Here is a 115,343-nt window from a genome sequence, read left to right on the forward strand (position 1 = left end):
ATTCCATTTAATACGGTTTACATGACAGGTCTTATTCGTGATGAAGAAGGCCAGAAGATGTCAAAATCCAAAGGTAACGTACTTGATCCTCTGGATATGATTGACGGTATTTCATTAGAGAACCTGTTAGAAAAACGTACTGGTAATATGATGCAGCCACAAATGGCTGAAAAAATTGCTAAACGTACTAGCAAAGAATTCCCTGAAGGTATTGAAGCACACGGTACAGATGCTCTGCGCTTTACCTTAGCGGCATTAGCTTCAACAGGTCGCGATATTAACTGGGATATGAAACGTCTATCAGGCTACCGTAACTTCTGTAACAAGCTGTGGAATGCAAGCCGCTTTGTTCTGATGAATACAGAAGATCAAGATTGTGGCTACCAAGGTGGTGAGATGACATTCTCACTGGCTGACCGTTGGATCTTAGCTGAATTTAATAATACCGTTAAAGCCTATCGCGAAGCATTAGATAACTATCGTTTCGATATCGCTGCCGGTATTTTATATGAGTTCACTTGGAACCAATTCTGTGACTGGTATCTTGAGCTATCAAAACCTGCGGTACACAAAGGTAATGATGCACAAAAACGCGCAGCACGTCATACACTGATTGAAGTGTTAGAAGGCTTACTGCGTCTTGCTCACCCAATTATTCCATTTATCACAGAGACAATCTGGCAACGTGTGAAGGAAGTTAAAGGCATTGAAGGTGAAACCATCATGCTACAAGCTTTCCCTGAGTTCGATGCTTCACTAGTGGACGAACAAGCACTTAACGATCTTGAGTGGATCAAAGAAGTTATCGTTGCGGTTCGTAATATCCGTGCTGAAATGAATATTGCTCCGGGTAAACCACTTGAAGTTATCTTACGTGGTGCCGATGACAATGCGAAACGCCGCGTTAGTGACAATATTGGTTTCTTAAAAGCAATGGGTCGCTTAGCTGATATCCGTCCATTAGCAGAAGGCGAAGAAGCGCCATTATCGGTTAATAAACTGGTTAACGGTGCAGAATTGCTGATCCCAATGGCGGGCTTTATCGATAAAGATGCAGAGCTTGCACGTTTAGATAAAGAGCTTGAAAAAGTAGAAAAAGATATCTCAACTTTAGACAGCAAATTATCTAACGATGGCTTTGTTAGCCGTGCGCCAGAAGCGGTTGTTGCTAAAGAGCGTGAACGCTTAGCGACATGCTTAAATGCAAAAGAGAAGCTAATCACACAGAAAGCCTCTATCGCCTCTTTATAAGCACTATCGCTTTAAAGACACTGAGATTAATAATGAAAACCCGCGTTTACCGCGGGTTTTTTACTTGGTATATCCCTGTTAAAAAATAAAACCATTTTTCACTTTATTTTTTATTATTCACGGTTCTATTCTCGGTAATATGCCTTTCTCCTCCTTATTTTCACTTAAATTTAATCACTCACTAAAATATAACGCTAGAAACAAAAGGAATAAGTAAGCAAAGAGAAAGGGTTAACGGTTTACAAACACACTTAATCAATTAAGATAGTTTTTGTGGCCATCCGAGCTACTTTCAATGAAGAAGTTCCTTTCCGGTGCTCTCTCAATAAATAATCAAAAAATATTCTACTAATAAGTGAAAACGATGAGTGCAACTATGACTGCAACCCAAGCTATAACCTCAAATATTGTTATCCGAGCCATTGAAGAAAAAGATAACGCAGGTATTGCACGCGTTATTCGTGAAGTCTCGGCAGAGCATGGTTTAACTGCCGATAAAGGCTTCGCGGTTGCCGATCCAATTTTAGATACTCTCTATGAAGTTTATCATCAGCCACGCAGTGCTTACTGGGTTGTTGAAATGGATGGAGAAGTTGTTGGTGGGGGTGGTGTCGCACCACTTGCTGGTGGCGATGGCAATACTTGTGAACTACAAAAAATGTACCTTTCATCCAAATTACGAGGCAAAGGTATTGCGAAAAAAATCGTTCTGCAATCTCTTGAATTTGGTAAAGAGCAAGGCTTTAGCCGTTGCTATTTAGAAACCACAGATATCTTAAAAGCGGCTGTCGGTTTATACGAAAAACTAGGATTCGAATTTATTGATGAAGCATTAGGCAACACTGGACATAGTGATTGTGAGATCCGTATGGTGAAGCCACTTTAAGCGTTCTTGCTGTTCCCTACGTAATACAATAAATAAAATAAGCTCTACTTTACCCGCATTTTTTATGCGGGTTTTTATTAGCAGAAAATAGCATCTATTAACACAAATCCTGTTTATCAAAATGATATAAATACAGTATATTTCTATGCTTATTTTCACAATTAATTTTTTAATTAATTATTATCAAAATATTATTAATAAAATTCTTATCTTAAATTTTATTAAAACCTACAAGTTTAAATCGTTTTTCATTCCACTCTAGATAATTATATTTCCCTTCTTAAATAAAATATTATTTATCTTATTTTATATTTAAAAAAAGAGATTTTTTTATATTGCTATTTATAGCTAATTTAATATCTTTATGCAGATAAAGTCATGCATTGGCTTTTATAACTCTAAAATTTAAAAGGAATTTTTTCATGAAAAACTTTGTTAAAATTGCACTTATTGCTTCTGTAATTACTGTAATGACTGGTTGTACTGGAAGCGTATACAATAAAGAAAAAGACTGTAACTACGACTACTTACTGCACCCAGCAGTTTCTATTTCTAAAATCATTGGCGGTTGTGGCGACACAAGCAAATAAGATTTAAGAAATAAACGTATTAATAAACTACATTCTGACTTATTGTTGCTAAGAAAGGATGTAGTTTTTTCAGTTTTAAAAATAGAATCAAATAAAAATCAATTACACTAAGAGCTATTTCATCAATTATTTAAATATAGCCTCTTTATTATTCCTACTCTCTTTATTACATTCTTTTTCTTTCTTTTTCACCATCCAAAGTCATTCATTTTTTTTGAATACCATCAACAAATTCCCCCTATTTTATTCATCACGCGAACGCTTTATGATCAGCCTCATTAAGAAATCGCAATAATCTGTATTACCTCCTTCTGTGTCTTGGTTATTGCGGTTTCTTTCCTTAACTCGGAGAACAATCATGACTATCAGACAGATTAATCATATTTATTCGGCGCCAAATTCACACTGGGTAGGTAATGGCTTTCCTGTCAGCACCTTATTTTCCTATCAGGAAAATGGTGAGAAACATAGCCCGTTTCTGCTGATGGATTATGCCGAGCCAACACTATTTAAACCTGTTACCAATGCCCGTGGTGTAGGAGCGCATCCTCATCGTGGATTTGAAACCGTAACAATCGCCTATCAAGGTGAAGTTTCTCATCATGACTCTAAAGGTCATGCTGGAACGATTACCGCAGGTGATGTGCAATGGATGACCGCTGCTTCTGGCATTTTGCATAAAGAGTATCACTCTGAAAAAATGACCAAAGAAGGCGGTGTATTGGAAATGGTGCAACTTTGGGTGAATCTGCCGACAGCGTACAAAATGACACAGCCTCGTTATCAGGCACTGAAAGCAGAGGATATCCCTCATGTTGAATTATCGAATAACCAAGGTTATGTCAGAGTAATTGCTGGTAATTATGCCGATACACAAGGTGTAGCAATGACCTACTCACCGCTGAATGTGTGGGATCTGCGTTTAAATCGTGCAGGTATTTCACATCACAGTATTCCTGAAGGTCATAATGCAATGTTGTTTGTAGTAAAAGGGGCCGTACATATCAATGACAGTGAAATTGCACGTCAACACGATATGGTGATGTTAGATAATCATGGCGATACACTGACATTAGAATCAATGGGTGACACCATTGTTTTAATTCTAACAGGTGAGCCGATTAACGAGCCTATTGCAGGGCAAGGACCTTTTGTTATGAACACACAAGAAGAGCTACTACAAGCTTTTGATGATTATGACAATGGTAAATTTGGTGTAATGGATTAATAAGATTACCTTAAAAACAATAACACCAGTCACAAAGCAACAATTTTGTGGCTGGTGCTATATTGCACTGATAAATCAGGTACAAAAGGACAACATTTAGCAAAAATTAATGTAAACGTGATGACTTATCAGACTCTTCGTCGTCGTCTTCGCCTTCACCGTCTTCATCATCATACTCTGCGTCAGGATCTTCAAAATAAGTACCCCAACCATCGTAATAAACACCCATTTTTTCAGCTAAATTCATTAGTTGCTCAACTTGAGCATCAATAAGTTCAGCGTTCAAACCACTTTCACTTACTGCATCAAAGCAAACTAAAATATCACCTGATTCGACTTCAATTTCCTCAGGCTCAGTCACTTCGTAACCTAATTTAAAAACTTCAACGGCTGCTTTTTCTAGTGTTTCAAAATTTTCACAAGAAATATGATGCTCAATGGCATACAGTGCATCTGGATCACTGCCATCTTCCAGTAATTCTTCAATAATAAGACGTGTTTCTTCACGTTGTTCTGCTAACTCTTTGCTGTCCGCCATAATCATGCTCCGCAATAGTCTGAAAAGGTATCTTGTTCATTCTCCCACAGGCAGGATCAACACTCCATACTTAATATGATGCCCTTATCGCATACTGTTTAAATTAAAAGTTTTCCTTTAGGGGTTGATGATGAATATTTATTAATATAAATTGAATATAAATTCAATAACAGGATATCACCCATGAACCCTTTTTATCAAAAATCATTCTTACGTTTACTTGATTTTTCACCTGCTGAAATTCAACAGCTGCTTACATTGTCAGCTCAATTGAAAAAAGCAAAAAAATCAGGTCAAGAAAATCAATATCTTACTGGAAAAAATATCGCACTGATTTTTGAAAAAGACTCAACACGTACCCGTTGCGCATTTGAAGTCGCTGCATTTGATCAAGGCGCAAGAGTGACTTATTTAGGAGGCGGAAGCCAAATTGGACATAAAGAATCGATAAAAGATACCGCGCGTGTATTAGGCCGTATGTACGATGGCATTCAGTATCGGGGCTACGGACAAAAAACGGTAGATGCACTTGCACAATATTCAGGTGTACCTGTTTGGAATGGTTTAACCAATGAATTTCACCCAACACAATTATTAGCTGATTTACTGACTATCGCAGAACATCAAACTAAACCATTATCAGAAACGGTATTTGCTTACCTTGGTGATGCTCGTAACAACATGGGAAATACCATGCTGGAAGCAGCAGCATTAACAGGAATGGATTTACGTTTAGTTGCACCTAAAGCATGTTGGCCTGAAGCAGGTTTAGTTGCTCAATGCCAAGAGATTGCCAAGAAAAATGGTGGAAATATCACGCTAACTGAAAATGTAGCTGAAGGCGTTAAAAATGCTGATTTTCTTTACACTGATGTGTGGGTTTCTATGGGCGAACCTAAAGAGGTGTGGAAAGAGCGTATTGCTTTACTTAAGCCTTATCAGGTCAATATGGGTGTTATAAAATTAACCGGAAATCCAGAAGTCAAATTCCTTCACTGTTTACCCGCTTTTCATGATGAAGAAACAACGATGGGTAAAGCATTAGCTGAAGAATTTAATCTCTATGGTGGCTTTGAAGTTACTGATGAGGTTTTTGAATCAAAACACAGCATTGTGTTTGATGAAGCAGAAAATCGTCTTCACACCATAAAAGCGGTGATGGTCGCTACCCTTGCAAATCCATTCTAAAATACATAATCATGCAAAACACCTATTTTTTATTTATAAAAAAATAGGTGTTTTCTTCGTTTTATCTCAAGCTTATTGATTTTTAAATTAAAAAAATTTTTTTTGCAAAAAATAAAAGCAAACGCTTGCGTGCAACTCTAAGATGCGTATAATGCGCCACAATTTGTCAGGAGGAAAGATGAAACAGCGCCTATTCCAATTCGTAACAAAAACAAGCACCTTAACTGGTCGCAAGCGCATTCTCTTTTTTCCAATAGCCCAATTTTTTAAAACCCCTCTTATTGAGGGGTTTTTTTTGGCCTATAAAAAACCATCTACCGCACAATTCATCGCCAAAGGAGAACTCTAATGACTAATCCGCTCTACCAAAAGCATATTATCTCCATCAATGATCTGGACAGGGAAGATTTGGAGTCTGTTCTTCACGTTGCTAATAAACTCAAACAGCAACCTAATAACGAATTGTTGAAAGACAAAGTGATTGCGAGCTGTTTTTTTGAAGCATCAACACGTACTCGTTTATCATTTGAGACAGCTATTCACCGCCTAGGTGCATCAGTTGTCGGTTTTTCTGATGGAAGCAACACTTCACTGGGTAAAAAAGGTGAAACATTAGCAGATACCATTTCGGTTCTTCGTACTTATGCTGATGCTATTGTTATTCGCCATCCTCAAGAAGGTGCAGCGCGTTTAGCCTCTGAGTTTGCTGGCGATATTCCAGTACTCAATGCAGGTGATGGTGCAAATCAGCATCCAACTCAGACTTTATTGGACTTGTTTACCATCCAAGAAACGCAAGACCGATTGGATAATCTCAATATCGCGATGGTCGGTGACTTAAAATATGGCAGAACAGTGCATTCACTGGCACAAGCATTGGCGAAATTTAAAGGTAATCATCTCTATTTTATTGCCCCTAAAGTGCTTGCCATGCCAGAACATATTCTTCACTTGCTGGAAGAAAATGGTGTTGAATATAGCCAGCATGAAACAGTAGATGAAGTGATGCCAGAGCTAGATATTCTGTATATGACTCGCGTACAAAAAGAGCGTTTAGACCCATCTGAATACGCAAATGTTAAAGCTCAATTTGTTTTAACGAGCGCTGATTTAGTGAATGTAAAAGATAATCTCAAAATCCTACACCCACTACCACGTATCGATGAAATCACGACAGATGTAGATAAAACACCTTACGCTTACTATTTCCAACAAGCAGGCAACGGTATCTACGCACGTCAGGCATTACTTGCCTTAGTTCTGAATAAAAACTTAGTTCTTTAATAAGGAGCACACCATGACACATGATCACAAACTAAAAGTTGAAGCTATCAAACGTGGGACTGTTATTGATCATATTCCAGCGCAGGTGGGCTTTAAAATTCTTTCACTGTTTCGCCTAACAGAGACTGATGAAAGAATAACAGTAGGTTTTAATTTACCTTCAGAAAATTTAGGTAAAAAAGACTTAATTAAAATCGAAAATGTCTTTTTAACCTCTGAGCAAGCAAACCGTTTAGCGATGTATGCGCCTCAAGCAACTGTAAATATCATCGATGATTATCAAGTCGTTAATAAGATGGCATTAAGCTTGCCAGAATTGCTTGAAGATGTGGTGCCTTGTCCTAATAGCAACTGTATTAGCCATAACGAGCCAGTACAAAGTAGTTTTCGTGTCAAAAAACTGGCCTCAGATGTTGTATTAACCTGCAAGTACTGTGAAAAAGAGTTCGAACGCCACGCGGTTATTCGTTAATTCTTTTAACTATCTGCTCGCAAGGGCAGATAGTTTTAAAGGCATTTAAATTATGCTCGAGTAATATAATAAAATTTCTAAAGCTACTTTTACTTCAGGTATTAATAGATGTAATCTAAAACAGCTACCTATCAAAATAACATCTTCTTTTTCTTTATCGTGATTATTTATAGACATCTATAGATACACTTCTCCCAAAAAGTATAAACTTTTTAAGAAAAATAGAATAATTACCTATTAAAAGCTTCAAGGCTATTTATATTAAAAATGAAAATAGCATATCCTTTCTTTTTTATGAAAAAATTTACTATAACTTCACCACTTTTATGGGCTAAAAATAGCGTCAAACCGCACTACTGCTCTTCATTTATTTTCTTTTTATAATTGCAGACTTTATGATAAAGCCTGACATCTGTCATATTGCTAACCTGAAGCGCTGGCTATAATAGCGCCACACTAATCGAATGTTAGCGTTAATCTTATAAAAACAGGAGTTCTAAATGTCTTACGAAATTAATACCGATAAAGCCCCAGCTGCGATTGGTCCTTATGTACAAGGCGTTGATTTAGGTAACTTAGTGATCACTTCAGGTCAATTACCAGTTGATCCTGCAACCGGTGAATTTGTTTCTGATAATGCAGCAGAACAAGCTCGTCAATCTTTAGAAAACGTAAAAGCAATCATTGAAAAAGCGGGTTTAACTGTTGCTAATATCATCAAAACCACTGTTTTCGTAAAAGATTTAAATGATTTCGGTACGATCAATGCTGCTTATGAAGCATTCTTCAAAGAGCATAACGCTGCATTCCCTGCTCGCTCTTGTGTTGAAGTTGCACGTTTACCAAAAGATGCAAAAGTAGAAATCGAAGTTATCGCTATCCGTTAATTTCGTCTCAATAGCAAGCCATAAAAAAGCAAAGGTCTCTTTATGAGCACTTTGCTTTTTTTATGTTCTCACTTTTTGATGAATAATTTATCACTTCTGTTTTTGGCACATATTTACAATTCAGCCAATCCCTCTTGATGCCTGACGTAGCAAAAATACCTTGATGCAGATCAGTTTTAATGAAGATTATTTCCCTTCCAATTACTATATATTGTGCTTTAATACATATCGACCTACAACATATAGTAATTATACACATCTTATCCACAATAAGCCTGAATGCTGTGCCATCACCTGTTTTTATGGGATTTGAGCCTGTGGATAAATAGTTAAGGAGCAAGATTGTGAAAACCATAGTGATAAAACGAGACGGATGTAAAGTCTCTTTTGACCAAACCCGCATCAGCGATGCTATCAAAAGAGCCGCCGTAGCTTGTGAGATCACTGATGATGATTATTGCGTATCCGTCGCTGAATCTGTTTCACAATCTCTCGCAGGACGTTCGAATGTCGATATCCGTGAGATCCAAGACGCCGTAGAAAATCAGCTGATGGCTGGTGAACATAAAGATGTCGCCAGAGCCTATATTGAATACCGTCATGACCGAGATGTTGCTCGTGAGCAACGTGGAAGACTAACTCAGGAAATCCGAGGTCTTATCGAACAAAGTGATGTCTCTATTCTTCATGAAAATGCGAATAAAGACAGTAAGGTTATCCCTACCCAGCGTGATTTACTTGCGGGTATTGTGGCTAAACATTACGCAAAATTGCATATCCTGCCAAGAGATGTGGTACTCGCTCATGAGCGTGGTGAAATTCATTATCATGATCTCGATTATTCACCGTTTTTCCCTATGTTTAACTGCATGCTAATTGACCTTAAAGGCATGTTAAACAATGGCTTTAAAATGGGAAATGCGGAAATAGAACCCCCTAAATCTATTTCAACAGCAACAGCAGTAACTGCACAAATTATCGCACAAGTGGCAAGCCATATTTATGGCGGTACAACGATAAATCGTATCGATGAAGTATTAGCGCCGTTTGTAAAATCAAGTTATGACAAACACTATAAAGTAGCGCAAGAGTGGCAAATTGCTGATAAAGAAGCCTATGCAAATGCGCGCACTGAAAAAGAGTGTTATGACGCATTTCAATCTTTAGAGTATGAAGTTAATACACTGCATACAGCTAATGGGCAAACACCATTTGTCACTTTTGGTTTTGGCCTTGGTACGTCAAAAGAAGCGCGTTTAATTCAACGATCTATTCTTGAAAATCGTATGGCTGGTTTAGGCAAAAACCGTAAAACAGCTGTTTTCCCTAAACTCGTTTTTGCCATTAAAGATGGTTTAAACCATAAATTTGGCGATCCTAACTACGATATCAAACAACTTGCACTTGAATGTGCAAGTAAACGCATGTATCCCGATATCTTAAATTACGATCAAGTTGTTAAGGTAACAGGTTCATTTAAAACGCCAATGGGTTGCCGTAGCTTCTTAGGTGTTTACGAAGAAAATGGTGAGATGATCCATGAAGGTCGTAATAACCTCGGTGTTATCAGCCTGAACTTGCCACGTATTGCTATTGAAGCTCAAGGTGATGAAGCGACATTCTGGTCGCTACTTGACGATCGCCTCGAGTTAGCGAAAAAAGCACTGATGACACGTATTGCTCGTTTAGAAAACGTCAAAGCACGTGTTGCCCCAATCCTTTATATGGAAGGCGCTTGTGGTGTTCGCTTAAAAGCAGATGATAATGTAGCTGAAATCTTTAAACATGGCAGAGCATCAATCTCATTAGGTTATATCGGTGTTCATGAAACCATTAATGCACTGTTTGGTACCCAAAAACACGTTTTTGATGATGAGACCTTAAGAGAAAAAGCTGTCGCAATTATTAATCGTCTGCGTGAAGCAACAGATCAGTGGAAAACAGAAACTGGCTATGGTTTTAGCCTTTACAGCACACCAAGTGAAAACTTATGTGATCGTTTCTGTCGCTTAGATGCAGCTGAATTCGGTATTTTACCGGGTGTAACGGATAAAGGTTATTACACCAATAGCTTCCACTTAGATGTTGAGAAGAAAGTAAATCCATACGACAAACTGGATTTTGAAGCGCCTTATCCTCCATTAGCCAATGGCGGTTTCATTTGTTACGGCGAATATCCAAACTTACAGCATAACCTTAAAGCGTTAGAAGATGTGTGGGATTACAGCTATACCCGCGTTCCTTATTATGGAACAAACACTCCGATTGATGAATGTTATGACTGTGGTTATACCGGTGAATTCTCTTGTACTAGCAAAGGCTTTACTTGCCCACGTTGTGGTAATCACAACCCAGCGAGAGTTTCCGTTATTCGCCGTGTATGTGGATATTTAGGTAGCCCAGATTCACGCCCATTTAATGCGGGAAAACAAGAAGAAGTTAAACGTCGCGTAAAACATCTGGCAAATGGTCAGTTAGGTTAAAAGTGTGAATTACCATCAATACTACCCTGTTGATGTTGTCAATGGCCCAGGTACTCGTTGCACCCTGTTTGTTGCAGGGTGCATACACCAATGTCGAGGCTGCTATAACAAATCAACGTGGTCATTAACGTCAGGCAAGCCATTTACACAAGAGATGGAAGATCAGATTATTGCGGATCTCCAAGACGACCGTATTAAACGACAAGGATTATCACTTTCAGGTGGCGATCCGCTACACCCTCAAAATCTTTCTGCTATATTAAAATTGGTAAAACGCGTTAAAACGGAATGCCCTGAGAAAGATATTTGGGTTTGGACTGGCTACTTACTGGCTGACTTAACCCCAGAGCAGCAAGAAGTCGTTAACTTTATTAACGTACTGATTGATGGGAAGTTCGTACAAGAACTTTATGATCCCGCATTACTGTGGCGTGGTAGTAGTAATCAGGTGATCCATAAATTGAAGTAATACACATTGAATTAACTGGAGGATGTATGCCTTTAAGTGATAATAAATATGTAAGCTTTTCTGAAGATCATGAACTGAACTACCATTTAAAAAAATGGGGTAAAAAGCAGTCTAAAGCGAATCGAGAACAACTCGTGAAGCTAGGCGCTGAATTAAAAAAGAAACTCGGCGCTAAACATCTCCAACATACTGAAATAGATGCTGAGATAGAAAAAAATCTTTCATCATTTGAATAATATCTAAAAGCCCATTTTTATAATGGGCTTTTTTCTTTCATCATTCGTATTTACTCACCTCCGTTATCGAATACGAATCATTTTCAAAAAATAATAGTCAAAGTGATTAGTTTTGTTTTATTATTAACGCTATCAACTATTCTTTTTTATGATGATACTTAATATGAAAAGAACACTTTTTCTTTTTTTTTCAATAATTTTACTTTCTGGTTGTAACAGTACTTGGGAACCCACAGGTGCATCAGATTACACATTACAAGAAGCTAAAATGCTTTGTGAACTCGATGCGAATACTCGCTATCCTATTCGCAAAGAAGTGCTACAACGTACTGTTTATCATGATGTAGAAAAAACGTGTCGTAAAGAAGATAAATATCACTGTGGTGATAATAAAACCTACACTGAACGTGTGCCAATGACAGAAAGTTATGTTGAAGACATTAATAAACTTGACAGATACACTTTCTATACCTCATGTATGTCTTTAAAAGGATGGGAACAAAAAAATCATTATTTTTGGGAATAAAGAAAATTTAAGAAGAATAAGAAAGTTAATCACGTTGCCAATAAAGCTTGGTCCCAAAGCCCAACCGATTATTTACCATCTTAATTTCTTGCAATTGTAATTCCCATAAAGGTACATGGATGGCGGCTAATGCGACAGGAAAACGTAAACAATAATATTTTCTTGCGTTGATGTCGTCTTTACCAGTCAGTAAAGAAACAGACCCCGTGAATTGAATACCCTGTAAATCTGATACGGCAATTTCTTGTGTGCTGATACTTCCGGCAACTAATAAGTTTTCCTGCATCATTTGTGCATGGCGTGTTTTCTTTTCAGAAAGAAAAACAAGCCTCATTTGACTTTCATCAAACCAATAAAAACAATTAGCACACCAAATATCACCCAATGAACATGTTGTGCATAAGGTAAACACATGGTTGTTACGTATATATTGTTTAATTATTTTGATCGAATCTAATGAAGACATAACATACCTGCATAGAAACAAAAAGAGACGCTGTTTAGATGATAATTATATCATCAAAACGAGCGTCTTACCGCGTGTCTCTTATTACAGGTTATTTATCGGGAATAGTTAAAATTAACGATAAATTTCAGCATTTACAGTGAGGTAATCATCACCTGTAGCGCCGACAACTTTAAAGCCTTTTGCACCTTCATCTTTTGCAATTTGGGCAATCTTAGTTGTTAAACCATCTAAAGTATCGCTACCTGTGATTGTGATATACTCACCATTCACCGAAGGACTTTTTGATACGCTATCAGATGCGATTGAACCGAATGAAATAGCACTTAAAGCTAATGTAGCAGCGATTAATGTAGATTTTTTCATAATAAACTCCAAGTAAATTCTAATTTTGTTAGGTATCGCGGAGTGTCTCTCTGTGATGTGGATCATATTATGCGCTTTAGTTTAAATTTAAAATTAGCAATAATTGCTGTTCACTTTCAAAAAAATTGAATGTCTTTTTTTAAATGATAGGACTTACTGTCACAAATATTTCACAACATATTGATATATTTGATAGATTTCGTTTTGATAAAACGATAAATTACTCACTTAAAAAATTAAGAAATATTATTTATCAAAAGAGAAAATAGCACGAAAAGGAAAAATGATGACGGAGACAATGTGGTCACTCTATATTGTTAGAAATCGTCTCGGTTCCCTTTATACAGGGATCACGACAAATGTTGAGAGACGTTTTCAACAACATCAGAATGGAACGGGTGCTAAAGCACTGAAAGGTAAAGGCCCTTTATTACTAGAATTTTATTGTCAGGTAGGGAATAGGCAACGAGCTTCTCAACTTGAATACCAATTAAAGCAGTTGAAAAAGACGCAAAAAGAAAAGCTGATCATTGACCAGCCTTCAGACATTACACTGTATTTAATACAGGATAAATAAATTTAGCTAAATTGGTCAAACAATGGTGAATAGTTGACTAAACCATGGATATCATCAACATTGCCATTTTCTAACGCATAAAGCTGAAAAGCCTCTTCTGTATCAGGCCATTTGCAATGTAAGCCCTGTGACTTAGCTGGGATAAAACCTAATTTTTGATAATACTCAGGCTCCCCCAACACCACAACTGCACCGTAACCAAATTCATTTAAGCTATCTAACCCTTCATTAATCAGTTGACGTCCAATACCTTGGTTTTGGAAATCAGGTGCAACAGCAAGTGGTGCAAGTCCTACCCACTGGCAATCTTTTCCATCAATATCAACAGGTGTAAAACCGATATAGCCAATCAATTGGCCTTCATCGCTAATTGCTACCATGCCTAATGTTAATAACCCTTCTTCACGTAAATGCCCGACTAAATCAGCTTCACTACCTGTCGGAAATGCTTGGCGTAAAAGGTTATCAATTGCAGGAATATCAACGGGAATTTCAACACGTATTAGCATGAAGTTGAGCTCAGTTCATGGCTGTGCAGAGTGTCTTCTTTTTCTTCTTGAAGCCCACTTTTTACAAACTCAGCCAGTTGTAATAAACCAAAACGCAACACAGATGGCATTGAGTCTAATTCAATTGCATCCATCAGGTTCTTAACATATAACCCGAGTTCTGTATCACCCTCAATTTGTAGACGACGTTGGAAAAATAAGGTGTCAGGATCTTCTTTGCGAGCAGCAATTAAAATAAGATCATTAGCATTTCCGCTAAAGCTGACATCTTCTTTTTCTAAGCGACTAACCACTAATTTATCATCACGAACACTGATAAACCACTGTAAATGTAAGTCTCTTATCTCGACTTTTAGCCATTTCTCTTCTAAAAAGTGTAAGTCACCTTCAGCTAACGACTCACGAAACTGCCAACTTAAAAACTGTTCTAAGATGTCCCGTTGCAGAGCAAATGGGGTAACTTGTAAAGGGTAACGTAAAAAACGAGGCCCTTCTTTAACCAAATGGGTACGAATTTTGTTAAACACGTTCGGACTCCTATAAATAAAATTACGGGCTATTGTGCCAGATATAGACAGATATTCTGCGATCCTATATCAATATTCGGTTAATCCGTTGTTCACATTTTGAGTTCTTTGATTTTACTTAAGCAAAAAACAGAGTTCTCTGCCCTAAATCAAAACCTTTTTTTATCTTGCTCATTACAATTTCCGATCATTCTTAATTTCTAAAGGGAAGTGAAGATGGAATTACTGTGCCCAGCGGGTAATTTACCTGCCTTAAAAGCGGCCATAGATAATGGCGCGGATGCCGTTTATATCGGTTTAAAAGATGATACGAATGCAAGACATTTTGCGGGTTTGAATTTCACAGAAAAGAAGTTACAAGAAGCGGTTAATTATGTTCACCGCCACCAGCGAAAATTGCATATTGCAATAAACACTTTTGCTCACCCTGATGGGTTTGAACGCTGGCAAAAAGCGGTTGATATGGCAGCATCTTTAGGTGCTGATGCTCTTATTTTGGCGGATATCGCCATGTTAGAATACGCCGCAGAACGTTATCCTCATATTGAGCGCCATGTTTCAGTGCAAGCTTCTGCAACCAATACACAAGCGATTGAATTTTATCAACGTAACTTTGATGTGGCCCGTATTGTTCTTCCTCGAGTTCTATCTATTCATCAAGTAAAACAATTAGCACAAACTAGTCCAGTACCTTTAGAAGTTTTTGCCTTTGGTAGCTTATGTATTATGGCTGAAGGTCGATGCTATCTCTCTTCTTATTTAACTGGTGAATCCCCTAATACCGTGGGGGCTTGCTCCCCTGCTCGTTTTGTACGTTGGCAACAAACACCGCAAGGAATGGAGTCTCGCCTTAATGACGTACTTATCGACCGCTATTCACCTAATGAGAATGCAGGTTATCCAACATTGTGCAAAGGACGCTATTTTGTTGATGATCACTGTTATCACGCATTAGAAGAGCCTACGAGCCTCAATACTCTTTCACTATTACCAGAGTTAATGGCGATGAACATCGCATCTGTCAAAATTGAAGGTCGTCAACGTAGTCCTGCTTATGTTACTGAAGTTGCAAGGGTTTGGCGTGCAGCTATCGATCAATGCAAAAAAGATCCTCAAGGCTTTAGTACTAACCCTCGTTGGATGAATGCATTAGGAAAAATTTCAGAAGGGACACAAACGACATTGGGTGCTTATCACCGTAAATGGCAATAATAAGGATAAGAAAATGAAATATGCATTAGGCTCTGTACTTTATTATTGGCAAAAAGAAGCACTTGAAGCGTTCTATGAAAAAGCAAAACATAGTGATGCTGATATTATTTATCTAGGTGAAACAGTTTGTAGTAAACGCCGAGAAACCAAGCCTCAAGATTGGATCAACCTCGCCAAAGAAGTGGCTAAAAGTGGTAAGCAAGTGGTTCTTTCTACCTTAGCGTTATTACAAGCACCTTCTGAATTAAAAGAAATTGCTAAGTTAGTTGATAACGGTGAGTTTTTAGTTGAAGCGCATGATTTTGGCGTGATCAATATGCTTTACGAACGTCATCTTCCTTTTGTGGCTGGCCACGGGCTTAATTGCTACAACGCTTATGCGTTACGTTTGTTGCATAAACAAGGAATGATGCGTTGGTGTATGCCTGTTGAGCTTTCTCGCGAATGGTTAAGCAACCTTCTAACCCAATGTGAAACATTAGGTATTAGAGATAAATTCGAGGTTGAAGTCCTAGCTTATGGACATCTTCCTTTGGCTTATTCAGCGCGCTGTTTTACTGCTCGTTCTGAAAATCGCTCTAAAGATGATTGTGAGACCTGCTGCCAAAAATACCCTCAAGGCCGTGAAGTACTCTCACAAGAAAATCAGCAAGTATTTGTTCTTAATGGTATTCAAACACAAAGTGGCTATTGTTATAACTTGGGTAATGATCAAACATCAATGGCAGGTTTAGTGGATATTATCCGTTTATCTCCTGAATCTGATGCTATTTTTGATACCTTGCAACAATTTCGCCAAAATGAACAAGGTCAACAACCACTGACAACAATTCATCACCATGACTGTAATGGCTATTGGCGTAAGTTAGCCGGGTTGGAGTTAGTGGAATAAAAATATTTTAGCACATCATAATATGATTAAATAAAAAGCCCGTACGGGCTTTTTATTTTGGCTCACCGCGATGATGTAACCAATGTTTAAATTGGTGCGTAATATGTCTTAACTCACCATTACGTAACATACCCACCAGTACGCCTAACACGGTGTAAATCACACCTAAAACCAGCATCATCACAATATCGCCTAATATGCTTTGGAATGATAATCCCATTTGATTTATACCTGCCATGGCGTTTACTGCCCATGTAGAAGGTAGTGCAGATGAGATTGCAAATACCCAGTCAGGCATCGCTTGTAATGGCCAAATCGTACCAGAAATATAGAATACCGGTGTTGTAACAAATGCCAATGTCAGATAAATCATCTCAACACTGCGTAAGCACTCTGTAATTAACTTGCCAAGACCTAATACAGCCAATAGGAATGGGAAAGTGAGCATCCATACTTGGTAAAGGGGAGCTTCTTGGCGATAGCCTAATACCCAAGGCCATAATGCAAAGAATACGGCAGATAAAAATAACCAAATAGGAATAAGTGCAGATAACGCCCCTAAATAAACCGCTAATGGTGGCTTTCCTTTTGGCGTACTTCTCACAGCAATACTGACTCGGACACAAGCAATTAAAAGCGAGTGTTGTAATAACATGACTAATAAGCCCGGGAAAATAATTGCAGCAAAACTTACCCCTGGGTTATACATCGCTATGGTTTCACCCTGAATAGGCTTTAATAGAATTTTCGATTGTTCAACACTAAAGCCCGCATTTTGTAAAATGCGCCCATTGTAAGAATCTAATAACTGTTGATATGCCAACATCAATTCTTGTTGAATTTGCCCACTGGCAAGGCGGTTTGTAGCATCACCAAAGACCGGAACAGTGACATCTTTACCATTCAATAATTTCTTCTCGAAATCAGTTGGAACAATAATGATGGCAAAAAGCTCACGCATAATCATATCGTGACGAGCTTCATCTAAATTATCGTAATTTTTAATGCTTAATTTAGGTGTGGAATTTAATGCCCGAATAAGTGAATAACTTGCAGGGCTATGATCTTGATTAATCACTGCCACAGGTAAATCCCATAGAACTGGTTTGGCATACACCAAACTCATAATACATAGGGAAACGATAAGTAGCATCCACATCGGTTTTTCTAACATCCCCAGTAGAACGCGCTTAAAAGTTTGGAAATACATCTGCATCATGCAACACCTACCTGTAATTCCAATCGTTTAAAAATACGTTTGCGAACTAAGAAGGCGATGGCAAAAGGATAAATCAGCAAGAGCGAACAAACATATAAAATACCTTGTAGTGATACTTCTCTTAAGAAGATATCAAACATGGCATTTAAGGCGTGAGTTAATGGCTCTAAATTAGAAATAATCTGTGCAGGTAAGATCATTGAAAGCTCAGGTACAGCCATACCTGAAAATGCCAATGCAATACTCACCAACATACCTATCATACTGTATGCTGTTATTGCACTATTGGTAAATGCAAAGAGCAGTAACCCCACACTTTGAGCTGCAATAATATAGAAGAACCCCACCAACACCATATATAGCGGATTACCGTTCACCTTCGCCCCCGAAAAATGTACTAATGCCGCCAATTCAACAATTAACAAGGTTAAGAAAAACAAGGTGTAAGGGCTGAGTTTACCAATAAGGGCACAGGTGAAAGGCTTAATATTCAATAGCATATTACCGCGTGATAACGAATAAATCGTACAAGTCACAACAAATAGCTGGAGCATATGAATAGTAGCTGCAAATTGCTGATAATAAATATAGCTGCCACTGGCATTAAACAAGCTGTCATAAGAGAGCGTCACTTTTGCCAATGGAGGAACAGGTTTATTCATCTCTTGAGCTAAAACAGTGCGATATTGCGCATTAAGCTCTGCAATTAATCCACTAAAATCCTGTATTGCATAACTTCCTGCTGCATAATACAACCCGTTGTAATACATACGTGTGGTAGGTTGCTTTCCTGCTAATACCTTGCTTTCAAAGTGTCGAGGAATGGTGAGTATCGCATAATCTTTTGCACTACCAAGCCGTTCCATTGCTGTTCGAGGATTACCATCTAACGTATTTAATTGCGCATGAGAGCCTGCATTTAAGTCTCTGATCAGTGTTCTTGATAACGGGCTATTATCGTTATTGATCACCGAAACGGGTAAATTCAGCAGTGTACCTTCAGAAAAGTTAGCACTAATTAACGTGAACAACATCAATGGAAATAGCCAGCTTAGCCAGTGAAAAACGGGGCTACGTACTGCCATATGAGTTTCTCGTGAAAATGCGCTACTAAAGCCACGCCAAGCTGCCTTTACTCTCATTGTTTGTCCTTATTTATCCCAACGCCATAATGCACTCATACCGGGGCGAAGCCCTTCAATTGGCGTCACAGGATACAGTCGGATCTCAAACGTTTTTAAATCGAAATCACCCGTTGCTCTTGTCGCTCTTTTTGTTGCGTAGTCACCCATTGGAGCGATATAGCGAATTTCAGCTTCTACCTCTTTATTACCTAATGCAGGAACCGTGATAGTAATACGATCACCTTTGCGAATATCCGCTAAGATGTCTTCACGAAGGTTATAAACAAAATAAGCATCAGGAATACGAATAAGGGTAGCAAGTGGACTATTGGCATTAAAAAGTTCACCTATTTCCGCAGGAATAGGACCGACTTCACCATCTACTGGTGCTTTAACTTGTAAGTCGTTTTGTTGGATCTTCAACTCAATAAGTTGTTGTTCAGCCTGTTGCACTGCTGCGGTGTATTTATGGCGTAATTCAATGCGATCGCCATTTTTGGCTTCATCCAATTCGGCTTGAGCACCTCTGACACGTTGTGATGCAACATCACGACTACGGCGCGCATTATCCAGTTCGGTTGCTGAGACATAACCTTGGTTAGCCACAGCGCTAATACGCTGATAATCTCTTGCCGCATTTGCAGCTTCTACTTTAGCTTGAGATAAAACCGCTTCTAGATTCCGAATGCTCTCTTCTCTTGTGCCATGTAATGACAAATCTAATTGAGCTTGAGCTTGTGCTTTGGCGGCTTCAAGTGCAGCAACTTGCGCATTAAGTTCAGGGCTTTCTAATGTGATCATTAATTGCCCTTTTTTGACATCATCACCTCGCTCTATATGGCGTTCAATAACTCGGCCTTTGGCTTTAGAGGCAACAATCACTTCTGGAGCATCAACTTCTCCTTGCAATAATAAATATTGATTATGCGCGCGGAAAAGTACGGCTAATGCAATTAGTATTAGCATTAATAAAATAAGATAAATGGCTCTTTTTTTCATATAACGATTAGACCTTAATAGTGAAGTAGAACACTCACTGACAGAGTTATATTACACAATAACTCAGAATTTCTTTAAGAATTTTGTGCGCTAGATCACTGACGCAAAGGAATATTTTCTTTGATAGTGCGATTAAGTTATTCTTATATCAAACTTTATCGCCTAATTAATATCCCCGTTTTATCTGAACTTTTTATATTATTCAGATAGAAAAGAGAACGGTACTCAATACTTATGTATGAATTTGATCTTATTTTGCTGTTATTACAGCAAATGTGCGTTTATTTAATTATTGCTTGGTTTTTAAGCAAAACACCGCTATTTACGCCACTTTTACAGGTCACAATAAAACTTCCCCATAAGTTGATGTGCTATGTCATATTCTCCATTTTCTGCATTATGGGTACCTATTTTGGGCTACATATTAATGATTCTATTGCCAATACGCGAGCTATTGGATCCGTATTAGGCGGATTATTAGGTGGCCCTTATGTCGGTTTTCTTGTTGGCTTTACGGGAGGCTTACACCGTTATTCTCTTGGTGGGATGACCGCATTCAGCTGTATGGTGTCAACTATAGCAGAAGGATTAATTGGCGGATTAGTTCACCGTTATTATGTCAAACGCGGACAAATGCACCGCATATTTAATCCTTGGACTGCTGCATCTGTGACTTTCTTTGCCGAAATCATACAAATGAGCATCATCTTATTATTAGCACGACCATTTAATGAAGCACTTGCCTTAGTTAAAGATATTGCTGCACCAATGATTGTCGCAAACACCATTGGTGCGGCAATGTTTATTCGAATATTACAAGATAGACGGGCAATATTTGAAAAATACACTAGCGCTTTCTCAGCACAAGCATTAAAAATTGCCGTTTGTACCGAAGGTATTTTACGTAAAGGATTTAACCAAGATAATAGTACCCGTGTAGCAAAAGTAATTTATCAGGAATTAAGAGTCAGTGCAGTTGCCATTACAGATAGAGAAAAGCTACTCGCCTTTATTGGCATCGGCGCTGATCACCATTTACCAGGTACACCTATTTCATCGGATCAATCTAAACAAGCCATTAATAATAATGAAGTTGTTTATGCTGATGGTAATGAAACGCCCTATCGTTGCACTCTTTCCCCTCATTGCAAACTAGGTTCAACTTTAGTTATTCCGTTAAGAGGTGAAAATAATCAAGTTATTGGCACAATAAAACTTTATGAGGCTAAAAATCGCCTATTTAGTTCTATTAACCGCACTTTAGGGGAAGGGATTGCAAGTCTATTATCTGCACAAATTCTGGCAGGGCAATATGAGCGAAATAAGCAATCACTTTTGGAATCAGAGATTAAACTCTTACATGCTCAGGTTAATCCTCACTTTCTTTTTAATGCACTAAATACACTACAAGCGGTCATTCGCCGAGATAGTGAACAGGCGAAACAATTAGTGCAATTTCTCTCTACCTTTTTCCGTAAAAATTTAAAAAGACCAGAAGCAGTTGTGACATTAAGTGATGAAATCGAACATGTGAATGCCTATTTACAAATTGAAAAAGCGCGCTTTCAAGAACATTTACAGATTGATATTCAAATCCCTGAAAACTTAGCAAATGCACGTTTACCCGCTTTCTCGCTTCAGCCAATGGTAGAAAATGCAATTAAACATGGAACATCACAGTTATTAGACACAGGAAAGATTACAATTAGAGCGCATCAAGAGCATCATTTGATCATTGTTGAAATTTGCGATAATGCTGGGCTCTATCGACCTCAATGCCCATCACATGAATTAGGACTGGGAATGAGGCTGGTGGATAAACGATTAAAATTACGCTATGGCGAACTTTATGGTGTTTTAGTCGAATGCCAACCTGATGAATACACAAAAGTGAAAATTTGCTTACCTCTAGAAAAAAGTACGGATAACGCTACCTAACAATGAATATATTAATCGTTGATGATGAGCCATTAGCTCGTGAAAACTTACGTTGTTTACTTGAAGTAGAAAAAGATATTCATATTGTTGGTGAATGCAGTAATGCGATTGAAGCTATAGGCGAGATACATCGTAAAAAACCTGATGTTGTTTTTCTTGATATCCAAATGCCTCGGATTACAGGGCTTGAAATGGTCACTATGCTTGATCCTGAACATCGCCCTTATATTGTTTTTTTAACCGCGTTTGAAGAGTATGCGATTCAAGCTTTTGAAGAACACGCTTTTGATTATTTACTTAAGCCATTAGAGCAAGAGCGTTTAACAAAAACATTAAACCGCTTACGCCAAGGTAATAAGCAAAATATCGATCTCTTAACACCACCTGAAGAGCGTTTAAAGTGCATTCCATGTACAGGGCATAGCCGTATTTGGTTAATGCCAATTGATGAGGCTGTATTCGCAACATCAAGGCTCAGTGGTGTCTATGTAACAAATAATCAAGGCCAAGAAGGCTTTACAGAATTGACATTACGGACTTTAGAAACACGAACACAATTAGTACGTTGCCATCGTCAATATTTAGTGAACATGGATTATGTTAATGAGATTATTTTTGGTGATAATGGACAAGCTGAACTGATATTACATAATAACAGCCAAATTCCTGTTAGCCGCCGATATCTTAAACCGTTAAAAGAGGCGATTGGTTTAAGCTAAGTCTTTATGGAAGGAGAAAGTGGATGGAACCTATTTATATTAAAGTTTATAAAAACTGCATTGAAATTCGTGATACTCACAGCCAAAAAAAAGCATCAGTACAGCGTGATTTCTCTCATAGTAGAATGTTAATTGGGGATTTCTATCCTGCTATTGAAGCCATTCATATCGCGCTTAAAGATCTCGGTATTAATCCATTCTCTTTGTTTTGTAAAAAAAGAAATGTGGTTATCCATCCTTTGGAAAAAATAGAAGATGGATTATCAAAAGTGGAAATCCGCTTATTTAATGAGGTCATTGCAGGTGGGTTTAATAACAAATACAAAAAAATTGTGATTAGTGCAAAACTCACTCCACTTATGGATGCAGAGGTAATTGAGTTAATTAATAAAGCCTAATAATAAAAATGCCATAAATAGAATAACACCATTAATGACGATCGTTTTTTAATCAACCTTCATTACATAAAATGCAGATAATGACATCCTTCTATTATCTGCATTTATTATAAAGAATCTTATTTTTAAACGATATTCTAACTGTTACTTATCATCTGAATACGCTTAGCTAATATTGTTGCACAAATAAAACCGAGAAAACTAAAAGCAACCATAATACTAAATACATAATTATATCCCTGAATACCCTCAAAATTATCTAATAATGAGCCATAAAGGGCATAAGCGAACATGGAAGGCATATAACCAATAATACACCCAAAGGCCATTGCAGAACCTGCGTATTGTCTTGGAGTTCCAATTTCATCCATGGGTGCAAAGAAAATAGCTCTTTGTGAAAAAATAATGGCACCAAAACCTAATGTTGCAGCCATTCCCAAATATACATTCATTGAATCATGAGGCAACATAATGAAAATGCTCATTGCAATCGCAGATAATAAGAATGTCCACTTCAAATATATTGTTGGTGATTTTGCAACTTTATCAGCTAAAAATCCGCCTAATGGTCCCCCTACCATTTTTAGTGCATATTGATTAATAATACCGTAGGCACCAATGAGGGCTATTGGTAGTGCGTAAATGTCTTTTAAAAAAGGAATAAAATAAGTTAACCCACAATAAGCGGAATAGACAAAAAAGATACTCATTGATGCTAACCATAAATTGGGACATTTTATGACATTTTTAATCCCTTCCAAAACTTGGCGATTAGCCTCGCTTGCTGAAGATGTTTCCTTCCTATCATCATTATCCACAATAAAATATGTAATTATGCCTACCATTATTGTAGCAAGAGTATAGTAAATTAATCCCGCTTGCATACCTGTTTTACCTTCACCAAATAAAACAAATATATAAAGAGCCCCCGAAGCGACGAGAACATCAACAACCCCACGCCCTGCTTCTAAAAAGCCAAACATGCGTCCTTGTTCTTCTTTATTTCCTAATAATCGTACCGATTTTAATAAAACCGGCCAATAAATAACTTCACCGAAAAATGCCATGACTCCAAATGCAATTAAATAGCCAGTAAAAGGAGGCAAGGTACTTAAATAAGCACCACATAGACCTACACCAATTAATCCTGCAGGCAATAAAATTTTCTTAGAGAAACGATCGGCAATATATAATGATGAAAATAATCCGATTGTTTGAATAATTGCATAAACAGTGAAGCCAAAACCAATCTGGGTATTAGATAATCCCCAATCATGTTGCATTGGTACATAAAATACATCTTTCATACTGGATAGTTTGAATATAGTTCCACCACCCAAAATAAGAAAACATAATTTAGTCCACTTGTTCATAATAATATTTCCTATTTTTTATAAGCAATGGCTTCTATTTCAATTAGAACATCTTTAGGTAAGCGAGAAACCTCAACACATGAACGAGCTGGATATCTTCCTGACGAGAAAAAAGAAGAATAAATATTATTAAAAACAGGGAAACTTTCTATATTTTTAATAAAACATGTCGTTTTAACGACATCATTCATTGTTGCACCAGCTTCTTCTAAAATAGCTTTTAAATTATTCATAGCTCTAAGTGTTTGAGTTTCAATATCATTTCCCATAACAGAACCATCATTTGGATTAAATGGGCAACAACCTGAAATATAAATATGATTCTCAATTTTAATTGCTTGTGAATAAGGGCCAATGGCTTCTGGTGCTGATGTAGTATTAATAATCATGAAATAACTCCAATATTTTATAAAGATGTTTATATATTAATAACAATATTTTTTTCTTAATTTCTTTAATTCATTAACAGAAACTTGCACACAACGATCTTGTGCCTCCATTAATGTTTCTAATGCCATGCGAGAAATTTTTTCTGGATAATAATATTCCAATGGTTTAATTAGCTTAGAATCAAAAGGAGGTGGTTTAACTTCAAAACTTCCACTGAATTCAAATACTCCTCCCGTCCCTTTATCCCTAGCAAAATGAGATGTATATGGAAAACAGTTTTCTAAGTTAATACGTGTTACAGGCGAATGTTCAACTAATAAGCGAAAACATTCATCGATATTAATGCTCCCTTCACCAAGAGGCATTCCTGTAATCACTGGCGTTTCATCATGGTATGTAACAATATGATCTTTAAAATGGGTACTATATGTATAAGGTGCCAACTTACTCACTGTTACAATGGGATCTTCCCACGCCATCATGCCATTACCAATATCACAATGTGCACCCACCCAAGTAGAATCAATATTCTTTACAATATTCACTATTTCATCAGCGGTCTCATCTTCATGATTTTCTATTGCAAGACGTACACGATATTTTTTTAATAATGGAACAATAGACTTAATATCTTGAATAATTTTAGGATATTGTTTCGGATTATATTGTCCACGGCGGAACATATAAGTACGTATAACATCAGCTCCAATACCTCGAGCAATATCAATTGCTTTTGTTAAAGCTTCTGGTGTTGTAAAGCGAGTGTCTAATTCACAGTAAAGATTTTTATCTTCAATTGCCTGGCGTATTTTGGCCAAATACTCAGGATTATCACTTGTTAGTACACCAAATTCTGGATGTAACCCTTCATCAGGTATGATGTTTAATTCGACCCCATCTAACCCTAATTCAGCTGCTTTATTTATAAAATCAAAAACATCCATTACACCTTGTTGAAAAAATAGGTGGTATGACTCTGTTTCAATACCTAGCTTCATAATCTTTTCCTCGAATTTCTATGCCGTGTATTTAGCCATATTAGGGGAATAAAGTATGTGCTTAGGATCATAAAACTTAACTAAGTATAAAAATATTTTACTCAGTGTAATAAAAGTATACAAAGTATGGATTTAGATAACTTTTAACGTTAGAATTACTTAACTGTAATGATGGGTAAAATTTATTATGGACCTTCCTACAAACCAAAAAATTACTGAAGAAGATCGGTATTTACTTCATTCTTATATTCCTTTTCTTGATAATCTGGGGCAATTTTTAGGTGATTATTGTGAAATAGTGCTACATAGTTTTGAGGATTTACGCCACTCTGTTATCCATATAGTTAATGGGCATGTTACTGGCCGTAGCTTAGGCGCCCCTGTTACTAACATTGCCTTAGAGAAACTCTCAAAATTCAATCGAACAGATCAAATGTGGGAGGTTTATTTCAATACCAAAAGTGTTCGCCCCTTTAAATCATCATCAACCTTAATTGTTAATAATGCAGGTACACCCATTGGTATGATTTGTATGAATTTTGCTCTTGACATGCCATTAAATGCATTAATAGATAGTTTTACTGACACGAATAATTTAAAACATGAAAATTTCTCACAAGATGTGAATAATCTTGTACAAAACCATCTAGAGCCAATTAAGAAAAGAGTTTATGGAAATAAAAATATTCCAAGTAAATATAAAAACTTAGAGATAATTAAAGAATTAGATGAAAGTGGACTTTTTGAATTTTCAGCAACACATAAAATAGTGTCTACCGAGTTAGGTATAAGTTCAGCAACAATTTATAAGCATTTAAGAAATCTAAATAAGAAATAATAAAATTTCCTTATCATGACTGCTTCTGATATAGGTTGATAACTTTTTTCATGTTGTCATCGAGGTGATAACCCACTATTTTTAGTGGTGACTAAATCCCCTCATCACGTCAACCGTCGATAAGACTGGTCATTACTATAAAAAAAGCCAGTCCACTTTTTGTGGGCTGGCTTTTATCAATTCAACTTGAAATCACATGAATCTCAAGTTCCTTATTGGTTATGAGAACTGCTACGACGACGAGGCGTACCTTCGTTACTACGACTACGGAAGTTACCGCGTTCGCCACCACGATCGTTATTACCACGACGTTGTGGTTGATCACCATTGTTAAAACGACGACCACCTTGTGGCTGACCATCACGACGGCTGTTATTACGACGCTCACGGAAAGGCTGAGATTGAGCATCACCCACTAATTGCATATTCAGTGGTTTGTTCATAATACGTGTACGTGTGAAATGGCTTAATAAGTCTGTTGGCATCCCTTTTGGTAATTCGATGGTTGAGTGAGAACCATACAGTTTGATATTACCAATGTAACGGCTGCTGATATCGCCTTCGTTAGCAATCGCACCAACGATATGACGAACTTCAACACCATCATCACGACCCACTTCGATACGGTATAAATCCATTTCGCCAGCATCACGACGTTCACGACGAGGAGAACGCTCACGATCGTTATCACGACGACGATCATCACGATCGTTAAATTCACGACGAGGACGACGAACTGGATCTGGTGGCAGGATAAGCGCACGCTCACCTTGAGCCATTTTCAGTAATACCGCAGCCAGTGTTTCCATATCCAGCGCTTCTTCACCTTGTGGAGCTAATTTAGGTAACAGAGCACGGTACTGATCAAGGTTGCTAGTTTCTAATTGTTGCGCGATTTGCTGTGCAAATTTTTCCTGACGACGTTGGCTGATAAGTTCTGCATTTGGCAGTTCTACTTCAGGAATAGTCATCTTCATTGTACGTTCGATATTGCGCAGTAAACGACGCTCACGGTTATCAACGAATAAAATTGCACGGCCGGCACGACCCGCACGACCTGTACGACCAATACGGTGAACATAAGATTCTGAATCCATTGGGATATCATAGTTCACAACAAGGCTGATACGGTCAACGTCAAGACCACGAGCCGCAACGTCAGTTGCGATTAAAATGTCTAAACGACCATTTTTCAGACGCTCTAATGTTTGCTCACGCAGTGATTGGTTCATATCACCATTTAACGCCGCACTGTTATAACCATTACGCTCTAAAGCTTCAGCAACTTCTAATGTTGCATTCTTAGTACGAACGAAAATAATCGCTGCATCAAAATCTTCAGCTTCTAAAAAACGAATTAATGCTTCATTTTTACGTGCGCCGAATGTCATCCAATAGCTTTGACTAATGTCTGGACGTGTTGTTACGCTACTTTGAATGCGTACTTCTTTCGGATCATTCATGAAACGACGAGTAATACGACGAATAGCTTCTGGCATTGTTGCAGAGAACAGTGCTGTTTGGTGTTCTGCTGGGATCTTACTTAAAATGTTTTCAACATCTTCAATAAAGCCCATACGTAACATTTCATCAGCTTCATCTAATACTAAACCTTTCAGTTTAGATAAATCTAATGTGCCACGGTTTAAATGGTCTAATAAACGACCCGGTGTACCCACAACAACTTGTGGTCCTTGACGTAACGCACGTAATTGAACGTCGTAACGCTGACCACCATACAGTGCAACAACATTTACTTTTGGTAAATGCTTAGAGAAATCTTCAATTGCTTCAGCAACCTGAACCGCAAGTTCACGAGTCGGTGCTAAAACTAAAATTTGTGGTGCTTTTAATGATTCATCAAGATTGTGCAATAGTGGCAGGCTAAATGCGGCAGTTTTACCACTACCTGTCTGTGCCATACCTAAAACATCATTGCCGTTTAAAAGGAAAGGAATACATTGTTGCTGAATTGGAGAAGGCTTCTCGTAGCCTAAGTCATTCAGTGCAGTCAAAATAGGTGCTGATAAACCTAGATCAGCAAAAGTCATATCGGTTTCAGTAGTCATGTCACTGTGCCTCATTCATTATGGCAGCCAGTTGACATAACATACCGCATGGTTTGTCGGTCTTTATCATCTAAAATGTGAACTGGCTCAAATTATATTATTAAACGAACAAACAAGCCCTCATCCTATGTAGATGATGGCTTTCAAACTGATCAGAGAAATGTTCGTCAGCTATTGCTGGTCCGATTCCGCTAGGTCTTCTTGTTGGCCTAACAGTGCTAATTCCAACAATGCGTAGCGGTGCTCAACAAAGTTATGTGCGTTGTTGGCAACCGTCAGCTTGAATAACGCTTCTGCGCTATCCATGTCCCCCAGACTTAGGTAATACTTACCTAAATAGAAGTTAGTTTCACTAAGATGCTCAGCGAGCGAAGTGTTATCGGTTGAGGCTTCACGTAGTTTTGACATTAATGCTTTTTCATTAATGTTACCTAAATAAAACTCAACTATATTCCATCCCCATTGCCCCGTTTTATCCGCCTGCTGGTATCGCTGTTTTAACTGTTGTTTAGCTAAATCAGTGTTTATCTCTTTTTCGACAAGATATAACCAAAGCGAACGAATGGGGTCATTTGGATCGACCTGATAAAACGCCTGCAGATCATCCTGCGCCAATTTCAATCGGCCACCGTAGTATAAAGCGATACCACGATTAAAACGCGCATTATTGTAAGTTGGATCAAGCTCTAAAACAGAATCAAACGCTTCATAAGCAGCATCATAGTTCGCTGCTTGCGTAAAATAGATACCTAGAAAATTAAAAATTTCCAGCATATCTGGTCTTATTGAGAGCGCCATTGAAAAATCATTGCGCGCTAAAGCTCGTAAACCGAGACTATCATACAGCACACCACGCTCATATAAAAGCTGTGCGTATTCATCTTCGGTTAATGAGCGACTCGCAAGAATTTGTTCTATACGAGCCAATATCACTTCTTGTTGTAAAGAAGGTTGTAATGGAGTGGCGAAAATCGCATTCTGACGCCATTCTGGACTAGTGCTGCATCCGGAAATAAAGATGAAAACAGCAATAGAACAACCGCGCAGAAATGTTTTCATTTCTCACTCCCAAAGTCAGACCTTTCAACAAAAAGCGTTCTGGACGTCCTACTTGTCAATCATAATAAGTCTCTACCGATACCTATGTCTAGATACCGGTAGTAGAATATCATTAATTTGCAGAATCTTCAGAAGAAGTTTCTGTTGCTTCCTGCTGATTAGCTTGAGCTTCTTTCATGCTTAAGCGAATACGGCCTTGACGGTCAATTTCCAGTACTTTAACTGGAACTTCTTGACCCATTTCCAAGTAGTCACTCACTTTCTCAACGCGTTTGTCTGCGATTTGAGAAATATGAACCAGACCTTCTTTGCCGCCACCGATAGCAACGAATGCACCGAAATCTACGATACGAGTTACTTTACCGTTGTAGATGCGACCCACTTCAACTTCAGCAGTGATCTCTTCGATACGAGCGATAGCTTGTTTTGCTTGGTCGCCACTTGTTGCAGCAATCTTCACTGTACCATCATCTTCGATTTCGATAGTTGTGCCTGTTTCTTCCGTTAATGCACGGATAACAGAGCCGCCTTTACCGATAACGTCTTTGATCTTGTCTGGATTAATTTTGATAGTATGAATGCGTGGTGCAAACTCAGAAATATCAGCACGAGGTTGGCTAATTGCATCTTCCATTACGCCTAAAATGTGTAGACGTGCGCTTTTCGCTTGGTTTAATGCAACTTGCATAATTTCGCGAGTGATACCTTCGATCTTGATATCCATTTGTAATGCGCTGACACCGTTACGGCTACCCGCAACTTTAAAGTCCATATCGCCTAAATGGTCTTCATCACCCAGAATGTCGGAAAGAACAACAAAGTTGTCGCCTTCTTTCACTAGACCCATTGCAATACCTGCAACAGATTCTTTAATTGGTACACCTGCATCCATCAGTGCTAAAGAAGCACCACAAACAGACGCCATTGAAGATGAACCATTTGATTCAGTGATTTCAGAAACCACGCGAACAGTATATGGGAATTCTTCAATTGTTGGCATTACTGCTAACACACCACGTTTTGCTAAACGGCCATGACCGATTTCGCGACGTTTTGGTGAACCCATCATGCCTGTTTCACCAACAGAGTATGGAGGGAAGTTATAGTGCAGTAAGAAAGTATCTGTGTGCTCACCCATGATGTCATCAATAGTTTGAGCATCACGTGCAGTACCTAATGTTGCAGTAACCAGTGCCTGAGTTTCACCACGAGTAAACAGTGCTGAACCGTGAGTACGTGGTAATAAACCAGTGTGAATGTCTAATGCACGTACCATGTCTTTTTCACGACCATCGATACGTGGTTCACCCGCTAATACGCGAGCACGAACGATGTTTTTCTCAAGACCTGAGAAGATTTCACTGATTTCAGCTTCATCTAAAGTTTCATCTTCAGCAACTAATGTCGCAATAACGTCATCACGAATAGCTTCGATTTGTTCATAACGCTCTTGTTTTTCAGTGATACGGTAAGCATCACCAATGCGAGCTTGTGCTAATTGTGCAATACGGTCGTGTAAAGTTTGGTTGATAGCTTCTGGCGCCCAATCCCATTTCTCTTTACCCACTTCTGCCACTAATGCATTGATGTTTTCGATCACAACTTGTTGTTGATCATGACCAAATACGACTGCACCTAGCATTTCTTCTTCTGATAATAAATCAGCTTCTGATTCTACCATTAGTACCGCACCTGCAGTACCTGCAACCACTAAATCTAATTTACTAACTTTCAGCTCATCAACTGTTGGGTTTAGAACATATTGTCCATCGATAAAACCAACACGAGCACCACCGATAGGGCCATTGAATGGAACACCTGACAGCGCTAATGCTGCAGAAGCACCAATCATCGCAACGATATCTGGGTTAACTTGTGGGTTAACAGAAACAACGGTAGCAACGATTTGAATTTCGTTTAAGAAACCTTCAGGGAATAATGGGCGTAAAGGGCGGTCAATTAAACGTGCAATTAACGTTTCGCCTTCACCAGGACGACCTTCACGACGGAAGAAGCTACCTGGAATACGACCAGCAGCGTATGAACGCTCTTGGTAGTTAACAGTTAATGGGAAGAAATCTTGTCCAGCTTTAACTTTTTTCTTTGCAACAACAGTAACAAAAACAGCGGTGCCGTCCATGTCAACCATAACAGCAGCTGTTGCTTGACGAGCCATCATGCCGGTTTCTAATGAAACAGTATGTTGACCGTATTGAAATTTACGAACTGTAGGATTCAACAAAATAATATCCTTTATCTTATTGTCGCCAGATGTTTAGCGACGATGAATGATCTTTTCTCCGCTACGTCCCCTCGCGACTAATGAAAATATTAACCATTTAGCGATAAATACTTTCATTAGCCGCGCGAATTGTCGTAACTAGAGAGACTAAATAACAATCACCACATTAAAACATAACGACTAATATTAAAAATAGCACTTTCTAGTAGAAAAGGGGCCAACAGGCCCCTTTCCAATGAAACTCGCTTGATTAGCGACGCAGACCTAAGCGTTCAATCAGTGCAGAGTAACGAGCAACATCTTTACGCTTCAGGTAGTCCAGCAGATTACGACGGCTGGAAACTTTACGTAGCAGACCACGACGGCTGTGGTGATCTTTTTTGTGCTCTGAAAAGTGACCTTGCAGGTGGTTGATTTCTGCAGTCAGCAGTGCAATCTGAACTTCGCTTGAGCCAGTATCGTTAGCGTCACGACCAAATTCAGCAACGATTTGTGCTTTCGCTTCAGTACTTAGAGACATAATAAACTCCAAATTAAGTAAAATTTTCAGATAGCCAATCTCTAATTCAGCTATCCAACTCAGCCACCTAAACAGATAGCCGCATTATTCTACGCTTCAAACACTTTTAGCGCAAGATTGCTATTAAGTGTTATCTTGTACGCTATAGTCTACAACGACTCTTTTCGGAGCAACTAGGCCATCTTTAATGATAGCAAGGCCGATGAATTTTTTTTCATCGCCTTCAGTTACTCTCACCCATTCGCCTTCATTGATGTCATGATTAACCCGAACAGGCTGCCCCAGCTTGAGATAACCCGCAATAATCGTGGTTAAATTCACAACCGGAAAATGTGCAACAGCGGTATCCATAGGCAATAACAGTGCATCAAGTGCCAAGAAAGGATCTTCTTGTGCAGTTTGTGCATCCTCTATCATTGCTCTTAATTGCTCTAACGTTACCATTCGCTCTTTAGGATAATCAGCGACTTCTAATCGACGTAAGAAAATAACGTGAGCACCACATTGTAATTTCTCACCAAGATCATCAATAATTGTTCGAATGTAAGTACCTTTAGAACAATGAATTTCCAGCTCTAACTCATCACCTTCCCAGCGAATAAACTGGAGTTCATGAACGGTGATGGGTCTTGCTTCACGCTCTACTTCAATACCTTGTCGGGCATATTCGTAAAGCGGTTTACCTTGATGTTTTAAAGCGGAGTACATTGAAGGGACTTGCAATGTTTCACCGCTAAAGCTATCCAAGACATCATCTAAAGCTTGCTGTGTAAATTGTACTGGGCGCTCTTGAATAACCTCGCCATGTGCATCAGAGGTATCTGTTCGTTGCCCTAAACGTGCAATAACGCGATAACGCTTATCTGAATCCAATAGAAACTGTGAAAATTTCGTTGCTTCACCTAAACAAATAGGGAGCATACCTGTTGCTAAAGGATCCAATGCCCCTGTATGCCCTGCCTTGCTGGCATTAAACATACGGCGGACTTTTTGGAGTGCATCGTTAGAGGAAATATCCTGGGGTTTATCGAGTAGCAATACGCCGTTAATCTCACGCCCCTTACGACGACGCCCCATTATTTGTCCTCTTTATGGCGACGCTCTTCATCGCTTTTAACGACGTTAGAAACTAAGTTAGACATACGCATACCTTCAACTAATGAGTTGTCATAAGCAAATGTCAATTCAGGCACAATACGTAAACGCATCGCTTTACCTAATAAAGAACGAATAAAACCAGCGGCTTCATTAAGTGCAGTTAAACCCTCTGCAACCATCTCTTCTTCGCTTTTTTCACCACCAGATAAGTTTAAAAAGGTGACAAATACTTTGGCATAAGCCAAATCACGAGAAATCTCAACGCCAGATACCGTTGCCATTCCAATACGGGGATCTTTGACTTCGCGTTGTAAAATGATGGCGATTTCTTTTTGCATTTCCTGAGAAACACGCTGACTGCGGCTAAAATCTCTTGCCATTTTAATTCTCCCTGACAATAGGGTATCGCCCTGATTGTCATTGTTAATTCAAATCTAAAATCAATGATATCTAAAGAGTATACATGAAGTGGTATTTAACAACCGCTTTCTCTGATTTCTTTCTTTAGAAATAAAATGTTTCTTTGATGCTATTTTACCCTGTTATTTCACTTTCATAAATTACTGAAAGGCAATCTATTTCGGTTATGTTGAAAAATGGAGAGGAAATAAAAGGGGAATACAGCAAAGAAAGGAATAAGAAGGGAGCCCTTGAGCTCCCTTTTAAAACAAGACGGACTAAATTAATCAATAGAACGTTTGATTTCGATAACTTGGAAGACTTCAATCATGTCGCCAACACGGACATCGTTGTAGTTTTTCACACCGATACCACATTCCATGCCGTTACGCACTTCGTTGACGTCATCTTTAAAGCGGCGCAATGACTCAAGTTCGCCTTCATAGATAACCACGTTATCACGCAGAACACGAATTGGGTTATTACGCTTGATGTTACCTTCAACCACCATACAGCCCGCAATTGCGCCGAATTTAGGTGATTTAAACACATCACGGACTTCTGCAAGACCCATGATTTCTTGTTTATATTCAGGTGCCAACATACCGCTCATTGCCAGTTTGATTTCATCAATCAGGCTATAGATAACGGAGTAGTAACGTAAATCAACGCTTTCTTGTTCAATGATACGACGAGCAGATGCATCAGCACGAACGTTGAAACCAAGAATGATTGCGTTAGAAGCCGCGGCTAATGTTGCGTCAGTTTCGGTGATACCACCTACACCTGAGCCGATGATTTTCAGTTTAACTTCATTAGTAGACAGTTTAACTAATGCATCAGTAATCGCTTCACAAGTACCTTGAACGTCTGTTTTCAGAACGATGTTCAGTTCAGAAGTTTTACCTTCTTCCATGTTAGCAAACATGTTTTCCAGTTTAGACTTCTGCTGACGAGCCAGTTTAACATCGCGGAATTTACCTTGACGGTATAATGCAACTTCACGCGCTTTCTTCTCATCACGAACAACTGTTGCTTCATCACCTGCAGAAGGAACGTTAGACAGACCTAAAATCTCAACAGGCATTGATGGACCAGCAGATTGAACGTCTTGGCCTAATTCATTACGCATTGCACGAATACGACCGTATTCGAAACCACACAGAACGATGTCACCTTTATTCAGTGTACCTTCACGGACAAGAATAGTTGCAACTGGACCACGACCTTTATCCAGGTAAGATTCGATAACAACACCGCTTGCCATACCTTCTTTAACTGCTTTCAGTTCAAGAACTTCAGCTTGTAAAAGAATAGCATCTAGCAGTTCATCAATACCTAAACCTTGTTTTGCAGATACATGCATAAACTGAGTTTCACCGCCCCACTCTTCTGGCAGGATGCCATATTGAGACAGTTCAGTTTTAACGCGATCTGGATCAGCTTCGTGTTTATCAATTTTATTCACAGCAACAACAACAGGTACGTTTGCTGCTTTTGCGTGTTGGATTGCTTCGATAGTTTGTGGCATTACACCATCATCTGCCGCAACAACCAGAACAACGATATCCGTTACCTGAGCACCACGAGCACGCATTGAAGTAAACGCGGCGTGACCTGGAGTATCCAGGAAGGTGATTTCACCTTTGTCAGTTTTAACGTGGTAAGCACCGATATGCTGGGTGATACCACCCGCTTCGCCTGATGCTACTTTCGTTGAACGAATGTAGTCCAGTAATGATGTTTTACCGTGGTCAACATGACCCATGATAGTTACAACTGGTGCACGAGATACTGCACTTTCTTCGCCAGTATCACGATCGCTCATGACTTGTTCTTCTAACTCGTTTTCACGACGTAAGATAACTTTGTGACCCATTTCTTCAGCAACAAGCTGTGCAGTTTCTTGGTCTAAAACCTGATTAATGGTCGCCATAGCACCCATTTTCATCATAGTTTTGATAACTTCAGACCCTTTTACTGCCATTTTGTTAGCAAGTTCAGCAACAGAAATAGTCTCCCCGATAATAACATCACGGTTTACAACAGCAGCTGGCTTATTGAAGCCTTGCTGTAATGAGCTACCTTTACGTTTACCTTTCTTGTTAGTACGACCAGCAGCACGTGCTTCTTCACGATCTGCTTTTTCAGAATGGCGGTTATTTTTCTTAGGACGAGGAGCCTTAGCGTTGCGACCACGACCGCGGCCACCTTCAACTTCAGCATCACTTTCATCTTCTGCATCACGAGCATAACGTGATGTGGTTACATGATAGTCTGAGCCTTCAGTTTCTGGCGCTTTAGGTTCAGCAGTCCATTTTTCAGCATTCTCTTCAGCTAAGCGACGTGCTTTTTCTGCTGCAACTTTTGCTTCCTCTTCCGCTTTACGGCGCTGTGCTTCTTCCGTTTTACGTTTCAGTTCAGCCTGTTCAGCATTGCGACGTGCTTTTTCCTGATCTGCTGCTTTATCAGCTTTTGGTTTATCGTTTTGTTTCACTTTATCTTTTTCCGCTGCTTCGCGCTTAGCTAATTCCGCTGCTTCACGTTTTGCTTCTTCAGCTTCACGTTTCACTTTTTCTTCGGCGTCTTTCTTTGCCTTTTCAGCTTCACGTTTTGCTTTTTCTTCAGCTTCGCGCTGTGCTTTCTCTTGTGCTTCGCGCTGGGCTTTTTCTTCGGCTTCGCGATGCGCCTTTTCTTCCGCTTCACGCTGAGCTTGCTCATCCGCTTGCGCTTTTTCAACGGCGTCACGGTTCACATAAGTGCGTTTTTTGCGGACTTCGATGGCTACTGATTTACTTTTGCCACCTGTACCAGGAACACTTAACGTACTACGCACTTTGCGTTGTAACGTTAATTTTTCTGGTTGGCTGGTTGATACGTCTTTATCACGATTCAACCAAGCCAGTAAGGTTTCTTTCTCTTTTTGGGAGACAGAATCAGAGACGGTCTTCTTAATACCGGCATCAGCAAACTGCTGTACCAAACGTTCAACCGGGGTCTGAATCTCTTCTGCCAGTGATTTTACTGTTTCATCTGTCATTCTGTTCCTTCCTGCTCAGTTGTTACGCATCATTCCCAAACCAGCAGATATTACGTGCGGCCATAATGAGTTCGCCTGCGCGCTCACTATTTAAACCTTCAATATCAGTTAGGTCGTCGATACCCTGTTCGGCAAGATCTTCCAGTGTGCAGATACCACGGGCAGCTAGATCAAATGCTAAAGAGCGCTCCAATCCTTCGAGAGCTAATAAGTCCTCGGCTGGTTGGTTATCGCCTAGGCTTTCTTTTTGGGCCAATTCAATCGTTGTTAACGCGGCTTTTGCTCTTTCACGTAGAGCTTCAACGGTATCTTCATCTAGTCCGTCAATAGCCAGCAGTTCACTGATTGGCACATAAACTAACTCTTCAAGGGTAGAGAAACCTTCTTCAACTAAAACAGTTGCGAAGTCTTCATCAATGTCGAGATGCTTAGTAAATATTTCAATGGCTGCGTTTGCTTCTGCCTGATGTTTTGCATTCAGTTCATCAGCAGTCATGACGTTTAATTCCCACTTGTCATCACCACGATGTTTTTTCAGTAACTGTGCTGCCAGACGAACGTTCTGACCATTACGGCCGATTGCCTGCGCAAGGTTACTGCTTTCAACTGCAACATCCATTGTACATTTGTCTTCATCGACAACAATAGAAGCAACATCTGCCGGAGCCATTGCATTAATGACGAATTGTGCAGGATTATCATCCCACAGAACAATATCAATTCGCTCGCCGCCCAATTCGCTGGAAACGGCTTGTACACGTGCACCTCGCATACCAACACAAGCGCCCACAGGGTCAATACGCTTGTCGTTAGTTTTTACTGCGATTTTGGCACGAGAACCTGGATCACGCGCTGCAGCTTTAATTTCAATGATTTCTTCGCCAATTTCTGGTACTTCAATACGGAAAAGTTCAACCAGCATTTCAGGGCGAGAGCGTGTCACGAAAAGTTGTGCACCACGAGTTTCTGTACGTACATCGTATAAAACACCGCGTAAACGGTCACCTGGACGGAAGTTTTCACGTGGCAACATATCTTCACGTAAAATAACCGCTTCAGCGTTATTGCCTAAATCTAAAGTGATATTTTCGCGGTTCACTTTCTTCACAACACCCGTGATAATTTCGCCTAATTGTTCGCGGAATTGATCAACAACCATTGCTCTTTCAGCTTCACGTACTTTTTGTACGATAACTTGTTTAGCAGTTTGTGTTGTAATACGGTCGAAAGTAACAGATTCGATTTGATCTTCAATATAACCACCTAGTTCGATACTAGGATCTTCATATTGAGCAGCTTCAAGTGTGATTTCACGAGTTGGTTGAGTCACTTCATCAACGGCAACCCAACGACGGAATGTATCAAAATCACCGGTTTTACGGTCGATACATACGCGAACATCAATTTCTTGCTCGTATTTTTTCTTAGTTGCTGTCGCTAGTGCGGTTTCCAGTGCTTCAAAAATCTTTTCACGAGGAAGAGATTTTTCGTTAGAGACCGCTTCCACAACAGCCAGAATCTCTTTGTTCATCCTAGTTGCCTCTTCAAAACTTAAAAGTGGGGTACCAGGTTAGCTTTCTGGATGTTGCTCAGTGCGAACACTTCGTCTTTACCATCCACAGTAACCGTGATCATTTCGCCAGCGACAGACTTAATAATGCCCTGCCATTTACGGCGGTTTTGCATTGCAATTCGTAATACGATAGCGGCTTCTTCGCCGATAAATTGCTCATAATGCGTTGCAGTGAATAAAGGTCGTTCTAAACCAGGAGAAGAAATCTCAAGGTTATAAACTGTTTGAATTGGATCTTCAACATCCAGCACAGCACTGACCTGGTGGCTAACATCAGCACAATCATCAACAGTGATACCGTCTTCACTATCAATATAGATGCGCAATGTTGATTCTCGGCCACGAATAAACTCAAGACCGACAAATTCAAAGCCTAATGCTTCTACTGGTGCTGAAACCATCGCTGTTAATTTTTGCTCTAATGTGGACAAACCCACCCCCAAGGCATAAAAAAAGGGCCTATAGCCCAGTATTCTATTCTCTGATAACAAAAAACCCCGAAATTCGGGGCTTTATGCAACTGGACCCTGTAACTTGCCATTCGAAAATAACCTCTTCTTACGGCACATTCCACTCAGGATCATAATCGGTTTAACAAGATGATTAATGAGAAAAGTGCTGTATTGTTAGAAGTGGTTGCGGGGGCCGGATTTGAACCGACGACCTTCGGGTTATGAGCCCGACGAGCTACCAAGCTGCTCCACCCCGCGTTCGAAAAACGTGGCAAATTTTACGCTGATAACAAGCAAAACGCAAGCTATCTGGAATAATGGTGCCGAGAACGGGACTTGAACCCGTACGCCCGTTTTATAGGCACTACCACCTCAAGGTAGCGTGTATACCAATTTCACCACCTCGGCACTTAATGAGACTGTTATTGCGTAAAAATTAACAATCTCATTTAAATCTTTACTTAGTTTACTGCGGAATATCTGTATTTGCTGGCGCTACAGGCGCTGCTAATTGCTCAGCTTTTTTAGCTTCTTCTGCAGTCTGCTCGATAGACATCCATTTGCTGTCTTCACGTACAGTTTTATTGGCACTTAGATTACCTAAAATAAGGGCAAGTACAATAAAAGCTGTCGCTAAAACAGCGGTCATACGGGTCATAAAGTTAGCTGAACCGCTTGAACCAAATACTGTACCGGAAGCACCTGCACCAAAAGAAGCGCCCATATCAGCACCTTTACCCTGCTGTAACAGGATCAGACCAACTAGCCCTGTTGCTACAATGATAAGAATAACAATGAGTGCCGTATACATTTGCGTTACCTTTTCTATGGAACTTATCGTCTTAACGATAACCTTCGATTGCTTCACCCGCTTTAGTTCAAGACCTTACTAAGCGGGTGTGAATACTAACCAAAGCTGAACTGACAAGCAAGGTTATTTTTCTACAAAGTGATTGATTGAAGAAAAAATCATCAATTAACCAACGTGCTTTACAGCGTCAGCAATACGATTTGCCATCGCAGTGACTTGCTCTTCATTTTCACCTTCAACCATGACTCGAATTAAAGGTTCTGTTCCTGATTTACGCAGTAATACACGACCTTTACCTGCCAGTTCGTCTTCAACCGCTTTCGCGACTTTCTGAACTTCAGGTGTTTGTAGTGGATCGTGGCTGCCCGTAAAACGAACATTCACTAAAATTTGTGGTAATAGTTTCATACCACTGCATAAATCATGCAGACTCATGTGATTACGTACCATTGCACTTAAAACTTGTAAACCTGCAACAATACCATCACCTGTAGTCGTTTTATCTAATAAAATAATATGGCCTGAGTTTTCAGCACCTAAACGCCAGCCTTTCTCTTGTAATTTTTCAAGCACATAGCGGTCCCCCACTTTTGCTCTTACAAAAGGAATACCCAGTTGTTTAAGTGCTATCTCTAATCCCATATTGCTCATTAGAGTACCTACTGCACCACCGCGTAATTGACCTTGGCGTAACGCTTCTCTCGCAATAATGTAGAGAATTTGGTCACCATCAACTTTTAGCCCTTGATGATCAACCATGATGATACGGTCGCCGTCACCATCAAAAGCTAAACCAACATCAGCACCTTCTTCTAATACACGTTTTTGCAACATGCGAACATCTGTTGCGCCACATTCTTCGTTGATATTGATACCAGTTGGCTCACAACCAATAGTGATCACTTCAGCACCTAATTCACGAAATACGTTTGGTGCAATATGATATGTTGCGCCATGAGCACAATCGACAACCACTTTTAGACCGTTAAGATTGTTTTCATTTGGGAAAGTCCCTTTACAGAATTCAATGTAACGACCCGCAGCATCCACAATACGATTTGCACGACCAAGCTCTGCTGATTCCACACAAGTAATTGGTTTTTCCATTTCAGCTTCAATAGCTTCTTCTACTTCATCTGGTAATTTTGTGCCATCAATAGAGAAGAATTTGATCCCGTTATCGTAATAAGGGTTATGAGAAGCTGAAATCACGATCCCGGCTTCAGCACGGAATGTACGCGTTAAATAAGCAACAGCAGGTGTTGGCATTGGTCCTGTAAATGAGGCAGATAAACCTGCAGCAGCTAAACCCGCCTCTAATGCAGATTCCAGCATATAACCTGAAATACGTGTATCTTTACCAATAATGATTTTACGAGAGCCATGACGTGCTAATACTTTGCCCGCAGCCCAACCTAGTTTTAATACAAAATCAGGTGTAATTGGACTATCACCTACTTTTCCACGGATACCATCTGTTCCAAAGTATTTACGTTCGCTCATTCATTATTTTCCTTTGCAGAAAGAGTCGCTTGTACGACTTTCATCGCATCAACAGTCTCTTTAACATCGTGTACACGAATAATTTGTGCGCCTTGCATCGCTGCAATGACAGCGCATGCCACGCTACCAGCAACACGCTCTTGTGGTGGTACATTCAATAGTTGTCCTACCATTGATTTGCGTGACATTCCAGCAAGTATGGGTAGACCAAAGTGATGAAGTTCACTTAAGTGTGCTAATAATTGGTAATTATGCGCTAAATTTTTACCAAAGCCGAATCCTGGATCAAGAATAATTTGATTTTTTTCGATCCCAACATCAACACAACGTTGAATATTTTCTTGTAAAAAACGATCAACATCCATCACCACATTCTCATAATGTGGTGATTGTTGCATGGTTTTAGGGTCACCCTGCATATGCATAATACATACTGGCAAACCTGTTTTAGCCGCCGCTTCAAGTGCTCCCGGCTCTTGTAAAGAGCGAATATCATTGATAATTGAAGCACCTGCATTTGCTGATTCAGTAATGACTTGAGCTTTGGATGTATCAACAGAGATCCAAATATCAAAACGTTGACGAATAGCCTCAACAACAGGAACAACACGCTGTAACTCTTCATCAATAGAGACATCACTTGCGCCGGGTCTAGTAGATTCACCACCAATATCGATGATAGAAGCCCCTTCAGCGATTAATTTTGCTGCGTGGTTAACTGCATCATTAAGTGAATTATGAGTGCCACCATCTGAGAAAGAGTCTGGAGTGACATTCAAAATCCCCATAACTTGAGGTGTTGATAAATTAAGTTCTGTTCCTCTAGCCATTAATTTCATTTCATTGATACCTTCATAAAAAAACCCCAGAAGCCTGGGGTTTATATTTATAGCTTACTCAATATGCATAACCCAATAAGGATTAGTGAGTATTTTTATCAGAAGGTGTATCACTTTCTGACTCAGGCTTATCTTTTGGCTCACTCGCTACATGCGTTTGCGCTGGCTGGGCAGTAGTCGTTGTACCACTATTGCCATTATTGCCTTCCCAACCTGCAGGTGGGCGAACATCACGACGATTCATTAAATCATCAATTTGAGGCGCATCGATAGTTTCATAAGTCATCAGTGCATCTTTCATTGAGTGCAGAATATCAAGGTTGTCCATTAAGATCTGACGAGCACGAACATAGTTACGATCAACGATAGCTTTAATTTCTTCGTCAATTGTACGCGCTGTTTCATCAGACATATGCTGCGCTTTAGCGACAGAACGACCTAAGAACACTTCACCTTCTTCTTCTGCGTACAGTAATGGCCCTAATTTTTCAGAGAAGCCCCACTGTGTCACCATGTTACGTGCAATATTGGTTGCAACTTTGATGTCATTAGAAGCACCTGTAGAAACATGCTCTACACCATAGATAATTTCTTCAGCTAAACGACCACCGTAAAGTGTTGAAATCTGGCTCTCTAATTTCTGACGACTCGCACTAATTTGGTCACCTTCAGGTAAGAAGAAAGTCACACCTAATGCACGTCCACGAGGAATAATCGTCACTTTATGCACAGGATCATGTTCAGGTACTAAACGACCAATAATTGCGTGACCAGCTTCATGATAAGCGGTTGATGCTTTTTGCTCTTCAGTCATCACCATTGAACGGCGCTCTGCGCCCATCATTATCTTATCTTTCGCTTTCTCAAATTCGACCATTGAGACAACACGTTTATTACCACGTGCAGCGAATAAAGCTGCTTCGTTAACTAAGTTAGCTAAGTCAGCACCAGAGAAACCTGGCGTACCACGAGCTAAAATTGCTGGATCAACGTCTGGTGATAAAGGTACACGACGCATATGGACTTTAAGGATTTGCTCACGTCCACGTACATCAGGTAAACCAACAACCACTTGGCGGTCAAAACGACCTGGGCGAAGTAATGCTGGGTCTAATACGTCTGGGCGGTTAGTTGCCGCTATAACGATAATACCTTCATTACCTTCGAAACCATCCATCTCAACTAGCATTTGGTTCAGTGTTTGTTCACGTTCATCATGACCACCACCTAAACCAGCACCACGTTGACGACCAACCGCATCGATTTCATCAATAAAGATGATACAAGGTGCTGCTTTTTTAGCTTGTTCAAACATATCACGAACACGAGAAGCACCCACACCCACGAACATTTCAACGAAATCAGAACCTGAAATGGTAAAGAATGGGACTTTAGCTTCACCCGCGATGGCTTTTGCCAATAATGTTTTACCTGTACCTGGAGGCCCTACCATCAGAATACCTTTAGGGATTTTACCCCCTAATTTCTGGAAACGACCCGGATCACGCAAATACTCAACTAATTCGCTTACTTCTTCTTTCGCTTCATCACAACCCGCGACATCAGCAAAGGTTGTTTTGATTTGGTCTTCTGTCAACATGCGCGCCTTACTTTTACCGAAAGACATCGCACCTTTACCGCCACCACCTTGCATTTGGCGCATAAAGAAAATCCAAAGACCAATCAGTAATAGCATTGGGAACCAAGACACAAAAATTTGAGTCAGAAGACTTTGGCCTTCAAGTGGCTCGCCCGTTACTTTTACATTACGGTTCATTAGAGTGGTCAGCAGGTTGTCATCACGCATAGGCATATACGTGCTGTACTTTGAGTTATCTGTTTTAGTTACATTAATATCATAACCACTTATGCTGACCTCGCGTAATTGGTTATTAGTTAACTCATTGATAAAGGTAGAGTAATCCACCTTACGACTATTCGAATCGCTGGGTCCGAAGCTCTGGAATAATGACATCAAAACGACTGCAATAACTAGCCAGAGGATCAGGTTTTTCGCCATGTCACTCAAGGGATTAACCTCATATTACAACTGTGTTAACAAATAGCTTTAGGGTACTAAAGTTTACGCCCTGTGGCTACAATATATACCTCACGAGAACGAGACCGCGAAGCGTCTGGTTTACGAACTTTCACTTTCGTAAACAGGGAGCGTATTTGCCCCAGGTATTCATCAAAGCCTTCTCCCTGAAACACTTTGACAATAAAACTTCCCCCGGGAGCCAGTACATCACGACACATATCAAGCGCTAACTCTACTAAATACATGGATCGAGGGATATCGACCGCGGGCGTACCGCTCATGTTTGGAGCCATGTCAGACATGACAACCTGGACTTTGTTTTCACCTACTCTATCAAGCAATGCCTTCAACACAAGTTCATCACGAAAATCGCCTTGAAGGAAATCGACTCCAACTATAGGATCCATAGGTAAAAGGTCACATGCGATAATTCGACCTTTATTTCCTAACTGCTGTACAACATATTGAGACCACCCTCCTGGGGCTGCTCCTAAATCGACAACGGTCATACCTGGTTTAAAGATATTGTCACTTTGCTGAATTTCTTCCAGTTTAAACCAAGCACGAGAGCGAAACCCTTTTTTCTGTGCTTGCTGAACATATTTATCACTAAAATGTTCTTGTAACCAGCGGCTAGAGCTTGCCGAACGTTTCTTATTGGCCATTGCGTTTTCCAACTATCATACACTTAGCTATCAATATTTTTACTCTTTCACTCATTTAACCCCGTATTAACGACATTTTATGGTGATAAGTGAGAGATGGCGTTAGAATAGATCGTTTTCAATCCCAACAAAGCAAAAATTAATGATGACTCTTAACAAAAAACAAATTCAACACCTGAAAGGGCTCGCTCATCACCTGAATCCAGTCGTTATGATTGGTAACAACGGGCTGACTGAAGGCGTTCTTGCAGAAATTGAACTCGCTCTGGCGCACCATGAGCTTATCAAAGTCAAAATCGCAGGCGAAGATCGAGATGTTAAAAACTTGATCGTGGCAGCGATTGTACGCGAAAGCGGTGCACAGAATGTACAAGTTATCGGAAAAATTCTTGTTCTTTATCGTCCTTCAGAAGCACGTAAGATTATTTTACCGAAATAAAACTTGTATCTTTATATAAAAATGCCATAACTAACTCTATGGCAAAAAAGGCCTTTTAAGGCCTTTTTTATATTACCACAGGATAGCAGGCTAGTTTTCTATAGAAACGTAAAATTATAAATTAAATGTATTCTACGTTTAAAACTTCGTATTCGACTTGTCCACCTGGTGTAGTGATAACAACGACATCATCTAACTCTTTACCAATCAACCCACGCGCAATCGGTGAGTTAACAGAAATTAAGTTTTCTTTAATGTTAGCTTCATCATCACCAACAATGCGGTAAGTTTGCTCTTCTTCGGTTTCAACATTTAACAGCGTCACTGTTGAACCAAAAATAATTCGACCATTGTTATTCATCTTTGTAACATCAATGACTTGAGCATTTGATAATTTTGCTTCAATTTCTTGTATACGACCTTCACAGAAACCTTGTTGCTCTCTTGCAGCATGATATTCCGCGTTTTCTTTTAAGTCTCCGTGTTCACGAGCTTCAGCGATAGCGGCAATAATCTCGGGACGACGAACACCTTTTAAATATTCCAGCTCTTCGCGTAATTTTTCTGCACCTAGAACTGTCATAGGGATCTGATTCATGTGTTAATACCTCAATACTATTCCTAATAAAAAATAGGTATCATCCTGATTTTTTATACTAACAACACAGAGAAAAGGATCTATTTACTCTTCTCAAGACAAAAAAAGACACAGGCAACCTTAAATTGGGCCTGTCTCTACATATATTCGATGAATGAGGGGACGCTATTATATTCCCAACTCATGCTGTTGGGACGTAAACTAAACCTCCCAGACTTAAAACTAAATCTAACACAACAGACGCATTGCTTCACGCCTTATCTCTCTTTATAAAGAGATAAACAGACTTTTTCCGATAATGAGCTAATCCTGCTTGTTACCGTTTACTTTTGCCCTCATTGCCCTTTAGTATTAGCCTCTGGCAATCAATACTGTAACGTTACACGCTATAGTCACGGATAGAGAAATTATGCGCTTACTATCAACATTTCGACGGATACTCTACACATTAAGTATCATCAGTTTTTCAACCCAAGCGATACCTGTTGAAAACTACACATCCCTTCTCCCCGAAGGAACTCAAGTAGGTTTAATTACTCAACCCGTTGGCGCTGCTTCTCCTAACCTTAATTATCATGCCGATCAATTAGCACTTCCAGCAAGTACTCAAAAAGTGGTGACTGCACTTGCGGCATTACTTCAATTAGGTGGAAACTATCAATTTACAACAACAATGGAAACAGAAGGTAAGATAAAAGACAATCAGCTTATTGGTGATTTGATCTTTCGTTTTACAGGCGATCCTACATTAACTCGCCAACAATTAAGAGCAATGGTTGCCGTATTAAAACAATCAGGTGTTACAAAAGTGCATGGTGATTTGCTTATTGATACTTCTGCTTTTTCAAGCCATGACAAAGCACCCGGTTGGGTTTGGAATGATCTAACTCAATGCTTTAGTGCCCCACCTAGTGCTGCTATTGTTGATAAAAACTGCTTTTCTGTCTTACTGCAAAGTGGCAAAAAAGAAGGTGATATTGCCACAATACGTAAAGCCTCTTTCTATCCTGTAACCGTTTTAAGTGAAGTTGAAACTTATGAGAAAGGCTCAACTCGTACCCGTTTTTGTGAATTAGATGTCACTGTTCGTGATTTAAATACCTATGTAATCACAGGTTGTATTCCTAAACGTGACGATGCAGTCCCTTTAATGTTCTCTATCCAAGATGGTGCTCATTGGTCTGGTACAATTTTAAAAGAAGAGTTACAGCGTGCCAATATTGAACTTGATGGATATGTCAAACGTCGATCTCAACTAAAAGCGCCAGTTACTGTACTAGCACAGACACAATCAAAACCATTACATAACTTACTGACTACCATGCTAAAAGAGTCTGACAATATGATTGCAGACACCGTATTTAGAACTATTGGCCGTGAGTATTATGGCGTTGCAGGCACTTGGCGCTCTGGCGCAGAAGCAACCCGTGCTATTTTAAAACAAAAAGCCGGTATTGATTTAGGAAATACTGTTATGGTTGATGGCTCTGGCCTTTCTCGTCATAATCTCATTTCACCTGCAACCATGATGCAAATCCTTCAATACATTGGACAACATGAAAGTGAATTAAATTTTATTACCATGCTTCCCCTTGCAGGACATGACGGTACATTACAGTATCGAGGCGGTTTTCATGAAGCGGGTGTTGATGGCAAAGTTTCTGCCAAAACAGGGTCATTAAAAGGGGTTTACAATCTTGCGGGCTTTATGACCACGGCAAACGGACAAAAAGTGGCGTTTGTACAATACGTTTCGGCGTATTCACCTCCTACACAGAATCGTAATGCTGGACGTGCTTATTTAGTGCGTTTTGAAACAAATCTGTATAAAGATATGTATAACAACCGCTAGATTTACACCTGATAATATAAGTAATAGATATGAAAAACGCCTGACTAATCAGGCGTTTTTTATTTTAATCACAATTAGAATGATGATTAGCGTTGGTAGATAAACTCAATACCTTCGTCGTCATCTTCATCCCAATCATCATCATTTTCTTCTTCGAAATCAGGGTTTTCAAGCTGTTCTTTGTGGTAATCATCCCACATAAAGTCAACTTTTCCTGGCTCTGCCTTAGTTGCAACAATATCTTGCTCACGCGGAGTAACATTCAGGAATTCCATGATATTCCAGCAAAGTTTTTTCACACCTTCCTGGTTGATGGCCGCTATCATGTAATAGTTTTCATCCCAACCCAGCGCTTCAACAATTGCTTTTGCCTTCTCTTTTGCTTCTTCAGCATCGAGAAGATCAACTTTATTGAACACTAACCAACGTGGTTTTTGTGCTAATTTTTCGCTGTATTTCTCTAATTCAGAGATAATAATTTTTGCATTTTCCACAGGATCCGATCCATCAATAGGATCAATATCGATCAAGTGTAATAATACACGACAGCGTTCTAAGTGTTTTAAGAATTGGATCCCAAGACCTGCACCATCAGCAGCGCCTTCGATTAATCCGGGAATATCTGCAACCACAAAGCTTTGGTGATTATCCATGCGCACCACGCCTAAGCTTGGTACTAATGTTGTAAATGGATAATCAGCAACTTTAGGTTTTGCTGCTGATACAGCGCGAATAAATGTGGATTTACCCGCATTCGGCATACCAAGCATCCCCACATCAGCTAATAACATTAGCTCTAATAGGACTTCGCGAGATTCACCTGGCGTTCCCATTGTACGTTGACGTGGAGCACGGTTAACCGATGATTTAAAACGAGTATTGCCTAAACCGTGGAAGCCACCTTTAGCAACCATCTGCTTTTGGCCGTGAGCAGTTAAGTCAGCAATGACTTCATTTGTTGCTAGATCACGGACACGCGTTCCGACAGGAACACTGATAGTAATATCTTGACCACGCTTACCAGTACAGTCACGACTGTGACCATTTTCACCACGTTCTGCGCGATAGGACTTTGTAAAACGGTAATCAATTAAGGTGTTAAGGTTTTCGTCTGCAATCATATAGACATCACCACCATCACCACCATCACCACCGTCTGGTCCCCCGTTAGGGATATATTTTTCGCGACGAAAGCTTACACAGCCGTTACCACCATCGCCCGCGACGATTAGGATCTTGGCCTCATCAACAAATTTCATGATTTTACTCCGTATAGTAGCCATTAACGTGCTGGATGGCCGAAATTACCCAGAGATGGCCTTTTTTAAATATAAAAAGCCCCGCAACATATTTGCAGGGCTTTTGACTCGGTGCTTAAAGGACCAGTAATTATTCAGCTTCGATGCTGATAAATTTACGGTTGTTTGGACCTTTAACTTCGAACTTAATTTTTCCGTCAGCTAATGCAAACAGGGTGTGGTCACGACCACAACCAACGTTAGTACCTGCATGGAACTTAGTACCACGTTGACGAACGATGATGCTACCTGCTAATACAGCTTCACCACCGAAACGTTTAACACCCAGACGTTTTGCTTCGGAATCACGACCGTTACGAGTCGAGCCGCCAGCCTTTTTATGTGCCATTGAACTACTCTCCTAAACCTTAAGCGATACCAGTGATTTTAACATCAGTAAACCACTGACGGTGGCCCTGTTGTTTACGGCTGTGTTTACGACGACGGAACTTAACAATCTTAACTTTATCGCCGCGACCGTGAGCAACCACTTCCGCTTTAACTTTAACGCCCGCAAGGATTGGAGCGCCAATTTGAATGTCATCGCCATTAGCGACCATCATTACAGTATCAAACTCGATTGTTTCGCCAGTAGCTACTTCCAGCTTCTCTAAACGAATAGTTTGACCTTCGCTGACTCGGTGTTGTTTACCACCACTTTGGAAAACCGCGTACATATAAACTCCGCTTTCCGCACACTCCCAATATGTATAATTTGAGTGCACAATTAAAATATTCACATAGGGCGCGAATTCTACGCAAATTTAGTGCCGATGACAAGTACAGATCGCAAACTAGCGTTAAAAAAAAGAGTTTTTTACACGATATTTATTTCAGCCATTTTTAAAGTACAATCTAAATTATAAGAGAGTAAAATCTGTGGCATGATCATTTTTATTAATAATAACGCGCTCATTGGCGAGCCAAAGTCGAAAAAACATGAATTTAGAATCTATTATAAAACTAACATCCGCTGATATGGCTGCGGTAAATGAGGCAATCCTTTACCAGCTTAATTCAGATGTTTCTTTGATAAACCAACTTGGTTACTACATCATTAGTGGTGGTGGTAAAAGGATCCGACCAATGATCGCAGTGCTCACTGGACGAGCATTGGACTATCAAGGTGACAAACATATCTCGGTCGCAGCGCTTATCGAGTTTATTCATACTGCAACGTTGTTACATGATGATGTTGTTGATGAATCTGATATGCGCAGAGGAAAACAAACGGCAAATGCTGTCTTCGGAAATGCAGCCAGTGTCCTTGTTGGCGACTTTATTTATACACGATCCTTCCAGATGATGACGGATCTTGATTCAATGCGTGTATTAAAATTAATGTCTAGCGCCACCAATGTGATCGCTGAAGGTGAAGTTTTACAATTAATGAATTGTAACGATCCTGACATTTCTGAAGATGACTATATGCAAGTTATCTACAGCAAAACAGCTCGTCTGTTTGAAGCGGCTTCTCATGCATCAGCCATTCTTTCTGGTGCGACACCTGAGCAAGAAAAAGCATTCCAAGATTATGGTCGTTATCTTGGGACTGCTTTCCAGCTCATTGACGATTTGCTTGATTATGATGCAGATAACAACCAGCTGGGTAAAAACACTGGTGATGACCTTGATGAAGGTAAACCAACGTTGCCATTACTTCATGCTATGCATAATGGCAATGAAGAAGAATCCCAATTAATTCGCCAAGCCATTGAACAAGGTAATGGCCGCCATTTATTGGATACTGTTTTAAATACTATGAAACAGTGTGGCTCTTTGGAATATACCCGTCAAAAAGCAGAAGAAGAAGCAGACAAAGCGATTGAAGCTTTATCAATTATACCTGACTCACCGTATAAAGATGCGCTTATTGGGCTTGCTCACGTCGCTGTACAACGTCAATCATAACTTTGATGTATAAACCCTCGTAGTTATGTAAAGAAGCCCGCTAGAGCGACTACGTCGATTCTGGTGGGCTTTTCAATTTATTGAGCACTTCTTCGTTTTCTCGTTCGATAGCATCCTGATTATCCGCATCAATATAGCTAATGAGCTTTGCCAGCCCTTCACGTAGTACGAATTTCACAATCTTTTCTCGTTCCGATTTTGTCAGTTGATAATAAGCTTCAACCCAAATCAAAAAAGCATCCTGACGTTTTGATAAATACTCAGCCGGAGGTTCATGTGCAGCAAGCACACTAATCACCTCATCAGGTAGACTTTTTACGGAATACTCGACAGCTTTTCCCTGCACGCCACGTTTACGACGGTTTTCCCATCCTTCACGACGCGCCATCAAGTTAACTCCCTGCGGTGAGTTAGGTAACCCCGCAAGCCCCACTAATTCTTTCGCTGTATACCATTCTTTTTTCATGATCTCATCTCACATTCAACTAAGAGGTTAGTCAGATAGATATCTGTTGCGGATAACCCAATAATAGATTCTTTAAAATCGCTTAATCATTGACGACTTTTTCTAAAAAACTTCTAATACCATCCCGCAATATCAGCTCTGTTAATGTTTTTTGTTCACCATCATTTAGTTGTTGGAATGCTTTCACCCAGATAACGAGTGGCTCCTCTTTTTTATTTAGTTTGTAATGTGCTAATGGCTCATAAAGTTCTAGAGCAATTAAAGTTTTTTCTGGTAAACAAGAATAATGATATTCAACACCACTACCTTGCTTATTTTTTACATTTTGTTTTTGCCAAGACTCTCGTCTCGCTTTCGAATTTACACCTTGTGGTGATTTAGGTAATCCACCTATACCCGTCAATTCCTTTGCCGTATACCACTCTTTTTTCATTATGTTTCTCTAAAATTGTTATCAACTTCAAAAAAGAAATTATTAAGAAAAAAATCAGAAATCTTTTTAGAAAAATAATGTTATTTTATTTTCTAAATAATCAGTTTAAATGCTTTAGGACATTTCTAATAAACTGTTATTTATACCACTAACACAGCAATCAATTTTATAGAAAAAGGATTAAAAATGATTTCAAGGAAATCTGATTGGCATCCTGCCGATATTATTGCCGCACTTAGAAAACGAGGAACAACACTTGCTGCCATCTCTCGCCAAGCAGGGTTAAGCTCTTCAACACTCGCTAATGCGCTGTCACGCCCTTGGCCTAAAGGAGAGAAAATCATTGCTGATTATCTTGGTGTAGCTCCTAGTGAAATTTGGCCTAGCCGTTATTTTCATCCTGAAACAGGAGAATTACTTGAACGAAAGATTCGTACCAAAACTAATAATTAACTAATAATTACAGATATTATAATTAATAAAAAAAACCGCTGATATAGTATCAGCGGTTTTTATTTAAATTTGCATTATTTTTATAGAAAAAAAAGTATTTCTTTATTTATTAATAAATTCTTCACCAAGAATTATATCTTTTTTCAATACATCTAACATGCCATTAAGAGATTGCTTTTCAAAATCACTTAATTTACCAATAGATAAATATTCCTCTACACCGTTTTTACCTAAAAGAATAGGTTGGGCAAAGAAACGGGCATATTCTCCGTCGCCTTCTGTATAGGTGCATTCAATAACATTTTTCTCGCCATTTAGAGCGCGAATTAATGAAAGACCAAAACGAGCGGCAGCTTGGCCCATAGATAATGTTGCGGATCCACCACCTGCTTTTGCTTCAACAACCTCAGTACCTGCGTTTTGAATGCGTTTAGTCAGTGCTGCAACTTCGTCATCAGTAAATGAAACGCCGTCAACTTGAGATAATAGAGGAAGAATAGTCACACCGGAGTGTCCACCAATCACAGGAACGTTAGTTTTTTGTGGATCTTTACCTTTTAGTTCAGCAACAAAGGTATTGGCGCGAATAATGTCGAGAGTGGTGATACCGAAAAGACGTTTTTTATCGTAAACGCCTGCTTTTTTAAGCACTTCTGCTGCGATAGCGACGGTTGTATTCACTGGGTTAGTAATGATACCGATAAGTGCTTTCGGACAATTTTGTGCAACCTTTTCAATTAAGTTACGCACGATACCTGCGTTAACATTGAAAAGATCTGAACGATCCATGCCTGGTTTACGAGCAACGCCCGCAGAAATCAGAACAACGTCAGCGCCTTTTAGCGCAGGAGAAGGATCTTCACCCGCAAAACCTTTTACAGTAACTTGAGTTGGGATATGACTTAAGTCAGCTGCGACACCCGGTGTGACGGGAGCGATATCATATAAAGAGAGTTCACTACCAGCTGGAAGCTGATTTTTAAGAAGAAGTGCCAGTGCCTGACCAATACCACCTGCTGCACCGAGAACTGCTACTTTCATTCTGATACTCCTTAGTTTACGAGATAGTGGAACGCCTTCGAGATACTCACTATTACGCAATTCACTTTTTAAAAAAACAATTATTTAACAGCAACATTGCATAATAAGGCATTTTTAGTGAAAAATAATACTTTGGTTATTCTAAACAAATTGCTTATCTGTTAATGAGATAGTGGACACCCTTTTGATAAATAATTTCAATAAATATGGCAAAGTGTTAAGTACACCATCATCCTTGTGATAATCATTTAAGCTTATCATTTATTTAACAAATACTTTACTTTCTTTAAGCTATCACATTCACGTGCTGTAAATAAAATTTTTTTGCAGTACATTCTACTTTACAATTTTGAGGAGGCTATCACTCGCATTTCTTCGTCTTATGTTGCATAAAAATTCACTTCTCTGCATAATACACAGGTTATTGATAACTCACTAAAGGTGAACTATGCGCGTTCCTTCTAAGCAAGAAGACTTGGTTAAAGCGTTTAAAGCCCTGCTGAAAGAAGAAAAATTCAGTTCACAAGGCGAGATTGTGACTGCATTACAAGAGGCTGGATTTGATAATATTAATCAGTCCAAAATCTCTCGTATGCTAACAAAATTTGGTGCAGTAAGAACCCGTAACGCCAAAATGGAAATGGTCTATTGCCTTCCTACTGAGCTTGGCGTACCAACAGCAAGCAGCCCATTAAAAAATCTGGTACTCGATATCGATCATAACCATTCTGTTGTGGTGATAAGAACGAGTCCAGGTGCGGCACAACTTATTGCACGTTTATTAGACTCATTAGGCAAAGCAGAAGGTATCCTTGGCAGTATTGCAGGTGATGACACTATTTTTTCAACACCGGCACCGGGATTTTCTACGGAAGAATTACGAGACGCTATTCTGAATCTTTTTGATCAAGAATTATAATTAGCCTTTCTACAGCTTCAAAAAATAAGCCACTGAAAATTCAGTGGCTTATTTATTTTTAATACTGACTATCAGAATCTTTAGGCTGTGCTAATTTTGCGAGCAGTTTTCCATGAATACCCCCAAAACCACCATTGCTCATAATCAAAATATGATCGCCCGCTTGAGCTTCTTTCGCAATCATATCGACTAATGTATCCAGATCTGTACTCCAGCGAGCAGGTTGCACACAATGCTCTGCGATATCACTCACTAACCATTGAATATTAGGTGGCTGGAATAAAAAGACTTCATCAGCACGGCCTAATGCAGGTGCGATATCATCCTTGCTAATTCCCATTTTCATGGTATTTGAACGAGGCTCTAGCACTGCAATAATACGAGCTGTTCCACCGACTTTACTGCGTAACGCTTCAAGCGTTGCCAAAATCGCTGTGGGATGATGTGCAAAGTCATCATAAACACTGACTTGATTAACTTCACCACGTAACTCTAAGCGACGACGCGCATTAATAAATTTATCTAATGATTTACAAGCATCCGCAGGTAAAACACCAACGTGGTGCGCTGCAACAATCGCCATTAAGCCATTTTGCATGTTGTGTTCACCAGAAAGTCCCCAACACACCTCTCCGACTCGCTCACCTTTGTGGAATACCTCAAAATGGCTACTGTCATTACTGAGTTTTTTAGCTTGCCAATCTCCAGTTTCACCTGTGAATTCTTGTTCACTCCAACATCCCATTCCAATGGTCTGTTTTAAATTCATATCATTATCAGGCATGATGATTTTTCCAGTACCTGGGACAATACGAACTAAATGATGGAATTGTTTTTGAATTGCCGCCAAATCATCAAAAATATCAGCGTGATCAAATTCAAGATTATTTAAAATCAATGTGCGTGGAGCGTAATGAACAAATTTAGAGCGCTTATCAAAGAAAGCACTGTCATATTCATCTGCTTCAATCACAAAGAAGGGGCTTTCACCTAACTGTGCAGATACTTGGAAATTACCTGGTACACCGCCGATTAAAAATCCCGGTTTATAACCACAGTCTTCTAAAACCCAAGCTAGCATACCCGCTGTTGTTGTCTTGCCATGTGTTCCAGCAACGGCTAACACCCAACGTTCAGGCAAAATATAATCATGTAGCCACTGAGGGCCAGAGGTATAAGGCAAACCTTTTTCAAGTACAGCTTCAACACAAGGATTTCCTCGTGTCATCGCATTACCAATAATCACCATGTCAGGGGCAGGTTCTAATTGTTTTGGGTCATATCCCTCAATCAGTTCAATTCCCTGATTTTCTAATAAAGTACTCATGGGTGGATAGACATTAGCGTCTGAGCCTGTGACTTTATGTCCCTTTGCTCTAGCGAGAATGGCAAGACTTCCCATAAAGGTGCCACAAATACCAAGAATATGAATGTGCATGAATTTCTGTCCAATAGCATGAAGTTGGTCACTATTCTAACGATCAAAAAGCAGATAAGAAACGGATTAACCTTTGAATCATCCGATTCTTTGGCTAAACTTGCCACCACCAAGGAGATTTTCTCTCCTTTTTTACTTTACCCACTCACATTCAGGACCTGCGTCATGAAAACATTAGGCGAATTTATCGTCGAGAAACAACAAGATTTTCCCCATGCAACTGGTGAACTTACTGCATTGCTTTCAGCAATTAAGCTTGGGGCTAAAATTATCCACCGTGATATTAACAAAGCTGGGTTAGTCGATATTCTTGGTACTAACGGTGTTTCTAATGTTCAAGGTGAAGCCCAGATGAAACTGGATCTTTACGCGAATGAGAAACTAAAAGCTGCATTAAAAGCGCGTGGTGAAGTTGCGGGTATCGGATCAGAAGAAGAAGATGATATTGTTATCTTTGAAGGTGATCGTGCTGAAAATGCTAAGTATGTTGTACTAATGGATCCTTTAGACGGTTCGTCGAATATTGATGTAAACGTTTCCGTCGGAACAATTTTCTCTATTTACCACCGTATTACACCAATTGGTCAATCTGTCACTTTAGATGACTTCTTACAACCAGGTCATCGTCAAGTAGCAGCAGGCTATGTTGTTTATGGCTCATCAACCATGTTAGTTTATACAACAGGTTGTGGTGTTCATGCCTTTACTTACGATCCATCTTTAGGTGTATTCTGTTTATCTCATGAAAGCGTACATTTTCCACCAACAGGAAATATGTACTCAATCAATGAAGGTAACTACATCAAATTCCCATTAGGCGTAAAAAAATATATTAAGTATTGCCAAGAACAAGACGCAGCAACAAATCGCCCTTATACCACACGCTATATTGGTTCTTTAGTTGCTGATTTTCACCGCAACTTACTGAAGGGGGGGATTTATATTTATCCAAGTACTGCAAGTCACCCTACTGGTAAATTACGTTTACTCTATGAATGCAATCCAATGGCGTTCTTAGCCGAACAAGCTGGCGGTAAAGCAAGTAACGGTAAAGAGCGTATTCTAGATATCGAACCAACAGAACTTCACCAACGTATGCCTTTCTTCGTAGGCACTAAATCGATGGTTGAACAAGCTGAAAGCTTTATGGCGCAATATCCAGACGAAGAATAATCCATTCGTTTGGCACTAACATAGATAAACCGGACTTCTTATTCGTCCGGTTTTTTCATCTTTGAAAATAGTGCTTCCTTTTATTTACTGCTTATTTTTACGTCAGAACTCAACATGTTCGGCAAAAAACGGGTATTGTTAAAAACTTTTCGCTATACTACAGGCCACGTAAAATTAATTTTTTTATAGGAAATTTTTTATGAGCCTGAATCATGTTCCTGCTGGTAAAGAACTACCAGAAGATATCTATGTTGTTATTGAAATCCCAGCAAATGCTGATCCTATCAAATACGAAGTTGATAAAGAAAGTGGCGCACTGTTTGTTGACCGTTTTATGTCAACTGCAATGTTCTACCCATGCAACTACGGTTACATCAACAACACGTTATCTTTAGATGGTGACCCAGTAGACGTTCTGGTTCCAACTCCATATCCATTACAACCAGGTTCAGTTATCCGTTGCCGCCCTGTTGGCGTACTGAAAATGACTGACGAATCAGGTGAAGATGCGAAACTAGTTGCAGTACCACACACTAAACTGAGCAAAGAATACGATCACATTAAAGATGTGAACGATCTGCCAGAACTGTTAAAAGCACAGATCAAACATTTCTTTGAACACTACAAAGATTTAGAAGCTGGCAAATGGGTTAAAGTTGACGGTTGGGAAGGCGTAGAAGCCGCTAAAGCTGAAATTCTGTCTTCTTTCGAACGCGCTAAAAAATAATCCTTTAGTAAATCAAGATATTACAAGGCAAATAACACCCTAGTATTAGGTTTATTTGCCTTTTATTTCTTCATCTTTTAGCTCCCTATTTTCAGTTAAAAAGTGTGCCTTTAAATTTAATAAATTAAAATCCACTTTCTTCCCTACTTGTTCTCACATCTTATGTTCTCTTTTGTTCATCATAGATAAATTACCCTCTTTAAATCACAAATATTAACTTTCGCATACTTTCAAAAACACCTTCGATTGGTTTCATGTGATCAATTCAAAAGAAATTGAAGATTTTTTAATCTATGTTACTACCATATCTAATAAATAAGAGAGGTTAAAATGTCTATAACACGTCGAGATTTGTTAAAGGGTGCTGCCGTGGGTGCGACAGGATTATCACTGGTTTCACCACTGTCTGCATTATCCTCATCAACAAAAGAGTATATAACCCCATTAAATACACCTAAAAACCCTAAGAATATTTTAATTATTACCGCAGACCAATTAGCAAAGCGAGGTATCTCTGCTTATGGCAACAAAGAGGTAAAAACTCCCGTTATCGACTCGATTTTAAATACGGGAACAAGTTTCCATAATGCGTATTGTGCTTATCCCTTATGTGCTCCTTCAAGGGCTTGTTTTTGGACTGGAAAATTACCACACCAGACAGGCATTATTTCCAATGACAGTCCAAACATACCAGAAACAATGTCCACATTAGGAACGTTGTTTTCACAAGTGGGATATGAGTGTAAACATTTTGGAAAACAGCATGATTATGGCTCATTAGAAGGATTTGATTGTGCACCTCAAATAGAAAAAGAATTTAATGCTCACCCCGCCTTTCCTGTTGATTATGATACGAAAGAAGATGTGTATTGTTTAGAAGAAAGCCTGAAATATATCAATTCACTCCCCAAAAGAGAGGAAAAAAAGCCATTTTTATTAGCCGTTGAATTTAATAATCCACACAATATAAATGGATGGACAGGAAATTTTGCGGGTGAGCATGGTGACATCGAAAATATCGGACAATTGCCACCTTTACTTGATAACTTTGACACTGCCGATGACCTTAAAAATAGACCTAAAGCTATTCAATACGCTTGCTGTACACATAACAGAGTTATGCAATCAGGGAAATGGAATGAGAGAAATTTCCAGCAATATCTCAAAGCCTATTACTATTTTACTGAATTGGTAGATAGTTATATAGGACAAGTTATCAATGCATTAAAAGAGAGTGGGTATTGGGAAGATACGCTTATTGTCTTCTTCTCTGACCATGGTGATGCAATGGGAGCACATCGATTAGTCGCTAAAATGAATTGGTTTTATGAAGAATCGACAAATGTGCCTTTTGCATTTTCAGGCCCGGGTATTCAATCTGGCGCTTTAAAACATGAATTAACATCCCTTTGTGATTTATTACCCACTCTCTGTGATTATATCGGAATTGATTACCCTAAAAATATTTATGGTCGCTCTCTGTACCCATTATTAACCGGAAAGACAGTGAAAGAATGGAGAAATAGTGTCATTTGTCACTGGAATACTGACCGAAATGTCGATGTCCAACCAGCTAGAATGTTAAGAACAGAAAACTTTAAATATATTATTTACAAAGAAGATGAAGAAGAAGAACTCTACGATATGGTTAATGATCGAGGTGAAACCCAAAACCTCAGTCACCATCCTGATTATCAACAAATAAAAAAAGAATTACGGATCAAATTAGACAATGAAATCCGAAATAATTCAGATCCTTTTTATATTCAAGAAGTAATTATTAATAAAAAATGGCGTAGCCATGAAGTGGGATATCAACACCATACAGGTGAAACAAGTATTCAAGTTTATCAGAAAAAAATTAGACCATTATTGGCTGAAAATGAAATAGATAAAGCGAGACGAATGCGACTTAATTTATATAAAGAAGCACGCCTCTCTTATATCTGTGAAAAATAAACATTTAGTTATTTCTCATATAAAAACGGCTCGATATCACTATCAAGCCGTTTTCAGACACCTTTCAGTAAGAGGTAAATTTAACCGATTACTCTTCTTCGTGACGTTTTAGCCAGTCACCGCATTTTATTTCACGTAAACCATCAACAGGCTTTTGATAAAGATAGATCCAAGCACTACCATAAGGCGTTGAAATCAGTTGGCGCTTGTAATCCTGATCGTTCTTTTTCAATTCATCGAGCTCTGTCAAGATAGAAGGCGTTATTCGATAGACTTCGCACTCTATCTCCCCTTCACCTTCAATAACTGCAGGATAAAACCCTAAATCATAGAGTTTATATCCCACTAACTTATGCTCACCTAAAAGCTGTGCATAGGTCATCCAGTGATGGTTACCTTGGTTTTGCCGTAAACTACCATAAACAATAATTCGCATATAATTTAAAACTCAAATTGATAAAGCAGATCTATTGCCTGATTCATACCAGACACTGCTTGTAAATACAACCTGGGCATCAAGCGATAACGTAAAGTTAACGTCGCTAGCGAATCAAATATACCCACTCCATACTTCACTTGTAGATCGTTTGTGATCTTACCGCTGACCACAACTTGTGAGTTATCCCCTACACCTTGTGTATCAAGCGCTAAATCAGAAACACCAAAGGTTTCACCAATACGTCCTACAAGCTGACCACTTTGACCAACACCTAATCCTATCAGCATTGCCGTCATTTGTGATGAATCCGCATCACCACTTTTATCTAACCCTTCACCTCTTAGCAAGTAGGATAACGCTTCTTGCTGTGTAAAAGCGGGTTCAGAGAAAATTTCAACTTTAGGTTTATCTGCAAGCCCTGTCACCCGAACACCAGCAATCACATTATTTGCCGTATTTTCAGGATTACGAATAGCTTCAATATTTAAGTAAGGTTGATCAACTGGCCCTGAGAACAAGATTTGTCCCTTACGAACTTGCAGATCTTGCCCATAAGCTTTGAATTCGCCTTTTGGAATATCTATCTGACCGTTTAAACCTAGTCCTTGTTTACTCTGATTGACTTTAAGCGCTCCCGTCAATCTAGCTTTAAGCCCAAATGCGTCCAGTGTCACATCATCGCCAATATTAATGGCTAAATTACTTTGAATTGGAATCGATGTCTCTTTTGGTACAATCGGCTGCAAGTTTTTATCCAGCATCACTTCATCAGAAGAAGCGGATACTGCTGACTCTGGTAAGTCTTGAACAACGATACGTGCCCAAGGAATATCAATACGTCCATCTAGTTTTAGTAAATCAGGGCGAGCCTCAAACACTAAATCAGGATTAACATCAATACGTACCATCGGAGGTAATGCAACACGTAGCTTATTGCCATTTGCAGCTACTACTGCGTGCCATGCATCTAATTTACGCCAATCGGCATTACCAGTAAGATTTAAGTAACCTTCAGGGGTTTCGATTCGACCGCTTAAATCAGACGTCGCACCATTAAATTGAACATCAACATTCCCTTTCGTAATATCAAACGGGATCCAGTGCCCAACCACTTTTAATTGATTGATACCAAATTGACCAAATAGCAGTGGTGATTGAGCATTTCCGCCTAAACGTAATTGCGCACCAACACGACCTTCAGCTATTTCACCTTTACCTAAGAACGGTTTGATTAAATCTAATGTCAGATTATCAATATCCACCGTACCTGATAGCTGGCGCTTTTTCTCGAGATCTGCAACATGCACATTCCCTTTAATATCACCATTGCCTGCAATACTAATCAGCCATTGTAATGTTGCTTTGCCGTTGTTAACGCCTGCGTTTAAGGAGATAGCATCAAAATCAATAGGTAAAACAGTGCCTTCAATATTTTGTTTTACTGCAACACCTTGCCCTTTTAGATTTACCGATGCTTTCGGTAATCCACCTTTTGAGTTCCATGTTGCGGTGGCATCACCAGTAAATACACCTCGGACAGAAGTCTCTGGTGGTAAGAAAGGTTTGATCATAGCAAGATCAAAACGCGTCAATGTAATTGCCGCAGATCCGCTTTCACCCACAGTTATCGCTTTAGGAACACAAACTTGTGCATTTGGGTTTACCCAACAGTGAGAGCCAATGGTGACTTCTTGCTTTTCTACCAACAAATTCAACGCCATGGCTTTATTTAAACGCCATTCACCCACTGGAGTATCAAATGCCGTATTATTTAGCGTTCCTTTCCATTGCTGTTTTTCTTTATCGAATGAACCCGCTAATGTCAGCCCACCAGAAACTGGCTCACCATCCATTTTTAGTGTCAGTTTATGCTGTTTTTCTGTACCAGCAGCATCCAACGTTAAATTGCGAATAACTAAATCGGCTTGTTTTAACTGACGAGCAGTAATAGCGAGTTTACCACCAATTTCTTTATCCGCTTGAACATCACCTTTGATGGTGATGGATTCGACACCGACTTGATCTTGCCATTTAATGCCGTGAGCGTTGATATCAGCAATAATCTTAGGTGTATTAATATCACCCCGAACATTAACTTTGCCTTTAATAACACCCGCTAATCCAGGTACTAAACCATTTAATCCTGGAGCGTTGATATTGGCATCTAATGCCCATTTATCACCTAAATGCCCTTCAATATCGAGGTTATTTTTACCCAAGATCAGTTTTAACTGGGGAATATTCCATTGGCCAGAATCATTACCATAAGCATTACCTCTCGCTTTGATAAGATTGTTTTTGATATTGCCATCTAAGGTAATTTCAGGCACACGTAATTGCCAACTTCCACCATACAGGCTACCTGTTGTGGCAATGCGTCCATCTAATTTCGCTGGCATATCAGGGTACTGTTTTGCCGTATTAATTCCTGAAATAGAGAGCAATGCATTCCAGCTAATTGCCTTACTCCAATCAGCAACACCCGTAATATCAGCATGACCTTGCAAGGCAGCTAAACGTAAACGTGTCAGCTCTATTTTCTCTTCATTTCCTTTTGCATCCAGCATTAATTTGGCGGGCGGGATCTCCTGACCTTCAATATCAGAACGTAATGAGAGATCATAGTTATCTGTCTGACCATTTAAGCGTAATCGAGTATCGTTAAGTTGATACTGTATATCGCCTGTTAATGGCCAACGAACTTTTTGGCTTTCAAGAGTCAGTTTTAAAGGAAGGTGTGGTTTTGCCAGTTCAGCTTGAGCATCCAAAGTTGCTGTAACTGTTCCTGTTAAAGAAAGTGCTAATTTAAGCTCTTCCAGTAATGCTCCTTGTAAAGAAAGCGTCGCTTTTTGATCTTTAAAATCTTCAAGCCCTGCGACATCACGGACAGTCGCATTCACATCTAAATTAACAGGCCACTGTTTATCTAGGGTAATTCCCCCATTTAAACTCACTTCACCTTCTGGTGCATCAATATTTAATTTAGTGAGATTAACCTGCTTACCTTGAGTCTTTGCTACAAACAATAATTGGTTAATCGTAACAGGTGTATCACCACTAACCTGTAATTGCTTACCTTCAATTCCTTCAATATTAATATCAACGGGAATAATAATTTCAGGTAATTCGGCTAATAATGGTTTAGCAAAAATCGCTTTAATTGTCTCGGCTAACGCCTGTTCTTTTTCTTCTTGTGTTGTGGGCTCAGTTTGAGGTTTTGCAGTTGCGATTTCTTTTACATCTTGAGCCGTTGCTTCAACACTCCCTTCTTCTGGTGTCTTTGGTAATGCCACCAGCAAATCATTAATAAGTGTTGGATTTAATGTAACTTGGCGACCTTCCCACTGCGCACCAGTTTTAAATTCGCCTAACGAGATTGCCATATCGTCAATCTTCACATGCGTATTTTCTAATGAGAGTGAATTTAAATAGATAGGTAATGGCGCATTAAGCTCTGTTAGAGGCTCTGATGGAGGTGTTTCTTCAGAAGGAGGGAAAGCGCTAGTATCAACATTAACAACAACATCTCGTGTGCCTAATGTATCGACACAAACTTGTTTATCCGTCAAGCACGCTAAACGTAATCCTAATGATAATTCACCCACGTTCACGTCAACTCCAGGCATTTGATATTCAACACCCGTTAAACGCAGGTCTTGCCAGCCACCACTAACATCTTTGATAACTAAGCCAGGAACCCAACGAGCTGCGCTATTAATAGCAAAATGCAATCCCGATTGTGTTCCCAAAATCCAAGCGACAGCACCGAATGTAAGCAAAATAATGATAAGGAGTGTTAGCGCAATCCATTTCAACCACTTTTTTATCATAACTCTGCTCCTAACCCGATATAAAACTGGAGTCTACGTTTATCAACGTCACTCACAGGTAAAGCTAAATCAAATTTAATTGGACCAACTGGGGATGCCCAACGAACACCTGCACCCGCACCTGTTTTAAAATCACTGCGCGTAAAATCATTAACTGCTTCACCACTATCAATAAAGACAGCACTCCACCAGTTACCCGTGATGTTATATTGATATTCTAACGATCCCACAAGCATTCTTGATGCCCCCGTTAAATTACCTTTACTATCTTCTGGTGAAATACTTTGATATTTAAAACCACGGACACTTCTATCACCACCAGCAAAGAAACGTAATTCAGGCGGTACTTGCTCAAACGCGTTGGTTTCAATCCAACCAAAGTTACCTCTTACCACAAAACGGTGTCCATCCCATGGTGTACGTATCCAAACATGTTGCGCTTGAAATGCAGCAAACTCGACATCAGAGCCCCATATTTTATTGGAGTAGTCTAATGTATAACGTTGGCTATCCCCCCAAGAAGGCATCATACCGCCTCGTTGACGAACTCGACTTGCTGTAACCCCCGGATAAAGCAACATAGTGGTATTCGTAACTTCACCTTGGGTAAAGTGGCTGAGGCTCCAACGTGTATTCACACTGTATTGCCAACCTGTTGACATATCCCAGTTACGAGACACATTTAGCGTTGTGGTATCAGAGCGGGTGTCATTCAGATCGGTACGTTTAAAACCGCCCTGAACTCCATAGTATTGCTCTAATGGATTGACCTTCAGAGGAATTTTATAGTTGGCACCAATAGACTGTTCAGGCTGAGAAACACTGATATTAGAGGTTAAGCTGTGTCCTCGTGAGTTCATCCAAGGCTTATCCCACTGCATATTAAGACGAGGGCCCACATCAGTAGCATAGCCCCCACCAAGCTCAACATAGTTGCGAGAGCGAGGTGTTACAACAGCACTCATCGGTAACAGGTGAGTACCATCAGCGCGCGCTTTAGCAATATCAGGCGTCACAACCGCAGAATTAAACCACCCAGTTGCTGCTAAACGGCGATTAAATTCAGCCAGATCTTCTGAGGCGTAATATTGCCCCTCTTTAAAAGGAACAATATTTTGTAAATAGTCTTCACGGATTTGGGAGCCCGTATAATTCACTTTTCCAAAACGATAGCGTTCCCCACTATCAAAAACAAAATCCCAATATGAAGCATGATTATCTAAAGAGACACCCAACTGGCTTTTTTGCATTTCTGCATCAAAATAACCACGGCGAATTGCAAGCCCTGTTAATGAACCTTTGAGTTTCTCGTAATCTGCATGGTTTAAAACACTATCAAGAGGAGGCGTATTTTCTTTAATGACTTTTGCATATTGGCTATCTGTTTTAGCACCACCTTCAAGAACTACATCAACGCCTTTCAGTAAAATAGGAATACCCAGTTCAACTTTAGCGGTTAATACAGATCGTGCAGGCGGTGTATTTTCTTCATAAGAAAATGTCACTTTGGGCTGATAATAACCTAAAGGGCGAAGTCCTTCTTGAATTGCTTTTTCAACACGCGCACGAAAACGCCCGTCAGGTGCAACTTCTTCTGTTGTAATGTTTGATAGCTGGACTCGCGCATTTTTTTCGAGCTGCCCTTCTAAACCTTCTACTTTTAAACGCAAATTTGCCCCATAAACAACAGGCGCGATAAAAGACAGACAGAGAACGTAGATAACGGAGTATCTCGGCACGTTTTCTCCTCAATATTATTTAATCCATGTGATAAATTGACGACAAACTGTTTTAAGCTTTATTGTAGATTTAGTTTATAACAATATTAAGCCTTTACCATAGTAAAGCGTTTACAAATATAAAAATTGGAGTCTACCTTGCAACATAAAGCTTACCAACCAGAGAATGCCTTAAGGGGTACTTCGATACCATTAGAAATATCTGCTAATCATGCTGTAAATGGGCATTCTATTAATGATATTCCAACCAATATGGACATTGCTTATTTTGCGATGGGCTGTTTTTGGGGAGTTGAACGTCTGTTTTGGCAACAACAGGGCGTTTATTCAACGAGTGCAGGTTATAGTGGTGGTGTAACAGAAAACCCAACTTACCAACAAGTTTGCCAAGGTTTAACAGGCCATAGTGAAGTGGTAAGAATTGTTTTTGATCCCTCAGTGATTAGCTATTCACAACTTTTGGCTCTTTTTTGGGAAAATCACAATCCATCACAAGGGATGCGCCAAGGTAATGATATTGGCAGCCAATACCGTTCTGCCATTTACACTGTTAATGAAGAGCAATATGCTCAAGCTATTGAGTCAAAAAAACGTTATCAACAAGCAATGAATACTCAAGGTGCTACTGAAGCAATCACGACTGAAATTCAGCCTGTGGGTCCTTTCTATTTTGCTGAAGATTACCACCAGCAATATTTACATAAAAACCCACAAGGTTACTGTGGATTAGGTGGAATAGGCATCTGCTATCCCCCTGAAAAGTAAAACTAGCAGAAAATAGCAGGGCGATGATATAATTACGCCCTCTTATCTATCTTTGTGAATAATTTCATCACAATATATTGATTTATCTTCTATTTTTAACACTCTAGTATTCCCCTTTGGATTAAATACTTGGGGTGGTGTGAGCCTTATATGCTTAATAGTTTACTCATTGTGCTTTTGCTTTGTGCTATCAGCGCTTTTTTTTCGCTGTCTGAAATCTCTCTTGCTGCTTCTCGTCGAATTAAACTCAAACAACTTGTTGATGAGGGTAATATTAACGCCGCGCGTGTATTAAAAATGCAAGAAATGCCAGGCATGTTTTTTACCGTTGTACAAATTGGATTAAATGCCGTCGCTATCCTAGCGGGTATTGTTGGTGAATCTGCATTCTCTCCTTCGTTAAAAAGCTTTTATCTCCAATTTTTTGAAGAGCCATTAGCGCAACAGCTTGGATCTATTTGTTCTTTTATTATTGTCACATCCATGTTTATTTTATTGGCTGACTTAACGCCAAAACGCATTGGTATGATAAAACCTGAAGCTATCGCATTAAGAATTGTGAACCCAATGCGTTTCTGCCTTGCCTTTTTCCGCCCTCTGGTTTGGTTATTTAATGGTATGGCAGATCTCATCTTCAAATTATTTAAAATCCCAATGGTAAGAAATGAAGATATTACTTCTGATGATATTTTTGCCATCGTAGAAGCTGGTGCTGTTGCTGGGGTTTTACGTAAACAAGAGCATGAGCTGATAGAGAATGTTTTTGAATTAGAGTCACGTACCGTACCATCAGCAATGACTCCTCGAGAAGATGTGGTCTATTTTGATCGTGAAGAAACTGAAAGCGACATCAAAGAAAAAATTGCCACTCAACCTCACTCTAAGTTTCTCGTTTGCGAAGGTGATATCGACCATATTATTGGTTATGTTGATTCTAAAGAGTTACTTAATCGCGTTATTAACGGGCAAAGCTTAAATCTCAATGAAGGTGTTCATATCCGTAAGGCTCTGATTATTCCTGATACATTAACGCTTTCAGATATGTTGGAAAGCTTTAAAACATCCGGTGAAGACTTTGCCATCATCCTTAATGAATACGCTATGGTGATGGGTGTTATTACACTAAATGATGTGATGACAACTTTAATGGGCGATTTAATTGGACCGGGGCAAGAAGAGCAAATTGTGAGTCGTGATGAGCACTCATGGTTAGTTGAAGGTGGTACACCAATTGATGATGTAATGCGTGCACTTGATATCGACGATTTCCCAGATTCAAGTAACTATGAAACCATCGCAGGTTTTATGATGTATCGCTTACGTAAAATTCCCAAACGCACTGATTATGTGAAGTTTTCAGGATACAAATTTGAAGTTGTCGATATTGATAATTACAAAATAGATCAATTACTTGTAACAAAAGTAGATGATATTCCACCTGTTAAGCCGATTTTACAAGAACATGTTCCTGTTATACAGACAACAACAGAAGTCGATATCAAGACAAATGAGAATAAAACGGTAAGCTAACAAGTAACAAGCCGAAATTAATAACTGAGTCTTATCGAAGATATTTACGAGAAAGACTCAGTTATCTATCAGATAAAAGTTAGCCCATTTCTGCTTTCAGTAAAACGACCTGCTGGTTCACTTCACTCATGACATTAAAATGTAGCTTATCTCTTATTTTAGGTAATAAAATTTTACCGTAATCGAATTCAAATGCACCCATTCCTTTGATGTAAAACCGTCCACGAAATAATGTCTTAACGTAGAGAGCAATTTTTTCAGGGTTATAGCGATTGAAGATTTTCATCTTTCAGTTAGTCTCCCATGCTCGTTGTTGAGTTTAATAAGTCATAAAGACTTATCTTTGTATATCAAATTTAAAGACCTAATTATAAGTACTAGGTTCAACTTATTTGATTTTCTTATCTGTTTTTACATTTATTGACAGTAAAGAATATAAATAAAGATAGCCTGTGCGTTATTTTACCCACTCAATGTTAAATAAATGTATCAATGATGAGGTATTATTCTTCATTAGCTTCTATGCTTAAATAGAATCTAATGTCGATTTCAATAATAGGATCATGGCTATGCACAAAATAACCTTAGCTGCTCTTTTACTCAGCACATCCACATGGGCATTTGCACATAACATCACTGAAAATACAGTACTTCCCGCTGTCACAATCAATGACAAAGGTGAGCTACTTTATGACACAACCAAAGATAAGTTTAGCTACCAAAATTGGAATAGTGGTCTGCTCAGTGGAAAAGTACGTACTGTTCAGCATATAGCAGGACGTAGCAAAGCTAAGGAGATGAATGCGCCGTTTATTGAAGCCGTAAAACTGGCTAAATTCCCACATAGCAGTTATCAAACTACAACAATTATTAATACTGATGATGCTGTGTTTGGTACAGGCCCATTTGTTCGTGGCAGTGTTGAAGACAGTAAAAAAGAATTTCCTTGGTCACAATTTATTGTTGATGCTGATGGTGTAGCATTAAAAGGCTGGGGATTAGAAAAAGAGAGTTCAGCTATTGTTGTTTTAGATAAACAAGGCAAAGTTCGTTTCGTCAAAGAAGGTGTATTAAGTGGTGCAGAAATCACGACTGCAATCAATCTTATCAACGATTTAATTAAAGAATAATTCCTGTGTCAGAGCCCTTATAAAACAAAGGGCTCCGATTTTGTAAAGTGGTACTAAAAGATAGAAACTCTAAATCCTGGGTTTATCAGCGACTCTTTTGGGGAATAATCTAGCGTTACTCCTTTCCAATCCGTGACATGTGCGCCCGCCGCAATCGCAATAGCATGACCTGCCGCGGTATCCCATGTATGTGTAGGCCCAAAGCGAGGATAAAGCTGTGCTTTACCTTCAGCGACTAAACAAAACTTCAAAGATGAACCAACAGCAACGGTTTGATGTGCGCCAAGTTGTGAGAGGTATTCTTTTAATTCATCATCTTGATGAGAACGACTAATCACAATCACGGGTGGCTCCGCACGACTTGCATGAATAGGCAATCGTTGCCCACACGCTTCTTTCCACGCCTGTTTATTTGCTGCTGCATATAACACATTTTGAACAGGAGCATAAACAACCCCTAAAACAGGAATACCCTTTTCAATTAAAGCGATATTTACCGTAAACTCACCATTCTTACTGATAAATTCTTTAGTTCCATCTAGAGGGTCAATCAGCCAATAACGATCCCAATGACGACGAACTTCCCATTCAGGGGGATCTTCTTCAGATAATTGAGGTATATCTGGAGCAATAGAAGCAAGTCCTTGTTTGATAACTTGGTGAGCAGCCAAATCAGCCTCTGTAACAGGTGAATTATCACTTTTTTCCTGTACTTGGATAGGCTCTGATTGCTGATAGATCTGCATTATCGCCGTACCTGCTTGGCGAGCTAATTTGCTGACTTGTTCTAACATAATGCACCTCTCTTATTTCTATAAGCAGATAACTTCTCTTATAAAAATTAATTACCCTACTGTCTCTTTATTTTAGTACAGAGACGAAAATAGCCGGCAAAACCGGCTATTTTTTACTCTGATTTACCGCAGAATAAGAAATTATAAAATTTCTAATAATTCTACTTCAAATACTAATGTTGCGAATGGAGGAATAGCCGCACCAGCTCCACGTTCGCCATAAGCTAATTGGTAAGGAATATATAATTCCCATTTTGAACCTACTGGCATTAATGTTAATGCTTCAATCCAGCCTGCGATAACGCCATTTACTGGGAATTCGGCTGGTTGGCCACGTTGAACAGAGCTATCAAACACAGTGCCATCAATTAAACGACCAGTGTAGTGAACACGAACATGATCTGTTCGCGCTGGAATTGCGCCTTCACCGGCAGTCAGTACTTTGTACTGTAAGCCAGATTCTGTAACTTGAACGCCCTCATTTTTCACATTTTCTTCTAAGAAGATTTTACCAGCATCAGCCAGCTCTGCTTGGCGTTCTTGACGAACAGCTTCAGCACGCTCGTGCATAGTACGTAAGGCATTGTGTAATGTTTCAACAGGTACAGAAGGCGCATTACCTTCTAATGCATCGGTCAAGCCAGCTAACAGTGCTGCGGGCTCTAATCCTTGAAGACCTGATTCAGTCAGTTGTTGACCGACTTGCAGACCAATACCGTAACTTGCCTGTGATTCGATAGAATCAAATGATGGTTTTGACATGAAAAATACCTGTTTTTTATGAAAGTTAGATCCAAGAATAACAGTGGTAAGGTACAGCGTAAACCTTGAGTCTTGAGTAATGGGAATTATTCATTAAAAACATAAGCAATTGACCTTATTTATCGTCTTTTTGACGCTTTTTTATTGGCATTTGTCATACTTATTTTCACAACATCGCAACACAGGCATATAATTATAAACAGGCACAAAACTGCCTAGCCTTATAAATATCAATATATATGTGTTCAGAGAGGTATTAAGTGAAGATAACGACGAATCCCTATTTCCGCGAACAAGGCTATATTGATGGTCTTTGGTGTAATGCTAAAAATAACGAAACTGTTGATGTTGTCGATCCTGCCACGGGTATTTTACTTGGTACTGTACCCAATATGGCAACACAAGAAGCAATAATGGCTGTTGATGCTGCACAAAAAGCATTACCCAAATGGCGTGCACTCACAGCACATCAGCGCGGAGCATTATTGCAAAATTGGTTTAGATTAATCACTGAAAATAAAAGAAAACTTGCTGAATTAATGACATTTGAGCAAGGTAAACCTGTTGCTGAAGCTGAAGGTGAAATTGCTTATGCAGCCTCTTTTATTGAATGGTTTGCAGAACAAGGTAAGAGAACCAACGGTGAAATTATTCCCTCACCTTCTGCTGATAAACGCTTGATGGTGATTAAACAAGGTATCGGTGTTTGCGCTGCTATTACACCTTGGAACTTCCCGGCTGCTATGATCACCCGTAAAGCAGCTCCTGCATTAGCGGCAGGTTGTACTATGGTGATTAAACCTGCCAATGAAACACCTTATACCGCATTGGCTTTAGCTGAATTAGCGGCTCAAGCCGGTATTCCCGCTGGTGTTATTAATATTGTAACCGGAGATGCCATTAAAATTGGCGAAGTCTTTACCTCTGACAACCGTGTTCGCAAATTAAGTTTCACAGGCTCTACGGGTGTTGGACGTTTATTAATGCGTCAGTGTTCAGATAGCGTAAAAAAAGTCTCTTTAGAATTAGGTGGCAATGCACCATTTATCGTGTTTAACGATGCCGATATTGATAAAGCGGTTGAAGGTGCTATCGGGGCTAAATTCCGTAATGCAGGACAAACCTGTGTTTGCGCTAACCGTTTTTATATTCATAAAGATATTTATCAACAATTTAGCGAACGTTTTGTTGCCGCCGTTAAAAAGCTCAAAGTAGGGAATGGTTTTGAAGAAGGTGTCACTATTGGACCTCTTATTAACCGTAAAGCTGTTGAGAAATCACAATCATTGCTTGCTGATACATTAAAACGCGGTGCAACACTGCTTTGTGGTGGGGATAATGATAAAGCGGGTGAGAACTTCTTCCAACCAACCGTTGTTGGCAATGTTCCCGCTGATAGCCATATCCTTGAAGAAGAAATATTTGGCCCTGTTGCACCTTTAGTTATTTTTGAAAATGAAGATGAAGTGGTGCATTTAGCTAATAACACCATTTATGGCTTAGCTGCTTATTTTTATAGTGGAAACCCACAACGTATTTGGCGTGTTGCTGAAAATTTAGAATACGGCATGGTGGGGATTAACACCGGTTTAATTTCCAATGAAGTTGCACCATTTGGTGGTATTAAACAATCAGGTTTAGGTCGTGAGGGCTCTGAACACGGCATTGAAGACTATATGGAGATGAAATATGTCTGCCAAGGGTTATAAATAACCTTTAACCCAATTTATAAAAGTAAGTCAGCATGGATGCTACTGCTTTTTTCTGGCTTTTTTATTAAAAGGGAAAGGAAATATTTAATATGCTATATCAAAGGAGATATGTAACTAATATTCCTTTATTTTTTAAGCTAACTTTTTATGAAAAATCCTTAGCATTCCTTTGCTAAAGATTTTTATTATTTTATTTTCTCTTTATTTTACTTAAATCAGTGATAAAGCATTTCGTGAACAATATCATCTGCTTTCATTGAATAAGGGTAATATGTTGGCCAATTACTTAATTCTTTGAGTAACTTATCTTGTGATGTATTGCCCATATATAAATGGAAGTGCCCTGCTTTCTCTGGTGCAATTATGTGGTCGCTAAATTGAATAAACTTAGGTGCTTGGCTTTTGGCATCATCACAGCGGAAAAGATAGCGTACCCCTTTTTTACCAGACTCATAATGTAGAATACGATAACCATCATAATGATATTCACAGCTATCGACTTTCTCTCCACGATGGAACTCGATAATATTGTTTTCAATACCAATCATATCCACATCAGTTTTATAGCCTTGTGTATAGTAAGTTCGGTACTCTTCAACCGTTTTATCTTTTTTTGTTTCCGCTTTCTTTTGTAAAACCTCATCTAACTCACCACTAAGAAGATAAGGCTCTACAGATTGCCATACACCATCCCAATCACTGAGTTGGCGATCAAGAACATCCTTATCTTCAAAAATTCCATTAGCGGCATCTCGTTGAGCTTGTGTTTGTACTTTTTCATGATGGTGACCATGTGCTAAAACAGACATAGCACTACCCAATAGTCCCATAATAAAAATACAAGAAAGGACTGGCTTTTGCATAATCTTACCCCTGAACGGCTTTAAAACGTGGGTTTGACTTACAAATCACGTAAAGGCGACCACGGCGACGCACCACTTTGCAATCTGGATGGCGTTGTTTAGCGCTTTTTAATGAACTTAATACCTGCATTATCTCTTCCTTACTTAATAAATTGACCAAAACGTTTATTAAAACGTGCCACATTACCTTCTTGAGAATGTGTCTTTTGCTTACCGGTATAAAATGGGTGTGATTGAGAGGAGACATCTAATGTCACATAAGGGTATGTTTGCCCTTCATACTCTATCGTTTTTTCCGTTTGGATGGTTGAACCCACTTTAAAATAAGCATCTGCACTGGTGTCATGGAAAATCACTGTTCGATATTGAGGATGAATACCTAGTTTCATAATAAACCCTATTTTATTTGTAATGTTATAATGTAACATTTTATAGTTGAATTAATGTAACGCTTTTTAATTTTATTGACCAGTTTTTTTTTGATTTGTTTTTCTATCTCAAGAGAGGAAGTATGTTTGGGATAAGTCTCTTTTAAGTGATATAAGTGGATTTTCTGGCTTTTTTTGTCCAGCTTTCCTATTTTCCGCTAAAGTTATACTAAGACGGCAAAACAAATAGGATTTATTATGACTAATTGGCGCGATAAGCTTTTCAGTAAGTCACCTCTGTCTATCGACCTTACAATAGACTTTCCTAACGTTTGTCCTTCTTCTGTTCCTTCAATTCTTTCGCTGTTAGCACCTTATGAAATAGGTGATACACCTTTACCTGATGAATTAAATCTATTGTCAGACGCTCACTTAAAAACAAAACCTAATGATGATTCAATACCTTTTAGTTGGTCGGCTGGCGCTCGTGAAGGTATTATTTTGCACCAACGAATAGGTCGAGCAATTGAACAACAGCCTTCTCAAAAGGCATGTGAAGAATTTGCGCTATCCCTCTACCATGCAATAAAGCATGTCGTTCTTTTACCGGATAAAGGACATATCGCTTCTTTTTATTCACTTGCCTGCCAAGATAAACTCGCTCCTATTACCTATCTTTCTTATTTGATAGATAAAATAGAACAAGATGAAACACTGATTAATCATGAGATCTATTTTCAATTGATCTTATGGATCTTAAAGTTAAGTCCTGATAAGAATCCTATCAAAATAGCTTTAAGGCTATTAGGATCATTTAATGATAGTGCCTCTCAGCGTTTACTCTTATTGTTCGCCCTGCATCCTGAATTTACCCTTTATGCTATTCGTTCGCTAAAACAGCGCCTTTCTTGTGAAGAGTTTGAGCCTTTTTTACACTCCCTAGGCCAACGAACTAAAGGCTGGGGACGCATTCAGTTTATCGAGCATTTGCCTTCAACACTGTCTGTTAATAATCGCTATTGGCTACTGACTGAAGGGTATAAAAATAATGTAATGACAGAGTACGTCGCCTATGACTGTGTCACAAAAGGGACACTATTAGAGATGCTGAATACGCATCCTTTAGATAATGAACTATTACTTGGTTGTAGCGATCTTTTACGTGCACTGCTTAATGGCGGTCCCGCAAAAGATATTTATGATTATGTAGAGGGCCCGCAAGCATGCAATGCTTTTATTTCACAAGTTGATACTTTGCCTCCAAAAGAATTAAAGCTCCTCTATTGTGTCTGTGAAATTACTGACTTTGTGCAAAATAGTGGTGAAGATTGGTTATTACTTGAGTCTCTCGGCTGGAACGATCATTGCCAACAACAAATTATTTCTGCTTCGCAAAATATTATTCAAAAACCAGAATGGTCGACACTTATTATTGAAGCATTACAAAACCCTTCTCGCTCAAAAAATTACCAAGCGAGTCTTGTTGCTAAATCTCTTCGCCTTGATATCTGGGAGTTACTCTTCTCACTACAAAAAGATAATCCCAATGCAGATTGGTGGCACCAATTAATGCAAACGGATGCCTCTCACAAAATAGAAAGAGTAGTTAAACTTGCAGAACAACAAATTGAATTAACAGCATTAGATAGCACAGATGATCCATTAATAACTACCCACTCTGAATATCAGCCCCATCATGCCGTTGAATATATTATGCAAGATCTTGGTGGTTTTCCCGGTATCGGCTGGTCACTTATCAAAAGGCAGTTACGTAGTCCGACATTGCGTGATAGAAATATGGCGCTGAATGTTCTTTCAACATGGTCTGACACATTATTGCCTCATGATCTTTATGGTGAATTAGCGCAGGCTTTAACCATAGAAACTGATAAAAATGTGAATCAACGCATGAAACTATTTTTAGTTAACCATCAAGGAAATAAAGAACATTAACGGTTAGAGCGAATAGATAATTCTGAAAAGAATTCAGGGAGCAGGTTAGGATCATGGTTCGTGCTAGTATGGCTACAAGGAATAAAAAAGATGTTACAGCAATTCATAATACTGATTCACAGATCAATAATGAGGTGAATATGGGCAAATTCCCTGGCTTACATCGTCGGGCAATACTGGTTATTGCTGTTGTTTTATTGGTCATATTTTTTTGGCCAACAAGTGAAAATAATGGTGAACCACCTCAACCGTCATCATCGACGCATGACCTTCCTGTGCCTATTTCACCATCAGTATCAACAAATGATCCAACTTATCAAACCTCGATCCCTCAAGCGCAAGATAGCTTAAATGCCGATCCCGAAGCTTCTCCATCAATAGAGGAGCCAACGGCAAATGATCCAGAAGGAAATGTTGTTCAAACAACACCACAACAAGATACTCAATCAACACCAGCGCAAACATGGCAAACTTATACCATTAAAGAGGGACAAACCTTAGCGCAACTGTTTAGAGACAATCAACTTCCTGTCAATGATGCATTCTCTATGGCGAAATCAGAAGACCAACAGAAGTCATTAAGTCAATTACGCACAGGGCAAACTATTCGTTTACAGCGTAACCCACAAGGTGATGTCAGTATGCTAGAAGTGACAAATACCGCCGGTACTGTTATCACTTACACTCGTTTGAGTGATGGAAGTTATTACCGTACTCCATAGTAAGAAGAGATTTAATTTATCCAAAAAAAACGCCAGCTTAGCTGGCGTTTTTCTTTATCAACATTAACTGTTTAATCAGAGATTATTCAGCAACGATAATAACATTCAGTTCAGCGAATACGTCACTGTGAACTTGGAAGTGAACTTCGTGGTCACCAGTAGTACGCAGAACGCCATTTGGCAGGCGAACTTCGCTCTTACACATTTCAACGCCAGCTGCAGTTACTGCATCAGCGATGTCACGAGTACCGATTGAACCAAACAGTTTACCTTCGTCACCCGCTTTAGAGCTGATAGTGACAGAACCCAGTGCATTGATCTTCGCTGCACGAGCTTCAGCTGCTGCTAAAGTTTCAGCTAATTTAGCTTCTAACTCAGCACGACGCGCTTCGAAAAACTCGATGTTTTTCTTAGTCGCAGAAACAGCTTTACCCTGTGGGATTAAATAGTTACGAGCATAGCCCGATTTTACGTTAACCTGATCACCCAGGCTACCCAGATTCGCTACTTTATCAAGCAGAATAATTTGCATTACCTTATCCTCTACAAGTCATTAATGGACTATATACCTATTACTGATGACGATCAGTATAAGGTAATAAAGACAGGTAGCGTGCGCGCTTGATAGCACGAGCCAGCTGACGCTGGTATTTTGCACGAGTACCGGTGATACGACTTGGTACAATTTTACCACTTTCAGTGATATAGTTTTTCAGCGTAGCGATATCTTTATAATCGATCTCTTGTACGCCTTCTGCTGTGAAACGGCAGAACTTACGACGACGGAAATAACGTGCCATATGGCTAGTCTCCAGAATCTATCAATTCAATCTGCTCGGCATGAAGCACCAATTTAAACAATCCATTTCGCGCCTGATGGCTACTAATGAATCCAGAAACGGTGATTTGGCTGCCGACCGTTATACTGTGAGTAACTGCTTGTAACGCTTTCCCGCTAGCAATAATGGGCATTCGGCACCATGATTGTCTTTTTAATCCCGCCTCTTCTTGTACTGAACGATGTTCAATAACAAATTGACAGTGCGGGATCCCAGCGGGGCTAACTTTTCGAATTAATGCTTTGCACACTGTGCCAGTTAGCACCAAATGATTATTAGCCGTCACAGCACTAATTACTCTTCAGAATCCTCTGCTACATCATCAACTTCATCTTCATCATCTAGGTCATCAGCGATATCACGACGGCGTTCGTCTTTTGCTTTAACCATTGGAGAAGCTTCAGTTACTGCGTGTTTAGTACGCATAATCATGTTGCGGAGAACGGCATCGTTGAAACGGAAAGTAGTTTCCAGTTCATCAATCACTTCCTGCGGAGCTTCAACGTTCATCAGAACGTAGTGTGCTTTGTGCAGTTTATTGATTGGATAAGCTAATTGACGACGACCCCAGTCTTCTAGACGGTGGATCTGACCATTTGCATTAGTGATAGCGGTTTTATAACGCTCGATCATGCCCGGAACTTGTTCGCTCTGGTCAGGATGAACCATAAAAACGATTTCGTAATGACGCATTTGATATTGCTCCTTACGGATTTATCAGCCTCCTGTCAGGGTCAGTCACCACCCATGGAGGCAAGGAACTTGTTTAAGTTGTGACTGAAAAAATTGACGCGTAACTATACCCCCGCGGCCAATAAAACTCAAGGGAGTATAGATAATAAAATAAACTAAGCGATTATTTCACCATTATACGCTGGCGCATCGCTTCAAATAAGCAAACGCCGGTTGCCACAGAAACGTTAAGTGATGATACCGTACCCGCCATTGGGATACTAATCAGCTCATCACAATGCTCTCGCGTTAAGCGACGCATACCTTCACCTTCAGCACCCATTACTAATGCCATTGGGCCTGTTAGTTTACTTTGATATAAAGTGTGGTCTGCTTCACCTGCTGTGCCAACAATCCAAATATTCTCTTCTTGCAGAAAACGTAGTGTACGAGCAAGGTTAGTCACTTTAATTAAAGGAACACTTTCTGCTGCACCACAAGCCACTTTTTTGGCTGTTGCATTTAATTGTGCGGAGCGATCTTTCGGAACGATAACAGCATGCACACCGGCTGCATCTGCGCTACGTAAACAAGCCCCTAAATTATGGGGATCCGTCACGCCATCGAGTACTAATAAAAAAGGTGTACCGACTTTAGCTAATAAGTCTGGTAAATCTTGTTCTTGATACTGACGACCTGGTTTTACTTTAGCAATAATACCTTGGTGAACAGCACCTTCAGTTTGGCTATCTAACCATTGGCGATTAGCGATTTGAACCAGAATACCTTGTGCTTCTAATTCATGAATAACCGGTGTTAAACGGCGATCTTCACGCCCTTTTAATACATAAACTTCTTTAAAACGTGCAGGATCACGCTCAAGTAATGCGGTTACTGCGTGAATACCATAAATAATTTCTTCGCTCATAGCGGTGCTTACTCATTAAAAAATAAAAGGCACAAAACAGATAAAAGGCGGAGTCTCCGCCTTTTAAAAAAGAATCAGAAGAATAAAACGTTATGCGTTATCGCGTTTGGCTGCGCGTTTAGCTTTAAGTTTTGCCTCTATCTTTTTGGTTTGTGATGATGCTTTCTTACGTTTGCTACTTGCTTTATCTTTCGCAACTTGGTCTTTTACGGCTTTGTCTTTGCTCGCATTACCTCGACCTGATGATTTACCTTTTTTAAAGGCACTATCTGGCTCAAAGTTTTTATCTTTGCTTGCATCACGACAGCGAGACTTACTCGAACTTGCGTTTTTCTTGTCTTTTTCACCTTTTAAACCACGAACACGGGCTGTTTTACCCGGATTACGCGCGGTGCGTGTTGTTGAAATTAAAGAGAAGTCGATAGTACGTTCATCCATACTAACTGCTTCAACTTTCACTTCAACTTCATCACCAAGGCGATAGACTTGTCCTGAAGACTCACCAATTAAGCGTTGCCCTACATTATCATACTGATAGTAATCATTATTTAATGTAGAAACATGCACCAGACCATCAATAAACAGATCATTTAAGCGAACAAAGAAACCAAAGCCCGTTACGCTGGTGATAATACCCGTAAATTGTTGACCAATTTGGTCCAACATAAAGTCACATTTCAGCCAATCAGCAACATCTCGTGTTGCTTCATCAGCACGACGCTCAGTTAAAGAACAGTGCTCGCCTAATTGCAACATGGTGTCCATATCACTATGGTAGCCACCCGTTGGTGTCCAACGTTGTGAGCCGTGACCTTCTTCCTTCGCAATCTGATATTTAATTGCACGATGCAAGGCTAAATCAGGGTAACGACGAATTGGTGAAGTAAAGTGTGCGTAAGATTTTAATGCTAAACCAAAGTGCCCACGATTTTCAGGATCGTAAATCGCCTGTTTCATTGAGCGCAAAATCATGGTTTGTAGCATTTCACGATCTGGTCTGTCTTCAACCTCTTTCATGACACGCGCATAATCTGCTGGCTCTGGTGTTAAGCCGCCAGGCAGCGTTAAACCTAATTCATTAAAGACAGAGCGTAGATTCAATACGCTGTCTTCTTTTGGTTTATCATGAATACGGTAAAGTGCAGGTTCTTCATTTTTCTCAACAAAACGAGCGGCTGCGATATTAGCAAGGATCATGCACTCTTCAATCAATTTATGTGCATCGTTACGAACAACTGGCTCGATACGCTCAATACGACGCTCGGCATTAAAGATAAACTTCGCTTCTTCTGATTCAAAACCAATTGCGCCGCGCTGTTCGCGCGCTTTATCTAATGCTTGGTATAACTCATACAGATGCTCAATATCTTTAACGATAGGCTTATAGTGCTCACGCAATTCTTCATCACCTTGAATGATTTTCCACACTTTGGTGTAGGTCATTCGAGCATGAGAACTCATCACTGCTTCATAGAATCTGTAAGAAGAAAGACGCCCTTGCTCAGAAACGGTCATCTCACAAACCATACATAAACGGTCAACTTGTGGATTTAATGAGCACAATCCATTAGACAGAACTTCTGGCAACATCGGCACAACTTGAGAAGGGAAATAAACAGAGTTTCCTCGGCTACGTGCTTCTGTATCTAGTGCTGTTTGTGGGCGTACATAATAACTAACATCTGCAATCGCAACCCATAAACGCCAACCGCCACCTTTTTTACGTTGACAATAAACGGCGTCATCAAAGTCTCGCGCATCTTCACCGTCAATAGTAATTAAAGGTAAATTACGTAAATCAACTCGCCCTTCTTTAGCGGATTCAGGCACATCTTCTTTTAAATCCGCAACTTCTTTTGTCACTTTTGCAGGCCATGTATACGGGATCTCATGAGTACGTAATGCGATTTCTACCGCAATACCTGTTCCCATGGTTTCACCTAAGATCTCAACAATTCGACCTACTGCTTGCGTGCGTCGAGTTGGTCTTGTTGTGATCTCAACCACCACCACATTTCCCATACGCGCGCCCATGATATCCTCTTTAGGAATAAGAATATCAAAGCTTAAACGGCTATCATCAGGTACAACAAATCCCATACCTGACTCAATAAAATAGCGACCTACAATTTGGTTATTTCTCGGTTCAATAACACGAACAACACGACCTTCACGACGACCTTTTCTATCCATACCTAAAGGTTGGGCAAGGATAACATCGCCATGCATGGTTTTTTTCATTTCATCTTGTGAAAGATAGAGGTCATCTTTTTGGCCTTCTGCGCGTAAAAAGCCATAACCATCACGGTGACCGATTACCTTGCCTTTCCATAAATCAAGGCGTTCAGGTAATGCGTAGCACTGGCGACGGGTAAAAACTAATTGACCATCACGCTCCATCGCTCTTAAACGGCGACGTAACGCTTCTAAGTCTTCTTCACCTGAAATTTTTAACGCCTGCGCTAAATCTTCACGGCTCATTGGTGCCGTGCGTTTTTTCATTTCTTCTAAAATATATTCACGACTAGCAATTGGAGAGGCGTATTTTTCTGCTTCTCTATCCTGAAAAGGATCTTTTGACATTATGACCTCCAAGCTATCAGATTTGATGAAATAGTAGACTCAAACATCTTCTAATAACAATTTATATAAGGAGCTATTATTTTCAACTAGCTCTGCGAGTGTGTGACGGTCTAACTCTTTCAAAAACTGCTCAATTGCCTGATTCAACACCAGTTTCAGTCGACAAGCTGGGGTAATGTGGCAAAACTCAGCACTACAGTTTACTAATGAAAGTGGCTCTAAAGCACGAACAACCTCACCCACAATGATATCTGTTGCAGGCTTGCCTAAACGGATCCCTCCATTTTTACCACGAATAGCCTCAACAAAACCTAAATGGCTAAGTTGATTAATAATTTTCACCATATGGTTACGTGAGACGCCATAGACTTGTGTCACTTCAGTGATACTTGTCATTTTGCCTTCTGGCAATGAAGCCATATATATCAATGCCCGCAATCCATAATCTGTAAAACTGGTTAATTGCACAAGGACCTCTGAAAAGTGGTTTTCCCTATTAAAGTCGTTAAGGGATAAGTAATTATTAATGAGAATATCATTTTATTAAGCAATATTATGTTTAATTTTTGGACATTTAGCAAAGATATGCTCAAAAGTGGGTTATTTCCATCTCTCACTTGACTATTAGCAAAATAATAGCGACATCGCAGGCAAAGAAAAAGCGATACTGTCGATTTTCAACAGATCGCTTTTCTATTTCTGACTCTACAACAATAACATTGTCTTATTGTTTTTTACGCGTTACTGATAAAACAGAAGCAAAACCGAGTGTAAAGCTGTCTTATCTTATGTGTGTAATGCGTATTTCTATCTCAACTTAACCAACAAACAGATACGAAAAAATCGCCCCTGTCATTTTCAGGGACGATTTTCACATCAAACCAATTTAATGCGAATTATGCATCAAATGGATGACGGAGAATGATGGTTTCTGAACGGTCTGGGCCAGTAGAAACGATATCAACAGGAACACCTGTTAACTCTTCTACGCGCTTAATATAGTTCAGTGCTGCTTGTGGCAGTTGCGCGTGATCTTTCACACCAAACGTCGTTTCGTTCCAACCTGGCATTGATTCATAGATAGGCTCGATACCTTCCCAATCATCAGCAGCTAAAGGTGTTGTATCAATCACTTCACCGTTTGGTAAACGATAGCCTACACATAGTTTCACTTCTTTCAGACCATCTAACACATCCAGTTTAGTCATGCAGAAACCAGACAGTGAGTTGATTTGAACAGCGCGACGAATAGCGATGATATCTAACCAGCCAGTACGACGACTACGGCCTGTAGTTGCACCAAATTCTTGGCCTTTCTCACGTAAGAAGTCACCCACTTCATCAAACAATTCAGTTGGGAATGGACCTGCACCTACGCGAGTAGAGTAAGCTTTGATGATCCCTAATACATAACCAACATAGCGAGGGCCTAAACCTGAACCTGTTGCCACACCACCAGCGGTTGTGTTTGAAGAGGTTACATACGGATAAGTACCGTGATCGATGTCTAATAAAGTACCTTGTGCACCTTCAAACATCACTAACTCACCGTTTTGTGTTGCTTTGTACAGTAAGTCAGAAACATCAACAACCATACCAGTCAGAATATCAGCGATTGCCATGATATCGTCTAAGGTTTTTTGGTAATCAACAGGTTCAACTTTGTAGTAGTTCACCAGTTGGAAGTTATGGTATTCGATGATTTCTTTGAGTTTTTGTGCAAACGCTTTTTTATCAAACAGATCGCCAACACGTAAACCGCGACGAGCAACTTTATCTTCGTAAGCAGGACCGATACCACGGCCTGTTGTACCGATAGCTTTTTCGCCACGAGCTTTCTCACGCGCATTGTCTAATGCGATGTGATAAGGAAGGATTAATGGGCAAGCTTCAGACAGAAGTAAACGAGAACGAACAGGAATACCGCGATCTTCAAGTTGAGTCATTTCCTTCATCAACGCTTCCGGTGATAAAACGACACCGTTTGCTATGATGCTAACAACATTTTCACGGAGAATGCCTGATGGGATTAAATGAAGAACGGTTTTTTCACCGTCGATGACTAGAGTGTGACCCGCGTTATGGCCACCTTGGTAGCGAACAACATATTTAGCGCGTTCTGTCAGCAAATCGACTATCTTGCCTTTGCCTTCGTCACCCCACTGGGTGCCCAATACGACAACGTTATTACTCATTTCAAAATACACTCGGTTGCTTAAAAAAGGATTCTACCATCTCAATTCAAGAGTTACAGTAGATTTTATCTAATTATGTCATCCCCGCTTTTAAGCAATAGATTATCTTGCCATTGTCAATATTTTTGCCCGAAAAATCCGCATCACAAACATGTTGTGACTTTTATCAACAGTTTTGATCGCAAAAACAGGAAGCAGAGTGACATAAAAGTGAAAACGGCGAAGAAGACGCTTCGGAATTGCCGAAGGTTTATCTTGAAATGCAATTTTCACTTTATACTATCCCAGCTAAAACCATTTTGGAAACCATTAAGCGTAAATTTTCATCTTTTTATGCACAATTATTTATTTCTTAGCTTGATTACTAGCTTTATCTTATTGATATCAAAAAAATCCCCCACTTTTTAAGGTGGAGGATTTTATTATTTACTCAAACGGTTTAATACGTTTAGAAATTACTCTTCAATCGCTCGCGCTTTTGTTGGTGCTTTCATATAGCGTAAGAAGTCGCTATCTGGGCTTAACACCATGACGTCATTGCCGTCTTGGTTAAAGCTCTTCTCATAAGCACGTAAGCTACGGATGAAGGCATAGAAGTCTGGATCTTGGTTAAATGCATCAGCAAACAGTTTAGTTGCTTGTGCATCACCTTCACCGCGAAGACGTAATGATTCACGCTCAGACTCAGCCAGTGTCTCTGTTACAGTCTTATCAGCAGCTGCACGAATTTTCACCGCTTGCTCTTGACCTTGTGAACGGTGACGACGAGCAACAGCTTCACGCTCTGCACGCATACGCTGGTAAATTGCTTCAGAAACTTCCATAGGTAAGTTGATTTGTTTGATTCGAACGTCAATTACTTCAATACCTAAAGCCGCCATACTGTTCATGTTGATAGCAGGAGCTTGGCCTTTAGTTTCTTCAGCCACTTTTTTAGCTGCAATCGCAATTGCATCATCAGCAGCGCTTGAATCACGAGAAGGAGTACCTTCATTCAGTGCATTACGAACATCAATGGTTAAACGACCACGAGAATCCGTAATAATTTGGTTTACGCTCATACGACCAATCTCAGAACGTAAACGGTCACTGAATTTACGACGCAGTAAAGTTTCAGCTTGCATTGTGTTACCACCACCTGTTGCCAGATAGTAGGTGCTGAAATCACTGATACGCCATTTCAGATAAGAATCGACTAATAAGTCTTTATTCTCACCTGATAAGAAACGGTCTTGCTGGATATTCATAGTTTGAATACGCGCATCCAGTTTTTTCACATTCTCAATAAATGGAATTTTAAAGTGAAGACCAGGTTCATAAACAACGGGTTTATTTTCAGCATCACGTACAACTTTCGCAAAGCGTAAAATAATGCCACGCTCGTATTGTTGAACGACAAACACAGAAGAGTATAACAACGCTAAAATAATAACTGCAACAACAGCGATAACTTTACGCATGATTATTGTCCTCCTTGATTATTGCCGTAAGGCTGACCATAACCGCCATTATTACTACCATATCCACCATTACCATAAGTCGTTGTTGCTGGTTTTTGTGCCGGTGCTGGATTTACAGTTGGAGCGGGTGTGTTGATACGAGCAGGAGCCTCAAATGTATTTGATGGTGCAGATTGAGATTGCTGACGTAACATTTGCTCTAAAGGCAGCACTAACATGCTATTACCTTTATCATTAGCGATGACTTTACGTGTTTTTGATAACACTTTTTCCATCGTTTCAATGTAAAGACGCTCACGAGTAATTTCAGGAGCAGCACGATATTCAGGTAAGATTTTAGCAAAGCTAGCTACCTCACCTTCTGCTTTCATCACCACACTGGTTTTATAAGCGGTTGCTTCTTCAATCATACGTTGTGCGTTACCTTTTGCTAACGGTAACACTTCGTTTTTATAAGCTTCAGCTTGACGGATTGTTTTTTGTTCTTCTTCACGCGCAGCAATTACGTCATCGAATGCCGCTTTTACCGCTTCTGGTGGGCGAGCCACTTGGAAGTTGACGTCCACAATCGAGATACCCATGTTATAAGGACGGATAGTCTCTTCTAATTCTTGACGTGTTTGGTCACGAATTTCTGAACGGTTAGAGGTCAGAATTTTTTCCATTTCTGAACGACCAATAACGCCACGTACTGCGCTGTCAGTTGCCTGACCTAAGCTGTTAATTGGTGTTGTCAGATTAAATAGGAATGTTTCTGGATCAGAGACAACATACTGCACGTTTATCTCGACTTGAACCATGTTTTCATCTGACGTTAACATCATGCCACCCGTGGTTAAATCACGGATAGTTTTTACGTTAACAGGCTGAACTTCATCAATGAAAGTCGGTTTCCAGTTCAGACCAGGTTCAACGATTTGGTAAAATTTACCAAAACGAGTCACAACGCCTTGTTCTGCCTCTTTGATGGTATAAAAACCACTTGCAGCCCAAACCACGACAACCGCACCTAATGCAAGAGAAATCAAAAGATTTCCAGCATTGCTACGAGGACCGCCATTTTGCCCAGAAGAGGAATTTCCACCTTTTTTACCGCCGAAACCACCAAGCTTTTCACTCAGTTTACGGAACATATCATCGAGATCTGATGCTCCACGATTCCGACCTCCTTGATTGCCGTTGGAGTTACCGTTGCCATCGCCATTATTATTGCCGCTGTTTCGGTTACCCCACGGGTCGCGGTCTTGTCCGTTGTTACCGGGCTGATTCCACGCCATGTTCTAGCTCCATTATTATGATTAGATTTATCAGGCTTAAGAGCCGATTTCGTCGCCAGCTCTCAGTTAATGTTCATTATTATGGCCGAATATCAGACCACGTAATCCAATAAATTTGGTTCCTGCTTGCAAAGGCGGCGCCAGTCTACCATAGGCATACGTATGATTAGCCCAACTTTACCGTCTTTTTCAATCCATTCACGTTCTATTGATTGTAATTGATAAAAACGACTACGTAAGCGCCCTGTATTTTCTGGCGGTAAACGTAATTCAAAGTGTGCGATCTCACCTGAAAGACGTTCTGTCAACGCCTGATACAACAGAGGAATACCTTCGCCTGTTTGTGCAGAAACCCAAACCCTAACGGGTAAGTTTTCTTCATTTCGATCAATTCTTGGAGTGAAGTCTTCAAGAAGATCAATTTTGTTCATAACATGCAGTGTTGGTATCTCTTGAGCATCAATCTCTTCTAATACACTTTCAACTGCATGAATATTTTCCTCAAAACGACTATCTGCTGCATCAATCACATGAAGAAGTAAGGTAGCTTCTCGTGTTTCTTGCAAAGTGGCTTTAAAAGCAGCAACAAGATCATGAGGTAAATGTCGAATAAATCCAACTGTATCGGCTAAGACAACGGTTCCCACATCATCGACCTGAATACGTCTTAATGTCGGATCTAGCGTTGCAAAGAGCTGATCTGCTGCATACACATCAGAACAGGTAATATGATTAAATAAACTCGATTTCCCTGCATTTGTGTAACCAACAAGGGATAATGTTGGAATATCAGCTTTACTCCGCGCTTGCCGTCCTTGTTCGCGCTGACGCTCAACCCTACCCAATCGCATTAGAATTTGACTAATTTTACCTCGGAGTAAGCGGCGGTCTGTTTCTAGCTGCGTTTCACCTGGTCCTCGTAACCCAATCCCCCCTTTTTGTCTTTCAAGGTGAGTCCACCCTCTGACTAAACGAGTTGATAAGTGACGTAACTGGGCGAGTTCTACCTGTAGCTTTCCTTCATGGGTTCTTGCTCTTTGAGCAAAAATATCAAGGATAACTCCCGTGCGATCAACCACACGGCATTCACAAAGTCTTTCCAGATTTCGTTCTTGTGCAGGTGTTAGTGCATGATTAAATAAAACAACATCTGCACCACTTGCTTTTACAGCTTCGGCAATTTCTTCTGCCTTACCTTCACCCACATAATATTTAGGATGAGGCGCTTTGCGATTTCCTGTAATAATCTGAACTGGTTTAACACCCGCAGATGTCACCAAAGATTCAAATTCTTGCAAATCATCAACGTCCTTTTCTTGAGAAAAGAAGACGTGCACTAAAACGGCTAATTCGCCACCTTCATAACGATCAAACAAAGGCGAAACCTCTTGGACTTTATAAAAACAGGAAAAAACATAGGTAAAGTCTCCCTACCTATGTTTTTCTTATATCAAGAATAATATTGGATTATTATTCTGCAACATCATCCTGCTGAGCAGCGCCACCATTGTAGCCTGTACCAGTTTGGTTCGTGCCTGTGTTGCTATGATGAGAAACAGGACGCGAAGGTACCACGGTAGAGATAGCATGTTTGTATACCATCTGACTTACTGTGTTTTTCAGCAAAATAACAAATTGGTCAAAAGATTCGATCTGACCCTGCAATTTAATGCCGTTTACCAAATAGATAGAAACGGGAACCCTTTCACGACGTAATGCGTTCAGGAAAGGATCTTGCAAAGATTGCCCCTTAGCCATTCTATGTTTTCCTTATTTTGTTGTTTTATATTAGAACCCAATTGGTTCGAAAAATGAACTACTCAAAAATTGCGCTTTGGCAACTATCAATTTTACACAAACCTACCATCTATGCACTAACTACCTGCAAAACAGTGTCAAGAGATTGTTTTGGATCTTCACTATCAAGCCAGTGAATGTCATTCCAACCTCTTAACCAGGTGATTTGTCGCTTCGCTAATTGCCGGGTAGCACAGATCCCTCGATAAACCATCTCATCATAATCTATTTCGCCTGATAAATATGACCACATCTGGCGATAACCGACACAACGTACAGAAGGTAGATCTTCATGCAGATCGCCCCGTTCATATAATGATTTTACTTCATCTTCAAATCCACACGTTAACATCTGTTTAAAACGGGCTTCAATGCGTTGGTGAAGAACATTTCTATCTTTCGGAGCAATCGCAAACTGATAAACATCATAGGGCAAAGACTCGCCTGATATTTTTGTCAATTCCGTCATTGTCTTACCTGAAATCAGGTAAACTTCTAGCGCACGAGAAAGTCGTTGAGGATCATTAGGGTGGATCCGTTGTGCTGCTACGGGATCAACCAATGCTAACTCTTTATGTATTGCCTCCCACCCTTGCTCTGCTGCTTTTTTTTCTATTTCAGCACGAACATCCGAATTGGCACTGGGTAAAGGCGATAGACCTTCAAGTAACGCTTTAAAATATAGCATAGTCCCACCCACTAATAGTGGAATTCGCCCAGCCGCAGTAATTTCTTCCATTGCATTTAATGCATCACGTCGAAAATCCGCAGCGGAATAGGGAAATGCGGGATCTAGAATATCAATTAATCGATGTGGAGCAAGCGATTGCTCATTCGCATCCGGCTTCGCTGTGCCGATATCCATACCACGATAGATAAGAGCTGAATCCACGCTAATAATATCTACAGGTAGTTTCTGTCTCAGTGCAATTGCTAATGCTGTTTTACCTGACGCTGTAGGTCCCATTAGGAAAATTGCTTTAGGTTTTATTTGCGTGTTCACATCGCTCATTATTTAATGCCACTACCACTGGTTGTAAATCAATTAATTGTAATAAGTTTTTTGCTGGCTGTCTGACATATTGAGGGCAGAGTCTTTCAATATCAGCCAATAATCCTACTGCTTGAGCTTGCGACCATTGCGCCTGCTCTGCTCCTAATTGTTTTGCAAACCATTGTCCAAGTTGTTGCTCGGTACAAGATTGTTCTGCTGACAAATAGGCTAATAATGCGGTCAGCAACACAGGTAAATTTTGCTGGCGCAAAGGTAACGACACTGCATGTATTGTTGCTTTACCGTGAGAAATTTCGATAACGATCCCGAAATGACTAATTAGCGATTGAAACTGATTGAAGACACTAATTTCTTCTTTGCTCAATACCAATTTTAAAGGCACTAACAGAGGTTGTGGCTTCAATGTTTCATCTTTAGGCAGTAATTGCGCACATTTTAACAGAAAATCAGCTTCTTCCAATGATAACAGCCCAAGACCTTGTGAAGATTCTATTAACGCATATTTGTGCTGATAAATTGCCAATACTCGCCCAAAAGTATAATCAGTTTGTCCATCTTTCGCATTGACGGAACGAGGCATCACCGAAATAACATTTTCTTCAATATTATTAGTTGTATGAACGATTTCACCTAAATTCAATGGGGCACGGTCAGGAAATAGTGGTATTTTTTCTTTATCTTTTGATGTGGATACACTTTCTTGCATCATTTTTTGATAAAGCGCACCTTGTGTCCGTTGGTAGCTATCACCAAACTGACGATGCCCTCCAGATTGAGAGGCTTGCTTTTGATGAGAACTATTGTTGTGCTCTCGTTCACTGGAGTGGTGTGATGATGTATTTGGTGAAGTTTGAGCCTCTGGTGATTGATAAGGCTGAGAAAATACGTTTTCACCTGCAACTTGACGGTTTTCAGGAAAATTTAACGCAATTTCGTGTTCTTCTTCGTCATCTGAAGTCAGTGATAAAGGCTCTTGCGTTGCTTGTCGTAAAACACTCAACACACCTTGATAAATAAAATCATGAACCAAACGAGATTCATGAAAACGAACTTCGTGTTTCGCAGGATGTACGTTTACATCGACTTGATGAGGATCAACACTTAAGTACAAGATGTAAGAAGGTTGCTGATCTCCTTGCAAATATCCTTCGTAAGCTTGGCGAATCGCATGATTAATCAACCTATCACGCATCATTCGTCCATTCACATAGCAATACTGAATTTCACTACTTTGCACTGGTGATAAAGGGTGTTCTACCCAACCTTTTATTGCTAAATCACCATGTTCCCACGATAAATGCATTGATTGGTTGACAAAATTATTACCACAAATCGCACTCAAACGGCGATTTTGCTGACTTTCATCTTTCACTGCACGGTATTGCCGAACACGCTTACCGTTATGGGTAAGATTTATAGAGATATCAAAACGCGATAATGCAATGCGGCGTACCACTTCATCAATATGTGCAAACTCTGTTTTTTCAGTACGTAAGAATTTACGTCTTGCTGGCGTGTTATAAAAGAGATCAAGCACTTCAACTGTACTTCCGACAGGATGAGCGGCAGGTTTAACAGTCACCGCCATATCTCTGCCTTCAGCGTAAGCTTGCCATGCTTCTTCTTGATCTTGAGTACGTGATGTCAGTGTTAAACGGGAAACTGAGCTAATACTCGCTAATGCTTCCCCACGAAAACCCATACTCATTATGGCTTCGAGATCGTCAAGACTTGATATTTTGCTGGTTGCATGGCGAGCAAGTGCTAACTTCAAATCATCACGATTGATACCACATCCATTATCACGAATACGAATAAGCTTGGCACCACCTTTATCGATATCAATATCAATTGAGGTCGCGCCTGCGTCTAAACTATTTTCCAGCAACTCTTTAACAACAGAGGCTGGTCTTTCAACAACTTCCCCTGCGGCAATTTGGTTTGCAAGCTGAGGAGGTAATAAATTTATCGCCATTACCTTTATTCCATTTTACTCAATCAATTAGGCGCGTTTTGTAAAGGATGAGCCAGAAAATAATTTCTTAAACCCGCATGAATAGATACCGCGAGTTTCTCTTGATAAGCATCAGAAATCAGTAATTGCTCTTCTGACGCGTGGCTGATAAAGCCTGTTTCAACTAAAATTGAAGGGATATCAGGTGAACGTAACACACCTAAGCTCGCATGTTCTGGTGTTTTCTTATGTAGTGAACCCACTTTTCTTAGTTCAGACAATACAGCAACAGCAACGTCATAACCTACTCGCTGCGAATTACCAAACTGCAAATCAAGTACTGTTTGACTTAAATAAGGATCAGCACCATCCAATGCATCACCAGCACCACCGAGTAATTCAGACTGTTTTTCGCTTTGTTCAAGCCACTTACCTAATTCACTGTTTGCACGACGATTAGAAAGCACCCACACAGAAGCGCCTCTTGCGCTGCGATTTGGCGCTGAGTCTGCATGAATAGACACTAACATATTCGCACTTTGCTTACGGGCAACTTCAGAGCGCCCGGCAACTGAGATAAAATAATCGCCACTACGTGTTAGAACAGGTTTAAACATAGGATCATTGCGTAAGCGCGCTTCCAACTTCCTTGCCACACTTAGCGTTACGTCTTTTTCACGATTACCTTTCTGACCAATCGCTCCCGGATCTTGCCCACCATGACCCGCGTCTATCGCAATAATAATTTGGCGAGAGCCTGCTTGTGGTTTTGATGGTGTATTACGTGGCTTTACAATAGGAACAACAGGTGTAACTTCTGCTATCGGCTTGGTCATTAAAGGCGCCATTTCCCTATTTGTATTTACAGTTGATGTAGTTGTGGTTGCTATCGGTGATAACGTAACAACACTTACTGTCGATTGAGCATTGCTATTTTGTCGACTATTTATAGCTTTGATAGTAAGCACTAACTTATAGCCACCACTTACTTTCATTAAACTCTCAGTTACGACAACAGGCTGAGCAAGCTCCAGTACTATACTTTGGTATTGGCTATCTTTTGATTGCGTTGTACGAATTTTATGAACTAATAGGCCGTTACCTAATGTTGCAGGTAATCCTGTAATTTTTGTGCTCTGTTTAAAATCCATCACCAAACGGTCAGGACTTTTTAATGAATAATATCGATAACTAGGCTTCCCATCACGAAAAGAGAATGTGAGAGTTGTTGCTGAAATACCGTTTTCTGATTTTACTTCTGTCACAGTAGCGGCTTGTGCTATTTGCACAAAAAATAAAGACAAAACAACCAACAGAAAGGCAACAACATAGCGCTGACTTTGACTCACAATGGTGATGAGACTCGACATAATCAATATTCCTTTATGCAGACTGAATACGGGATAAAACAGTATTCCCTCTTTGTGAAAGGGCAACAAAACGCGCTTTTCGACCTTCATCTTCGTAATTTAAATGAAGTTCTAAATCAGCGTTAGGTAAAAAGCCTTCGCCTTGCGATGGCCACTCAATAAGGCATAACGCGTCTTGTTCAAAATAGTCGCGTATTCCCATAAATTCCAACTCTTCAGCAGAAGCTAAACGATAAAGATCAAAATGATATACAGGATTTGGCGAAAGCATATAGGGCTCAACTAATGTATATGTTGGGCTTTTAACATGCCCTTGATGACCAAGCGCTTGTAAAAAGCCTCGGCTAAAGGTTGTTTTTCCAGCACCAAGATCGCCATATAAATAAATGATCAATCCGCTATGATTAGTCGCCATTGCAACAGCACGCCCGAGTTCAACTGTCGCCGCTTCATCTTCTAATGTAACAACCCATTCTTTCATATTTAATATAATCTATTGTTAAGTTATAACGGCTTAATAAAGAGAGATCGTTGGAGAACATCAAATACTAAGCTTTATATATTTTCTTAAGGCAAATAGTTATCGAAATCACTATCAAATAACCATACCATAAATCTATTTATTGCGAGGATTTTTCCTACTGCCTCACTATGATACACTGCGCGCTCTTAGGACTCACCTCTTACCTATTGATTCGGTTTATTCATGTCATCACTCGATCTTAATCTTCTCGCTCAAAACATTAAATTATGGGGTTCTGAGCTAGGTTTTCAACAAACAGGGATATGTGATACTGACTTATCACTTGAAGAACCTCGCCTGCAAGCGTGGTTAGATAAGCAATATCACGGTGAAATGGCGTGGATGGAAAAATATGGAATGACACGAGCCAGGCCTCATGAACTGGTTCCGGGTACATTACGCGTTATCAGTGTGAGAATGAATTATCTTCCTACGGATGCAGCTTTTGCACGAACCTTAAATAATCCAGAACAAGGTTATATCAGCCGTTATGCACTTGGTCGGGATTATCACAAAGTATTAAGACAACGTCTTAAAAAACTCGGCGAAAGAATTTCACAATATTGTCAGCAATTCGAATATCAAGGGGTAGTCAACTTTCGTCCTTTCGTTGATTCAGCACCTATTATGGAGAGACCATTAGCCGTTAAAGCAGGACTTGGTTGGGTTGGTAAACACTCACTTGTTATTAACAATCAAGCAGGCTCTTGGTTTTTCCTTGGTGAATTACTGATTGATTTACCCTTGCCTACCGATAGCCCAGTTGAAGAGCAATGCGGTAAATGTGTCGCCTGTATGACAACCTGTCCAACAGGTGCCATTGTTGAACCTTATACTATTGATGCTCGTCGCTGTATTTCTTATCTCACTATCGAACTCGATGGTGCTATTCCTGAAGAATTTCGTCCTCTGATGGGTAATCGTATTTATGGCTGTGATGATTGCCAGCTTATCTGCCCTTGGAATCGTTTTTCATCACTGACTGACGAAGAAGATTTCTCTCCTAGAAGAGCACTTCATACCCCAGAATTACTCGATCTTTTTCAATGGAATGAAGATAAATTTCTGCGTATTACTGAGGGGTCACCGATCCGTCGTATTGGCTATTTACGTTGGCTTAGAAATATTAGCGTGGCGTTAGGAAATGCACCTTATCAAGATAAAATTATACTTGCTTTGCAAGAACGCTTTGGATTGAGTGATGTTTTAGATGAACATTTAAACTGGGCGATTGCACAACAGACAGCGAAGAGAAATGAAAAAGAAGTAAAAATACAGACTTCACAACAAAAACGCTTAGTAAGGGCGATAACCAAGGGCTTACCTCGTGACGCTTAATTTTTAACAGAATAAACGCATTACGAGTAACCATTAATTTCCTCTGTGAATAAAATAAAAATCCCTTGCCTATCAACATGAACAAAAAATTCAAGCGAACTAAGACTCAAAATTAAAAAAATTAAAATAAACTTAGTTATCAATTAGATATAAAATCCAATCAATTTATTGAAGAGCATAATATTCTTATCACTTAATGATGCGTGCTTGTGGATAACTCTGTGCAGTAAAAAAATAAATAGTGCTTAGATGCGATGGTTATTAGCATCTCACTGTGGATAAATCGATTTGGGAAGATTTAAAGAATAGTAGAATATATATCACGTTTTTTTAAAGAAAAGCCTGAAAAACTCTTTTCTTTTTCTAAAATACTATTCAATGCATGTTTAACAGAATAAAGGCCTAAATCCTAAAAAATGATCGTACCTCTCGTTTCCCTCTAAATGAGGAAAGGCGCACATTCTAGTGCTGTCAAAATAGAAATGCAAGCAAAGATCAAAGATAGATCACAAAAAAATAGCTTGATCTTACATGCAGTAATGACATTTTCTTTTTTGATCAGAAATCCTACACACTCTCTTTGCGCGTATTAAGTAAAATTCCTTAACCTGCACCCTAAAACAGTGTAGTCGATATTTAAAAAAGCGAGAGAAAAAACTTAAAATTTTCTTTATGGGGATTAAAAAATGAGATTTGATGAAATAGAAGAGAAAAAACTTGGAGCGGGAAACGAGACTCGAACTCGCGACCCCAACCTTGGCAAGGTTGTGCTCTACCAACTGAGCTATTCCCGCATTTGGTAAGTTTTGACAATTATAAGTGAAAGATTTGGAGCGGGAAACGAGACTCGAACTCGCGACCCCAACCTTGGCAAGGTTGTGCTCTACCAACTGAGCTATTCCCGCGTCGTATAATACTACTAATAATTGTCTAAGAAAGATTGGAGCGGGAAACGAGACTCGAACTCGCGACCCCAACCTTGGCAAGGTTGTGCTCTACCAACTGAGCTATTCCCGCGTCTTTCTTACACCCGTACAAACAAAATTCTTCATCGGTACGGGAAGCGCATTATACGAGAAAAATGCTTAACCGCAAGCCCTTATCAACAAAAAAATACGTTTTTTTGATTACATGTCGATAAAATCATCATAATGATGCAATATCAATCATTAATGCACGCTTTTTACTCTTTAATAAAGGTTTTACGATAATAAGCAAGCTCTGCAATAGATTCACGAATATCATCCAATGCCTGATGCGTATTTTTTTTCTCAAAACCTTCTAAAATTTCAGGTTTCCAACGGCGAGCTAATTCTTTTAATGTGCTCACATCGAGATAGCGGTAGTGAAAATATTGCTCTAGCTCTGGCATATAACGGTATAGAAAACGTCTATCTTGCCCCACACTATTACCACAAATAGGTGATACTCCTTTTGGTACCCATTTTTCTAGGAATTCAATTGTCTCTTTTTGTGCTGAATTATCATCATATGAACTGGCTTTTACGCGCTCAACTAAGCCGCTACCTGTGTGGGTGCGTGTGTTCCATTCATCCATTAAACTTAATTGTTCATCTGATTGATGTACTGCAATTACAGGGCCTTCGGCTAAAATATTAAGTTGAGGATCTGTCACGATAGTGGCAATTTCGATGATACGGTCACATTCAGGATCAAGACCGGTCATTTCCAGATCTATCCAGATCAGATTATTCTCGCTTTTTGACATAATATATCCTAGCTGTTTCTAAGTGTGAGACATGATATTTTAGCGTTTATCATAGCGCGTTTACTCAATAAGCACGACAGAAGAACATCTAACCGAATAATACAAGTGAGGATCGGTGACAAAACGTAAATTATCTAAAGGCCAGCAACGCCGAGTACAAGAAAATCATAAAAAGCGTTTGCAGAGCAAAGAGAAAAAAAACCACGTTGAATTAGACGATACGCAATTAGGCGAAGCGACCGAAGGTTTAGTGATCAGCCGTTTTGGTCAACATGCAGATATTGAAGCTGCTGACGGCACAATTACACGATGCAATATTCGACGCACAATTTCATCACTGGTCACAGGTGATAAAGTTGTTTGGCGTCCTGCGCTACAAACACAGGAAAATGTCCGCGTAAATGGTATTGTAGAAGCTGTGCACGAACGAACTTCCGTGCTTACTCGTCCTGACTATTATGATGGTATTAAGCCTATTGCCGCTAATATTGATCAAATTATTATCGTTTCGGCCATTTTGCCTGAACTTTCTTTAAATATTATCGATCGTTACCTTGTAGCATGTGAAACCTTAAATGTTGAGCCTCTAATTGTGCTCAATAAAATCGATATGTTAGATGGAGAAAGCCGTAAGACAGTTAGTGAGTGGATGCAGACTTATAAAGATATTGGTTATCGTGTCCTTGAAGTCTCTAGCTATACCAAAGAAGGGTTAGAAGCACTAACTCAAGAGCTAATCGGTCGTATCTCTATTTTTGCAGGTCAATCCGGTGTCGGTAAATCAAGCTTACTTAACACGCTGTTACCCCCAATGGAAGAAAGCATTGTTGTTAATCAAGTCTCTGACAATTCAGGTTTAGGCCAACATACCACAACCGCATCACGGCTTTACCATTTCCCACAAGGCGGAGATGTGATTGACTCTCCAGGGGTACGTGAATTTGGTTTATGGCACTTAACGCCAGAGCAAGTAACAAAAGGTTTTGTTGAATTCAGACCATACCTTGGTGGTTGTAAATTCCGTGATTGTAAGCACTTAGATGATCCGGGTTGCTTAATTAGTGAAGCGGTAAGAAACAACGAAATCGCAGAAACGCGATTTGAAAACTACCATCGAATTTTAGAAAGTATGAGTCAGGTGAAAGTTCGTAAGAACATTAATTTAGACTCTTAATAATTGATTCACTGACAACCCTATTAAGGGTGGGTACAATAGACCCCTTTTGTCTATTTTTATCGTTTAATCCCAGAGGTTGCCATTTTGGACAAGCTAAAAATTAAACTACAGTATTTATTGCCTAAATTATGGCTAACACAGTTAGCAGGTTGGTTCGCAAATAAAAAAGCAGGTGCCATCACCCAGTTTGTTATCAAGGCTTTTGCGAAAGCGTATAAAGTTGATATGAATGAAGCAAAAGATAGCCAGTTCCAAGCTTATTCTACATTCAATGACTTTTTTATTCGTGCTTTAAAAGACGGTGTTCGCCCTATCGTTGAAGGTGATGACAAACTAGCATTACCAGCTGATGGTGCAGTAAGCCAACTTGGTCTAATTCAAGATGATCAAATCTTGCAAGCCAAAGGGCATCACTACACCCTTGAAGCATTACTTGCTGGTAATTTTATGTTGGCAGATCAGTTCCGTAATGGTCAGTTTATTACGACATATCTTTCTCCTCGTGATTACCACCGTGTTCATATGCCTTGCGATGGTTTATTAAAAGAGATGATTTATGTTCCGGGCGATCTCTTCTCTGTTAATCCATTAACGGCGGCCAATGTTCCTAATCTATTTGCACGTAATGAACGTATTATCTGCCTCTTTGAAACTCAATTTGGCCCAATGATACAAATTCTGGTTGGTGCAACAATTGTCGGTAGTATTGAAACGGTTTGGTGTGGCATGGTAACACCACCTCGTGAAGGTATTATCAAACGTTGGACATATCCTCAAGCGGATAAAGCAGGAGCAATATTCTTGAAAAAAGGTGAAGAAATGGGCCGATTTAAGTTAGGCTCAACAGTCATCAACCTTTTCCCAGAAAATGCTGTTCAATTGAATAAAGATCTTATGAATGGCTCCGTTACATTAATGGGGGAACAACTGGGTTCCATCATCAATGTCGCTGGTAATGACAATAATGCCATCAGTGAATAACACGTAATTCGGAGTAACTTTGTGCGCCTGATAATTAGCCTTTTCTTCTCGCTCTTTTTGATGCTTTCGTTAAACACATCCGCAATATCAGCGGATGTGGAGAAATTACGTCAAGACATTAAACAACTTGAAGGAAGCACCAATCCTCAAGATATTGAGGCAGTTCAGGCGCTACAAGGTACTATCAACTGGATTAATGATGGTGAAAAAGCGCAAATAAACGCAGATAACTATCAAAAAACCATTGATGATTACCCTCAAATTACGCAAGAGTTAAGAACCAAGCTTCTTGAAGAAAGCCACGCTGTTCCTACTATTCCTGAAAAAATTAGCATCCCTGATTTAGAACAGAAAATTATTCAAATCAGCAGCCAATTAATGGAACAAGCAAGGCTTCAACAACAAGAGCAAGATAAAAGCCGTGAAATTAGCGAGTCTTTAAATTTATTACCCCAACAGCTTTCTGAAGCACGCCGTTTACTCAGTGATGCAACAGCAAGACTTGCCTCTATCAGTGCATCAACAACACCGTTAACAGAAGCACAAAATAAGCTCACACAAGCAGAAGTCACCGCACGTAAAGCGATGGTTAATGAGCTTGAAATGGCACAGCTTTCCGCTAATAACCGCCAAGAAATCGCTCGCCTTCGCTTAGAATTGTTTAAAAAACGCTATCAGCGTCTTGATGTACAACTACAACAATTACGTAGCTTATTAAACATAAAGCGCCAAGAAGTCGCTGATCTTGCGTTAGAAAAAACAGAAATGTTGGCCGAACAAGGTGGCGAATTACCCGAGTTTCTGACAAAACAGATCCAAACTAACCGCGAACTCTCTCAGATCCTGAATAAACAAACTCAAGAAATGAGCGAGCTATCAGAAAAACAGCGCATTACTACACAACAGACACAACAAGTTCGTCAAACCCTCACCACTATACGAGAACAAGCACAGTGGCTAAGTGGTTCTACTGCATTAGGTGAAGCATTAAGAACACAGCTTTCTCGCTTACCGGAAATGCCTCGTTCACAAGAGCTTGATAGAGATATCATTCAGTTACGTGTTGAGCGTTTAGGTTATGAGGATATGCTGGAAAACCTAAGTAAGATCCAGCCACCAGAAACTGCCGATGGCTCTAAATTGCCTGAAGCTCAGCAATATATTTTTGATTCTCTTATCCAAGCACGCCATGAATTATTGAATTCGTTGCTATCCGGTTATGATTCTCAAATTCTTGAATTAACAAAACTAAAAGTTGCAACAACACAATTAGCGGATGCTTTAAAAGAAACAAAAGATGCAACAAACCGTTATATGTTCTGGGTTGCTGATATCAGCCCTATCAAATTTAATTATCCAGTTTTATTAGTCAAAGATATCACTCGACTGCTTTCGCTAGATACCTTTTCACAATTAGGTCATGCAGCAGTCAGCATGCTTAAAAATCAGGATACGTTCCTATTCTTATTTGTCACTTTATCGATTGTGGGCTTTAGTCTGCGTACTCGAAAACATTACAACGCATTTCTTGAAAGAGTCAGTAACCGTATTGGTAAAGTCACACAAGATCACTTTTCACTGACGATACGCACTGTCTTTTGGTCTATTTTAATTGCGTTACCATTACCTCTGTTATGGTCTGCTGTAGGTTATGGCTTACAAAGTGTTGAATGGCGTTATCCAATGGCAGGAGCGATTGGATATGGGGTAACAGCTGCGGCTCCAGTGCTGTGGTTATTTATGATCAGTGCAACCTTTGCACGTCATAACGGTCTATTTATTGCTCAATTTAAATGGAAAGAAAGCCGTGTTAAAAAAGCGATGCGCTTTTACCAGCTTTCTATCTTTGTCATCGTTCCACTAATGATGTCATTAGTCACTTTCGAATATTATAGCGATAGAGAATTTGCACCGACAGTTGGTCGCTTCTGCTTCTTATTGCTCTGTATCGCCCTAAGCTTTATTACGTCTAGCCTTAAAAAAGCCCACGTTCCGCTTTATCTTGATAAACATGGATCTGGCGATAACCTGATCAACACCATTTTATGGTGGTTCTTGCTGATTGCTCCGGTTGTTGCAGGTTTAGCCGCAGTATTAGGTTACCTTTCGACCTCGATTGTCTTACTTGGTCGTTTAGAAATGTCTGTCGCCATTTGGTTTGCCCTACTGATTATTTATCACATTATTCAGCGATGGATGCTTATTCAGCGCCGGAAATTAGCCTTTGAACGTGCTAAACAAAAACGTGCAGAAATTCTCGCTCAGCGTGCAAAAGGTGAAGATGAAAATACGATTGTTGGGAGCAGTGGTGAAAGTACTGTAGGACTTGAAATTGAAGCACAAGAAATAGACCTTGATGCTATCAGTGCGCAATCTATTGGTTTAGTTCGCTCTATTCTAACGATGATTGCATTAGTTTCGATGATCTTATTGTGGTCTGAGTTAAACACGGCGTTCTCTTTCGTCGATAATATTCGCCTTTGGGATGTTACCTCTTCGGTGAACGGCGTTAACACGGTACAACCTATCACGATGGGCTCTATTTTAGTGGCGATCCTCGTCATTATCATCACAACCCAATTAGTTCGAAACCTTCCTGCTTTACTTGAGTTAGCTATTTTACAGCATCTTGATTTAACACCGGGTACAGGTTACGCCATTACTACCATGACCAAATACACCATAACTTTAATTGGTAGTATTGTGGGCTTCTCTTTATTAGGGATTGAATGGTCAAAATTACAATGGCTAGTAGCAGCTATGGGGGTTGGGTTAGGTTTTGGTTTACAAGAAATTTTTGCCAACATCATTTCTGGTTTAATGATCTTATTTGAAAAACCAATCCGTATTGGCGATACCGTTACCATTCGTAATTTGACCGGAAATATTTCTAAGATCAACACACGGGCAACTACGTTGACTGACTGGGATAGAAAAGAAATTATCGTACCGAATAAAGCCTTTATTACAGAGCAATTTATTAACTGGTCACTATCAGATTCCGTCACCCGTATCGTAATGACAATCCCTGCACCAGCAGACTGCAACAGCGAGCAAGTGACAAATGTGTTATTAGAAGCCTCAAAACGCTCTACGATGATTTTAGAAAACCCAGCACCTGAAGTTTATCTGGTCGATTTACAGCAAGGTATTCAGATTTTCGAATTACGTGTTTATGCCGCAGAGATGGGACATAGAATGCCAGCAAGACACGAGATCCACCAAAATATTCTCTTAGCCTTTGCAGAGCACGGAATCCCATTACCGTTCCCACCATTCCAAGCAAGAGTAGATATGATGGGTAATACAATTCGTAGTTCAATGCGAGCAACACCAAGAGAAGTGGGCGGATTATAAATACCATTTCAATTAATTTGATGAAAAGTCATTATTTTTTCGAAAAAAATGAAAGATAATGGCTTGATTCTTTTTTCACATTTTTACCCCTCCCTACACTATGTATCTCTTTCTCTTATAGCTTGTTGATTGTATAAAATATATCCATATTTTCGTCCTAATTTTTTATTTCTAGAAAAAAGGAAGATTATTTTTTGATTTTTTGATTTTTTGATTAATAAAACTGATAAATAATAACACATAGAAACTATCTATCACTCGACAACAATATAAAGATAATAAAATGAGCATCATAAAAAGATTGCCATTTTTCGGATAAATAATTTTAAAGCAGTATATTTTTCTAACAAAACGCCTATTTAACAAAAGAAAAAAATACCATTTTGGATAAAGCGTTTCATTCACCTTAAGATACAATCTATTTTGTCTTACCTTTATTACTTTGCTTCACTATTACGAGTAGCGGATGCTTAACCAAAATCGACCTACAATTATTTAATTAGATCATATTTTTACGTTTTTATACTTAACTTCACTCTCTATATGAGTGATGATGACTGTTCTATTGGTGTTTAAATTTTAATTTGATGTCTATAATAGCACTTACTTCTTCCTTAAATTAAAATATGCTAAGTCATTTATAGAGCACTGGACTTAATATTCTAATTTTAAACATCAATAGTTTTACATAGCAGGATTCAATCTCATCTCAAAATTTAACACTACACACAGTCTAATTTAGATTACTAGGTAGTATTTACCATCAAAAACTATTTTCTTTATTTTAGTATAATTATCTAAGCTAAATACGGAATATTTTATTTTTTTAACTTTATACTAAAAAAAGAATAAGAATAAATTAAAGATAAATAGAAAAAAAATGATAAAGATAAAAACAAGATAATTATAAAAATATTAACTTTAGAAAAATATCACTTAAATCTTATAATTCAATAAAAACAAAAAAAGAAATAAAAAAAATAAAAATATAAAATTCTCACTTATTATAATAACCAACATTTTTTATGTTATATAAATTAAATCAATAAGAAAGAGTAAAAAAGATTTATCACAATCGTATAAAATAAAATCCAGAGAATAACAAAAATAAGAATTAATAAATATTTTCCCTAATGACTGAACTACTTATTAATTAATAGCATTACAGATTATAATGTTAATATTTTTTAAACTTGCTTAAAAAATGAGTATTACTACCTATTAACAATGCTAAGATATATTGCTAGCTTCATTTTGAATGAGTATTAAATAAACAATAATAAGAAGGTTCCATTATGGAAAAATCCCGAACGACTCTCGATCAGTGGATTACCTTACAAGCCGTCGTTGATTATGGTGGTTTTGCTCAGGCAGCAGATGCCTTACATAGAACACAATCATCAATTAGCTATACAATTAATAAATTAGAACAAACATTGGGCATTGAAATTCTCTCTTTAGAGAAAAGACGAGCAGTACTTACGCATGAAGGTAAGCTCTTACTCGATTTATCGAGAGAATTAACTGAAAAAGCCATTTCACTGGAGAAAGAAGCAAAAAAATTAATACTTAACAATAAGTTAAAAATAAATATAATTATTGATCCTTTATATATTTCAGACTTGTTTTTAGATAAAGTCTCGCAATTTATTAAAGAGAATAAACATTATGATATTAATATTCATAAAATTTCACTCAGCCAGTCGGACGTATTATCTCAAAAAAATCAGGATTTAGTAATAACACACCACAATATAAAATCATTACAACCTATTGATTTAGAAAGTATTAAAACGGTGTTAGTGACACACCCTGAAAGTGCATTACAACAGCTCCCAAATAGTGATTTATGTAAGGAGTTACAAAAACATACATATATTTCATTATTTCGCAATAATACTGACATCGATCATAATAACCAAGTAATTCATGTTGGCTCAGTGGAAACCGCAATAAGCCTTGTTAAACATGGTCTTGGCTATTCTCGACTCCCCTTAGCTGTCATTCAGGAAGAATTGAATAAAAATTCGATTAAACAATTAAATACGCACAACAATGATAAAGAATATAATTTTTATCTTTATTTGAATAAAAATTCATTCCCTATAGAGGATATAGAGAAACTATTATTAGCAATAAACAGTTCACCTCGTGATTTAATTAATGACTAATTAAACATTATTCTTAATTAAAAAAACAAACATTAAACATTTTGATATTAAGACAAAAAAACTCATGTAAATCTTCATTAACTTAAATTTTTTGTAATGCTATATTTTATTGGCATATCTCCTATGCGAATAAATCTATACTTAAATCTATACTTATAAATAAATTAAAAAGTAAAATTAATTACTTTTTATACAGGACTGATCATGAGCAAATTAAATAAATCACTCTATTTATTAGGGATGAGTTTCTCTCTACTTTCTGCACCTGCAGCTTTTGCATCGGGCACGATTAATTTTACTGGAGAAATAACAGACCAAGCTTGCACCGTAGATAGCTCTTCTAAAAATCTGACTGTAGATTTAGGAAAAGTATCTTCAAAAAGCTTAACCACTAAAGGTGAAATCGCGGGCCTTAAAGATTTCACAATTAAACTAATTGATTGCCCTATTGATACCACTGTTGCCGTACGCTTTGGCGGTACTCGTGATGCAATTGATAGCGATATTCTAGCTATTGACCAGGTTTCTGGTGGTGCAACAAATGTCGGTATTGCATTATTTGAGAAAGATGCCGTATCTCAAATTAATCTCTATGACGACTCTAAAGAGATCGAAATTAATGGTACTGAAATTAACTTAGATTATGTTGCTCGTTATAAAGCAACAGCACAAGCAACACCAGGCCCAGCTAACGGCTCAGCCGTCTATAGCATCCAATACAAATAATAAAAAATGAGGGTAATACTTATTACCCTCTTATTTCTTCTTAACTTTATAGCACCAATATGAAAAAGAATATTTTTCTCACATTATTTTTTTACTTTTCTCTCATAACGGTATGCCATGCAGCAGGGATAAGTGTGGGTGGAACACGGTTTGTTTATAACGATAATGCTCGTGAAATCAGCATCCCAGTTCTAAATACCGATAAAGAAAAACCTTATTTGATCCAAAGTTGGGTTTCAGCTTTTCAAGGTAATGACAAAACACCTTTTATTGCAACTCCCCCTCTTTTTCGTATTGAGCCAGATAGCACTGGTACGGCACGTATTTCTTATACAGGAGCACCCTTAAACTCAAATACCGAAGTTGTCTATTGGCTTAATATAAAATCTATTCCTCCCGTTGAAAAAAGTCCTGAAAATCAACTTCAGTTGGTGATTAATTCTCAATTTAAGCTCTTTTTACGTGCTCATGATATCGAGCCACTTAATTTTAATAACGTCGAACTATCAAAACAAAATCAAGGCTTAGTGCTTAAGAACAACACACCTTATCACTTAACCATTAAACATATTTTTATTGATGATAAACGCCACCCTTACGATCCTTTAATTCAGCCACATCAAGAAGTTGTATTACTAAAAGAAACAACTACTTCTCAGAAAGTTACAGTGCAGTTTATTAATGACTACGGTGCAACTGTAGATAAAGTATTAAACTAAGAGCGTATGGCGATGACTTTATCCATAATAGCGTTATCAACAAAACGATTATTCGTATTTTCTACCAATAATCTCAATCGCCACGGTTTGCTGACCATGGCGATCGCCACTATTTTATATCCTTATCAGGTAACGGCTGAAGAGCAATTTAACCCTGATGCACTCAATTTAGGAATAGAAAATCAAGTTGCGGATATTAATAGCCTTGATTATTTTTCTTATGCCGGAGGTCAACTTCCTGGCGTCTATTCTGTTGATATTTATCTCAATAATAAATTAATTGATAACCGCCAAGTACGTTTTATTTTTAACGAAGAAAAAAAGACACTTACACCAGAGATAACTAAACAAGACTTATTAAATTGGGGCGTCAAAGAGTCTGTAATACCACCATCTAATCAACAAATTAAAAATGAAACGATCACTGATATTGCTCGAGTTATTCCAAATGCAACATATCAGTATGATTTTTCACGAGCACGCCTGTCATTTTCTATACCACAAATTGCTTTATATAATTATGGGCAAGGCTATATCCCCCCCACACAATGGAATGATGGCATTAATGCGGCTTTTGTGAATTACACCTATCGACAAAATAAGTATTGGTATCATGATCAACATAATAGCGACTCTCTTTTTTTAGGGTTACGCAGTGGTGTTAATGTCGGTGCTTGGCGTTTGCGTAATCACAGTAACTATAATAAAAACAGTGATAACTCTTCGCAGTGGAAGAGTTTGCAAACTTATATTGAGAGAGATATTCGTAGTTTAAAAAGCCGTTTAACCCTCGGCGAAACTGCCTCTGATAATGATGTATTAGAGAGTATTCCATATCGTGGTATTAAACTTGCTTCTGATGAAAGTATGTTGCCACAAAGCCAACGAGGATTTGCCCCCGTTGTGAGAGGAATTGCTCAAAGCAATGCCGTGGTTACTGTTCGTCAAAATAACAGTGTGATTTACCAAACATCCGTTCCACCGGGTGAATTTGCTATTTCAGATTTATATCCCACCTCTTACAGTGGTGATTTACAAGTCACGATTGAAGAAGCGGATGGAACAACTCGTACTTTTTCACAACCCTTTTCAGCTGTTCCCATGATGCAACGTGCAGGTAGCTTAAAATACAGTGTAGATATCGGTAAGTATCATGCTGATACAGCTGCGAGAAAGCCTAATTTTTTTCAAACCTCTGCTATTTATGGGCTCCCTTATAATTTATCCATTTATGGTGGCACATTAATCTCTGCAGATTACCAAGCTTATGCATTAGGTACTGGGGTTAATCTTGGCTATTTAGGTGCCGTTTCTGCCGATATTACTCACGCGAAAACAACCTTAATAAATGATGATGAAGCTCAAGGACAATCTTATCGTATTCAATATTCTAAATATTTACCTGACACCCAAACAGGTTTTTCACTGGCGTCTTATCGCTATTCAACAAAAAATTATTATGATTTCTCGGCTGCTAATGAGCGTTTTTCTCATCTTTACCGTAAGAAAAAACAGTTTCAGTTATCTGTATCACAATCTTTAGGTGATATGGGTTATCTCTCATTAAATGGTTATCAACAATATTATTGGTATCAAGACAGAGTCGATCGTAATGTCAATCTCAGTTTTAACTCTAACTACCGTGCTTTAAGTTATAGCGTCTCTTATGCGTATAACAAGCGCCAGGAAAGTGGGCTAACCGATCAGATTTTATCCATTAATTTAAGTCTACCGTTTAATTTTACTCAAAATAATAATTGGTTAAGTTATCGCTACAACACCAGCCGACAAGGTGATTCGATTAGCTCAGTGAGTGTCAGTGGAACACAGCTAGAAGACAACAATCTGCAATATGATGTATCACAAAATTATAATCATACTCGCCAAGAATATAGTGGGTCAGTCAATGGTAATTACAGTGCATCCGGTGGCGAAGTAAATGCAGGTTACAGTTATGATAAACGTTATCAATCAATGAATTGGGGAGTAAATGGTGCGCTCTTAATTCATCAAGGTGGTATAACACCATCTCGTACAATCTATGATTCTGCAATTTTAATTAAAGCGGAAGATGTTGGTAACTTAAAAGTCAGTAGTGCGCAGAGCCTTTATACCAATAACCAAGGCTATGCAGTTATTCCTAATGTTTCACGTTATGAACGCAATAAAGTCACCGTCGATCCTGCCTCTTTAACGGGTAATAACGATGTTGAATTAACATCAACGACGGTTATACCGACCAAAGGAGCAATTGTTTTAGCTGATTTCAAAGCAAGAAAAGGGGCTCGTGTGCTTGCAAACTTACACTACAATGGAACACCATTGCCATTTGGTACTCAAGTTGAGATTTATCAACATGGACAAGTGCTTTCAAGTGGGATTGTTGCCAATGATGGTGAAGTTTTCTTAAATGGTGTACCTGAGCAGAGCCAGTTACGTGCTAAATGGGGTAACAGCGCCGTTGAACAATGCAAAACATTTTTAAATGCGGATCTCTCGTTAGAAAAGATCCAGTTTTTACAACTTGATTGCAGATAGGTGATAACAATGAATAAATATATAACACTAGGTTGTCTGTCTGCTTTTTTGTATACATCAACCACTATGGCTGAATTTAGGGCAGAGCTCACTACTAAGACAGTAACTTATTCAGCACCTATTTACGTATCGCGTTCAGCACCAATTTTAACAGAAGTCGCCACAATCCCGTTAGGAACAATGAATGCATGGACATGGTGGAACCTTTCTGGAGGCGAAGTTAGACCAGGGATTTATTTACCTGGTTCGTTTAATGCTTCCAGTCCTAGAGTGAATGGGGCTTATGTCAAAGAACTTAACAACAGTGGTATTGGCTATACGTTACATGGCACGATTAGCGGAAGTTGTAGTGGGTCTGCTTATGTCGATGGTCAGCAAAATATTGATGGTAACTATAGCAACAGGCTTATTTGTTCATCCAACGCCACCAGTGGTAATTACTCCGTTACATTAGAAATGAAGCTGTATAAGCTACGTGATAATGTGAAATCACAAACCATTCCAGGTATATGGGCTGCGATGTTAATCGTCTATAACAATGGTTTTATCACCAGTGACTATACAGGAAAAACAGAACCACGAATTAATCTTTCACCATTGACCATTATTTCTAGTGGTTGTGATGTCATAAATAACAATATTAATGTACCGCTTGAAGCTGTCCCTAAATCCAGTTTTAATGGTGTTGGATCTGTAAGTCCTGAGAGTATTAAAGATTTCAATATTGATTTGAGTTGTGATCCTGTTTCACCGATAAAAATTCGCTTCGATGGTGTTGCCGATAGCCAACAAACCGCAGGCACCATTGGCTTAAGTAACCCAACAGACAGTAATACAGCCAAAGGTTATGGTATACAGATTAAGTATCAAAACCAGCCAATAAAGCTGGGACAATTAATTACAGTAAGTGAAAAAAACAGCAGTTCCGGAAGTTATTCTATTCCTTTGGAAGCGGGTTATATTCAAACATCCGATACGACAAGTGCGGGAAAAGCAAACGGTACATTGCAATTTACAATGCAATATCACTAACGAAATTTAGGCTGATTTAAAAAGATAAAAAAAGGCGAACAACATTTTGTTCGCCTTTTTTCTTTAGATAGGATCACACTTGATATAATTTACGTAAATAATGGGGCACAGCTTCATCGGCATTAGCTCCAATCACTTCCATATTGGGGAGAAGATCTTTTAATGCTTGATGGGCATTTTCCATAATGCAACCTTTACCCGCCATTTGTAGCATCTCTTTATCATTCATACCATCGCCAAATGCGATAGCATCTTTTGCAGAGTGTTGCATCAGTTCAGCCACTTTCTCTAGGGCCTCACCTTTAGATACACCCCCTGCCATCACCTCTAAGCAATTACGCAGTGAGAAACTTACATTGACCTTATCACCCCAGCGCTGATTAATTTCATTCTCTAGCTTCAGTAATAGTTCATGATCATCAGAGGTGAAGAAGACCTTACACACATTAGTAGTTGGAAATCCTGTTTTGCAATATAGCTCATAGCCAAAGTCTGACTCTCGAAAAAACTCACAAGCCCCTGGCATCTCTTTATTAACATACCAATAATCACCAGCATAAATATTAGTTTCAATTTCAGGGTGATCAAAAACCATAAGAGCCAAGTCATAAGCAATTTCAGGTTCAAGATCTTGGCTAAAAATAAGGTCACCATGCGTGTTATGCACTCGCGCACCATTAGAGGTTATCATATAAGCGTTAATGCCTAATCCATCGCGGATCTGTGCGACATCAACATGATGACGACCTGTTGCAAATACAAAATGCACACCTTTATTAATAAGTAGGTGCAGGGTTTCTTGCGTATAGGGAGTTAATACATGATTAGGTGATAACAGTGTGCCATCAAGATCTGAAGCGACTATCGAATACATACACATTCCTGATTAAAATAAATGCTTATCATAAAACTCACAGATTTCATTTAATGCTTGTGAGCGTAGCTTATCTATTTCGAACAAGATTTCATGATGCGCACCCTCAATCACCAGTGGCAGTTTTTGCTTTTCTTCTCTTGTTCTGGACTGACTATAACGTTCACAGAAAGCCCTTAGCTCTTGATTATCTACCACTTTATCAAGCTCTGCTTCGAGCACTAATAGAGGGGTATTAATCTCTCCCGCATGTTCAATTAACCAATCTCCCATTTTTAGACTTTCTCCCATCCAATGATAAGTAGGCCCGCCTAATCGTAGTTCTGGAAAATCAGCATAATAACGTAAATACCGACGATATCGCTCATGGCTATGTGTTAATACATTAAGGATAAATGGCAGTGGAAACCATTTACCTGTTGATACCGCGTAGTTATTTCTTTCAGATTGACTTTGTTCTGCTCGGTTAACTAAAAAATTAGCTACCCAGCGAGGTATGGGTAATTTAATACCAAACATCGGCGCACTTAATGCTGCTGCTTTAAAAACATGAGTTTGCTTTAGAAGATATCCCGCTAAGATAGCACCGCCCATTGAATGAGCTAACGCAAAATAATGTGGGTATTGAAAAGGCAACACTATCGTATCAACGAATGTCGAGAAATCATCGATATAATCACTGAATTTCTCTACATGCCCTTTTTGCGTATCTTCTAATAGTCTGTCAGAAAGCCCTTGTCCTCGATGGTCAAGAAGAAAAATATCATAGCCTGAGTGAAAGAAATCGAATGCAACTTCAGGGTACTTTACATAGCTTTCGCTACGGCCTGAAGCAATAACCAGTGCTTTATTATGCGATGGTGAGCGCCAATGAACATAGCGAATTTTTGCACCATCAACACCAACAAATTCACCTTCTTCGCGTTGCCCCCAAAAATCCAATAAGACGCCGTTCGTAAATGCAGAAAACTGCTTTTCACGCGATAACCACGAATATTTTAACAGAGTGGTTGTCATTGGCTCTCCTTATTGGCGTTATTCAAAGCCTTCAATATGGTCACGAATGAGTGTCATAAAAGCGGGTCCAAATCGTTCTAATTTTCGTTGTCCAACACCGTTTATTAATAACAGTTCATCTGGATAAACGGGGCACTGCTCTGCCATTTCAATCAATGTGACATCATTAAAGACGACAAATGGCGGAATGTTTTCTTCATCAGCAATAGATTTACGTAATTTACGTAGTTTCGCAAATAATTTTCTATCGTACTGTCTATGGGCATTTTTTGTTTGTTGATTACGGCTTTTTGTTGGGCTTAATAATCTTGGTACAGCTAATTGTAATGGTACTTCACCACGTAAGATTGGCCTTGCCATCTCTGTCAGTTGTAATGCTGAGCGATGAACAATATTTTGTGTCACCATACCTAGGTGAATAAGCTGACGAATAACACTCACCCAATGCTCATGACTTTGCGCTTTACCAATACCATAAACAGGTAATGTATCGTGTCCTGAATCTCGAATACGCTGATTATTCGCGCCTCTTAAAATTTCAACAATATAACCAATACCAAAGTGCTGACCAGTACGATAAATACAAGACAATGCCTTTTGCGCATCCACTAAACCATCATATTGCTTAGGAGGGTCAAGGCAAATATCACAGTTACCACAAGCATTTTGTCGATGTTCATCGAAGTAATTTAGTAACACTAAGCGTCGGCATGTTTGAGCTTCAGCAAATGCTCCCATTGCATTAAGCTTATGCATTTCAATGGCTTTTTGATCACTTTCTGGCTTTTCATCTAAACAACGACGCAACCACACCATATCGGCAGGATCGTAAAATAATACGGCTTCTGCAGGTAACCCATCTCGCCCTGCACGCCCTGTTTCTTGATAATAAGATTCAATATTTCGCGGAATATCAAAGTGAACTACAAATCGGACATTGGGCTTGTTTATCCCCATACCAAACGCGACAGTAGCTACCACAATTTGTAAGTCATCACGCTGAAAAGCTTCTTGTACTTTCGCACGTTGTGCAATTTCCATTCCGGCATGATAACCCGCGATGCTTAATCCTCGTTTACTCAGGCGTTCTGCTGTTTCTTCAACTTTATTGCGACTATTACAGTAAATAATGCCTGACTTTCCTTTCTGGCCACGAATAAATAACCAAAGCTGATCAAGTGGTTTGTATTTCTCTACTAAAGTGTAGCGGATATTCGGCCTATCGAAACTACTGATATGGATTAACGGATCACGCAACACTAGCTGATTAATAATATCGTAACGTGTTGTATTATCTGCCGTTGCCGTCAACGCAATAATGGGAACATCAGGAAGATATTGCCTTAATAACCCTATGCCGCGATATTCAGGACGAAAATCATGTCCCCATTGTGAAATACAGTGTGCTTCATCAACAGCGAGTAATACGGGTTTCCATTGCACTAATTGATGAAGAAAACTCTCCATCATCAAACGCTCAGGGGCAATATACAGCAGTTTTATTTCACCCTTTTGACAACGTATTTGAACATCAAACTGCTCTTCACGCGTTTGGGTTGAATTTAAATAAGTAGCTTCAATACCATGAAGGCAAAGTTGATCAACCTGATCTTTCATCAGTGAGATAAGTGGCGAAACAACCACAGTCAACCCATCGAGTAATAATGCGGGAATTTGATAACAAAGGGATTTACCACCCCCTGTCGGCATCACAACTAGGCAATCTCTCCCAGTTGTAATGGTATGGATGATTTCTTGCTGACCAGGACGAAATTGCTGATAACCAAAGGTTTCTCGCAAAATAGCCTGTGCTGATGGCATTGAATTAAGAACTTCTGCTGTGGACACACCGTTCCTCTGAAAAGCTGCTGATAAAAACTATGATGAGGAGTAAAAGAAAAGGCACCAATGTGAAGGTGCCATCATCATTTATAGCGCTATGCTAACCCAGAACGGGGAAAATTACAGCATATCATTAAGCATCACGCCAACACCGATTCGTGTTTGACGAAAGTTATAATCAATCATTGATTCGCCATAACCACTAAATACTTGGGTATAAAAGCGTACATGCTTAGTAATTGGGTAGCTCCAACCCAATTCAGCCGCCCCATAACCACTGTTCCAGTTATAACGTCCAGTCGCAGTGATCACACTTTCGCCTAATCGATAGCCTGCTTTTAATCGGTAATAACCCATATAACGATTAATCTCTGGATTATCATCACGTTGAGCACTTTCACTAAAGCGATACCAAGGCTTTAGATCAAGTTGTAAATTACCTTTTTGTACCATAAAACGTGCATAAGCACGGTTCCAACTACGAGATGTAGGATCAGAACGTCCATTCGATTCGTGGTTAAAACCTGTTTCTATTTCACGAAGTGTCCAACCTGCAAATTTATAGTCTGTTGCCCAACCTAGAAAAAGTTGCGGTTCATAGTTTGTCTCACGAAAAGGGGCTGATTCTTTTTTATTACTGAGTTGCCACCAAGAACGTTGAGTATAAGATGCCGCTAAAACAGAGTTTTCACCCGCAATACCTCGCCATAAAGGGAAGGCCAAACTAAGCTGAAATTTCACCTCATCTTTTTTAGCCTTATTGCTCCAATCATAACTTTGAATAGCCTCTTTATTCATATCAGAGGTATCAGTGTAAATAATATAATTGGATTCATAAGGATAAAGAACAAAAGGTGAATCGTATTCTTGTAATAAACCAGAAATGATACTGCCCTGAACAAGCGGTGCAGGAGATGATGATGCTTGTATTTCGGATGCAAATCCCCATGCTGGATAGAATAAAGTCACCGCAAGTAAAGAACGGATGTAACGCATAGTTAATTATCCTGTTTCATTATTGAATAATATAGAAGTTAGTGCTTACTTTAGAATTAGTTCTTATATATGTGCTTTATTACACTTTAGTGCCCATATTTTACACGTAATCGCCATTAAATCTCGTATATTTTTACACCATTATATTTATAGCACGAATGTGCAATTACGATTTCGTCATGTATCATTAACATAACATTAACTTAATGACGTGATATCAGGGGTTCTAAAAATGGAAAAACAGTTAACATTAGAAGAGGCTCAAACACTAATTGGTCATGTTTTTGTTTATAAGATGCCCTTTAATCAATTAATCGGCTTAGAACTAGTTCGCTTTGAACAAGACTACGCTGAAATTCAATTTCGGTATCAAGATAAACTTGTTGGCAATATTGCTCAACGTATCTTACATGGTGGGCTCATTGCTTCTGTACTTGATGTCAGTGCAGGACTAGTTTGTGTCGGTAACGCATTAACACGTTTGGCACCAATATCCCAAGAGCAACTCGAACAAAAACTCGCTAATATGGGCACAATCGACTTACGTGTTGATTATTTAAGACCAGGACGTGGAGAATGTTTTACAGCAAGTAGTCATATTTTACGCAGTGGCAATAAAGTGTCTGTTGCTCGTGTTGAATTACATAATGAAAAACAAGTTCATATTGCCAGTGGAACAGCAACCTATATTGTTGGTTAAGCCTTTGTTAAAAATCATTGCGCACGATGATGCTTGGATTAGTATTAATTACTTGTAAAAATACATGCCTAATGACACAGTAGATAATGTCATTGGGTATGATAACCCCGTCACACATTTCCTTTCCATCAATTCCAGAGATAGCATGAGCCAGAAAAACACGATGAAAGGCGTTTTATGTGCCTTAGGCGCCTATTTGATCTGGGGTATTGCCCCTGTCTATTTTAAAAGCATTCAAGAAGTGCCTGCAGAAGAGATCTTAACACACCGTATTTTATGGTCGTTCTTTTTTATGTTGATTTTAATGACGATTAGCCGTCATTGGCCTTATTTACGCCAATTAATACGCCAACCTAAAAAGATTCTTCTTTTAGCACTGACTGCCGTCATTATCGCAACTAACTGGCTTACCTATATATGGGCGGTTAACCACGGCTATATGCTAGAAGCCAGTCTTGGTTACTTTATTAACCCACTGGTTAACGTACTGTTTGGCATGCTTTTCTTAAGCGAGCGTTTCCGTCGTATGCAATGGGTAGCAGTAGGTTTAGCATTTACTGGTGTATTTATTCAACTCTGGCACTTTGGTTCAGTACCTGTGATTGGATTAAGCCTCGCCGTGACTTTTGGTCTTTATGGCTTACTGCGTAAAAAATTGGGTGTTGATGCACAAACAGGCATGCTGGTAGAAACATTATGGCTATTCCCTGTCGCATTAGTTTATATCTTATTTTTCACACATTCACCGACTAGCAATATGCTTGAAAATAGCTGGTCATTAAATACCTTGTTAATTGCCGCCGGTATTATTACTACTGTACCGTTATTGCTCTTTACAGAAGCAGCGCACCATCTGCGTTTATCAACCTTGGGCTTTTTCCAATACATTGGCCCAACCTTGATGTTTATTCTCGCGACAATGGTATATGGCGAACAAATTGATGCAGAACGATTAGTCACCTTTGGCTTTATTTGGGTTGCGCTGATCCTCTTTACACTTGATGCACTCTATACACAACGCCATTTAAGACGTAGTTAGCCTTCTAAAACTCGCTCTTCCGCTAAATTACTGATTTGTGTAAAAGCGGAAGAGAGTTTTTTCTTCTTATTCTTCTGTAATGAATGCGCACTCTTTGACATCTCCTCTACATAGCGATATGAACGTCTAAATAACGTTGATATTACGTTATTAATCAATTGAATATGATTAATAACGACACTGAAATAGAGATTGACACGAGGAACAAAATCACGCTGATGTCTCAATAACTTACAGTACAAATCTTCTTCAAATTCATTGATGGGTTTACTGGGATGATAAGTAT

The 115,343-nt window shown here is 39.2% G+C and carries 110 protein-coding genes and 5 tRNA genes (2 of these 115 cut by a window edge); 45 read left to right on the forward strand and 70 right to left on the reverse strand.

Translation table 11 applies throughout. From position 1 onward, the window contains the following. The 4 genes from DK857_RS08185 to DK857_RS08200 form a co-directional block, all read left to right on the forward strand. Positions 1 to 1,251 carry the end of a valine--tRNA ligase gene (locus DK857_RS08185; RefSeq protein ID WP_109401962.1) on the forward strand. It extends 1,638 nt beyond the left edge of the window, so 1,251 of the gene's 2,889 nt are visible here — the last part of the coding sequence; its start codon lies beyond the left edge, outside the window; it ends in the stop codon at positions 1,249 to 1,251. A 376-nt stretch (positions 1,252 to 1,627) separates the two neighbouring features. Next, the gene (locus DK857_RS08190) at positions 1,628 to 2,137 is read left to right on the forward strand and encodes a GNAT family N-acetyltransferase (protein WP_109394761.1); all 510 of its coding nucleotides are present in this window, start codon (positions 1,628 to 1,630) and stop codon (positions 2,135 to 2,137) included. Positions 2,138 to 2,559: 422 nt separating this feature from the next. Then, positions 2,560 to 2,727, forward strand: a complete 168-nt coding sequence (locus DK857_RS08195; protein ID WP_036914671.1) for a YhfL family protein — start codon at positions 2,560 to 2,562, stop codon at positions 2,725 to 2,727. A gap of 358 nt (positions 2,728 to 3,085) precedes the next feature. Then, positions 3,086 to 3,955, forward strand: a complete 870-nt coding sequence (locus DK857_RS08200; RefSeq protein WP_109401963.1) for a pirin family protein — start codon at positions 3,086 to 3,088, stop codon at positions 3,953 to 3,955. Between the two features lie 106 nt (positions 3,956 to 4,061). On the opposite strand, the gene rraB is transcribed toward DK857_RS08200, so the two are convergent. Next, on the reverse strand, positions 4,062 to 4,493 hold the full coding sequence (gene rraB, locus DK857_RS08205; RefSeq protein ID WP_109401964.1) for a ribonuclease E inhibitor RraB: 432 nt from the start codon (positions 4,491 to 4,493) through the stop codon (positions 4,062 to 4,064). 183 nt (positions 4,494 to 4,676) lie between these two features. On the opposite strand from rraB, the gene argF reads away from it, so the two are divergent. The 9 genes from argF (at position 4,677) to DK857_RS08250 (ending at position 12,038) form a co-directional block, all read left to right on the forward strand. Continuing rightward, a complete protein-coding gene (argF, locus tag DK857_RS08210) occupies positions 4,677 to 5,681 on the forward strand; it encodes an ornithine carbamoyltransferase (protein WP_109401965.1) in 1,005 nt (334 codons plus the stop codon). A 178-nt stretch (positions 5,682 to 5,859) separates the two neighbouring features. Then, positions 5,860 to 6,030: a hypothetical protein gene (locus tag DK857_RS19230; RefSeq protein WP_162556530.1), complete on the forward strand. Its 171-nt coding sequence runs from the start codon at positions 5,860 to 5,862 to the stop codon at positions 6,028 to 6,030. After that, a complete protein-coding gene (pyrB, locus tag DK857_RS08215) occupies positions 6,030 to 6,965 on the forward strand; it encodes an aspartate carbamoyltransferase (protein WP_109401966.1) in 936 nt (311 codons plus the stop codon). Before DK857_RS19230 ends, pyrB begins: the two co-directional genes overlap by 1 nt. A gap of 13 nt (positions 6,966 to 6,978) precedes the next feature. Then, positions 6,979 to 7,437 carry an aspartate carbamoyltransferase regulatory subunit gene (gene pyrI / locus DK857_RS08220; protein ID WP_006535648.1) on the forward strand — a complete coding sequence of 153 codons (459 nt, stop codon included), beginning with the start codon at positions 6,979 to 6,981 and terminating at the stop codon, positions 7,435 to 7,437. 500 nt (positions 7,438 to 7,937) lie between these two features. Beyond that, entirely contained in the window at positions 7,938 to 8,324 is a 387-nt protein-coding gene (locus DK857_RS08225) for a RidA family protein (RefSeq protein ID WP_006535650.1), read from the forward strand. A gap of 344 nt (positions 8,325 to 8,668) precedes the next feature. Beyond that, a complete protein-coding gene (nrdD, locus tag DK857_RS08235) occupies positions 8,669 to 10,807 on the forward strand; it encodes an anaerobic ribonucleoside-triphosphate reductase (RefSeq protein ID WP_109401967.1) in 2,139 nt (712 codons plus the stop codon). 4 nt (positions 10,808 to 10,811) lie between these two features. Then, entirely contained in the window at positions 10,812 to 11,276 is a 465-nt protein-coding gene (nrdG, locus tag DK857_RS08240; protein ID WP_109394638.1) for an anaerobic ribonucleoside-triphosphate reductase-activating protein, read from the forward strand. A gap of 26 nt (positions 11,277 to 11,302) precedes the next feature. Further along, the gene (locus DK857_RS08245; protein WP_075673606.1) at positions 11,303 to 11,512 is read left to right on the forward strand and encodes a hypothetical protein; all 210 of its coding nucleotides are present in this window, start codon (positions 11,303 to 11,305) and stop codon (positions 11,510 to 11,512) included. Between the two features lie 163 nt (positions 11,513 to 11,675). Then, positions 11,676 to 12,038, forward strand: a complete 363-nt coding sequence (locus DK857_RS08250) for a membrane lipoprotein lipid attachment site-containing protein (RefSeq protein WP_109394640.1) — start codon at positions 11,676 to 11,678, stop codon at positions 12,036 to 12,038. A 25-nt stretch (positions 12,039 to 12,063) separates the two neighbouring features. Here DK857_RS08250 and DK857_RS08255 read toward each other — a convergent pair whose 3' ends face one another. Both DK857_RS08255 and DK857_RS08260 read right to left on the reverse strand, forming a co-directional pair. Then, positions 12,064 to 12,504, reverse strand: a complete 441-nt coding sequence (locus DK857_RS08255; RefSeq protein WP_109394642.1) for a YhbP family protein — start codon at positions 12,502 to 12,504, stop codon at positions 12,064 to 12,066. 114 nt (positions 12,505 to 12,618) lie between these two features. Then, positions 12,619 to 12,870, reverse strand: coding sequence for a YdgH/BhsA/McbA-like domain containing protein (locus tag DK857_RS08260; protein ID WP_075673608.1), 252 nt, complete (start codon positions 12,868 to 12,870; stop codon positions 12,619 to 12,621). Positions 12,871 to 13,156: 286 nt separating this feature from the next. Between DK857_RS08260 and DK857_RS08265 the strand changes: the two genes are divergently transcribed. After that, entirely contained in the window at positions 13,157 to 13,447 is a 291-nt protein-coding gene (locus DK857_RS08265; protein WP_109394644.1) for a GIY-YIG nuclease family protein, read from the forward strand. A gap of 2 nt (positions 13,448 to 13,449) precedes the next feature. Here DK857_RS08265 and DK857_RS08270 read toward each other — a convergent pair whose 3' ends face one another. Together DK857_RS08270 and ubiT are read right to left on the reverse strand one after the other, a co-directional pair. Continuing rightward, positions 13,450 to 13,956, reverse strand: coding sequence for a GNAT family N-acetyltransferase (locus DK857_RS08270; RefSeq protein ID WP_109401968.1), 507 nt, complete (start codon positions 13,954 to 13,956; stop codon positions 13,450 to 13,452). Continuing rightward, positions 13,950 to 14,483: a ubiquinone anaerobic biosynthesis accessory factor UbiT gene (gene ubiT, locus DK857_RS08275; RefSeq protein WP_109401969.1), complete on the reverse strand. Its 534-nt coding sequence runs from the start codon at positions 14,481 to 14,483 to the stop codon at positions 13,950 to 13,952. Before ubiT ends, DK857_RS08270 begins: the two co-directional genes overlap by 7 nt. Positions 14,484 to 14,699: 216 nt before the next feature. Between ubiT and ubiU the strand changes: the two genes are divergently transcribed. Beyond that, a complete protein-coding gene (gene ubiU / locus DK857_RS08280) occupies positions 14,700 to 15,695 on the forward strand; it encodes a ubiquinone anaerobic biosynthesis protein UbiU (RefSeq protein WP_075673611.1) in 996 nt (331 codons plus the stop codon). A 13-nt stretch (positions 15,696 to 15,708) separates the two neighbouring features. Next, positions 15,709 to 16,587, forward strand: coding sequence for a U32 family peptidase (locus tag DK857_RS08285; protein ID WP_109401970.1), 879 nt, complete (start codon positions 15,709 to 15,711; stop codon positions 16,585 to 16,587). Positions 16,588 to 16,639: 52 nt separating this feature from the next. Here the strand turns inward: DK857_RS08285 and DK857_RS08290 are convergent, their stop codons facing one another. The 3 genes from DK857_RS08290 to DK857_RS08300 are packed head-to-tail and all read right to left on the reverse strand — an operon-like array spanning position 16,640 to position 19,929. Next, complete coding sequence (locus tag DK857_RS08290; RefSeq protein ID WP_109401971.1) at positions 16,640 to 17,803, reverse strand: ABC transporter permease; 1,164 nt, start codon at positions 17,801 to 17,803, stop codon at positions 16,640 to 16,642. Beyond that, the gene (locus DK857_RS08295; protein WP_109394652.1) at positions 17,803 to 18,948 is read right to left on the reverse strand and encodes an ABC transporter permease; all 1,146 of its coding nucleotides are present in this window, start codon (positions 18,946 to 18,948) and stop codon (positions 17,803 to 17,805) included. The genes DK857_RS08290 and DK857_RS08295 overlap by 1 nt, the downstream gene beginning before the upstream one ends. Positions 18,949 to 18,957: 9 nt before the next feature. After that, a complete protein-coding gene (locus DK857_RS08300; RefSeq protein WP_075673615.1) occupies positions 18,958 to 19,929 on the reverse strand; it encodes an HlyD family secretion protein in 972 nt (323 codons plus the stop codon). A gap of 234 nt (positions 19,930 to 20,163) precedes the next feature. On the opposite strand from DK857_RS08300, the gene DK857_RS08305 reads away from it, so the two are divergent. Genes DK857_RS08305 through DK857_RS08315 form a run of 3 tightly spaced genes read left to right on the forward strand, consistent with a single transcriptional unit; the run spans position 20,164 to position 22,984 of the window. Beyond that, positions 20,164 to 21,867 (forward strand): sensor histidine kinase, encoded by a 1,704-nt coding sequence (locus DK857_RS08305; RefSeq protein WP_109401972.1) that lies wholly within the window; start codon positions 20,164 to 20,166, stop codon positions 21,865 to 21,867. Positions 21,868 to 21,869: 2 nt separating this feature from the next. Then, the gene (gene btsR, locus DK857_RS08310) at positions 21,870 to 22,586 is read left to right on the forward strand and encodes a two-component system response regulator BtsR (RefSeq protein WP_023583566.1); all 717 of its coding nucleotides are present in this window, start codon (positions 21,870 to 21,872) and stop codon (positions 22,584 to 22,586) included. Positions 22,587 to 22,609: 23 nt separating this feature from the next. Continuing rightward, a complete protein-coding gene (locus DK857_RS08315; RefSeq protein ID WP_109401973.1) occupies positions 22,610 to 22,984 on the forward strand; it encodes a YjaA family stress response protein in 375 nt (124 codons plus the stop codon). 137 nt (positions 22,985 to 23,121) lie between these two features. On the opposite strand, the gene DK857_RS08320 is transcribed toward DK857_RS08315, so the two are convergent. Genes DK857_RS08320 through DK857_RS08330 form a run of 3 tightly spaced genes read right to left on the reverse strand, consistent with a single transcriptional unit; the run spans position 23,122 to position 25,745 of the window. Continuing rightward, positions 23,122 to 24,357: an MFS transporter gene (locus tag DK857_RS08320; RefSeq protein WP_109394655.1), complete on the reverse strand. Its 1,236-nt coding sequence runs from the start codon at positions 24,355 to 24,357 to the stop codon at positions 23,122 to 23,124. A gap of 11 nt (positions 24,358 to 24,368) precedes the next feature. After that, positions 24,369 to 24,746 (reverse strand): RidA family protein, encoded by a 378-nt coding sequence (locus DK857_RS08325; protein WP_109394657.1) that lies wholly within the window; start codon positions 24,744 to 24,746, stop codon positions 24,369 to 24,371. 36 nt (positions 24,747 to 24,782) lie between these two features. After that, positions 24,783 to 25,745: a sugar phosphate isomerase/epimerase family protein gene (locus tag DK857_RS08330; RefSeq protein ID WP_109394659.1), complete on the reverse strand. Its 963-nt coding sequence runs from the start codon at positions 25,743 to 25,745 to the stop codon at positions 24,783 to 24,785. A gap of 187 nt (positions 25,746 to 25,932) precedes the next feature. On the opposite strand from DK857_RS08330, the gene DK857_RS08335 reads away from it, so the two are divergent. Beyond that, a complete protein-coding gene (locus DK857_RS08335) occupies positions 25,933 to 26,583 on the forward strand; it encodes a helix-turn-helix transcriptional regulator (RefSeq protein WP_036939330.1) in 651 nt (216 codons plus the stop codon). A gap of 212 nt (positions 26,584 to 26,795) precedes the next feature. Here DK857_RS08335 and DK857_RS08340 read toward each other — a convergent pair whose 3' ends face one another. From DK857_RS08340 to rlmE, 16 genes are all read right to left on the reverse strand, one after another. Continuing rightward, the gene (locus DK857_RS08340) at positions 26,796 to 28,652 is read right to left on the reverse strand and encodes a DEAD/DEAH family ATP-dependent RNA helicase (protein ID WP_075673617.1); all 1,857 of its coding nucleotides are present in this window, start codon (positions 28,650 to 28,652) and stop codon (positions 26,796 to 26,798) included. A gap of 171 nt (positions 28,653 to 28,823) precedes the next feature. Continuing rightward, positions 28,824 to 29,711, reverse strand: a complete 888-nt coding sequence (gene nlpI / locus DK857_RS08345) for a lipoprotein NlpI (RefSeq protein WP_109394665.1) — start codon at positions 29,709 to 29,711, stop codon at positions 28,824 to 28,826. Positions 29,712 to 29,823: 112 nt separating this feature from the next. Then, positions 29,824 to 31,953 (reverse strand): polyribonucleotide nucleotidyltransferase, encoded by a 2,130-nt coding sequence (gene pnp, locus DK857_RS08350; protein WP_075673619.1) that lies wholly within the window; start codon positions 31,951 to 31,953, stop codon positions 29,824 to 29,826. Positions 31,954 to 32,203: 250 nt separating this feature from the next. After that, positions 32,204 to 32,473: a 30S ribosomal protein S15 gene (gene rpsO / locus DK857_RS08355; RefSeq protein WP_023583571.1), complete on the reverse strand. Its 270-nt coding sequence runs from the start codon at positions 32,471 to 32,473 to the stop codon at positions 32,204 to 32,206. Between the two features lie 123 nt (positions 32,474 to 32,596). Continuing rightward, positions 32,597 to 33,550 carry a tRNA pseudouridine(55) synthase TruB gene (gene truB / locus DK857_RS08360; RefSeq protein WP_109401974.1) on the reverse strand — a complete coding sequence of 318 codons (954 nt, stop codon included), beginning with the start codon at positions 33,548 to 33,550 and terminating at the stop codon, positions 32,597 to 32,599. Further along, positions 33,550 to 33,951, reverse strand: coding sequence for a 30S ribosome-binding factor RbfA (gene rbfA / locus DK857_RS08365; protein ID WP_006535687.1), 402 nt, complete (start codon positions 33,949 to 33,951; stop codon positions 33,550 to 33,552). The genes truB and rbfA overlap by 1 nt, the downstream gene beginning before the upstream one ends. Positions 33,952 to 34,253: 302 nt before the next feature. After that, on the reverse strand, positions 34,254 to 37,010 hold the full coding sequence (gene infB / locus DK857_RS08370; protein ID WP_109394669.1) for a translation initiation factor IF-2: 2,757 nt from the start codon (positions 37,008 to 37,010) through the stop codon (positions 34,254 to 34,256). Positions 37,011 to 37,032: 22 nt separating this feature from the next. Beyond that, positions 37,033 to 38,541: a transcription termination factor NusA gene (gene nusA, locus DK857_RS08375; RefSeq protein WP_006535691.1), complete on the reverse strand. Its 1,509-nt coding sequence runs from the start codon at positions 38,539 to 38,541 to the stop codon at positions 37,033 to 37,035. A 20-nt stretch (positions 38,542 to 38,561) separates the two neighbouring features. Next, a complete protein-coding gene (gene rimP / locus DK857_RS08380) occupies positions 38,562 to 39,014 on the reverse strand; it encodes a ribosome maturation factor RimP (RefSeq protein WP_036914691.1) in 453 nt (150 codons plus the stop codon). A gap of 202 nt (positions 39,015 to 39,216) precedes the next feature. Next, positions 39,217 to 39,293, reverse strand: a tRNA-Met gene (locus tag DK857_RS08385). A gap of 60 nt (positions 39,294 to 39,353) precedes the next feature. Then, positions 39,354 to 39,443, reverse strand: a tRNA-Leu gene (locus tag DK857_RS08390). A 58-nt stretch (positions 39,444 to 39,501) separates the two neighbouring features. Then, positions 39,502 to 39,846, reverse strand: coding sequence for a preprotein translocase subunit SecG (gene secG, locus DK857_RS08395; RefSeq protein ID WP_036939352.1), 345 nt, complete (start codon positions 39,844 to 39,846; stop codon positions 39,502 to 39,504). A gap of 165 nt (positions 39,847 to 40,011) precedes the next feature. Next, complete coding sequence (gene glmM / locus DK857_RS08400) at positions 40,012 to 41,349, reverse strand: phosphoglucosamine mutase (RefSeq protein WP_075673622.1); 1,338 nt, start codon at positions 41,347 to 41,349, stop codon at positions 40,012 to 40,014. Next, the gene (gene folP, locus DK857_RS08405) at positions 41,346 to 42,188 is read right to left on the reverse strand and encodes a dihydropteroate synthase (protein WP_109394671.1); all 843 of its coding nucleotides are present in this window, start codon (positions 42,186 to 42,188) and stop codon (positions 41,346 to 41,348) included. The genes glmM and folP overlap by 4 nt, the downstream gene beginning before the upstream one ends. Positions 42,189 to 42,270: 82 nt before the next feature. Then, entirely contained in the window at positions 42,271 to 44,217 is a 1,947-nt protein-coding gene (ftsH, locus tag DK857_RS08410) for an ATP-dependent zinc metalloprotease FtsH (protein WP_075673624.1), read from the reverse strand. Between the two features lie 47 nt (positions 44,218 to 44,264). Next, entirely contained in the window at positions 44,265 to 44,894 is a 630-nt protein-coding gene (gene rlmE / locus DK857_RS08415) for a 23S rRNA (uridine(2552)-2'-O)-methyltransferase RlmE (RefSeq protein ID WP_098941358.1), read from the reverse strand. A 145-nt stretch (positions 44,895 to 45,039) separates the two neighbouring features. Here rlmE and yhbY point away from each other — a divergent pair, with 145 nt between their 5' ends. Next, on the forward strand, positions 45,040 to 45,333 hold the full coding sequence (gene yhbY / locus DK857_RS08420; RefSeq protein WP_036914752.1) for a ribosome assembly RNA-binding protein YhbY: 294 nt from the start codon (positions 45,040 to 45,042) through the stop codon (positions 45,331 to 45,333). 121 nt (positions 45,334 to 45,454) lie between these two features. Here yhbY and greA read toward each other — a convergent pair whose 3' ends face one another. After that, complete coding sequence (greA, locus tag DK857_RS08425; RefSeq protein WP_069369849.1) at positions 45,455 to 45,931, reverse strand: transcription elongation factor GreA; 477 nt, start codon at positions 45,929 to 45,931, stop codon at positions 45,455 to 45,457. A 409-nt stretch (positions 45,932 to 46,340) separates the two neighbouring features. On the opposite strand from greA, the gene dacB reads away from it, so the two are divergent. Continuing rightward, on the forward strand, positions 46,341 to 47,783 hold the full coding sequence (gene dacB, locus DK857_RS08430; protein WP_109401975.1) for a serine-type D-Ala-D-Ala carboxypeptidase: 1,443 nt from the start codon (positions 46,341 to 46,343) through the stop codon (positions 47,781 to 47,783). 86 nt (positions 47,784 to 47,869) lie between these two features. On the opposite strand, the gene cgtA is transcribed toward dacB, so the two are convergent. The 3 genes from cgtA to rplU form a co-directional block, all read right to left on the reverse strand. Then, positions 47,870 to 49,042, reverse strand: coding sequence for an Obg family GTPase CgtA (gene cgtA / locus DK857_RS08435; RefSeq protein ID WP_109401976.1), 1,173 nt, complete (start codon positions 49,040 to 49,042; stop codon positions 47,870 to 47,872). 130 nt (positions 49,043 to 49,172) lie between these two features. Next, positions 49,173 to 49,430: a 50S ribosomal protein L27 gene (gene rpmA / locus DK857_RS08440; protein ID WP_006535706.1), complete on the reverse strand. Its 258-nt coding sequence runs from the start codon at positions 49,428 to 49,430 to the stop codon at positions 49,173 to 49,175. A 19-nt stretch (positions 49,431 to 49,449) separates the two neighbouring features. Then, positions 49,450 to 49,758, reverse strand: a complete 309-nt coding sequence (gene rplU, locus DK857_RS08445; RefSeq protein ID WP_006535707.1) for a 50S ribosomal protein L21 — start codon at positions 49,756 to 49,758, stop codon at positions 49,450 to 49,452. 262 nt (positions 49,759 to 50,020) lie between these two features. Between rplU and ispB the strand changes: the two genes are divergently transcribed. Beyond that, positions 50,021 to 50,992 (forward strand): octaprenyl diphosphate synthase, encoded by a 972-nt coding sequence (gene ispB / locus DK857_RS08450; protein WP_075672813.1) that lies wholly within the window; start codon positions 50,021 to 50,023, stop codon positions 50,990 to 50,992. A 49-nt stretch (positions 50,993 to 51,041) separates the two neighbouring features. Here the strand turns inward: ispB and DK857_RS08455 are convergent, their stop codons facing one another. Then, positions 51,042 to 51,458, reverse strand: coding sequence for a DNA-binding protein (locus tag DK857_RS08455; RefSeq protein ID WP_023583583.1), 417 nt, complete (start codon positions 51,456 to 51,458; stop codon positions 51,042 to 51,044). 82 nt (positions 51,459 to 51,540) lie between these two features. Beyond that, on the reverse strand, positions 51,541 to 51,891 hold the full coding sequence (locus DK857_RS08460; protein WP_098941361.1) for a DNA-binding protein: 351 nt from the start codon (positions 51,889 to 51,891) through the stop codon (positions 51,541 to 51,543). A gap of 186 nt (positions 51,892 to 52,077) precedes the next feature. On the opposite strand from DK857_RS08460, the gene DK857_RS08465 reads away from it, so the two are divergent. Continuing rightward, positions 52,078 to 52,344 carry a helix-turn-helix domain-containing protein gene (locus DK857_RS08465; protein WP_075672811.1) on the forward strand — a complete coding sequence of 89 codons (267 nt, stop codon included), beginning with the start codon at positions 52,078 to 52,080 and terminating at the stop codon, positions 52,342 to 52,344. Between the two features lie 102 nt (positions 52,345 to 52,446). Here DK857_RS08465 and mdh read toward each other — a convergent pair whose 3' ends face one another. Next, positions 52,447 to 53,385 carry a malate dehydrogenase gene (mdh, locus tag DK857_RS08470; RefSeq protein WP_088493988.1) on the reverse strand — a complete coding sequence of 313 codons (939 nt, stop codon included), beginning with the start codon at positions 53,383 to 53,385 and terminating at the stop codon, positions 52,447 to 52,449. 448 nt (positions 53,386 to 53,833) lie between these two features. Between mdh and argR the strand changes: the two genes are divergently transcribed. After that, positions 53,834 to 54,304 carry a transcriptional regulator ArgR gene (argR, locus tag DK857_RS08475; protein ID WP_006535714.1) on the forward strand — a complete coding sequence of 157 codons (471 nt, stop codon included), beginning with the start codon at positions 53,834 to 53,836 and terminating at the stop codon, positions 54,302 to 54,304. Positions 54,305 to 54,362: 58 nt separating this feature from the next. Here the strand turns inward: argR and mpl are convergent, their stop codons facing one another. Continuing rightward, a complete protein-coding gene (gene mpl / locus DK857_RS08480) occupies positions 54,363 to 55,742 on the reverse strand; it encodes a UDP-N-acetylmuramate:L-alanyl-gamma-D-glutamyl-meso-diaminopimelate ligase (protein WP_109401977.1) in 1,380 nt (459 codons plus the stop codon). A 165-nt stretch (positions 55,743 to 55,907) separates the two neighbouring features. Here mpl and fbp point away from each other — a divergent pair, with 165 nt between their 5' ends. The 3 genes from fbp (at position 55,908) to DK857_RS08495 (ending at position 59,601) form a co-directional block, all read left to right on the forward strand. Then, on the forward strand, positions 55,908 to 56,915 hold the full coding sequence (gene fbp, locus DK857_RS08485) for a class 1 fructose-bisphosphatase (RefSeq protein ID WP_109394679.1): 1,008 nt from the start codon (positions 55,908 to 55,910) through the stop codon (positions 56,913 to 56,915). 199 nt (positions 56,916 to 57,114) lie between these two features. Then, positions 57,115 to 57,642 (forward strand): inorganic diphosphatase, encoded by a 528-nt coding sequence (gene ppa / locus DK857_RS08490; protein ID WP_098941362.1) that lies wholly within the window; start codon positions 57,115 to 57,117, stop codon positions 57,640 to 57,642. A gap of 330 nt (positions 57,643 to 57,972) precedes the next feature. After that, positions 57,973 to 59,601: a sulfatase family protein gene (locus DK857_RS08495; RefSeq protein WP_109394683.1), complete on the forward strand. Its 1,629-nt coding sequence runs from the start codon at positions 57,973 to 57,975 to the stop codon at positions 59,599 to 59,601. Between the two features lie 88 nt (positions 59,602 to 59,689). On the opposite strand, the gene DK857_RS08500 is transcribed toward DK857_RS08495, so the two are convergent. From DK857_RS08500 to tamA, 3 genes are read right to left on the reverse strand one after another with little or no spacing between them, the layout of a single operon-like run. Further along, positions 59,690 to 60,037, reverse strand: a complete 348-nt coding sequence (locus DK857_RS08500; protein WP_023583593.1) for a gamma-glutamylcyclotransferase family protein — start codon at positions 60,035 to 60,037, stop codon at positions 59,690 to 59,692. Between the two features lie 5 nt (positions 60,038 to 60,042). Then, on the reverse strand, positions 60,043 to 63,870 hold the full coding sequence (tamB, locus tag DK857_RS08505; RefSeq protein WP_202611067.1) for an autotransporter assembly complex protein TamB: 3,828 nt from the start codon (positions 63,868 to 63,870) through the stop codon (positions 60,043 to 60,045). Continuing rightward, positions 63,867 to 65,609 carry an autotransporter assembly complex protein TamA gene (gene tamA / locus DK857_RS08510; RefSeq protein ID WP_109401978.1) on the reverse strand — a complete coding sequence of 581 codons (1,743 nt, stop codon included), beginning with the start codon at positions 65,607 to 65,609 and terminating at the stop codon, positions 63,867 to 63,869. Before tamA ends, tamB begins: the two co-directional genes overlap by 4 nt. 138 nt (positions 65,610 to 65,747) lie before the next feature. On the opposite strand from tamA, the gene msrA reads away from it, so the two are divergent. Further along, a complete protein-coding gene (msrA, locus tag DK857_RS08515) occupies positions 65,748 to 66,374 on the forward strand; it encodes a peptide-methionine (S)-S-oxide reductase MsrA (protein WP_193528592.1) in 627 nt (208 codons plus the stop codon). A 150-nt stretch (positions 66,375 to 66,524) separates the two neighbouring features. Next, positions 66,525 to 67,904, forward strand: a complete 1,380-nt coding sequence (locus DK857_RS08520; protein WP_109394689.1) for a hemolysin family protein — start codon at positions 66,525 to 66,527, stop codon at positions 67,902 to 67,904. A gap of 79 nt (positions 67,905 to 67,983) precedes the next feature. On the opposite strand, the gene DK857_RS08525 is transcribed toward DK857_RS08520, so the two are convergent. Further along, positions 67,984 to 68,190 (reverse strand): DUF1107 domain-containing protein, encoded by a 207-nt coding sequence (locus tag DK857_RS08525; protein ID WP_006535730.1) that lies wholly within the window; start codon positions 68,188 to 68,190, stop codon positions 67,984 to 67,986. A gap of 283 nt (positions 68,191 to 68,473) precedes the next feature. On the opposite strand from DK857_RS08525, the gene DK857_RS08530 reads away from it, so the two are divergent. Then, positions 68,474 to 69,034, forward strand: a complete 561-nt coding sequence (locus tag DK857_RS08530; RefSeq protein ID WP_109394691.1) for a YtfJ family protein — start codon at positions 68,474 to 68,476, stop codon at positions 69,032 to 69,034. 53 nt (positions 69,035 to 69,087) lie between these two features. Here DK857_RS08530 and cysQ read toward each other — a convergent pair whose 3' ends face one another. Both cysQ and DK857_RS08540 read right to left on the reverse strand, forming a co-directional pair. Further along, a complete protein-coding gene (gene cysQ, locus DK857_RS08535) occupies positions 69,088 to 69,828 on the reverse strand; it encodes a 3'(2'),5'-bisphosphate nucleotidase CysQ (RefSeq protein WP_075672801.1) in 741 nt (246 codons plus the stop codon). 141 nt (positions 69,829 to 69,969) lie between these two features. Then, entirely contained in the window at positions 69,970 to 70,590 is a 621-nt protein-coding gene (locus tag DK857_RS08540; protein ID WP_036939421.1) for a peptidylprolyl isomerase, read from the reverse strand. 260 nt (positions 70,591 to 70,850) lie between these two features. On the opposite strand from DK857_RS08540, the gene DK857_RS08545 reads away from it, so the two are divergent. Next, positions 70,851 to 72,299, forward strand: a complete 1,449-nt coding sequence (locus DK857_RS08545) for an NAD-dependent succinate-semialdehyde dehydrogenase (RefSeq protein WP_109394697.1) — start codon at positions 70,851 to 70,853, stop codon at positions 72,297 to 72,299. Between the two features lie 218 nt (positions 72,300 to 72,517). Here DK857_RS08545 and zinT read toward each other — a convergent pair whose 3' ends face one another. From zinT to DK857_RS08560, 3 genes are read right to left on the reverse strand one after another with little or no spacing between them, the layout of a single operon-like run. Beyond that, positions 72,518 to 73,165, reverse strand: coding sequence for a metal-binding protein ZinT (zinT, locus tag DK857_RS08550; RefSeq protein WP_109394699.1), 648 nt, complete (start codon positions 73,163 to 73,165; stop codon positions 72,518 to 72,520). A 4-nt stretch (positions 73,166 to 73,169) separates the two neighbouring features. Continuing rightward, positions 73,170 to 73,295: a type B 50S ribosomal protein L36 gene (ykgO, locus tag DK857_RS08555; protein WP_006535739.1), complete on the reverse strand. Its 126-nt coding sequence runs from the start codon at positions 73,293 to 73,295 to the stop codon at positions 73,170 to 73,172. Positions 73,296 to 73,305: 10 nt separating this feature from the next. Next, positions 73,306 to 73,554: a type B 50S ribosomal protein L31 gene (locus tag DK857_RS08560; protein ID WP_023583603.1), complete on the reverse strand. Its 249-nt coding sequence runs from the start codon at positions 73,552 to 73,554 to the stop codon at positions 73,306 to 73,308. Between the two features lie 237 nt (positions 73,555 to 73,791). Between DK857_RS08560 and DK857_RS08565 the strand changes: the two genes are divergently transcribed. Together DK857_RS08565 and DK857_RS08570 are read left to right on the forward strand one after the other, a co-directional pair. After that, positions 73,792 to 75,486 (forward strand): hypothetical protein, encoded by a 1,695-nt coding sequence (locus DK857_RS08565; RefSeq protein ID WP_109401979.1) that lies wholly within the window; start codon positions 73,792 to 73,794, stop codon positions 75,484 to 75,486. A gap of 53 nt (positions 75,487 to 75,539) precedes the next feature. Beyond that, entirely contained in the window at positions 75,540 to 76,208 is a 669-nt protein-coding gene (locus tag DK857_RS08570; RefSeq protein ID WP_109394703.1) for a LysM-like peptidoglycan-binding domain-containing protein, read from the forward strand. Positions 76,209 to 76,290: 82 nt separating this feature from the next. On the opposite strand, the gene rplI is transcribed toward DK857_RS08570, so the two are convergent. The 17 genes from rplI to tsaE all read right to left on the reverse strand — a co-directional run bounded on the left by rplI (position 76,291) and on the right by tsaE (position 92,779). Further along, on the reverse strand, positions 76,291 to 76,740 hold the full coding sequence (gene rplI / locus DK857_RS08575) for a 50S ribosomal protein L9 (RefSeq protein ID WP_023583606.1): 450 nt from the start codon (positions 76,738 to 76,740) through the stop codon (positions 76,291 to 76,293). Positions 76,741 to 76,780: 40 nt separating this feature from the next. Continuing rightward, positions 76,781 to 77,008 (reverse strand): 30S ribosomal protein S18, encoded by a 228-nt coding sequence (rpsR, locus tag DK857_RS08580; RefSeq protein WP_000135199.1) that lies wholly within the window; start codon positions 77,006 to 77,008, stop codon positions 76,781 to 76,783. Positions 77,009 to 77,012: 4 nt separating this feature from the next. Beyond that, complete coding sequence (gene priB, locus DK857_RS08585; RefSeq protein WP_109394705.1) at positions 77,013 to 77,333, reverse strand: primosomal replication protein N; 321 nt, start codon at positions 77,331 to 77,333, stop codon at positions 77,013 to 77,015. An 8-nt stretch (positions 77,334 to 77,341) separates the two neighbouring features. Next, on the reverse strand, positions 77,342 to 77,740 hold the full coding sequence (gene rpsF / locus DK857_RS08590; protein WP_023583607.1) for a 30S ribosomal protein S6: 399 nt from the start codon (positions 77,738 to 77,740) through the stop codon (positions 77,342 to 77,344). A 163-nt stretch (positions 77,741 to 77,903) separates the two neighbouring features. Further along, positions 77,904 to 78,635 carry a 23S rRNA (guanosine(2251)-2'-O)-methyltransferase RlmB gene (gene rlmB / locus DK857_RS08595; RefSeq protein WP_161710649.1) on the reverse strand — a complete coding sequence of 244 codons (732 nt, stop codon included), beginning with the start codon at positions 78,633 to 78,635 and terminating at the stop codon, positions 77,904 to 77,906. 102 nt (positions 78,636 to 78,737) lie between these two features. Then, positions 78,738 to 81,230, reverse strand: coding sequence for a ribonuclease R (gene rnr, locus DK857_RS08600; RefSeq protein ID WP_109401980.1), 2,493 nt, complete (start codon positions 81,228 to 81,230; stop codon positions 78,738 to 78,740). Between the two features lie 39 nt (positions 81,231 to 81,269). Continuing rightward, positions 81,270 to 81,698 carry a nitric oxide-sensing transcriptional repressor NsrR gene (gene nsrR / locus DK857_RS08605; protein ID WP_036914714.1) on the reverse strand — a complete coding sequence of 143 codons (429 nt, stop codon included), beginning with the start codon at positions 81,696 to 81,698 and terminating at the stop codon, positions 81,270 to 81,272. Between the two features lie 428 nt (positions 81,699 to 82,126). Beyond that, positions 82,127 to 83,425 carry an adenylosuccinate synthase gene (locus tag DK857_RS08610; RefSeq protein ID WP_072069601.1) on the reverse strand — a complete coding sequence of 433 codons (1,299 nt, stop codon included), beginning with the start codon at positions 83,423 to 83,425 and terminating at the stop codon, positions 82,127 to 82,129. Positions 83,426 to 83,527: 102 nt separating this feature from the next. After that, entirely contained in the window at positions 83,528 to 83,698 is a 171-nt protein-coding gene (locus tag DK857_RS19235) for a hypothetical protein (protein ID WP_167394834.1), read from the reverse strand. 182 nt (positions 83,699 to 83,880) lie between these two features. Continuing rightward, a complete protein-coding gene (hflC, locus tag DK857_RS08615) occupies positions 83,881 to 84,885 on the reverse strand; it encodes a protease modulator HflC (protein WP_109394711.1) in 1,005 nt (334 codons plus the stop codon). Between the two features lie 2 nt (positions 84,886 to 84,887). Next, complete coding sequence (gene hflK, locus DK857_RS08620; RefSeq protein WP_109401981.1) at positions 84,888 to 86,162, reverse strand: FtsH protease activity modulator HflK; 1,275 nt, start codon at positions 86,160 to 86,162, stop codon at positions 84,888 to 84,890. Between the two features lie 92 nt (positions 86,163 to 86,254). Further along, a complete protein-coding gene (gene hflX / locus DK857_RS08625) occupies positions 86,255 to 87,538 on the reverse strand; it encodes a ribosome rescue GTPase HflX (RefSeq protein WP_109394715.1) in 1,284 nt (427 codons plus the stop codon). Positions 87,539 to 87,632: 94 nt separating this feature from the next. Next, the gene (gene hfq / locus DK857_RS08630) at positions 87,633 to 87,920 is read right to left on the reverse strand and encodes an RNA chaperone Hfq (RefSeq protein ID WP_075672788.1); all 288 of its coding nucleotides are present in this window, start codon (positions 87,918 to 87,920) and stop codon (positions 87,633 to 87,635) included. A gap of 109 nt (positions 87,921 to 88,029) precedes the next feature. Then, positions 88,030 to 88,971 carry a tRNA (adenosine(37)-N6)-dimethylallyltransferase MiaA gene (gene miaA / locus DK857_RS08635; RefSeq protein ID WP_069369879.1) on the reverse strand — a complete coding sequence of 314 codons (942 nt, stop codon included), beginning with the start codon at positions 88,969 to 88,971 and terminating at the stop codon, positions 88,030 to 88,032. Continuing rightward, positions 88,940 to 90,949: a DNA mismatch repair endonuclease MutL gene (gene mutL / locus DK857_RS08640; RefSeq protein ID WP_109401982.1), complete on the reverse strand. Its 2,010-nt coding sequence runs from the start codon at positions 90,947 to 90,949 to the stop codon at positions 88,940 to 88,942. The genes miaA and mutL overlap by 32 nt, the downstream gene beginning before the upstream one ends. Positions 90,950 to 90,972: 23 nt before the next feature. Beyond that, positions 90,973 to 92,298: an N-acetylmuramoyl-L-alanine amidase gene (locus DK857_RS08645; protein WP_109401983.1), complete on the reverse strand. Its 1,326-nt coding sequence runs from the start codon at positions 92,296 to 92,298 to the stop codon at positions 90,973 to 90,975. Positions 92,299 to 92,311: 13 nt separating this feature from the next. Next, entirely contained in the window at positions 92,312 to 92,779 is a 468-nt protein-coding gene (tsaE, locus tag DK857_RS08650) for a tRNA (adenosine(37)-N6)-threonylcarbamoyltransferase complex ATPase subunit type 1 TsaE (protein ID WP_109394721.1), read from the reverse strand. Between the two features lie 225 nt (positions 92,780 to 93,004). Here tsaE and queG point away from each other — a divergent pair, with 225 nt between their 5' ends. Beyond that, on the forward strand, positions 93,005 to 94,159 hold the full coding sequence (queG, locus tag DK857_RS08655; RefSeq protein ID WP_109394723.1) for a tRNA epoxyqueuosine(34) reductase QueG: 1,155 nt from the start codon (positions 93,005 to 93,007) through the stop codon (positions 94,157 to 94,159). Positions 94,160 to 94,877: 718 nt separating this feature from the next. Here queG and DK857_RS08660 read toward each other — a convergent pair. From DK857_RS08660 to orn, 4 genes are all read right to left on the reverse strand, one after another. After that, a tRNA-Gly gene (locus DK857_RS08660) sits at positions 94,878 to 94,953 on the reverse strand. A 35-nt stretch (positions 94,954 to 94,988) separates the two neighbouring features. Continuing rightward, positions 94,989 to 95,064: transfer RNA gene (locus tag DK857_RS08665), tRNA-Gly, on the reverse strand. Between the two features lie 36 nt (positions 95,065 to 95,100). Then, positions 95,101 to 95,176: transfer RNA gene (locus DK857_RS08670), tRNA-Gly, on the reverse strand. Positions 95,177 to 95,342: 166 nt separating this feature from the next. Continuing rightward, positions 95,343 to 95,888, reverse strand: a complete 546-nt coding sequence (gene orn / locus DK857_RS08675) for an oligoribonuclease (RefSeq protein ID WP_109401984.1) — start codon at positions 95,886 to 95,888, stop codon at positions 95,343 to 95,345. 115 nt (positions 95,889 to 96,003) lie between these two features. On the opposite strand from orn, the gene rsgA reads away from it, so the two are divergent. The 8 genes from rsgA to DK857_RS08715 all read left to right on the forward strand — a co-directional run bounded on the left by rsgA (position 96,004) and on the right by DK857_RS08715 (position 108,589). Further along, positions 96,004 to 97,062, forward strand: coding sequence for a small ribosomal subunit biogenesis GTPase RsgA (gene rsgA / locus DK857_RS08680; protein ID WP_109394727.1), 1,059 nt, complete (start codon positions 96,004 to 96,006; stop codon positions 97,060 to 97,062). A gap of 87 nt (positions 97,063 to 97,149) precedes the next feature. After that, positions 97,150 to 98,046, forward strand: a complete 897-nt coding sequence (gene asd, locus DK857_RS08685; protein ID WP_109394728.1) for an archaetidylserine decarboxylase — start codon at positions 97,150 to 97,152, stop codon at positions 98,044 to 98,046. Between the two features lie 21 nt (positions 98,047 to 98,067). Continuing rightward, on the forward strand, positions 98,068 to 101,403 hold the full coding sequence (mscM, locus tag DK857_RS08690) for a miniconductance mechanosensitive channel MscM (protein ID WP_109401985.1): 3,336 nt from the start codon (positions 98,068 to 98,070) through the stop codon (positions 101,401 to 101,403). 1,295 nt (positions 101,404 to 102,698) lie between these two features. Beyond that, positions 102,699 to 103,574 carry a LysR family transcriptional regulator gene (locus DK857_RS08695; RefSeq protein WP_109401986.1) on the forward strand — a complete coding sequence of 292 codons (876 nt, stop codon included), beginning with the start codon at positions 102,699 to 102,701 and terminating at the stop codon, positions 103,572 to 103,574. Between the two features lie 204 nt (positions 103,575 to 103,778). Then, complete coding sequence (locus DK857_RS08700; protein ID WP_109401987.1) at positions 103,779 to 104,300, forward strand: fimbrial protein; 522 nt, start codon at positions 103,779 to 103,781, stop codon at positions 104,298 to 104,300. 134 nt (positions 104,301 to 104,434) lie between these two features. Continuing rightward, positions 104,435 to 105,019, forward strand: a complete 585-nt coding sequence (locus DK857_RS08705) for a fimbrial biogenesis chaperone (protein ID WP_234566496.1) — start codon at positions 104,435 to 104,437, stop codon at positions 105,017 to 105,019. Positions 105,020 to 105,031: 12 nt separating this feature from the next. After that, on the forward strand, positions 105,032 to 107,557 hold the full coding sequence (locus DK857_RS08710; protein WP_109402009.1) for a fimbria/pilus outer membrane usher protein: 2,526 nt from the start codon (positions 105,032 to 105,034) through the stop codon (positions 107,555 to 107,557). 9 nt (positions 107,558 to 107,566) lie between these two features. After that, positions 107,567 to 108,589 carry a fimbrial protein gene (locus tag DK857_RS08715; RefSeq protein ID WP_109401989.1) on the forward strand — a complete coding sequence of 341 codons (1,023 nt, stop codon included), beginning with the start codon at positions 107,567 to 107,569 and terminating at the stop codon, positions 108,587 to 108,589. Between the two features lie 73 nt (positions 108,590 to 108,662). Here DK857_RS08715 and yigL read toward each other — a convergent pair whose 3' ends face one another. The 4 genes from yigL to pldA form a co-directional block, all read right to left on the reverse strand. Next, the gene (yigL, locus tag DK857_RS08720) at positions 108,663 to 109,463 is read right to left on the reverse strand and encodes a sugar/pyridoxal phosphate phosphatase YigL (RefSeq protein ID WP_109401990.1); all 801 of its coding nucleotides are present in this window, start codon (positions 109,461 to 109,463) and stop codon (positions 108,663 to 108,665) included. 12 nt (positions 109,464 to 109,475) lie between these two features. After that, a complete protein-coding gene (pldB, locus tag DK857_RS08725) occupies positions 109,476 to 110,480 on the reverse strand; it encodes a lysophospholipase L2 (protein WP_109401991.1) in 1,005 nt (334 codons plus the stop codon). Positions 110,481 to 110,498: 18 nt separating this feature from the next. Beyond that, a complete protein-coding gene (gene recQ, locus DK857_RS08730; protein ID WP_109394736.1) occupies positions 110,499 to 112,328 on the reverse strand; it encodes an ATP-dependent DNA helicase RecQ in 1,830 nt (609 codons plus the stop codon). A 114-nt stretch (positions 112,329 to 112,442) separates the two neighbouring features. Continuing rightward, positions 112,443 to 113,318, reverse strand: coding sequence for a phospholipase A (pldA, locus tag DK857_RS08735; RefSeq protein ID WP_109394738.1), 876 nt, complete (start codon positions 113,316 to 113,318; stop codon positions 112,443 to 112,445). Between the two features lie 232 nt (positions 113,319 to 113,550). On the opposite strand from pldA, the gene DK857_RS08740 reads away from it, so the two are divergent. Together DK857_RS08740 and rarD are read left to right on the forward strand one after the other, a co-directional pair. Beyond that, a complete protein-coding gene (locus tag DK857_RS08740) occupies positions 113,551 to 114,018 on the forward strand; it encodes a thioesterase family protein (protein WP_075672777.1) in 468 nt (155 codons plus the stop codon). 145 nt (positions 114,019 to 114,163) lie between these two features. Then, positions 114,164 to 115,057: an EamA family transporter RarD gene (rarD, locus tag DK857_RS08745; protein WP_098941385.1), complete on the forward strand. Its 894-nt coding sequence runs from the start codon at positions 114,164 to 114,166 to the stop codon at positions 115,055 to 115,057. Here rarD and DK857_RS08750 read toward each other — a convergent pair. Continuing rightward, positions 115,054 to 115,343: the 3' portion of a hypothetical protein gene (locus tag DK857_RS08750; RefSeq protein ID WP_109401992.1), read on the reverse strand. Its footprint extends 121 nt past the window's final position; the window shows 290 of its 411 coding nt (coding positions 122-411); its start codon lies off the right edge, out of view — the gene reads right to left on this strand; the stop codon is at positions 115,054 to 115,056. The two genes, rarD and DK857_RS08750, sit on opposite strands and share 4 nt — an antisense overlap.

It is taken from the genome of Proteus terrae (assembly GCF_003144325.1).
Taxonomy (GTDB): domain Bacteria; phylum Pseudomonadota; class Gammaproteobacteria; order Enterobacterales; family Enterobacteriaceae; genus Proteus; species Proteus terrae.

What these genes read in the sequence shown, in the direction of transcription:
- DK857_RS08190 (WP_109394761.1), top strand. Translation starts at nt 1,628, where the DNA reads ATGACTGCAACCCAAGCTATAACCTCAAATATTGTTATCCGAGCCATT.
- DK857_RS08195 (WP_036914671.1), top strand. Translation starts at nt 2,560, where the DNA reads ATGAAAAACTTTGTTAAAATTGCACTTATTGCTTCTGTAATTACTGTA.
- DK857_RS08200 (WP_109401963.1), top strand. Translation starts at nt 3,086, where the DNA reads ATGACTATCAGACAGATTAATCATATTTATTCGGCGCCAAATTCACAC.
- rraB (WP_109401964.1), bottom strand. Translation starts at nt 4,493, where the DNA reads ATGGCGGACAGCAAAGAGTTAGCAGAACAACGTGAAGAAACACGTCTT.
- argF (WP_109401965.1), top strand. Translation starts at nt 4,677, where the DNA reads ATGAACCCTTTTTATCAAAAATCATTCTTACGTTTACTTGATTTTTCA.
- DK857_RS19230 (WP_162556530.1), top strand. Translation starts at nt 5,860, where the DNA reads ATGAAACAGCGCCTATTCCAATTCGTAACAAAAACAAGCACCTTAACT.
- pyrB (WP_109401966.1), top strand. Translation starts at nt 6,030, where the DNA reads ATGACTAATCCGCTCTACCAAAAGCATATTATCTCCATCAATGATCTG.
- pyrI (WP_006535648.1), top strand. Translation starts at nt 6,979, where the DNA reads ATGACACATGATCACAAACTAAAAGTTGAAGCTATCAAACGTGGGACT.
- DK857_RS08225 (WP_006535650.1), top strand. Translation starts at nt 7,938, where the DNA reads ATGTCTTACGAAATTAATACCGATAAAGCCCCAGCTGCGATTGGTCCT.
- DK857_RS08245 (WP_075673606.1), top strand. Translation starts at nt 11,303, where the DNA reads ATGCCTTTAAGTGATAATAAATATGTAAGCTTTTCTGAAGATCATGAA.
- DK857_RS08250 (WP_109394640.1), top strand. Translation starts at nt 11,676, where the DNA reads ATGAAAAGAACACTTTTTCTTTTTTTTTCAATAATTTTACTTTCTGGT.
- DK857_RS08255 (WP_109394642.1), bottom strand. Translation starts at nt 12,504, where the DNA reads ATGTCTTCATTAGATTCGATCAAAATAATTAAACAATATATACGTAAC.
- DK857_RS08260 (WP_075673608.1), bottom strand. Translation starts at nt 12,870, where the DNA reads ATGAAAAAATCTACATTAATCGCTGCTACATTAGCTTTAAGTGCTATT.
- DK857_RS08265 (WP_109394644.1), top strand. Translation starts at nt 13,157, where the DNA reads ATGACGGAGACAATGTGGTCACTCTATATTGTTAGAAATCGTCTCGGT.
- DK857_RS08270 (WP_109401968.1), bottom strand. Translation starts at nt 13,956, where the DNA reads ATGCTAATACGTGTTGAAATTCCCGTTGATATTCCTGCAATTGATAAC.
- ubiU (WP_075673611.1), top strand. Translation starts at nt 14,700, where the DNA reads ATGGAATTACTGTGCCCAGCGGGTAATTTACCTGCCTTAAAAGCGGCC.
- DK857_RS08285 (WP_109401970.1), top strand. Translation starts at nt 15,709, where the DNA reads ATGAAATATGCATTAGGCTCTGTACTTTATTATTGGCAAAAAGAAGCA.
- DK857_RS08290 (WP_109401971.1), bottom strand. Translation starts at nt 17,803, where the DNA reads ATGCAGATGTATTTCCAAACTTTTAAGCGCGTTCTACTGGGGATGTTA.
- DK857_RS08295 (WP_109394652.1), bottom strand. Translation starts at nt 18,948, where the DNA reads ATGAGAGTAAAGGCAGCTTGGCGTGGCTTTAGTAGCGCATTTTCACGA.
- DK857_RS08300 (WP_075673615.1), bottom strand. Translation starts at nt 19,929, where the DNA reads ATGAAAAAAAGAGCCATTTATCTTATTTTATTAATGCTAATACTAATT.
- DK857_RS08305 (WP_109401972.1), top strand. Translation starts at nt 20,164, where the DNA reads ATGTATGAATTTGATCTTATTTTGCTGTTATTACAGCAAATGTGCGTT.
- btsR (WP_023583566.1), top strand. Translation starts at nt 21,870, where the DNA reads ATGAATATATTAATCGTTGATGATGAGCCATTAGCTCGTGAAAACTTA.
- DK857_RS08315 (WP_109401973.1), top strand. Translation starts at nt 22,610, where the DNA reads ATGGAACCTATTTATATTAAAGTTTATAAAAACTGCATTGAAATTCGT.
- DK857_RS08320 (WP_109394655.1), bottom strand. Translation starts at nt 24,357, where the DNA reads ATGAACAAGTGGACTAAATTATGTTTTCTTATTTTGGGTGGTGGAACT.
- DK857_RS08325 (WP_109394657.1), bottom strand. Translation starts at nt 24,746, where the DNA reads ATGATTATTAATACTACATCAGCACCAGAAGCCATTGGCCCTTATTCA.
- DK857_RS08330 (WP_109394659.1), bottom strand. Translation starts at nt 25,745, where the DNA reads ATGAAGCTAGGTATTGAAACAGAGTCATACCACCTATTTTTTCAACAA.
- DK857_RS08335 (WP_036939330.1), top strand. Translation starts at nt 25,933, where the DNA reads ATGGACCTTCCTACAAACCAAAAAATTACTGAAGAAGATCGGTATTTA.
- DK857_RS08340 (WP_075673617.1), bottom strand. Translation starts at nt 28,652, where the DNA reads ATGACTACTGAAACCGATATGACTTTTGCTGATCTAGGTTTATCAGCA.
- nlpI (WP_109394665.1), bottom strand. Translation starts at nt 29,711, where the DNA reads ATGAAAACATTTCTGCGCGGTTGTTCTATTGCTGTTTTCATCTTTATT.
- rpsO (WP_023583571.1), bottom strand. Translation starts at nt 32,473, where the DNA reads ATGTCTCTAAGTACTGAAGCGAAAGCACAAATCGTTGCTGAATTTGGT.
- truB (WP_109401974.1), bottom strand. Translation starts at nt 33,550, where the DNA reads ATGGGGCGTCGTCGTAAGGGGCGTGAGATTAACGGCGTATTGCTACTC.
- rbfA (WP_006535687.1), bottom strand. Translation starts at nt 33,951, where the DNA reads ATGGCAAGAGATTTTAGCCGCAGTCAGCGTGTTTCTCAGGAAATGCAA.
- infB (WP_109394669.1), bottom strand. Translation starts at nt 37,010, where the DNA reads ATGACAGATGAAACAGTAAAATCACTGGCAGAAGAGATTCAGACCCCG.
- nusA (WP_006535691.1), bottom strand. Translation starts at nt 38,541, where the DNA reads ATGAACAAAGAGATTCTGGCTGTTGTGGAAGCGGTCTCTAACGAAAAA.
- secG (WP_036939352.1), bottom strand. Translation starts at nt 39,846, where the DNA reads ATGTATACGGCACTCATTGTTATTCTTATCATTGTAGCAACAGGGCTA.
- glmM (WP_075673622.1), bottom strand. Translation starts at nt 41,349, where the DNA reads ATGAGCGAACGTAAATACTTTGGAACAGATGGTATCCGTGGAAAAGTA.
- folP (WP_109394671.1), bottom strand. Translation starts at nt 42,188, where the DNA reads ATGAAATTAATGGCTAGAGGAACAGAACTTAATTTATCAACACCTCAA.
- rlmE (WP_098941358.1), bottom strand. Translation starts at nt 44,894, where the DNA reads ATGGCCAATAAGAAACGTTCGGCAAGCTCTAGCCGCTGGTTACAAGAA.
- yhbY (WP_036914752.1), top strand. Translation starts at nt 45,040, where the DNA reads ATGACTCTTAACAAAAAACAAATTCAACACCTGAAAGGGCTCGCTCAT.
- greA (WP_069369849.1), bottom strand. Translation starts at nt 45,931, where the DNA reads ATGAATCAGATCCCTATGACAGTTCTAGGTGCAGAAAAATTACGCGAA.
- dacB (WP_109401975.1), top strand. Translation starts at nt 46,341, where the DNA reads ATGCGCTTACTATCAACATTTCGACGGATACTCTACACATTAAGTATC.
- cgtA (WP_109401976.1), bottom strand. Translation starts at nt 49,042, where the DNA reads ATGAAATTTGTTGATGAGGCCAAGATCCTAATCGTCGCGGGCGATGGT.
- rpmA (WP_006535706.1), bottom strand. Translation starts at nt 49,430, where the DNA reads ATGGCACATAAAAAGGCTGGCGGCTCGACTCGTAACGGTCGTGATTCC.
- rplU (WP_006535707.1), bottom strand. Translation starts at nt 49,758, where the DNA reads ATGTACGCGGTTTTCCAAAGTGGTGGTAAACAACACCGAGTCAGCGAA.
- ispB (WP_075672813.1), top strand. Translation starts at nt 50,021, where the DNA reads ATGAATTTAGAATCTATTATAAAACTAACATCCGCTGATATGGCTGCG.
- DK857_RS08455 (WP_023583583.1), bottom strand. Translation starts at nt 51,458, where the DNA reads ATGAAAAAAGAATGGTATACAGCGAAAGAATTAGTGGGGCTTGCGGGG.
- DK857_RS08460 (WP_098941361.1), bottom strand. Translation starts at nt 51,891, where the DNA reads ATGAAAAAAGAGTGGTATACGGCAAAGGAATTGACGGGTATAGGTGGA.
- DK857_RS08465 (WP_075672811.1), top strand. Translation starts at nt 52,078, where the DNA reads ATGATTTCAAGGAAATCTGATTGGCATCCTGCCGATATTATTGCCGCA.
- mdh (WP_088493988.1), bottom strand. Translation starts at nt 53,385, where the DNA reads ATGAAAGTAGCAGTTCTCGGTGCAGCAGGTGGTATTGGTCAGGCACTG.
- argR (WP_006535714.1), top strand. Translation starts at nt 53,834, where the DNA reads ATGCGCGTTCCTTCTAAGCAAGAAGACTTGGTTAAAGCGTTTAAAGCC.
- mpl (WP_109401977.1), bottom strand. Translation starts at nt 55,742, where the DNA reads ATGCACATTCATATTCTTGGTATTTGTGGCACCTTTATGGGAAGTCTT.
- fbp (WP_109394679.1), top strand. Translation starts at nt 55,908, where the DNA reads ATGAAAACATTAGGCGAATTTATCGTCGAGAAACAACAAGATTTTCCC.
- ppa (WP_098941362.1), top strand. Translation starts at nt 57,115, where the DNA reads ATGAGCCTGAATCATGTTCCTGCTGGTAAAGAACTACCAGAAGATATC.
- DK857_RS08495 (WP_109394683.1), top strand. Translation starts at nt 57,973, where the DNA reads ATGTCTATAACACGTCGAGATTTGTTAAAGGGTGCTGCCGTGGGTGCG.
- DK857_RS08500 (WP_023583593.1), bottom strand. Translation starts at nt 60,037, where the DNA reads ATGCGAATTATTGTTTATGGTAGTTTACGGCAAAACCAAGGTAACCAT.
- tamB (WP_202611067.1), bottom strand. Translation starts at nt 63,870, where the DNA reads ATGATAAAAAAGTGGTTGAAATGGATTGCGCTAACACTCCTTATCATT.
- DK857_RS08520 (WP_109394689.1), top strand. Translation starts at nt 66,525, where the DNA reads ATGCTTAATAGTTTACTCATTGTGCTTTTGCTTTGTGCTATCAGCGCT.
- DK857_RS08525 (WP_006535730.1), bottom strand. Translation starts at nt 68,190, where the DNA reads ATGAAAATCTTCAATCGCTATAACCCTGAAAAAATTGCTCTCTACGTT.
- DK857_RS08530 (WP_109394691.1), top strand. Translation starts at nt 68,474, where the DNA reads ATGCACAAAATAACCTTAGCTGCTCTTTTACTCAGCACATCCACATGG.
- cysQ (WP_075672801.1), bottom strand. Translation starts at nt 69,828, where the DNA reads ATGTTAGAACAAGTCAGCAAATTAGCTCGCCAAGCAGGTACGGCGATA.
- DK857_RS08540 (WP_036939421.1), bottom strand. Translation starts at nt 70,590, where the DNA reads ATGTCAAAACCATCATTTGATTCTATCGAATCACAGGCAAGTTACGGT.
- zinT (WP_109394699.1), bottom strand. Translation starts at nt 73,165, where the DNA reads ATGCAAAAGCCAGTCCTTTCTTGTATTTTTATTATGGGACTATTGGGT.
- ykgO (WP_006535739.1), bottom strand. Translation starts at nt 73,295, where the DNA reads ATGCAGGTATTAAGTTCATTAAAAAGCGCTAAACAACGCCATCCAGAT.
- DK857_RS08560 (WP_023583603.1), bottom strand. Translation starts at nt 73,554, where the DNA reads ATGAAACTAGGTATTCATCCTCAATATCGAACAGTGATTTTCCATGAC.
- DK857_RS08565 (WP_109401979.1), top strand. Translation starts at nt 73,792, where the DNA reads ATGACTAATTGGCGCGATAAGCTTTTCAGTAAGTCACCTCTGTCTATC.
- DK857_RS08570 (WP_109394703.1), top strand. Translation starts at nt 75,540, where the DNA reads ATGGTTCGTGCTAGTATGGCTACAAGGAATAAAAAAGATGTTACAGCA.
- rplI (WP_023583606.1), bottom strand. Translation starts at nt 76,740, where the DNA reads ATGCAAATTATTCTGCTTGATAAAGTAGCGAATCTGGGTAGCCTGGGT.
- rpsR (WP_000135199.1), bottom strand. Translation starts at nt 77,008, where the DNA reads ATGGCACGTTATTTCCGTCGTCGTAAGTTCTGCCGTTTCACAGCAGAA.
- rpsF (WP_023583607.1), bottom strand. Translation starts at nt 77,740, where the DNA reads ATGCGTCATTACGAAATCGTTTTTATGGTTCATCCTGACCAGAGCGAA.
- rnr (WP_109401980.1), bottom strand. Translation starts at nt 81,230, where the DNA reads ATGTCAAAAGATCCTTTTCAGGATAGAGAAGCAGAAAAATACGCCTCT.
- DK857_RS08610 (WP_072069601.1), bottom strand. Translation starts at nt 83,425, where the DNA reads ATGAGTAATAACGTTGTCGTATTGGGCACCCAGTGGGGTGACGAAGGC.
- hflC (WP_109394711.1), bottom strand. Translation starts at nt 84,885, where the DNA reads ATGCGTAAAGTTATCGCTGTTGTTGCAGTTATTATTTTAGCGTTGTTA.
- hflK (WP_109401981.1), bottom strand. Translation starts at nt 86,162, where the DNA reads ATGGCGTGGAATCAGCCCGGTAACAACGGACAAGACCGCGACCCGTGG.
- hfq (WP_075672788.1), bottom strand. Translation starts at nt 87,920, where the DNA reads ATGGCTAAGGGGCAATCTTTGCAAGATCCTTTCCTGAACGCATTACGT.
- miaA (WP_069369879.1), bottom strand. Translation starts at nt 88,971, where the DNA reads ATGAGCGATGTGAACACGCAAATAAAACCTAAAGCAATTTTCCTAATG.
- mutL (WP_109401982.1), bottom strand. Translation starts at nt 90,949, where the DNA reads ATGGCGATAAATTTATTACCTCCTCAGCTTGCAAACCAAATTGCCGCA.
- DK857_RS08645 (WP_109401983.1), bottom strand. Translation starts at nt 92,298, where the DNA reads ATGTCGAGTCTCATCACCATTGTGAGTCAAAGTCAGCGCTATGTTGTT.
- tsaE (WP_109394721.1), bottom strand. Translation starts at nt 92,779, where the DNA reads ATGAAAGAATGGGTTGTTACATTAGAAGATGAAGCGGCGACAGTTGAA.
- queG (WP_109394723.1), top strand. Translation starts at nt 93,005, where the DNA reads ATGTCATCACTCGATCTTAATCTTCTCGCTCAAAACATTAAATTATGG.
- orn (WP_109401984.1), bottom strand. Translation starts at nt 95,888, where the DNA reads ATGTCAAAAAGCGAGAATAATCTGATCTGGATAGATCTGGAAATGACC.
- DK857_RS08695 (WP_109401986.1), top strand. Translation starts at nt 102,699, where the DNA reads ATGGAAAAATCCCGAACGACTCTCGATCAGTGGATTACCTTACAAGCC.
- DK857_RS08700 (WP_109401987.1), top strand. Translation starts at nt 103,779, where the DNA reads ATGAGCAAATTAAATAAATCACTCTATTTATTAGGGATGAGTTTCTCT.
- DK857_RS08710 (WP_109402009.1), top strand. Translation starts at nt 105,032, where the DNA reads ATGACTTTATCCATAATAGCGTTATCAACAAAACGATTATTCGTATTT.
- DK857_RS08715 (WP_109401989.1), top strand. Translation starts at nt 107,567, where the DNA reads ATGAATAAATATATAACACTAGGTTGTCTGTCTGCTTTTTTGTATACA.
- yigL (WP_109401990.1), bottom strand. Translation starts at nt 109,463, where the DNA reads ATGTATTCGATAGTCGCTTCAGATCTTGATGGCACACTGTTATCACCT.
- pldB (WP_109401991.1), bottom strand. Translation starts at nt 110,480, where the DNA reads ATGACAACCACTCTGTTAAAATATTCGTGGTTATCGCGTGAAAAGCAG.
- pldA (WP_109394738.1), bottom strand. Translation starts at nt 113,318, where the DNA reads ATGCGTTACATCCGTTCTTTACTTGCGGTGACTTTATTCTATCCAGCA.
- DK857_RS08740 (WP_075672777.1), top strand. Translation starts at nt 113,551, where the DNA reads ATGGAAAAACAGTTAACATTAGAAGAGGCTCAAACACTAATTGGTCAT.
- rarD (WP_098941385.1), top strand. Translation starts at nt 114,164, where the DNA reads ATGAGCCAGAAAAACACGATGAAAGGCGTTTTATGTGCCTTAGGCGCC.